This window comes from Luteococcus sp. H101 (assembly GCF_038433155.1).
Taxonomy (GTDB): Bacteria; Actinomycetota; Actinomycetes; order Propionibacteriales; family Propionibacteriaceae; genus Luteococcus.
Genome location: NZ_JBCDMW010000010.1, coordinates 1 through 82,683 on the forward strand (window position 1 = coordinate 1; position 82,683 = coordinate 82,683).

An 82,683-nucleotide genomic window follows, 5' to 3' on the forward strand; every position below is an offset into this window, starting at 1 on the left:
TGCCCCCCTTCCCCCTCCCCCCCCCCCCCCCCCCCCCCCCCCCCCTGGTCCCACGCGCCAGCACCCGCGCACGGCTCCGCGCCACACCGCCATTGTGGGACGCACGCGGATTCGGCGGCCGGGACGAAATTGTCAGCCGGCAGGACAGAGGCTGCGCTGCAGTGCCGGGCGGTGGACAGCTCAGGGCTTGGCGGAAAGGTCCTTCGTGACCACCTGCAGCGGGATCAGGATGGCGCCGGTGGGGCCGATCTGGATGTTGGTGTCCATCTGGGGGCACACACCGCAGTCGTAGCAGGGGGTCCAGCGGCAGTCCTCAACCTCGCCGCCGTCCAGCGCGTCCTGCCAGTCCTCCCACAGCCAGTCCCGGTCCAGGCCCGAGTCCAGGTGATCCCAGGGCAGCACCTCGTCGTAGTCCCGCTCCCGGGTGGTGTACCAGGCCAGGTCCACCGGGTCCTCGGCCAACGCCTGCTCGCTGCAGGCCACCCAGCGGTCGTAGGAGAAGTGCTCGCTCCAGCCGTCGAAATGACCGCCGTCGCGCCAGACCGCCTCGATGATCTTGCCGACGCGACGGTCGCCTCGGCTGAGCAGGCCCTCGATCTGGCCGGGCTTGCCGTCGTGGTAACGCATCCCGATGGCCTTGCCGAACTGGCGATCGGCCCGGACCGTGTCGCGCAGCAGCTGGAGGCGGTGGTCGATAGTCTCCGGCGAGGCCTGACCGGCCCACTGGAAGGGGGTGTGGCTCTTGGGCACGAAGCCACCGATGGAGATGGTGCACCGGATGTCCCGGGTGCCGGCCACCTGGCGTCCGGTCTCGATCACCCGCTTGGCCATGTGGTAGATACCCAGCACGTCCTCGTCGGTCTCGGTGGGCAGACCGCACATGAAGTACAGCTTCACCTGGCGCCAGCCATTGCCGAAGGCGGTGGCGACGGTGTTGATCAGGTCGTCCTCGCTGACCATCTTGTTGATCACCTGGCGCATCCGCTCACTGCCGCCCTCCGGGGCGAAGGTGAGGCCGGAGCGACGGCCGTTGCGGGACAGCTCATTGGCCAGGTCGATGTTGAAGGCGTCGACGCGGGTGGACGGCAGGGAGAGCGAGACATTGGTGCCCTCATAGCGGTCCGCGAGTTGCTTGGTCACCTCGGCAATCTCGGAGTGGTCCGCCGAGCTCAGGCTGAGCAGGCCCACCTCCTCCAGGCCGGTGGCCTCCAGCCCGCCGGCCACCATCTTGCCGATCGTCTCGATGTTGCGCTCCCGCACCGGGCGGGTGATCATCCCGGCCTGGCAGAAGCGGCAGCCGCGGGTGCAGCCCCGGAAGATCTCCACCGAGTAGCGCTCGTGCACCGTCTCCGCCAGCGGCACCAGCGGCTTGGCCGGATAGGGCCACTCGTCCAGGTCCATCAGGGTGTGCTTACGCACCTGGAAGGGGACCCCCGGACGGTTCGGGGCGACGCGCTGGATCCGCCCGTCGGGCAGGTAGCTGACGTCATAGAACTTGGGGACGTAGACCTCACCGGTCTCCGCCAGGCGCTGCAGCAGGCCGTCGCGACCACCGGGGCGGTCCTGGGCCTTCCACTCCCGGATCAGCTCGCTGATCAGCAGCACGGCTTCCTCGCCGTCGCCCAGCACCGCGGCGTCGATGAAGTCCGCGATCGGCTCCGGGTTGAACGACGCGTGCCCGCCGGCCAGCACGATCGGGTCGTGCTCCCGGCGATCCGCGTTGTGGATCGGGATGCCGGCCAGATCCAGCGAGTTCAGCATGTTGGTGTAGGTGAGCTCGGTGGAGAAGCTCAGTCCCAGCACGTCGAAGGCACCCACCGGCCGGTGCGCATCCAGCGTGAACTGCGGGATCTGCTGGGCCCGCATCAGCTTCTCCAGGTCCGGCCAGACGGCATAGGTGCGCTCGGCCAGGATCCAGTCGCGCTCGTTCAGCACCTCGTAGAGGATGGCGACGCCCTGGTTGGGCTGACCCACCTCATAGGCGTCGGGGTACATCAGCGCCCAGCGCACGTCGACGTCGTCCCAGTCCTTGACGACGCAGTTGTGCTCGCCGCCGACGTACTGGATGGGCTTGCTCACCTGGGCAAGCAGCGGTTCGAGGCGGCCGAACAGGCCCTCGGGCGCGGTGGTGCTGGTGTCAACAGTCATGGTGCGCACCAGAGTAGTTGAGGCTTCAGCCCCGACGGGAATCGTCGCGACTGGCTCAGTGCTGCTGGTGGCGCTGCCAGGCAATCATCTGCTGCTGCCAGGTGGCCAACTGCTGCTCCAGTTGGCGCTGCCGCTCCAGCCCGGGGGCGGCGGTCCGCACGATCTGGTGGCAACGGGCCTGCCACTCCACCAGCGCCCAGCCGATCAGCGGCACCAGGATGCCGATCAGCACCGTCGGGTCACCGGCGCCGACCTGCCGGTCGAAGATGCCGGAGATGTCGCTGAACGGCATCGTCGCCTCGCTGAGCACGTTGTTCACCACGTGCATGGCAATCGACGCCTCCAGCCCGCCGGTGCGCAGGGTCATTGCGCAGGCGATCAGGCCGAAGCAGAAGTAGAACAGGTTGAGCCACGGGTCGTCGGCGAAGTGCGAGAGCATGAACAGCACGGAGCTGACCACGGCCCCTGCCGCGAGCCCCACCCAGCGGTGCCCGAAGAAACTGGCCAAGGCCCGGGTGATCACACCTCGGAAGCCGTATTCCTCACCGGCGGCCTGGAAGGGCGTCGTGAGCAGGATTCCGACCACCAGCAGCCACGTGTCCCGGTTGACCGCCAGGCCCAGACCCTCCGGGCTCCTGGCCTGCAGCCAGGTCTCCGCGCCGATGTAGACCACCCACAGCGGCAGCAGCACCGCGAAGCAGCGGCCCAGCCAGCCCCAGCGCAGGCGGCCGGTGATACTGCTCAGCCAGCCGCCGGGTTGCCGGAAGAACCACCGGCCCAAGAGCATCCCCACCGGGATCAGCGCAGCCAGGGAGAGGTTGTTGATCAGGAACAGCGCCGGGGTGGCCGTGACGTTTCCCTGGCTGGCGTTGCGCACCTCCTCCACCGTCCGACGACCGGTGGCGACGTCGATCCCGATGGCCAGGCTGCTGGCCAGGATGGTGATCCCGACGAAGATCAGGGCACCCACCAGCAGCGCCGCCACTGGCCGCCACCAGCGCCACAAGGGCGTGCGCCAGAACTGGTGGTAGGCGCCGTCGGCCACCGGCAGCTCCACCTGCGGCATCGGCGTCGAGGGCATCGGGAGTTGCCCCTCGACAGGCTCGGGGACCGGGGCCGGGTTGGGTGGAACAGCACCCGGTGTGACCGACGACTGGGCCGCCCCCTCCGGCCGTTGGGCGTCCTGCGGGTACTGGCTCACGCCGTCAGCTGGCCAGCTCGGGGAACCAGATGGCGATCTCGCGGGCCGCGCTGTCCGGCGCGTCCGAGGCGTGCACCAGGTTCCGGTTCTTGAACAGGGACAGGTCGCCGCGGATGGTGCCCGGGGCGGCGACGGCCGAGTCGGTGGTGCCGTTGATGTTGCGCACCGCCTCGATGGCGCGTTCCCCCTCCAGCACCAGGCTGACCAGCGGGCCGGAGGTGATGAACTGCTCCAGCGACGGGTAGTACTCCCGCCCGACGTGCTCCGCATAGTGCTGCTGGGCCACCTCCGCGTCGGCCGTGCGCAGCTGCATTGCCAGCACGGTCAGGCCCTTGGCCTCGTAGCGACGGATGATTTCACCAATCAGGCCGCGTTCCACGGCGTCGGGCTTGAGCAGTACCAGGGTGCGTTCAGTCATGCCTGCACCCTACAAGCAAGCTCGTCGCCGCAGCCGGGGGAAGACTCACCGAGCCGCGTTGGACTCCAGGCGTCGACCCATCACGAAGGAGGCGCCCCAGATGGCCAGGAACATGATCCCGACGATGAACATCGTCGGGGTGAGCAGGCCCAGCGCCACCCCGGCCAGCTGGGCAAGCCAGCCCAGCGCATAGCCCAGCGGCGTGCGCAGCTTGGCCGCCGCCGCCAGGCAGAGGAGGCAGGCGACGATGCAGGCCCCGGCCGCGAGCCCCAGGGAGACGTCGTCCACCATGATCATCCCGGGGAAGGCGAGGCCGAAGACGATCACCTCCATCACCAGGCAGCCGGCCATCGCCTTGTTCATCGGGTTGTCGGGGGCCAGGGCGAGGTTCACCATTGCGAGTCTCCGTCCAGGTCGAAGGGGGTGGTCAGGGCGGCGCGGTCCAGCGGCGCCTCGGGTTCCGGCCGGTCCGCCACCAGGATGGCGCGGGCCTCGCCGGCCAGGATCACCGAGCCGGCCACCAGCACCCCGGCACCAGGTTCCTGGTCGGCCAGGGTGGTGGCCAGCTCCAGGGCCGTGGCCACGTCGGGGGCGGTCCGCACCCGGTCCTCGCCCAGGATTCCAGCGGCTCGTTCGGTCAGGGCCTCGGCAGACAGCCCACGATCGGTGGAGGACACCCGGGTGCAGATCATGGTGGTCAGCTGTTCACCGAAGATCCGCAGCACGGAGTCGACGTCCTTGTCCGCCATCATCGCCACCACCCCGATCGTGGGGGTGAAGGCGTAGTTCTCGGCCAGCGCTGCCATGGTGGCGCTGGCCCCGTGCGGGTTGTGGCAGGTGTCCAGCACGACGGGTGGTGAGGTGCGCACCAGTTCCATCCGGGCCGGGGCCTCGACGGCGCCGAAACCGTCCACCACCACCTCCGGGTTCAGCGCCCGCCCACCCAGCAGGGCCTCGACGGCGGCCATCGCCAGCGCCGCATTGTGCGCCATGTGCTCCCCGAACAACGGCAGGTGGATGTCGCCGACCGGGCCCTCCGCGCCCTGCAAGCGCAGCAGCTGACCGCCGACGGCCCGGGTCCGCTCCAGCAGGGCGAAGTCGCGTCCCTCCAGCACCATCCGGGCACCCACCTCGGTGGCGCGCTCCACCAGGACCTCGGCGGCCTCGTCCTGCTGCGCTGCCAGCACGGCCGTGCTGCCGGGCTTGATGATGCCGGCCTTCTCCCCCGCAATGTCGCGCAGGTTGTCGCCCAGAATGTGGGTGTGGTCCAGGTCTATCGGACAGACGACGCTCACCTGCGGCTCGCAGACGCTGGTGGCGTCCCAGGTGCCGCCCAGCCCCACCTCGATCACCATCACGTCGACGGGGGCATCGGCGAAGGCGGCATAGGCCAGCCCCGTGATCACCTCGAAGAAGGTCATCGCCACCCCGTCGATCTGCTGGGCGTCGACCATCTCCACGTACGGCTTGACGTCGGCCCACAACTCGTCGAAGCGCTCGGGGCTGATCGGCTCGCCGTCGATGCAGATCCGTTCGGTGACGTCGACGAGATGCGGGGAGGAGAAACGCCCGGTGCGCAGGCCGTCGGCCCGCAGCAGGGCGTCGATCATGATGGCGGTGCTGCCCTTGCCATTGGTCCCGGCCACCTGGATCACCGGGGCGGACTTCTCCGGGCTGCCCAGCAGGTCCATCAGGGCCTGAATCCGGCCCAGCGACGGGGCGATCCGATGCTCGGGCCAGCGGCCGATCAGTTCCTCGACGATCCGGGCGTGCTCGACAGAGGCCGGTGTGCTCTTGGGGGGTGTTGTCATGGTGCGCCCAGCCTACCGGGGCCAACACCGCACCGGGCCAGCATCACCCGCGGCGGGCGCGGACCCTGGTCCGATCCGCGGGGCGGAAATCCACGACGCCGGGGGCTGGTCAGCTGCCCCCCCACGGCCCTAGGAATGGAGCAAAGCATTCCAGCCCGCATCGCCACCCCCGGGATGCCCGCACAGCAAGGATCCCACCGTGCCCATCTCGTATCGACGCCCGGCCACCGCGGCCATGGCCGGCCTGCTCGCCCTGGCCACCGCGACCACCAGCCAGGCGGCCCCCGTGCCGTCCCCCGACCCGCACCCCACTCCCGTCGGAACCGCCGGCACCCTGCCAGCGGGGTGGCGGCTCAGCGGCAGCGGCCCGGCACGGGAGCTGGTGCGGCTGCCACACGGGCCGCGTCCGGTCACCGACGCCCGGCCGCATGTCTTCCTGGCCGGCCGGGACCTGGGGCCGGCCCGGGTGGCACGCGACGGTTCCCTGCGGATCCGGTTGGCCCAGCTGCCGTCGGACCTGTCCCGGCTGGAGGTGCACTACGGCGCGGCGACGGAGGCGGAGCTGCTGGCCCGTCGCGGGACCCGACGCATGGTGCAGGCGCAGGCCGCACAGGGCGCGACGGCCAGCGGCACCGTGACCGCCAGCTACTCCGCACGCCCGCTGCGCATCCCGGGCATGGCCCATCCTCAGGCGATCACTGGCCGAGTGGTGGCCCCGGCGGGCAAGGGCACCCATCCGGTGGTGCTCCTGCTGCATGGGCGTCATGACTGGTGCCTGACCGACGATGGCCAGGGCTGGCCCTGCGCCGCCGGCAAGGCGGTGCCCAATCTGGAGGGCTACCGCTACCTGCAGGAGGCCCTGGCCCAGCGCGGGTACTTCACGGTCAGCATCGACGCCAATGCGATCAACGCCCAGGACGACCAGCTGGGTGACCTGGGCGCCTCCGCCCGGGCCGCGACGGTGCGTGCCCATCTGGACCTGCTGGCCGGTTGGCGCCAGGGAGCCTCGGCGCCCTTCGCCCGCACGGTGACCAGCCGCTATGACGTGCAGCGCACGCTGCTGGTGGGCCACAGCCGTGGTGGCGAGGGGGTTGCCCTGGCGGCCATCCAGGACGTGGCCGCTGGGAAGCACCGCGTCGCCGGGTTGGTGCTGCTGGGCCCGACCAACTTCTTCCACACCAGCGCCTCCACCACCCCGACCCTGACCGTGCTGCCGGGCTGCGACGGCGACGTGAGCGACCTGCAGGGAGTCGACTATGCCGACGGCGCCACCCGCTACGGCACCCAGCACGCCCTGTCCTCCGTCGCCTACCTGCCCGGCGCCAACCACAACTACTTCAACACCACCTGGACCCCGGGTTCGCCCACCGGCGTCGACGACGGACAGGCCACCGCCTGCCAGCCGTCGGCCCGGCTCTCGCCCGCCCAGCAACGCGCGACGGGCGTGCAGCTGGTCACCGCCTTCGCCGAGCGGGTGCTGAAGAGCCAGGGGCAGGCGACGGCCGTCGACGGCACCGGGAGCGCCCCCGCCGGGGTGCTCCCCGCCGGTCTGGTCACCTCTGCCACCGGTGGGGCTCGGCGCCGATTGGTGCAGCCCGGCCAGCGCGGCTGGAAGGTGACCGGCGCCACGGTGTGCCGCGGCCAGGACTGCGTCGCCAACCCGGACAGCCTAGAGCCGGCCGGGGTGCACTGGCGCAGCACCGCCGCGGTGGACCCGTCCGGCTGGGTGTGGAAGCCGGCCACCGCTATCACTCTGCGCCCGGCCCGACCCATCACGCTGCGCGGCAGCTCCGCGCTGGACCTGCGGGTGGCCCTGTCCCCGTCGGCCAGCCTGAACCCCATCCTGAAGGTGACCGACGGCAATGGGCACAGCGTCCTGGTGAAGCCGCAGGGCCCCGCGCGGCGCACGGGCATCCACGGCGGGGGTGACGGGGTGGGTGGCCGCTGGCTGGCGCAGAACCTCCGCTTCCCGTTGCCCGCCAAGGGCCTCAACCCGGACCGGATCACCGCGGTCAGCCTGCAGGCCTCCGGCCGGGCGAGCGGCTCGGGGATCGTGCTGGACCTTTCGGCGGCCCACCCAGGGATCACCCCCGCAGCGGCGCTGCCGCCGTCGGTGCTCACCCTGCCGGCCGAGCAGTCGGTGACCGAGGGAGCGTCGCCGTGGGTCAAGACCATCACCGCACGGCTCAGCCGCCCCACCGGCAGCCGGACCGCGGCCCTGGCCCTGGTGCAGGGCGGGCCACCGCAGGACCCGCGCTGGCAGCGCGTGCCAGCCGACGCCCGGACCATCCCCCTGACCCTGCCGATCCCCGGAAACACCGAGTGGGGCCTGTCCTACGACCTGATGGGTCAGCTGTTGGTGCGCGGTCCGGTGCTGGTGGCCACACCCACCACGTGGTTGCATGTCCTTGACGACGACCCCATGCCCAGAGCGACGGTGACCCGCGCCGCCGTCTCCGCGAAACCAGGTCAGACGATGCGTTGGACCATCACCCTGGACCGGGTCAGCACGCTGAGCGACCACAGCCTGACCGTCAGCGCCCGTCCGGTCAGCCCAGCGTTGACAGTCCGTGAACTGGGGCAACAGAGCCGCCAGGACTGGGGCGTGGACCCGGCCTCCACAGAGTCCCTGGCGCAGGCCGGTGCCACCAATTGGGTCCGCATACCCGCCGGGCGCCGCACCGCGACCATCACGTTGGGGCTGGGCGGCAAGGCGGTCCCGGGCCACACGGTGGCGCTGGAGCTCTCCTCGGACGATCTGGCCCTCCCCAAGGGCGCCCGGCTCACCGGCGTGGTGGCCAGGCCCTGACGGCCAGCGCGAGCCAAACCGGTTCGCCGCCCCTCCAACGGGCAGTCGGGTCATGGTCGGCTGCCCGGCCGCTCCCGCGGCGTGGCAGGCTTGGAAGCGACCCGCACCGCCGCAACCACCCCGGTTCCCTTCAGGAGTTGACCATGGGCAAACCCTCCCCCGCCAGCCGTCGCGCCGCCCTGCAGGCCCAGCGAGAGCAGGCCCTGGCGGCACAGCGGCGAGGCCGCATCATCGGCGGCATCGTCGGCGCGACGCTGGCGGTGCTGATGGTGGCCGGTGGGGCGTGGTGGTGGAACCAGTCCCGCAAGCCGGAGCCGGTGCCCGTCGGCAAGCAGCTGGCCGTGCCGCATGCGTCGGCCGACGGTTCGGGAATCACCCTGCACAAGAGCCCCGCAGGCAAGCCGACGCTGGTGATCTACGAGGACTACCAGTGCCCGTGGTGCAAGGTGGCACATGACGCCCTGGGCCCCCTGACCGAGAGCCTCGCCCGCAAGGGTGAGATCGGTGTCGAGGTGCGTAGTCTCACCCTGTTGGACGGCGGCTCGAATGACTCCTCCTACCGGGCCAACATCGGCGCGGCCTGCGCCGACGTCGTCGGCGCCTATGCCGGCTACCGGGACGCGATCTTCGCCAAGCAGCCCGCCAAGGAGGGCGACGGTTACTCCGACGAGCTGCTCACCGGCCTGCTGGACACGCTGACCCTCAAGGACCCCGGCGCCTTCCAGACCTGCTACCGGGAACGCCAGACCGACGACGCCGTCCAGCGGGTGCTGGATGCCGCCCGGGCCGCGGACCGGGACACCTCCTCCCCGCAGTACTGGGTGGCCGATGCCTCCGGTGCGGTGAAGAACCAGCTGGACCTGAAGGCGCTGATGGGCCAGCGGGACCCGTCGGAGGCGGAGCTGCTGGCGGCCATCAAGGCGGCGGCGTGAGCACCCCGTCGGACCGCTCTGAGACGGCCGACTATCATTCCCACGTGATTGAAACTGCAACATCCCCGGCTCTTCGCGCCGACGATCGCCCGACGCGCACCGCCCGGGACTGGATCGGCCTGCTGGCCCGGCTGGTGCTGGGCGGTGCGCTGCTGGTGGCCGGCCTGCTCAAGATCGGCAACCTGGACGGCAATGTGCTCTCCGTGCGGGCCTACCAGATCGACTTCCTGCCCTACTCCGCGGAGAAGATGATCGGCTACGGCCTGCCCGTGCTGGAGATCATCGTCGGGCTGCTGTTGCTGGCCGGGCTGTTCACCCGGATCTCCGCCCTGATCGGCGCGCTGATGATGCTGGCCTTCATCGGCGCCATCGCCAGCGCCTGGGCCCGCGGCCTGAGCATCGACTGCGGCTGCTTCAGCCAGGGCGGCCAGACCGAGGACCCCAAGTACCTGTGGGAGATCCTGCGCGACGCGCTCTTCGCGCTGTGTGGGGCCTGGCTGGTCTGGCGGCCGCGCACCCCCTTCAGCGTCGACGGCTGGCTCTTCCGGCCCATCACCGGCACCGTTGACCACACCGACCCCGAACTCGACGACATCGACCCGGACGAGGACTCCCTCGTCAGAGAGGACCCTGCCCGATGAGCAAGAAGAAGCCCCAGTCCGGGGCCACCGTCCCCAACCGTCGCGAACAGCTGCGGCTGCAGCAGGAGGCCGAGGCCAAGCGCGCCCGCACCATGCGGATCGTCACCATCGGCGCGCTGGTGCTGGCCCTGGCCATCGCCGCCATCGTCGGCACGGTGCTGTGGAACAACCACCGCACCAAGGCCGCCCAGGTGACCGCCCAGGGCACCCCGCCCAATGCCAATGCGGACAAGTCCGGGATCACCGTCAACCCCGGCAAGGCCAAGGATGGCGCGCCCACCGTCAGCCTGTTCTTCGACTACCAGTGCCCGGCCTGCAAGCAGCTGGAGGCCAGCCACGGCAAGTTCTTCGAATCCCTGGCCAGCAAGGGTGAGATCAACTTCGAGTACAAGACCATGACCTTCATGGAGACCAACCTGGCCAACACCGCGTCCAGCCGCGCTGGCATCGGTGCCGCCTGCGCGGACAAGGCCGGCGCCTACACCAGCTACCACAATGCCGTCTTCGCCAACCAGGCTGCGCAGGAGATCAAGGGCTCCGAGGGCTACTCCGACGAGCTGCTGCGCACCACCATCCCGCAGCAGGTGGGGATCACCGGCCAGAAGCTCACCGACTTCCAGGCCTGCTATGACAACAAGGCCACCGAGGGCTTCGTCAAGGGGACCAATGAGAAGGCGGCCGAGGCCGGCATTTCGGGCACCCCGTCGATCACGGTCAACGGCAAGAAGCTGGACCTGCAGAGCGTCAACCTGGGCACCACCGAGGCCGAGCTGCTGGCCGCCCTGAAGGCCCACGCCTGAGCCACCAGGACCCGCACCACCAGGACCGGCCCCGAGCATCCCGCTCGGGGCCGGTTCCTTTGCGCGCCGCCGCCCGTCCCTGCAGATGTTGCGGTCCACGTTCTTCGACGCCGGGGTGATGGGCGCGAGGCGATCGTCCCGGGGCTCCTGGACCGGTTGATGAGCAACAATTGCAGGGGTGACCGGACGGCCAGGCCCGCCGAGGGGCAGTGCGAGTGGCTACTCGTCGTCGACGAGGACCTGACCGGCCAGCCGGAGCAGGAAGATCGCCAGCACCGTGACGTGCACCACGGTGCACCAGGAGCAGATCTTGCCCAGTGGCACCAGCTCCACCCAGACCAGGTAGAGCACGAAGGCCAGTCCGGCGCCGGTCCAGAGCAGCTGTACCGGGTTCCGTGCGGCCCAACCCAACCGGGCCCGGCTGACGGCCCACAGTGCCAGCGAGGCCAGGAACCAGCCCAAGCCCAGCAGCGCCACCGGAATCCCGACCAGGTAGGAGTACTTGCTGGTGGTGACGCTGGCGCAATCCACCACCCCCGTGGCGCTGCAGGCCAGCGTCGCGTTGCCGGTGAAGTGCTCGTAGGTCAGGTAGCCGGCCACCAGGGTGCCCAGCACCAGCAGCAGGCCGGTGGCCCGCTCCACCAGACGCTCGGTCACTTCAGCTTCTTCGCGGCCTCGGTCACCCCGGCCGACGTGCACACCTCGGCGGGCTTGCCGCCGGTCTCCTTGCAGAGCTGCGCGGAGATCACATTGGAGGCGCCCAGCACCGCCTTGGACTCGTCGGAGTTCGGGTCGCCCAGCGCCTTGGCGATCTCCTCGGGTTGCTTGCCGGCCATGGAGTCCCCGTCGAAGCCGGCCCAGTTGCTGAAGGCCGAGCCGTACCAGGTGAACGGGATACCGCCCTGCGGGGCGTGCTTGCGGAAGATCGCCTCGTCCTCGGCGGTGGGCTTCTCCCCGGTGGGCTGCCCCATCCGGTCCTGGGTCTCGACGGCGGTCAGGGCGACGGTGTCGCTGGTGAACGTCGAACCGGTGAAGGTGACGGTGGGGATGTTGGAGATCGGCCCCTCATTGGGGCTGGACAGGGTGTCCTTCAACCCGGAGAAGGTGCCGAAGCGGCTGAGCGAGGAGACCAGCGCCATCCGCTCCATCGCGCAGTAGGGGCAGAACTCCGCGCCGATGTAGAGCACCCGGGGCTTGCCGTCCACCAGCTGCGGCTTGCCGCCGGGAATCGCCTCGGGGACATTCGTGGCGGTGCCAACGCCGACGGCGTCGAAGCTGGCGGCGGGAATGCTGGTCAGGGCCTGCGTCAGGCTCTGGCCCTCGACGGTGACATTCGCGTCCTTGTCCCGTTTGGCCTCTCCGGCCACCGCGAATCCCGCCACCAGCGCAGCGACCAGCGCCAGGGTGGCCAGCACCAGGATCAGCACCTTCTTCTTCTTGGCGGCCTTGGCCTCGGCGGCCCGTTGCTGTCGCAGCTGGTCGCGGGCGCTGGACTTGCCGGGCTGGGACGCCGGGCTGGATCCGCTTGTGCTCATCGGGGGTAACACCTTCCGTCGGTGGCGTCGGGGAACGTAGGCGACGCTAGCAGGCCCGGCGAGACGAAGCCGCGGGCGTTCACGCAGGCTGGAAAGCCGCCGGTTCGCAGACTGTCGGTGGCACTCACTAGAATCGCGAGCATGACTACTGAACCGTCCAGCACAACGTCCGCACCCACCCCGATCACGGGGCAGGTACCGGACAAGCCCGTGCTGGAGGGGTTGGAGGCCAAGTGGGCCGCGCAGTGGCGGCAGGACAAGACCTACGCCTTCCGCAAGCCGGCCTCCCGGGAGCAGGTCTTCAGCATCGACACCCCGCCGCCCACGGTCTCCGGTTCGCTGCACGTGGGCCACGTGTTCAGCTACACCCACACCGACACCATCGCCCGCTACCAGCGGATGACGGGCAAGCAGGTCTTCTACCCGATGGGCTGGGATGACAACGGACTGCCCACCGAGCGTCGGGTGCAGAACTACTACGGCGTGCGCTGCGACCCGTCGATCCCCTATGACCCCAACTTCACTCCCCCGGCCAAGCCGGACCCCAAGAAGCAGGTGGCGATCAGCCGCAAGAACTTCATCGAGCTGTGCCACGAGCTGACCGCGGTCGACGAGCAGGTCTTCGAGGACCTGTGGCGCACCCTGGGCCTGTCGGTGGACTGGGACACCCTCTACACCACCATCTCCGACGACGCCCAGCGGGTGGCCCAGTTGGCCTTCCTGCGCAACCTGGAGCGCGGCGAGGCCTACCTCTCCGAGGCCCCCACCATGTGGGACGTCACCTTCCAGACCGCCGTCGCCCAGGCTGAGCTGGAGGCCCGGGACTACCCCGGCGCCTACCACCGGATCGGCTTCGGGCTGGGCACGGCGGGTGAGCCTGTCGAAGCCACGTCCGACGACCTCTTCGCGGACAACAAGGTCTGGATCGAGACCACCCGGCCGGAGCTGCTGCCGTCGGTGTGCGCGCTGATTGCCCACCCCGACGACGAGCGCTACCAGCACCTGTTCGGCACCACCGTGACCTCCCCGATCTTCGGTGTCGAGATCCCGGTGCTGGCGCATGCCGCCGCTGAGAAGGACAAGGGCGCCGGCATCGCGATGTGCTGCACCTTTGGTGACCTGACCGACGTGATCTGGTGGCGCGAACTGCAGCTGCCGATGCGCACCATCATCAACCGCGACGGCCGGTTGCAGGCCGAGACCCCGGAATGGCTGGTCAACGGCGATTTCTACGCCGAGCAGATGGCCACCAAGACCACCTTCACGGCGCGCAAGAACATCGTCGAGAAGCTGGCCGAGACCGGGGAGATGGCCGGCGAGCCCAAGCCCACCCAGCGGATGGCGAACTTCTACGAGAAGGGCGACAAGCCGCTGGAGATCGTCTCCACCCGCCAGTGGTACATCACCAATGGCGGCCGCGACGAGGACCTGAAGGCCACCCTGCTGGCCCGCGGCGAGGAGCTGGCCTGGACCCCGGAGCACATGAAGCACCGCTACTCCAACTGGGTCAACGGCCTCAATGGCGACTGGCTTGTGAGCCGGCAGCGCTTCTTCGGCGTGCCCTTCCCGGTCTGGTACAAGCTGGACGCCGAGGGTGAGCCGATCACCGCCGAGCCGATCGTCGCCGACGCCGCCAGCCTGCCGGTGGACCCGGCCAGCCAGTGCCCGCCCGGCTTCGACGAGTCCCAGCGCGGCGTGCCCGGCGGTTTCATGGCCGACCCCGACGTGATGGACACCTGGGCCACCAGCTCCCTCTCCCCGCAGATCGTCACCGGCTGGGAACGTGACGAGGAGCTGTTCGGCCTGACCTTCCCGATGGACCTGGCGCCCCAGGCGCACGACATCATCCGCACCTGGCTGTTCAGCCGCGTCGTGCGGGCCCAGCTGGAGAATGGCCAGCTGCCGTGGAAGCGGGCCACCATCAGCGGCTTTGTGACCGACCCGGACCGCAAGAAGATGAGCAAGTCCAAGGGCAATGTGGTGGTCCCCACCGAGATTCTGGACAAGTTCGGCGCCGACGCCGTGCGCTGGCGCGCCGCGATGGCCCGCCCGGGCATGGACTCCCCCTTCGACGAGACCCAGATGAAGGTGGGCCGTCGCTTGGCGATGAAGGTGCTCAACGCCTCCAAGTTCGTGCTGGGCATGAGCTCCGAGGAGCCCAAGGCAACCGGCCAGAGCGGTCGGGTGGTGAAGAATCCGCTGGACCTGGCGATGCTGGCCAGCCTGGCGCGCGTCGTGGTGCTGGCCACCGAGGCCTTCGACAGCTTCGACTACACCACCGCCCTGGAGACCACGGAGAGCTTCTTCTGGGGCTTCTGCGACGACTATCTGGAGGCGGTCAAGGAGCGTGCCTACGGCGCCCAGGGCGCCGAGGAGGCGGCTAGCGCCCAGGCGGCGCTGCGCACCGCTCTGGACGTGATGTTGCGCCTGTTCGCGCCCTTCCTGCCCTTCGTCACCGAGGAGGTGTGGAGCTGGTTCCAGTCAGGCTCGGTGCACACCGCCAGCTGGCCGAAGGCCGAGGACCTGCCGATCGGCGGCGACGCCCTACTGCTGGAAGACCTGGCCACGGTGCTGATCGCGCTGCGCGGTGCCAAGAGCGCCGCCAAGGTCAGCCAGAAGACCGAGGTGGTCCGGGCCAATCTGGTGGGCCGGGGCGAGGTGCTGGACCGGCTCAAGGACATCGAGGCCGATCTGCGGGCCGTCGGTCACGTCACCGGTGAGGTGCTGTGGGCCGAGGCCGACGAGGACCTACAGGTCGAGGTGGCTCTGGGCGAGCCCCCCGTCAAGAAGGCCTGAGCACATCCCAACAGCTACGGAAGTGGGCAGCGTGGAATCCAAGACCTTCACCACGGTCGCAATCGATCTGGACGGCACGCTGTTCACTCCGCAGCGCGACTATGACCGTCCGCGCTTCGGGCGGATGCTGGCCGCCTGCGAGGCGCGTGACATCCGCGTCGTGATCGCCAGCGGCCGTCAGTACCTGAGCATGCGCACCATGTTCGACGCGCCGGAGCGGCTGGCCTTCGTCGGCGACAACGGGTCCATGATCGTGGACCGTGACCACGAGGTGGTGCACTGCTCCGTCCTGGACGACGAAATGGTGCGCCGCGTGGTGGAGCTGATCGACGACCATCCGGAGATCCGCTCCGTGGCCAGCGGGCCAGAGGGCGGCTGGATGGCGGGTGAGGTGCCGGACCGGATGCGCGTGATCATGAACAGCGCCTACGAGAACCTGAAGAGCGTCGCCAGCCTGCACGAGATCGACGGCCCGGTGAGCAAGTTCGCCCTGGTCACCCGCGAGGGCCAGTCCGAGCGACTGGCCGCCGAGCTGTCCGAACAGCTCGGGGGCGCCTTGGTGCCGGTGACCACCGGCCACCAGGGCATGGACCTGATTGTTCCCGGGCGGCACAAGGCCTTCGGCCTGGCCAAGCTGCTGGAGCGCTGGGGCCGCAGCTTCGATGACCTGCTGGCCTTCGGTGACAGCGCCAACGACGCGGAGATGCTGGCCGCCGCCGGGCTCAGCTATGCGATGGCCGACGCCCAACCGGCAGCCGTCGACAAGGCGAAGTTCCGCGCCCCGACGGGAGCGGAGTCCGGCGTGATGGCGGTCGTGGAGGACCTGTTGGGCTACTGATCCCCGAGCCCGACCCAAAGCACGGTCCCCCGAGCTTGTCGAGGGCGCCGTCAGGCGAGGAAATACCACCGCAGCAGGACCGTTCCGGTTCGGGAGCCGGCTCCCGGCCGCGGCCGTGGATGGGTCTGCCCCCGAGCGGGGAACGAGCGAGGGGTGGTTGGCCGCGGTGGGAGGCCGGACCCGAGCGGGACCCTTCACGCAGACCCCTCAGCAGGCTCGGCCGCCGTGGTGGCGACAGCTCGCAGACCGCGGGGTTGCGACAGCTCGGGGCCTCGGCCGGCCCCTGCCCACCCCTCAGCTGGCCTGCTGTTGACAGGTGCAGGTGGGGCACACGCAATTGGTGCACTCGCACGGGCCGCCGGTGTGGCAGCTGCAGATGTGCGCCTCCGTCACCCCGATCAGGTGCGCGGTGAGGTCCTTGACCGGGCCACCGGCGCTGCGCAGCAGCCGCTGCTGCTCCTCGGCTTGCCGGAACCACTCGTCACAGGCGGGGCACTGGGCCAGGTGGGCCTCCAGCTCGACCCGCGGAATCTCCGGGTCCTCCCCGTCGAGCACCGCCGACAGGGAAGCCCGCCAGCGCTCCGGCTGCCAGCACATCTCCATGGCAGAACACTAACCCAACCCGACGTGACGATATGGTGAGCCCGTGCTGAACAGAGTCGGGCCCCCGGGGCGGGCAGAGCTGGACGAGCGGGTGACCGCCCTGGCGCTGCGGGCCGGCTCCGGCGACCGTCCGGCACTCGGGGAGTTCATCCGGCTCACCCAGGGCGACGTGTGGCGCTTCATCGCACACCTGGCGGGCACCCAGGCCGCCGACGACCTCACCCAGGACACCTATCTGCGCGCCATGGATTCGCTGCCCAGCTTCGAGGGCCGCTCCCCCGCCCGGGCCTGGCTGCTGACCATCGCCCGTCGGGTGGTGGCCGACAAGGTGCGACGCGAGATTGCCCGTCCACAGAGCCCATATTCGCCAGAGTGGCTCACGGCCCACGCCGGGGCCGAGGACGACGCCCTGGTGCTGGTGGAGGCCGCCGCGCTCTTCCAGACGCTGAGCCCGGAACGACGCGAGGCCTTCGTCCTCACCCAGCTGCTGGGCTTCAGCTATGAGCAGGCTGCCGAAGTGTGCGGGGTGCGGATTGGCACCATTCGCTCCCGGGTGGCTCGGGCCCGTCAGGAGCTGGTGGTGGCCTGCGGTGACGCAGAGGATGCCGTGGCGGCAGAAGCGGTCTGAGCGGGAACTTTCCCTCCTCGGGCGACGACTACTGGGCAACACCGTGTAGTCCGTCGTCCTGTCAGGAGCAGAGAATCGACATGTTGACCCGTCGTCGGGTGCTCGCCACCCTTGCCGTCCTTCCGTTGGCCGCCTGTGGAAAGGACGCCGGCACCCCCGCCTCCACCGCGCCGGACGCGTCCGGTGGAGCGTCCAGCAGCGGCGACGTCGTGGTCTACGCCCCCGGCGCCTTGGCTGCCCAGACCAAGAAGCTGGCCGAGGCCTTCGCCGCGGCCGGGCTGGGCAAGGCCACCTTCGAGGTGGGTCACACCCCGATCCAGCGGGAGCAGCTGGCCAAGGGCGCCACGCCCGACGTGTGGATCGCCGCCAACCCGGATGACATGAAGACCACGGCCCAGAAGGGCCTGGTGGCCAAGGACTCGGTCACGCAGTTGGGCCGCACCAAGCTGGTGGTGGTGGTTGCCCCGGACAATCCCGGGAAGGTGGCTGCCGTCGAGGACCTGGCCAAGCCCGGCACCACGGTGCTGCTGGGCGCCGAGACCCTGCCGATCTGGAAGGTGACCGCCAAGTCCTTCGCCAAGATCGAGGCCGGCCAGCCCGGATTCACCGCCAAGGTGATGGCCAATGTGGTCTCCCGGGAGATGGGGGTGCAGCCGATCGTCACCAAGGTGCAGCAGGGCGTCGCCGACGCCGGCGTGGTGTTCATCACCGACCTGCCGGCCGAGAAGAAGGGCTTGACCACGGTGGACATCCCGGACCCGCTGAACGCGATGTTGCCGCTGTCCGCCGCCACGGTGACCGCCGGCAAGAATGCCGTCGGCGGCAAGGCCTTCCTGGACTTCCTGGCCTCCGGCGCGGGCAAGAAGGTGCTGGACGACGCGGGCTTCCTGCCGCCGGCTCCCTGACTCCACTCCGCCGCCTACCCCGTCCAACAGCCAGACCCACTCCCGAGAGCACCCAGTGACCCGAGCCCGTGACCTGTGGCCCTTCGTCGGCCCGGCAGCGCTGCTGCTGGCGCTGTTGGCCGTCCCGGTGGCAGGCCTGGTCTGGGTGGCGCTGACCGGGGATCTGGCCAACCAGCTGGCCGATCCCGCGGTGCATGCCGCGGTCCGGCTCTCGCTGGCGACGACGGCGGCCAGCATGCTGGCGGTGGTGCTCACCGGCACCCCGCTGGCCTACCTGCTGGCCCGACGGCCCTTCCCGGGGCGACGAGTGGTGGAACTGCTGGTGGACCTCCCGATTGTGCTGCCTCCGATGGTGGCGGGCATCGCAATGCTGGAGGTCTTCGGCCGCAACGGATGGTTGGGCCGGCCACTGGCACTGCTGGGCATCACCCTGCCCTTCACCACCACCGCCGTGGTGCTCTCCCAGGTCTTCGTCGCCGGACCCTTCTTCGTGAGGGCAGCCCGGGTGGGCTTCGCCGAGGTCGAGCCGGAGGTGCGGGAGGCCGCCGGCGTCGACGGGGCCGGGGAGCTGCAGTTGTTCTGGCACATCATGGTTCCGGGAGCCCAGCGAGCCCTGCTCAGTGGGCTGGTGCTGGCCTGGGCCCGGGCGCTGGGCGAGTTCGGCGCGACGATCTTCTTCGCCGGCAACCGGGAGGAAGTGACCCAGACCATGCCGCTGGCCATCTTCATCGGTTTCGAGTCAAACCTGGCGCTGGCGGTGGGGCTGTCCTTCGTCCTGCTGCTGGCCAGCCTCGCGGTGCTGGCGGTACTGGCCTGGACCGGGGAACGGTTGGGGTCCTGAGTCTCAGCTCTGGCTGGGAACCGGGTCCTCGGCGCTGCGCGCCGGGGCCGCCTGGGGTGCCGCGGCCGGCGTCACGAAGAAGGCCAGCACCAGCATCACCCCCACCGCCAGCAGGGCGTGCAGCACGCCGGTGTGGTCGCCCAACCAGCCGAGCACCGGCGGGCCGCCCAGGAAGGCGGTGTAGCCGATGGTGGACACCACGCTGATCCGGCGCGCGGCGTGCACGGGATCGTCCGCCGCGGCGGAGATTCCCACCGGAAAGCCCAGGGAGGCCCCGACGCCCCACAACATGGCGCCCAGGAAGGCCACCGTCGCGTCACCGAAGACCACCAGCGCACAGCCGGCCGCCGCCAGGGCCAGCATGGCGCGCAGCACCGGCACCCGGCCGTGGCGGTCCAGCAGCCCGGTGCCCAGCACCCGCCCCGCGGTCATGAAGGTGAGGAAGACGGCCAGGGCCAGCACCCCCGCCCAGTGCGGCAGGTGGTGCCCCTCGACGAAGGCCACGGCCAGCCAGTCATTGGCGGTGCCCTCCGTGAAGGCCGCGGCCAGCACCACCACGCCCACCAGCAGGGTGCGGGGCTCGGTCCACGCGGATCCCGGCGGGGCACCCGTCGTCGCTGCTGCCGCGTCGGGCTCTGGCTGGTACTGCGTGGGCAGGTAGTGGCGCACCTGCCAGACGCACACCCCGACGCACACCAGCATCGCCACCACCAGGTGCAGCCAGACCGGCACCCGGGCGGCGCTGAGCCCGGCCCCCAGCAGGGCCGCCAGCACGGTGCCCCCGCTGAAGGCGGCATGGAACCACGGCATGATGGCCCGGCCCAGGGCGCGTTCAACGGCGGTGCCCTCCAAGTTCATCGAGACATCCCACAGCCCCATGCCCAGCCCCACCAGGAAGAGCCCGGCCATCAGCACCTCCCGGGAGGCCAACAGGTCGATCCCCAGGGCGGCCAGGCCGATCCCGACGGCGGCGATGCCACACCCGGTCAGCACGGCCCGCCCGGCACCCAGCCGATGGGCAATCCGGCCGCTGAGCGGCAGCCCGATTAGGGAGCCAACCGAGACGGCCAGCAGCACCACACCCAACTGCCCCGCGCTAAGTTCCAAGGCCTGCTTGACCTCGGGGATCCGTGAGGCCCAGGAGGCGAACAGCATGCCATTCATCGCGAACACCAGCAGGGTGGCGGTGCGGGCTGCGGCCGCCGCCTCGGAGGGCGGAACTGACTGGTTGGTAGGGCTCACCAGCCAAGGCTATCCGACCGCCGGCGCGGGGTTCTGGCTGCCAGCCCGGGCCTGGTGACAGCCGTCACCGGCCGAGACATGGAACTCGGCGCCGTAGAGCCATGGAATGCTGTCGGTCCGCCCACGGTACGTCGGGCGGAGTTGATCGGCGGTTGCCTAGACTCGGCCCATGCCTTCCTACCGTGCCCAGTTCGAGATCCTTGGTCTGCGCCCCGGCAACCCACCCGAGGCGGTGCTGGACGGGGCCGTCGCGGCGGTACAGGAAAACTTCCACGTCGATGACCGGCAGGTGGACGTGGTGGCCGGAACCGCCCGGATCACGGTGCGGTTCACGGTTCCCGATTCCTCGGATGACGAGGAGGTGCAGCTGGCGCTGATGGCCACCGAGGCGGCCCGGGAGGCGGTCGACCAGGTGGCCCGGATCGGGAGGCACTGGGTGCTGCGCCGGGCGGGCGGCCGCTGGCTGCCGGTGGAGTGATCCTGCCGGTGGGGTGACGTGGGTGGCCGGGTCACCGCCGCCGGGATGGATGATCCCCGGCCGGCGTCAGTCGCAGTTGTCGCAGACGCCGGTCAGGGACATCTGCATGAAGCAGCGCGGGCAGCTGTTGCCCTGCAGCGGCTCCTTCTTGGCGGCGCGTCCCACCGTCGTCTTCTTGGCGGCCGGCGCCGTGCCCACCACGACGGGCTTGCGCGCCGGGGCGGGGGACGACGAGGCGCCCGGAGCAGCCGACGGGGACGCCACCGCCCCTCGCCAGCGGCGGTAGCAGGCCTCGCGCTGGTCGGCGGCGTGCTCCTCGCGATCCTCGAAGTCCACCGGGATCCGGGCGAGCCGGAGGATCTCGTCATAGGCCTGGCCCACACTGCCGTCGCGACGGGTGGCCAGCGCGGTCAGCAAGGGCAGGTTCTCCGCATCGCACTTGCGGGCGATCATCCCCAGCAGCGGTGCGATCCACTTGGCCGTGGGCTGCTTGGTGTTGATCCCCGAGCGCTGCTGCACCAGGCGCGCGAGCTTGGTGTACTCGATGCTCTGCTGGGCCGCGGCGGTCTCCACCAGCAGCTCATGGGCCGCCTGTGCCCAGGCCTTGACCGCACTCACTTGATCGACGAAATCCCCGCTGTCCCTGACCGGCATCTACTCCCCTTGATTGCTCTTCGGCTCCAGTCTTTCGCACGGAGCCCGGACGAGCATACTCGCGCCGCACCCATGCCGTGACCCGGCGGTGTGCCGGCGGCCAGCTGACGCACAGGCCGCGCCACGCGAAGGCACAGATCGGTGAATTGTGGGTCGCTTTGCCACCTATTTTCGCTGACAGCCAAGGCTTTCCGCCTCTGAGCGAAATCGCTTGTCAGTGGCCCGATTCTGGCCCTAGCGTGAATGGTGTCCGGTAAGCGAATCCTCAATGGCTGCAAGCCAGAAGGAGAAATACCCATGACTGAGAACAACCAGTTCGACCGCACCAACGACGTGAACGACTTCGACCGGTACTACGGCACCGTGATCGATTCCGAGGGCCAGAAGGTCGGCGACGTCGGCCAGGTCTACCTCGACGACGCCACCGGCCGCCCCGAGTGGGTCACCGTCAAGACCGGTCTGTTCGGCATGAAGGAGACCTTCGTCCCGCTGCGCGGCGAGCAGATCGCCAACGGTGAGATCCGTGTCCCCTACACCAAGGACCAGATCAAGGGTGCCCCCAGCATCGATCCCGAGGGCCACATCACCGAGGCCGAGGAGCAGGAGCTGTACCGCTACTACTCCATCGAGCAGGAGGCCGTCGCCGGTTACGACGCCGACCGTCGCACCGAGCAGGTCGTTGACCGTGACGTCACCGCCGGTGGCGTGGCCAATCTGGACGCCGCTCGCGCCGACCGCGTCGGCCGTGAGGACAACCTGGCCGATGGCGATGTGGTCCGTCACGAGGAGCGCCTGAATGTTGGCAAGGAGCAGGTGGAGTCCGGCCGCGTCCGGATCCGCAAGCACGTCGTCAACGAGCAGCAGAGCGTGCAGGTGCCGGTGAGCCACGAGGAGCTGCGCGTCGAGCGCACCCCCATCAAGGACGGCGACGTCGTCTCCGATGGCCAGCTGGCCGAGGGCGAGACCGAGGTCGTGCTGCACGAGGAGCGCCCCGTCGTCTCCAAGGAGACCGTGGGCGTGGAAAAGGTCAGCGTCGGCACCGAGAAGGTCACCGAGAACCGCACCGTGACCGAGAACGTGGCCAAGGAGCAGATCCAGGTTGAGGGCGACGGCGTGCGCACCGACCGCGACGAGCAGTTCCGCGACCCGTCGCTGAAGGACAAGATCGAGAACAAGGTGGATGACCTGCGCGACAAGCACTGAGTCCTTCTGCCGGCGGCTCAGCCGCCCGGATGATCTGGAGCCGAGGCCCCGAACCACATGGTTCGGGGCCTCGGCCCATGTGGTGCCTGAGGCACTCCGCGCGACGAATTGCTCCCCCGCCCCGGTGGCTGTCGGTGCCGGCGGCTAGCGTGGACGTCGTGCAAACACCGCCAGCGTCGGCGGACGTGAAGGGAGACCAGCATGAGCGAACACCCGCAGGACCACACCCAGGCCAATCAGGACACCTGGAATGACACCAACCGGCAGGACGTGGAGCTGGACCAGGAGGACTACCGGGGCACCGCCCGTGACGAGGTCGCCATGGACCAGCACGGTTATCGCGGAACCACCCGCGGCGTGGTCCACGAGGACCGGCCCTGGCTGAAGCAGGACGGGGAGGCGCCGGAGGAGGGCGAGGCACGCGAGGCGGCCGCCGACGGCGAGCACTGAGAGCCCCTCGCCGCCCCAGACGTCACCCCGGCGGGTCCATCCCCCCGTCCGGGTAGACTCGGCGACGTGATCACACCGGTGCCATCGACGCCAGCCGTCGGCCCGTGGCGCCGGCGTTTTGACCGGCTTCGCGACGGGATCTGGGGCATCCTGCCCGCCCCGCTGCAGCGGGTGATACCCGCCACCCTGGTGGGCTATGTGTTGATCAACGCCTTCACCTTCTCCACCGACATGGCGCTGCTCACCCTCTGCTACCGGGTGCTGCACATCCCCTACGGCTTCTCGGTGAGCACGGGCTACATCATCGCGCTCGGCCTGGCCTATCTGTTGAACCGTGCCTTCAACTTCGAGTCCCACTCCAAGGTGGGTGGGGAGCTGGTCCGCTACGTCGTGGTGGTGGTGATCAACTACACCTGTCTGGTGCTGGGGCTGTCCAAGCTGCTGCACGGGCTCGGGGTGCAGTTCCAGCTGGCCCGGCTGGTGGCCGCCACCGCAGAGGCGGCCTTCATGTACACCATGATGCGGTTCGTCGTCTTCCGCGGCTCGCGCACCACGTCGGAACGCAAGCCCGGCCCGGACACGGCACACTGATCCGACGGGCCAACGAGCTCGGTCGGAGCGGCGTCAATCAGCGCATCGTCACAGGACGCGGTGGGCCAACGGCTCACCAGCCCGCAGGCGGTTCACCTGACCCACCAGCAGGTCAACCACCCGGTCTTCCATGCTGGTGGACCGGCCCCCGACGTGCGGGGTGATCAGCACCCCGGGGGTACGCCACAGCGGGTGGTCACTGGGCAGCGGCTCGGGATCCACCACGTCCAGGGCCACCCGGATCCGGCCGGTCTGGGCGGCTGCGGTCATGGCGTCGGTGTCCACCAGCGGACCACGCCCGATGTTGACCAGCAGGGCCCCCTGCTTCATCTGGCCGATCAGTTGCTCGTCGAACATCCCGCGGGTCTGCTCCGTCAGCGGGGCCCCCAGGATCACGATGTCGGCCTCCGAGACCAGCCGGGGCAGGTCCTCGGGGCCATGCACCTCGCCCATGTCGTCGGTGCGGGCCCGGGACGCGGAGCGGACGACGGTGCACTCGAAGGGCTCCAGCCGCTTGACGATGGCGGTGCCCACTCCCCCGACCCCGACCACCAGGACCGTCAGCCCCAGCAGACCGGGCGCGAAGCGTTGATTCCACTGCCCCGACGGCTGGTCCGCCAGGTGGATGTGCAGGTCCCGCTGCGCCGCCAACACCAGGGCCAGGGTGAGTTCGGCCGTCGCCCCCTCGTGCACACCGACGGCATTGCTGTAGCTGACACCCTCGGGCAGGTGGCGGTTCACATTGTCGAAGCCGAGCGACTGGGCCTGCACCGCCGCCACGTCCTCCCCCTGCAGGACGTCCAGCACCGTGGCCGGGGACATGTACGGCTGCACGGCCAGATCAATGTGTCCCAGCCCCGACGGGCCGTCCATCGGCCACACGTGCAACTCGGCTTCGGTTCCCAGCAAGGGTTCCAGACGCTCAAGCAGTTCGGGGGTGGGCAGGGTCACGACGGGCTTGTTGGACATGCCGCCAGACTAGCTCGGGCGCCGTGGTCGAGTCCTGTTCGGTGAGGCACGTCGTCGGTCCGGAGCCTCGCAGCGCGGTTCCGCGAGGAGACGCGAGCGAGCGAGCGTCGACGAGACGCAGCGCAAGAGGCTACCGGCCCGACGACGAGCCGACCCGTACAACTGCACCCAGGGCCTCGACAAGCTCGGCCGCCGTGATTGGTCCCTGCCACATGCTTGGGACCGTGGTGAGGTTCGTCGTCGGGTCCGGGAGCCTCGCAGCGCGGTTCCGCGAGGAGACGCGAGCGAGCGAGCGTCGACGAGACGCAGCGCAAGAGGCTACCGGTCCGACGACGAGCTGACCCGTACAACTACACCGAGGGCCTCGACAAGCTCGGCCGCCGTGGGTGGGACCCTGTTGCCGGCAGATCAGGCGCTGAGGCGGTTCTTGTTCCGGGCCACCAGAGTGGGCGGGGCCTCACCGCGGACGCAGGCCCCGGTCACCACCACCTGGCTGATCGCCTCCTGGCTGGGCACCTCGAACATCACGTCCAGCAGGGTCTCCTCCAGGATGGCCCGCAGACCACGGGCACCGGTGCCACGCTCCAGCGCCTTGTTCGCCACTGCCTCCACGGCGTCGTCGGTGAACTCCAGCTGCACCCCGTCCAGCTCGAACATCTTGCGGTACTGCTTGACCAGGGCGTTGCGGGGCTCTGTGAGGATCCGGGTCAGTGCCTGCTTGTCCAGCGGGCTGACGCTGGCCACCATTGGCAGGCGGCCGATGAACTCCGGGATCAGGCCGAACTTGTGCAGGTCCTCGGGCGAGACCTGGCTGAACGGATCGGCGATCTCCTCGCGCGCGGCAGGGCTGGTGTTGAAGCCCAGCGGGCGCTTGCCGATCCGGTCATTGATGATGTCGTCCAGCCCGGCAAAAGCGCCACCGACGATGAACAGCACATTGGTGGTGTCGATCTGGATGAACTCCTGGTGCGGGTGCTTGCGGCCACCCTGTGGCGGCACCGACGCCACCGTGCCCTCCAGGATCTTCAGCAGCGCCTGCTGGACGCCCTCACCGGAGACGTCGCGGGTGATCGACGGGTTCTCGCTCTTGCGGGCCACCTTGTCGATCTCGTCGATGTAGATGATGCCGGTCTCGGCCTTCTTCACGTCGAAGTCGGCGGCCTGGATCAGCTTGAGCAGGATGTTCTCCACGTCCTCGCCCACATAACCGGCCTCGGTCAGGGCGGTGGCGTCGGCCATCGCGAAGGGCACGTTGAGCATCTTGGCCAGGGTCTGGGCCAGGTAGGTCTTGCCGCAGCCCGTCGGGCCGATCATCAGGATGTTGGACTTGCCCAGCTCCACCCCGTCATCGTCGGCAGAACGACGGGTGGGGGCGATCCCGGCCGCGGCCTGAACCCGCTTGTAGTGGTTGTAGACGGCCACGGCCAAGGTCTTCTTGGCATCGTCCTGGCCGATCACATAGGAGTTCAGGAAGTCCCGGATCTCCGTCGGCTTGGGGAGGTCGTCCAGCAGGCCGACGTCGCTGCCCTGGCTGAACTCCTCCTCGATGATCTCATTGCACAGATCGATGCACTCGTCACAGATGTACACGCCAGAGCCGGCGATCAGCTTCTTGACCTGCTTCTGGCTCTTGCCACAGAAGGAGCAGGTGAACAGGTCACCCGATTCCCCGATGCGTGCCATGCGACTTTCCTTTCAACTCTTGACCAACCCTAACCGGGCCGGGTTCCACCCCGCGTGAGGTCGCGGGGTGGAACCCGGGGTGTCGTCAGTCGGGGTCCTTCAGCGAGGTCAGGATGTCGTCGACGATGCCGTATTCGACGGCCTCCTCGGCGGTCAGGAACTTGTCGCGCTCGATGTCCCGGCTGATCTTCTCGATGCTCTGCCCGGTGTCGGCGGCCAGCATGTTCTCCATCAGGCTGCGGATGCGCAGGATCTCGTTGGCCTGGATCTCCAGGTCCGAGCTCTGCCCGTAGGTGCCCTCGGTGGCGGGCTGATGGATCAGGATCCGGGAGTTGGGCAGTGCCATCCGACGGCCCTTGGTGCCGGCAGCCAGCAGCACGGCCGCGGCCGAGGCGGCCTGGCCGAGGCAGACGGTCTGCACGTCGGGCTTGATGTAGCGCATGGTGTCGTAGATGGCGGTCAGGGCCGTGAACGAGCCGCCGGGGCTGTTCAGGTAGATGCTGATCGGCCGCTCGGAGTCCATCTGCTGCAGGCACAGCAGCTGCGCCATCACCGCATTGGCGATGTCGTCGCTGATCGGGGTGCCGAGGAAGATGATCCGCTCCTCGAAGAGTTTGGTGTACGGATCCACCCGGCGCATGCCGTAGGAGGTGCGCTCCTCCCACTGCGGGATGTAGTACTCCATCGACGGGCCGGCCGGGGCCAGCCCACCCGGCATGGCCGGCATGTTCATCTGGGGCATGGTCATGGCGGTCCTCACTGGTTCGGGGCGTCGGCGGTGATCTGCGACGCGCGCTCGTAGACGTGATCGATGAAGCCGTAGTCCAGCGCCTGCTGCGCGGTGAACCAACGGTCGCGGTCCGAGTCCGCCTCGATCTGCTCCAGCGGCTGACCGGTGTGCTCACTGATCAACTCGGCCATCTGCTTCTTGATGTGCAGCGACTGCTCGGCCTGGATCCGGATGTCGGAGGCCGTGCCGCCGATGCCGCCCGACGGCTGGTGCATCATGATCCGGCTGTGCGGCAGGGCGTAGCGCTTGCCCTTGGTGCCGGCGCTCAGCAGGAACTGGCCCATGGAGGCGGCCAGGCCCATGGCCACGGTGGCCACGTCATTGCTGATCCACTGCATGGTGTCGAAGATCGCCATGCCTGCGGTCACCGAGCCGCCGGGGGAATTGATGTAGAGGTAGATGTCCTTGTCCGGGTCCTCCGCGTTCAGCAGCAGCAGCTGCGCGCAGATGGCATTGGCGTTCTCGTCCTTCACCTCGTCGCCAAGGAAGACGATCCGGTTGGCCAGGAGGGCCTGGTAGACATTGTCGGTCATCCCGAAGCCACCGCCGACGCCGGCTGCGGCGCGCGGGGTGGGGTCAGTTGCAATTTCGTTCACCCCTGCAACCTACCCTCAGATGGCGCCAAAACAACGATGGCCACAGGGTGTTCGCTGTTGGCGTTTACACACCTTCTGGTGTAGCCGGCGCGGGCAGTGGCTCCCCGTCGCTGATCCGCGACGAGATCAGGGTGTTGGCCCACCGGGCGTCATTGTCGATGTCCACCAAGAGCGCCTTCACCAGCAGGGAGAGCGGCAGCGCGATCAGGGCCCCCAGGCCGCCGAAGACATAGCCCCACAGCAGCAGCGAGAGGAAGGACAGCGTGGGGGTCAGGCCCACCGCGTCACCGGCCACCCGAGGCTGGATGATGGACTGGATGACGAAGTTCACCACGCTGTAGGCCACCACGACGATCACGGCCGGCTTCCAGCCGCCTTCCACCAGCGCCAGGAGGGCCGGCGGGATCACGCCGATGAAGAAGCCGATGTTGGGGATGTAGTTGGTCAGGAAGCTGAACAGCGCCCAGACCAGCGCCAGCGGCACCCCGACGCCGATCAGGATGACATAGTCCACCACCGCCACCACCAGGCCGAAGACGGTGCTGACCAGCCAGTACTTGCGGATGCCCTGGGCGAACAGTTCCAGGCCGTGCACCAGGCCGGGGTGGGTTCGGGCGGCGGCGGCCATCCGGTCCTCGATCTGGATGGCGTCCATCACCATGAAGATCAGCGTGGTCAGGATCACCACCATCAGGGTCGCCACCCCGCTGGCATTGCTCAGCACCCCGGTGACGACGCTGATCACGCTGTTGGGGTCGATTCCCTTCAGGGCCTTCACCAGCACCGTCTCGTCGAAGCCCAGCCGGGCCAGCAGGCCCAGCGTCTGCTCGTAGAGCGCGGTGAACTGGTCGGTGTACTTGGGCAGCTCCCCCACCATGGCGGCGACGCCATAGCTCAGCCCGAACAGGATCAGGCCCAGCGCCAACAGCACCGCCAGCCCGGCCAGGATCGAGCCCAGCCAGCGGGGCGCCCCGATCCGCACCAGCACCCGCTGCAACGGATAGGCGGTGATCATCAGGTTCAGGGCGAAGAAGACGGGCGCCACCAGGCTGGCCAGGTCCTGCAGTTCCCGCAGCGCCACCAGCGCCGCCGCCAGGCCCAGCATCACCAGCACGATGCGCGGCATCGAGCGTTGCCGCTGGGCGGACCACTGGCCCGCCCCGGGCTCCGTGCGGGCCGGGGTCAGCGGAGAGTGGGGCTCCTGCTCGTGCACCACGACGCGATGCCGGGCCGCGGAGCGGTCCGTGACGCGACGGGCGGCCTCTTCCGGCGTCTCCGGGCCCAGCGGACGATCGGCCGAGACCTGCCGCAGAACGCTGGGATGGGGCCGTGATGCCTGGCGGACCCGGCGTTGCAGCTTCTCGAACACGAGGGACTCCTGGGAGGTGCGGGCGGCGACAACGAACTGGGCGCCGCGCGGTTGCGCGGCGCCCAGTCTATGTCTTGCTGCCGGTCAGGCCTCGGGGGCCTCGTCGGTCTTGTCCTCCGCCTTGTCGGCAGTGGGGGCGGCCTTCTTGGCGGCGGTCTTCTTGGCCGGAGCCTTCTTGGCGGCCGTCTTCTTGGCGGGGGCCTTCTTGGCGGGCTCGGCGTCGGCCTCGTCGGCCTTGTCCTCCGCCGGGGCGGCCTTCTTGGCGGCGGTCTTCTTGGCCGGGGCCTTCTTGGCGGCCGTCTTCTTGGCAGCGGGCTTGGCCTCGGCGTCGGCCTCGTCGGCCTTCTCCTCGGCCGGGGCCTCGTCGGCCGGCTTGGCGGCGGCCTTCTTGGCCGGAGCCTTCTTGGCGGGGGCCTTCTTGGCCGGCTTGGCCTCGGCCTCGTCGTCCTCGTCGGACTCAATCAGGGCGCCGTCGGGGCCCATCTTGGTCAGGTCGACCGTCGCGCCGGCGGTGTCGGCGATGCTGGCCTCGTTGACCATCTTGGCCAGCGCCTTGGAGCGACGAATCTCCTGCATCCACTCGGGCAGGTGGTTGTGCTCCTGCATGTGCTGGATTTCCTGCTCGGGCGAGGTGTTGTTCTGCTGCGCCTTGGTGAAGATCATCTGGGTGAGCTCCTCCTGGCCCACCTCGAACTCCTCGTCGTCGGCCAGCTTGTCCAGCACGATCTGCGCCTTGAGGGCGTCCATGGAACGCTTCTCGATCTCGGCCCAGAACTCGTCCTCGGTCTCCGCAGTCTCGTCCTCGGCGTCGGCCAGGTACTGCTCGACGCTCAGGCCGGCGGCGGCCAGCTGCTGGTTGACCTGGTCCTTGCGGGCCTGGATCTCGGCGTCGACGAGGTTCTTCGGCAGCTCGAAATCGGTCTTGGCAATCACGGCCTCCAGCACCTTGTCCCGGGCATCGGCGGCCTGCTCCAGGCGGGCCATGTTCTCCAGGGTGCTGCGCATGTCGGCGCGCATCTCGTCGGCCGTGTCGAACTGGCTGATCATCTGGGCGAACTCGTCATCCACCTCGGGCAGCTCCTGCTCCTGCACCTTGGTGACGGTCACCTTGATGTCGGCCTGTTCGTCCTTGTGGCCGCCGCCCAGCAGCTGGGAGGTGAAGGTCTTGCTCTCGCCGGCCTTCAGGCCGATGATCGCCTCGTCCATGCCCTCCAGCATGCCGCCGGAGCCCACCTTGTACTGGATGCCCTCGGCGGTGGCGTCCTCCAGGACCTCACCATTCTGCGAACCCTCCAGGTCGACGGTGACCAGGTCACCGGTCTGGGCGGCGCGCTCCACGTCGGTGTTGGTGGCGAAGCGCTCACGCAGCATGTCGAGGCGCTGGTTGAAGTCGTCGTCATTGACCTCGATCGGGTCCACCTCGACGGAGATGTCGTCGAAGGCCGGCAGGTCGAAGGCGGGACGCACGTCAACCTCGGCGGTGAACTGGACGTTCTTGCCGTCCTCCAGGTTGGTGACGTCGATCTCCGGCTGGCCCAGCGGGACCAGCTCGTGCTCCACCACGGCCTGGCCGTAGGCATTGGGCAGGGCGTCGTTGATGGCCTCCTGCAGCACCATGCCGCGCCCGAAGCGCTGGTCGATGATGGCCGCGGGAACCTTGCCCTTGCGGAAGCCGGGGATGGTCACCTGCTGGGCGATCTCCGCATAGGCCTTGTCCAGGCTCGGCTTCAGTTCCTCGAAGGGCATGTCAATGGTGAGCTTCACCCGGGACGGGCTGAGCTGCTCAACAGTGCTGGGCACAGGTTCTCCTGATCGTCAGATTTTGCGCAAATGGCAGACCGCCCAATCGTAGCGAGCATGGTGGCGCTGGCAAACCGACGCGCAATTGCCGGGCCGACGGAAAGGACCGGGGAATGCAAACAGGGCCCGGTGTGACCGGGCCCTGTGACCGAGCGGATGACGGGAATCGAACCCGCGTAGCTAGTTTGGAAGACTAGGGCTCTACCATTGAGCTACATCCGCAGCGCACCTGAGGGGCTCGTGAAGTCTAGCCGATCCGCGCGGGCAGCGGCCAATCAGCGGCTACCGGCCGCGGTAGCCGACCAGTTCCGGGGCCGCCACCACCGCGTCGCACTCCCCCACGACGGACTCTTTCACCCCGCGCTGGTGCCAGTACTTCTGCGCCGCCGCATCCCAGTACAACTCCCCCGCGTCGTAGTAGCTGCGTTGCGCCACCATGCGGCGCGCAGCGGGATCCTTGGCGGCGCTGGCCATCCCCGCGGACAGGCATTCGGCCTGCAGCTCCCGTCGTCGGCTCCACGGTGCGGGTTGGTCCTCGACGCCCATGGTGAGGACGTCCTGGCCGGCCCGGACATGCACCTGTTCCTGCAGGACGCCGGCCACCATCCGGCCCAACTGGGCGGTGATGTCCCCGGGTTTCCTGCCCCACAGGTCAAATCCGTCGTGGAGATGGAAGACGCCGGTGGTGGGGTTCCAGGTGACCCCCTCCTTGCCGGTGCAGTCGGCGCTGGTGAAGTTCTCCTTCAGGCCGCAGTGGTGCAGCCTGACCCGGGTGGGCTCGATGGCCCCGTGGGCGGCCAGCCATGGCCGCCAGGCGTCCAGCAGGCAGTTGGCATAGGCCTCGCTGCGACGTTCGATGGCGGCATAGCTGGTGAGGCCAATCACCGGCGGCCGGCACGAATGGGCCGGGAAGCGGGCCTGCCTCAGGTCCCGGGCCAGCTGTTGGCTCTCCAGATCAATGCCGGAGTAGTCCACCTCCGGGCTTCCCCGGCCGTCATCGGGGCCGAAGCGCAGGGTCTTGAAGGCGGGGCGGTAGGGAGCGACCGGGCCGGTGGGCTTCGTGGTGGGGGCCTGGGCCGGCGGGCTCGCGGCCCCGCTGGGTCCGGCCGTCGACGGGCCGGGCTCCGTCGGGTCCGGCAGCAGGGCGTCGGGCACGATGACGCAGCCCGCCTGCAGGCCGGTGGCCAGCAGGATCGCGGCCAGCGCCGCGGCGGTCCTCCTCGCACGAGCCATCTCAGCCCTCCCCGCGGTAGGCCACCAGGTCATCGGTGGCCAGGTTGGCATTGCACTCCCCAACCCGGCCCTTGGCGGCCTGCTGGGTCCAGAAGCGATGGGATTTCAGGTCCCAGTGCTCGGCGTCGGACCCGAACACGCTGTCCAGTGCGGCCTGCTGCACCCCGCTGCGCTGGCTGGACCTGGCCACCATCGCCACCGACATGCACTCCACCTGGAGCTCGGCCCGTCGGGAGAGCCGCAGGTTGTCCGCCTCCGCGATCCCCAGGATGAGCGCCCGCTCCCCGCCGCCCGCGGGCCGGACATGGAATTGCAGGATGTGGCCCAGTTCATGGGCCACCACGAACTCGATGGCCAGGTCCCCGTAGCGGCCCGGGGTTGCGCGGGGAGCCAGGTAGATCACGTTGTCCGGATTGGCCCGGCCGAAGAAGTCGTCCGATTCCCGGCAGGACTTCTCCCCCGAACGCTCCGGCCGGCCGCAGTGGTGCAGGCTCACCCTGGCCGGGTTCTGCGCCCCGTGCTGCTTCAACCACGGGCGCCAGGCGTCCAGCAGGCAGTTGGCGTAGGTCTCGGCATTCTGCTCCAGGGCGGTGATGCCGTTGGAAGCCGCCAGTTTGCAGGCGTGGGCCGGGAAGGCGGCCGCATTGATCTGGTTGGCCAGCGTGAGCGAGGCCTGGTCCACCCCCGAGTAGTCCAGCACGGACTTCTTGTTCTGCTCATTCCACGCGGCCACCGGCAGGGCGGAGAAGCCCGGCCGCCACATTCCCGACGGCTGCTTCGGCGGAGCCGGGGAAGGAGCCGGGGAAGGGGTGGCCGAACCCTTGGCGGGCGTGCTGGGGGAAGGGGTCTGGGGCTGCTTGGTGCCGGCGCTGGGAGCCGGCGCCGTCCTCCCCGTCCAGACCGACGAGGGCACCAGCACCACCAGCAGGAAGACCAGCACCAGCAGCAGCCACAACACGGCCTTGACCAGCGCCGTCACGGCCCGGGAGAGACCTCGCAGCGCGGCGGTCAGCATCTGGTCTCCCGGGTCACGTCGCCATTCTCCCGCGTGGCGGGGGCAGCCGGCATTGGCGTCCGGCGCCCACCAGCGAGTCCGCAGCAATCACCCCTGCCAGGCACAGTGAAGTGTGCCCACACCCCTGTCGCGCGGGGATCAGCCATGCCACTGCCAAGGACGCCGACCGGGGTGAATGGCGGGGTCGCCGTGCACGAATCGCCGGACGGGCCGCTGGCGGCGTGGCCCGCCCGCCCCCCATGCCGACGAGCCGTCCAGCGACGCCAATTCGCTGGTCGCATGGATGGCCGGCCAGTAGCGTGGAGGCGAGCCCCACTGCCGTCGAAGGAAGCGCCCATGGCCGACATCAGGATCACCTCGGACACCCATCTGGGGCATCGGCTGGTGGCCGGCCTGCGGGGTTTTGACGACGTCGCTGCCCACGATGACCGGATCATCGGCAATCTGGCCGAGGGCGCCACCGAGGACACGGTGTGGTGGTTCCTGGGCGACATCGTGTTCGGGGACCGGCCCGCGGGCCTGCGCAGGCTACGGGAACAGGTGCCGGGCCGCAAGCGGCTGGTGCTGGGCAACCATGACCCGATCCATCCGTACTACGCCCGGCAGGCCGACTGGGAGCCCTGGCGGGAGACCTTCGAGCAGATCCACCTGCACGCCAAGATTCGGCACGACGGCTTCCGGCTGCTGCTCACCCACTTCTCCTACGAGGGATTCCACCCCAACGACGACCGTTTTGCGCAGTGGCGGCTGCGGGACAACGGGGCCGTCGCGGTGCACGGCCACACCCATGGCCAGGAGCGCACCACCCGCTCCACCCAAGGGTCCCTGCAGGTACACGTCGGGCTGGACGCCTGGCACCTGCGGCCGGTGACCCCCGACGAGATCCTGGCCGACCTGGCGCGACACGAGGACCTGAGCAGTCTCAGGAGCCGGCAGACGAACCTTCGGCTGTGAGCCCCGTTTCCCGCGAAGCAATCTGCAACAGATTCATCCGCGCAGGTCGACCGGCCGCTGCACTCCGGCCGACGAGCTATGGTCGGTGGATGTCCGAGCAGCCATTCACCGAGTCCACCGCCCGTGCGGAGCTGAGCGCAAAGGCCACCGAACTGCGAGCCCAGATCGCCGAGCTCACCCGACCGGTCGAGGGCGGCGCCACCATCGGCTTCGGCAAGCGGATCGGCGAGGGCACCACCCAGGCCATCCAGCAGATGGCGGACGCCTCCACCGCACACACCCTGGCCGAGGTGCTGGACCAGGTGGAGCGCGCCCAGGCGAAGTTGGACCAGGGCACCTACGGCCGGTGTGATGACTGCCAGGGCCCGATCGGCGAAGCCCGGCTGGAATTCCGCCCATGGTCCACCCGGTGCGTGGAGCACGCCGACGGGTAGCCGTCGCGGCCAACCGACGCGGATAGCCTGAGGGCATGTTCGTGATGCTGGCCCTGGGCTCCCGGGGCGACGTCCAACCGATGGCCACCCTGGCCGGTGCCCTCACGGCCGCCGGGCACCGGGCGCGAGTGGTGGCCCTGGCCGAGTTCCAGCCACTGGTGACGGCGCTGGCACCCCGCGCCGAGTTCATCCCCGTCGACGCCCGGCTGCAGGACGCCCTGGACCGCAGCCCCGCCCAGGATCTGTTGACCAGGTCATTGGGCGGGCAGTACCTGCTGCTGCGGCGCTGGACCGCGCAGGTTGCCCCACGGATGGCCGACGTGTTGCTGGATGCGATTCAACCGGGCGACACCCTGGTGACCGGTGTGCTGACTCGCGGCGCGGCGATGGCCTGTGTCGCCGGGATCGGCTGTCGACTGGCCACCGTCCTCTACACCGGGCAGCTGCCGACGCTGCACCGGGAGAGCTTCCTGGCTCCGCAGTACTTCACCGGCTGGCAGCCCTATGACCGGTGGGGCACCCGCATCAGCTGGGAGCTGTCCACATCCCTGGGGTCGGCGCTGACCGCGGCGGTGCGACACCGGGTGGGGCTCCCCCGGCGGGGCTCCGGGAGCATCACCCGGTTGGCCGATCAGCACCTAATCATCCTGGCCGCCAGCCCCCTGCTGGTGCCGCCCGCGCCGGACTGGCCAGCCTCCGTGCGCCAGACCGGCTACCTGGCCCCCGCCCCTTCCGCCTGGAACCCGTCGGCGGAATTGGCGGGCTTCCTGGAGCGTCGGCCGGTCTTCGTCGGATTCGGCAGCTTCACCCAGTTCACCCAGGATCGGGACCTGGACGCCCTGCTCACCGCGGCCCGTCTCGCCGGCCGACCGCTGGTCACCCTGGCCCCGCCCGCGATTGCGCCCGGGCCACTGTCCGACGACGTGCTGGCGATTGGCCCGACGCCCTTCGAGCACCTGTTCGGGCTGGTCAGTGCCACCATTCACCACGGCGGTTCCGGCACCGCCCACGAGGCGCTGCGCAGCGGACGGCCCACCGCCGTCGTGCCGTTCGGCGTGGACCAGCCCTTCCACGCCGCCCGGCTGCGTGCGCTCGGGCTGGGCCCCGAGCCCGGCCGGCTGCGACGCAACCGGCTGGACGTGGCCGACCTTGCCCGGTTGGTCAGCGAACTGACCACGGGACCCCGGGCTGAGGGCTACGGCGCACGGGCCCGGGCGGTGGGTGCCGCAGCCCGTCGCGAGCACGGCCTGGCCCGCACCGTGGAAGTGCTCACCATGGGCGTCTGACCGCCCGCTGACCCACCAACCCGTCGGGGCCCATCGGGCACCACGAGTCCCCTTCTCCAAGAGCTCATCTCACTGGCCTCACTGGCTCACCACCGGCTGGACCACGGCCCCAACCCGGGCAACCCGGGCGATGGACCCCAGATGCTCGGCCGGATCGCCGCCCTCACGGACCCAGCGGAGGCCGCCCTTCAGCCCGCTTCCCAGCGAGGCGGTGCGCTGAGCCCGGCTGATCCCCGCTCCAGGAGTGGGCTGCTCCGGGCACCCACAACAAATGCGGCAGGTCAGTTGTCCAAGCGCCTCTTGGGGCCCTTGGACAACTGACCTGCCGCATTTGTTGTGTTCGTCCTCGAGAGCCCTCCCCACGTCTCATCCACACAGCGCAGCACAGGACGGACCACGGGGCCACGTCGTGGCCGCGGCGACGAGTGCGGGCCCCTCGGGGTACGCGGAGTCGCCTCTTGACCCTCGATGGAATCGCCAACCCACTCCGAGGACCCGGCCGGGCCGGCAGGTGGCGCACATCGTGCCGAAGGAACAAGTGGCCGCACAGCTCACCAGCAGTCAGCGGCCCAATGATCCTCGGAAGTCGGTCAGGTGAAGCGCACGAAGGCTCGCCCGGGCAGGGCGGTGCCCAGCTGCGTGAAGCCCAGGGACTCGTAGAAGGCCTTCTGCCCGGGTTGCTCGTCGGTGATCAGCACGTGCTGGCGGACCTGGGTGTAGGGCGCAAAGGCCTCCTGCACCAGCCGTCGCCCCAGGCCCTGACGTCGTGCCTGCGGGTGGACCAGGACGTCCTGCAGGTAGCAGATGGTGGCGCCGTCGCCGATCACCCGCGCCAGGCCAACCAGCGTGCCGTCCGCGTGGGCCAGCACCACTCGCAGCGATCCGCGCAGGCCAGTGATCAGCTGCTCCGGATCCCTGGTGTAGGCGGTCCAGCCGACCGAGTCATACAGCGCGACGACGGACTGGGTGTCGAGCCCGACGCGCGGCTCCCAGACGGACAGGGTTGCTGATGGCATGCGACGAGCCTAGGCGCGCCGAGCCCCGGCATACTCGCCATTTCTTGCCGTCGCGGGGCGCTCATTCCGGCCGGGCCGTGTCCCCGTCGCCACTTGTGTCACGTCAACGGCGTGCTTGACTGGGCTCCGACCACCCACGAGGGAGCGCCATGACCGACCACCTTTCCACCCGCACCATCGTGCTCGGAGCGGGCCCCGTTGGTCTCGCCTCGGCCCTGCTGCTGGCCGATCTGGGGCACCGGGTCAGCGTCCACGAGGCCAAGCAGGATCTGGATCTGTCGGCCACCAACAGCTACCCCATCGGTGTCAATCCGCGAGGTCAGGAGGCACTTCGCCGTATCGATCCCGCCCTGCTGCAAGAGCTGCGGGACAACGGTGAGGTGGTCGAAGCCTTCCACATCTACAACGGCACGCGTCGGGTGGCCCGATTGGAGAGCGGCACGCTGGTGGCAACCACCCGCGCCTTCCTGACCCGCATCCTGCTGGAGCGGGTCCAGCAGCACCCGTCCATCGAGTACCTGCCGGGCCATGAGCTGACCGGGCTCGACCTGGCAGACCGCACGCTCACCTTCACCCGTCCCGAGGGTATGGAGGTGGTCGTCGACGCCTCCGACGCCCGGGTTCTGGCCGCCGACGGCGTCTGGTCGACGGCGCGTCGTGCACTCGCAGAGCAGGTGCCGGGTTTCACACCGAAGGAGGGCACTTGGGGTGTCCGGTTCCGGATGGCCTACTCCCAGCCGGGGGCCGGCGCACCCGGGCTCGATCCGGCCGTGCACCACATCTTCGCCTCGAAGGGCATCTACACCTCGACCCTGGCCGACGGCGTCTGGGGCGTGGCGCTGACCGCGATCGAGGGCGACCCCAATGAAGGCCTGCTGCTCTCGAGCGAGGCGAGCGAGCCCAACATCCGCGCCTTGGCGTCGCACGTCGCGCAGCACGCCCCGCTGGCCACTCCCCTCCTGGACCACGACGACTACGCCGCCTACTTCCAGCGCAAGCCCTTCGGAGGCGCCGTGGTGGTCTGCAACCAGCTGGCCTTCGACGAGTGGCTGCTGCTGGTGGGCGATGCCGCGCACAGTGTCCTGCCGCCCACCGGGGAAGGGGTCAATTCCGGACTGGAGGACGCCTGCCTGCTGGCCGAGCACGCCGCGACGGGTTCCGCATCCTGGTTCGCCGACTTCGAGGCGGCCCGGCTGCCCGATCTCGACGCGCTGGGCGAGTACGCCTGGACGCTGAAGGACAACATCGGCAGCAACGATCCAGCCCGCTCGGGCGCCAACGTCGTATTGCGCATCGTCGACGCCATTGCCGCTCGCCTGCACCTGCCCAGCGAGCAGGTGGAGGCCCGGCTCTTCGGGCCCGCTGCGGATCGCACGCCCTACCGCGAGGCCATCGGGCCGTGGATCCACCAGCGTCGTGCGCTCTACCCCGGTGTACGTCGGGTGGTCGGCGCGGTACGCCGGGTGACCGACTCGTTGGGCAGGGAACGTCGAGACCACAGCTGCTTCCAGCAAGGACTCACCACACCGAACGGAGAGAACATGAAGATCACCATCGTCGGAGGATCACAGGGCACTGGACGCGCGCTTGCCGAACAAGCCCTCACGGCGGGCCACGAGGTGACGGTGGTCACCCGCTCGGGAACCGCGCCCGAGGGAGCCGTCGTGGTTTCCGGTGACGCCACCAACCCGGAGGTGGCTCGCCAGGCCGTCACCGGTGCCGACGCGGTGGTGGTGACCGTCGGCGGCTCGAAGGATTCCCCACGGGCACGCACCGACGTGACCCGGAGCGTGGTCACCGCCATGCAGCAGGCCGGCGTCGACCGGCTGGTGGTGCAGACCTCGCTCGGGGCCGGTGACTCGGCCACGCAACTACCCTGGCTGCTGGCCAAGATCACCCCGGTGATGCTCAAGCAGCCGCTGACCGACCACAACGCGCAGGAGGACGTGGTGCGCGGCTCCGGGCTGCGGTGGACCATCGTGCGGCCCGCGGGGCTGACCAACAAGCCTGCCACCGGGCGGTGGAAGAGCCTGCGGCATGACCAGCCGGGCACCTTGGGCGGACGCATCGCCCGCGGCGACGTCGCGGCCTGCATACTGGATGCGTTGACCGACGAGTCGACGGTCGGCGCGCAGCTCGGCGTCAGCGGCGCCTGAGCCACGCACCGTCGGTGGGACTGCCCCCAGGGTGGTGGGCGGAATTCCCCGGCGTGGCCGGGCAGCCGGTTCGGCCGAATTCTGGTGATGATCTCGCCCGGCCCTCGTGATGGGCTCCCGACGGGTAGCGTGTGCCACGTGCCCGAGATTCGGATGCCCACCTTGCCGCCGCGGTCCGTCGAGCAGGTCGCACGTCTTGTCCAGGAACACCATTGCGACGGCATCGTCGTGCAGGACCTTGCCGATGCTGCCGGCTACAGCCGCCACCACTTCAGCCGGGCCTTCAAGGCCTCGATTGGTGTCTCTCCCGGCGCCTACCTTGCTGCTGTCCGGATCGAGACGGCCAAACGACTACTGCTTTCCGAGAGTTGCGCGGTGATCGACGTGGCCGCGGAGGTTGGATTCGACTCGCTGTCCAGCTTCACTCGTCGTTTCGCGACGACGGTGGGCACCACGCCCGCACGCCTACGGCAGCTGGCGCAGCAGCTGGAACACTCTGCCGTGGCCCCGTTCGCGCTGAGCGCCCCAGGCCAGCCAGCCGTCGCAGTCACCCTGGTGCTCCCCGAAGGAGTCAAGGATACCTGCCGGCTCTGGCTGGGGTGGTACCCCACCCCAGCCCCGATCGGTCTCCCAGCCGCGGGACAGCTGGGTGAGTACGACGAGCCGGTCCGCCTGCCTCTGCACCCCGGGGCGCCGTGGCTGCTGGGCTTCGCCGTCGAGGAATCCGACGACCACCTGCACGAACTCGCCCCGGCCTGGCCCGTCATCGCACGACACGACGCCCCCATCACCCGGCCCGGCGCGGTGACGCTAACCTTCCGCCGCGCCAGCGTCGACGACATCCCCTTGCTGAGCGCCCTGCCGGCGCTGGCCAAGTGAGCACATCGGGACAAAGATCGACCGATCTCGCTGCCTAGCGTTGGGGATGTCAACACCGACAACCGATGGAGGACACCATGACCCGCACCACCGGAACCCCCACCTGGCTGGACCTCGGCACCACCGACCTCGAGGGCGTCAAGCCCTTCTATACCGAACTGTTCGGCTGGCAGTTCGACGATGCCGGCGCCGACTTCGGCCATTACAACATGATCACCAAGGACGGCGGACTCGTCGGCGGCATGATGGACTTCGCCAACTACCCCACCGACGGCAGCGTCCCCGCCCCCGCAGACGACCAGAAGAGCGCCTGGGATGTCTTCCTTGCCGTCGACGACGTCGACAAGCGACTCGACCTGGCCACCGCCCACGGCGCCACCGTCCTGTTCCCCGCCAGCGACGTGGGCCCCGCAGGCCGCTGCGCCACCATCGCGGACCCGACCGGAGCCACCATCGCCATGTGGCAGGCCGGGGACACCGAGGGTTATGCCTTCACCGGGCAGCCCGGCACCCCGGTCTGGTTCGAACTGATGACCCAGGACTTCGAGGCCGCCAAGGCCTTCTACACCGCCGTCTTCGACTTCGATCCCATCGCGATGGAGACCCCGATGGAGGACGGTGCCCAGACCGATGCGGCCACCTACGTCACCAACGGTCCCGAGGCCGAGGCCTCCAGCGGCATCTGCAATGCCGCCGGCTTCGTGCCCGCGTCAGAGGGGTCCTGGTGGCGGATCTACTTCGCCGTCGACGGCTGCGACCAGGCCGTCGAGACCGTGCAGCGGATGGGCGGCAAGCTCCTCGACGGGCCGGAGGACTCGCCCTTCGGACGGATCGCCACCGTCGCCGACCCGACGGGCGCCAGCTTCCAGCTCTGCTCCCCGAGCGAGGCCGTGCACTGACTGCCTCAGCCTGACTGGCACTCCCGGTCGGCCTCCCCAGGAGTCGGGAGGCCGACCATCAGCGCGCTCGGGCGCCGTGTCACGCGATGATGGGTTGAGCACATTCGGACAACCATGCCCTGCGAAGACGGCCTAGCGTGGAGAGCACCCGAGCTGAACAGGAGAAGCACATGGCCACACGCATTGAGAATGTTGGCATCGTCGTTCAAGACCTCGAGCTCGTCCGCGACTTCTTCGTCGCACTTGGTCTCGAAGTCAAGGGGGAAGCACAGGTTCACGGGCCATGGGTCGACCTGACCTTGGGGCTCCGCGACGTCGAGTCCCGGATCTGTCTGCTGGGCTCGGACGAATCCGACGCGCAGATCGAGCTGCAGCAATACGTCACTCCCACGCCCATCCCTGCAGCGACGGGCGGCATCCCGAACGTTGTGGGCCTGCACCGAGTGTCACTCCAGGTCGCCAACCTTGAAGGTCACGTCGTTCGACTTGCGGAACAGGGCTACGGGCTGCGCGGCGAAGTCGCTCGGTACGCCGACGAGTGGCACCTCTGCTACCTCATTGGCCCTGAGAACCTGCTCGTCATGCTCTTCGAGCCCATCTCCCCTGCGTGACCCTGGGATTCCATCATCCGTCATCCGCCCGATCTCAAAGATCTGCTTCCTGGTCCAGTTTCGGTGGCCGATGACGATGCCGGGGCGATGGCTCTCGATGGCTCTCGATGGTGTGCTTCGTGTTGGAGGTCGAGTCGAGAGCGCTGCTCCCGATGCGGGTCGCGCCGCGACAATTGCTGATGAACAGTGAGGCCCCAGCCTAGACCGATTCCCGGGCTGACTAGGGCCTTGGTGGTCGGGGCGACAGGACTCGAACCTGCGGTCTCCTGCTCCCAAAGCAGGCGCGCTAGCCACTACGCTACGCCCCGGAATCCGCGGCCCCGGGGTCTCCCGTCGGGGTGCGAACCGTTCAAGTCTAGACGACGGGACTTCCCGAGACGTAATCGAATCGCCCACGTCATTCAGCCCGGCGTCGGCGCGCACTGTGGGCTGCGGCTCAGGGCCCAGCACAGGTCCCTGGCCGCAGCCACCGTCAGATCAGAACCTGAACGGAATCGGGATGGGGCCGCAGCAGCAGACCCCCTCCACCCGAACATTCGAGCCACGCAGCCCAGCGGCGGACCGGGCGCAGGTGGCGAACTGGCGAGCCGCCGGGCCCACCGAGCGGAGAGCCCCATGGGCCACCAGACTGTCGCGGATCACCGTCGAGCAGGTGCCGTGCCCGGCCACACCGGACGCACAGCGCCAACCCTTGCGGGGCGAGAGGCTCGCCCGGTAGCCCTCCACCAGTCGCAATGCAATGGAATCAATCAGCATGACAGCTCCTCTCAACGACGCTTGGCCAGCAGGCTGACGACGGCCTTGGCCACCCCGGTGGCCGACATCGGATTCTGGCCGGTGACCAGATTCCCGTCGGTCACAACCTTCTCCGCCATCGGCCGCAGCGCCTTGGTGTACTTGGCGCCGCGCTCCTTCAGCTCGTCCTGCAACTTGTAGGGGACGACGTCATCGCGCTGGGCCAGCTTCTCCTCGGCCCAACTGAAACCGGTCACCTTGCGCCCCTTCAGCAGCGGCTGACCCGCCACCTCGGCCTGCAGCAGCCCGGCCGGGCCGTGGCACACGGCCGAAACCACTTTCTCCTGGCTCCAGAACTCAGCCACCAGCTCGGCCAGGTGAGCGTCGTCGAAGTCGAACATGGTGCCGTGACCGCCGGTCAGGTAGATGGCGTCGTAGTCCTCGGCGCGCACCTGGCGCACCGACTTGGTGCCGCGCAGCCGGTCCATGAACTCCCGGTCGCGGTATCGCTTGCCGGTCTCGCCCAGCGCCAGCACCGGCGGCATCAGGCTCTCGGGGTCCAGCGGCACGTCACCGCCCGCGATGCTGACCACGTCCACCTCATGTCCGGCCTTCTCCGCCACGTCGACGAAGTGGGTCAGCTCCCCCAGCCACAGTCCGGTGCGATACCCGCACGCCTGGTACTCCGCGACGCTGGTGACGATGGCCAGAATCCGGCCGTGCTTCTTCTTGCCGAACATGCAAACCTCCTGATCGGTTGGGTACACCACGCTAGCCATCGCTCCCCGGCCGGAACCCACCCTTTGGGTGGAAATGCTCCCTCTGAGAGCGAACAGGTCGGCAGGCACCCTGCAGATGTTGCTCACCAGTCGCCGTGACAGGCGATGCTCCGCGGCGCTGCGCCAGAACGATGGGCGCCCAAGCGCACCACTGCGCACCATTCGCAGGGTTGGAACCGAGCGGCTACGCCATGGCAGCAGTCGGGATGTGCTCGGAGGCTTCTGGCTGCTCGGCGCGTGACAAGACAGGCCCGGCTCTCATCAGGTCAGGCCCACCGGGGACAGGGCCCGCCCAGCCTCTGCCGGGATCAGGAAGGGCGGACCGCGTGGATCGCGTCGACAATCACGTCGGGCCGGTCCAGCATCATCAGGTGCTTGGAATCCGGCACCACCACCTGGCGCGCGCCCAACAGGTGCGCCAGACGCTTCTGGGTGGCGACCCACCTGCCGTCCTCCGCATCGGCTGCGCTGAGCACCACCGTCGGGACGCCGGGCCACGGGTAGCGCGGACGCAGCTGCAACAGGTCCCAGCCCTGGCGCTCATAGGCCATCGACTCTGCCACCCCCATCGCCAAGGAGTCCGCGTCCCGGTAGATTGCCGGGATCCGGCCGTAACCCAGCTTGGAGAACTCGTGATTGGACTGCAGATAGGTGCCGAAGCGGAAGGTCATGCCGGCCAGGCGATTGAGGCTGAGCGCATCCACCACCCGTCCCACCCGCCGGGCGATGGTGGGCGCCGGGAGATCCGGCCGGGTGGCGTACCACTCCACCGAGCCGTCCACCAGAACCACGCCGGAGACCAGATTGGGCCGGATCCGGGCCAATGCCTCGGCATGGAAGGCGGCCATGGAATGCGCCACCAGCACCGCCCGGGTGATCCCGCGCTGGTCCAGCAGCTCCGCCAGGCTGGCCACCTCCTCCGCCAGCCGGGGCAGGTGCCCGGGCCAGCGGGTTCTGCCCATCCCGGGCCGGTCGTAGGACAGCACCCGGACACCGGGCAGCAGGCCAATCAGATCCCGCCAGAACTCCATCGCCAGCCCACACCCGCTCATCAGGACGACGGCGGGGTCGGTGCCCTCGCGCTCGCGCCAGTGCATCTCCCGGCCCGCGCACCGGACGACGTGCCCCTTGGGTTCAACCATTGCCTTCTTCTTTCCTGACATCGACGGGATCCGCCGACGGTTGCGCGGCCTCGACAAGCTCGACCACCGTTGCTGCAAACTCGGCCACCGCGGTTGCGCCGCCCACCAAAGTTAGCGCCGGGGGCGAACCAGCGGAAAGGTGATCGTCTCCCGGATGGACCCGCCGGTGAGCAACATCACCAACCGGTCCAGCCCGATCCCCAGACCACCCGTCGGGGGCATGCCGTACTCCAGGGCCTGCAGGAAGTCCTCGTCGATCTCCATCGCCTCCGGATCCCCATCGGCGGCCAGCAGCGACTGCTCGGTGAGCCGCTGGCGCTGGATCACGGGGTCCACCAGCTCGGAATAGGCGGTGCCCAGCTCCGAACCGAAGACCACCAGGTCCCACCGTTCGGCCAGCCGCTCGTCGTCGCGGTGGGGCCGGGTCAGCGGCGACAGTTCCGCGGGGAAGTCACAGAAGAAGGTGGGCGCGACGGTCCGCTTCTCACACAGGTGGTCGTAGAGCTCCTCCAGCACGGCGCCGCGGCCGGCCCGGGGTTCGACGTCGATGCCCAACCGGCCGGCAAAACCGGCCAGCACCTCGCGTGGAGTCTCGACGGTGACCTGCTCCCCCAGCGCCTCGGAGATCGCGTCGTGCACGCTGATCCAGCGCCACGGCTCGGCCAGGTCCACCTCCTGCACCACACCGTCGGCACCGTGCCCCCGGACCACCGTGGAGCCGGTGGCCTCCAGCGCCGCCCGTCGGACCATCTCCTCGGTGAGCTCCCGCATGGTGTGGTAGTCGCCGTGGGCCTGGTAGGCCTCGATCACGCTGAACTCCGGGTTGTGGGTGGCGTCGGCCCCCTCATTGCGGAAGTTCCGCCCAATCTCGAAGATCCGGTCCGCACCGCCCACCATCAGCCGCTTCAGGTACAGCTCCGGCGCGATCCGCAGGTAGAGGTCCAGGTCATAGGCGTTGATGTGGGTGCGGAAGGGTCGGGCATTGGCGCCGCCGTGGATGGTCTGCAGGATCGGCGTCTCCACCTCCAGGTAGTGGTGGTCCAGCATGGTCTGGCGCACCGCCTGGATGGCGTGGCTGCGCTGGGCCAGGCGCTGCCTAGTGGCGGGGTTCACAATCAGGTCCAGGTAGCGCTGGCGCACCAGCGCCTCCGGGTCGCTGATGCCCTTGTGCTTGTCCGGCAGGGGTCGCAGGCACTTGCTGATCAGGGTCCAACTCTCCACCAGCAGGCTGGCGGTGCCGGTACGGGAGCTGCCACACACACCGGTGAAGGCCATCTGGTCGCCCAGATTGCTGTCCTGGTCAAAGCGACGCAACTCCTCGCGCCCCAACCGGCCGGCGTCCAGCAGCATCTGGGCACCCCCGGACCAGTCCTGGATCCGGACGAAGCACACCCCGCCATGGTCACTGACGCCGATGATCCGCCCCGCGACGGTGATCCGCTCCCCCACCCGCTGGCAGACCGCCGCACAGGCAGAGTCAACACCGCTGTGCACCGGGTAGGGCTGCTGCCCCGACGCCAGCAGACTGGCCCGCTTGGCCAACCGCCCCCGCATCTGTTCCGGCACCCGGGCCGGCGGCAACTCCACCAGCGGCCGGGCCAGGAAGGCCGCCACCGCCGGATCCTCCCGGCTGACCAGGGGCTGCTCCGGTTCGGGCAGCGGATTGGCCCAGTCAGGCAGGTCCAGGAAGCCCTCGGCCAGGCCCATCGCGGCCCCCACCTGACCAATGTCGGCGGCGTCCTCGTAGGCCATCAGCCGCGGCTGCCACAGCGGGGCGTACTTCACATTGGAGCGGTAGAGCTGCTCGATCTGGAACCATCGGGAGAAGACCATCAGCACCCGACGCTTGGCCCGGTCCAGCGCGGTGGCGCCCACCCGCTCGCCCTCCTCAAAGGCGCTGCGGAAGACCGCGAAGTTCAGCGACACCCGCCGCCAACCCCGCTCCCGGCCGGCCGCCATCAGCCCGGCCACCATGAGTTCTGTCACCCCGTTCTCCGCCGACGGGTTGCGTCGCATCACGTCCAGGGAGAGCCCGTCGCGGCCCCAGGGGACGAAGGAGAGCAGGCCGGCGGTGGATTCCGGCTGACCAGAAGCCTCCGGGAAGACGGCCTGGACCAGCACGCACTGCCCGTCCAGCGGGTCGCCCAGCCGGTTCAGGGCCATCGAGAAGCCGCGGTCCTCGCCGTCACGCCAGGCCTCCGCCAGGCCAATCAGGTGGGCCAGCTCCGGTTCCGGGATCTCGTCGTGCCGGCGAACCCGCACGCGATAGCCGGCGTTCTGCAGCCGGGTGACCGCGGCCCGCACCGAGCGCAGCTCGCGGGAATCCAGGTCGAACACCTCGGGGCGCAGGATCGCCTCGTCACCCACCCGGATCACCCGCAGCCCGGCGGCCGCATAGGCCTGGGCGCCGTCCTCGGAGGCGCCGACCACGCCGGGGGTCCAGCCGTAGGTGTGACACAGGTCCAGGTAGGCGGTAATCGCACCGTCCCAGTTCTCCCGTCGGCCAATCGGGTCGCCGGCGGCCAGGCAGACCCCCAGCTGCACCCGGTAGGCGATCGCGGCACGCCGACCGTTGCTGAAGACGATCTGCTTGTCCCGACGGGTGGCGAAGTAACCCAGCGAGTCCTCCGGGTTCTCCGCCAACAGCTGGCGCAGCTCCAGCTCGTCGGTCAGGCTGGTGGCCCCCACCGAACGCTGCGAGCGCAGCAACACCAGCAGCGCGGCGAGCAGGCTCAGGCCCATCAGCAGCCCGACCAGGCTCTGCACCCAGCCGGGCACCATCCGGGGCATGGCCGCATTGGGGCCGTAGACCAGGTGTTGGATGATGCTGATCAGCCGGGAGCGCGGGCGCCCGGTCTGGCCGGTCATCATCCCCAGCAGGTAGCCGACCGCCATCGAGGCGGCGATGCCGAGCACGGCGGTGAGCACCGCGCTGCGCAGATTCCCGGGATTCAAGCGCGCACTGAACTGCTCGCGATTGGTCACCAGCAGCCAGAGCAGTCCCGACATCGGGACGATGCTGAAGACATATTCCAGGAGGTCCGCATTGAGGCCCTCGGTGAAGGGCGCGCCATGGGCCAGGCTGATGAAGATCGTGACCCATGCCAGGGCCGACGCCAGCCACCACAGCCCCAGCCAGCCGGTGGCCATCCACCAGGCCACCCGTTTGCGGCGCATCAACGAGGCCCCGATGATGCCGAACAGCACCGCCAGCCCGAAACCCCCGAAGTCCACCGGGAAGACCAGGGCGCTGAAGGCTCGCACGGCGGCCCGCACCCAGTGCGTCCCGCGGAAGACCTCCCGCAGCAGCACCAGGAAGGCGGCGACGTAGAAGACCCGAGACAACAACTGGGGAACCCTACGGCCCTTGGGAATCGCGACTGGCATGCCTACATCTTGCTCCCCACTAGGGCCGCGACCATCATTCCGGCCGTAATGGACTGGTGAACCAGCCCTGGGGCGCAGGGGATTCATGCCATGGTCTGACCCGGGGCCATCTCCCGGATGGCATGCCTCGACGCCCGTTGGGGCCGCCCCGGCCAATCCGGTCTGGCCCCCGCACCGCAGTGGCCGGGTCAATCACCCATGCTGGCTGCGCCCCACGAGCACGACGGCCGCGCCCACCGCGAGGACGACTGAGCCCACCGGCCACGCCCACCCCGACGATGCCGCGCCGCGCCCCGACGATGGCTGGGCCCGTCGAGGCCGCCGGGTCACCAGAGCAACCAGGCCAACACCTCGTCGCCGCAGCGTTCGGCCAGCAACCGGGCCCGGGCATCCTCGCGTACCCGGGCCAGCGGCACGGGCCAGCGCTCCACCTCCCAGTGCTCCGGCAGGTTCCCCGTCGCAGCCCAGATCAAGGCCCGGGTGAGCTGGCCGACGCTGTTGCCGGGCAGCCCAGCACCCAGCAGCGCGGCCAGTCGACGGGTCTGGGCGGGGATCTCGTCGACGGGGCGCAGGGCCAGCAGCTCGGTGCGGATGATCGCCTCGTTCACGGCCCGCTCGGCCTCGGCCCTGCCCGGAACCTGGCCGGCAGGCAGCGGCAGCTTGGGCTCGCCACCGGCCAGTCGGCTGGCCAGCGTCGCGTGCAGGATGCAGGTCAGGGCGCCGGGCTGCAGCGGCACCCGGGCTGCCAGCTCCGGCAGGGCTTCCACCAGCTCCGGGGCGCCGTGGGCCATCACCTCGTCGGCCACCGCGGCCAGGCCCAGCGGATCCACCGGCCCGGGGTGCGCCGCCAGCTCCTCCACCGCCTCCGTGACCAGGGTGCCGGGGGCCTCCCCCAGGTGCCCCAGCGCCTGGGCGCGCCCCAGCAGGAAGACCTCGTGCGCCGCCAGAGCGCGCGGATCACGGTGCGCCAAGCCCTGGGCGGCCGGCACCAGATGGCACCAGACCAGGTCATCGGCCCAGGCCAGCTCGACGTCGGTGGTCCCCCGCCCCGCGTGCACCTGCGCCAGATGGACCCCCTCGTGGGCGGTGAGGTAGGTGACCGCCTCGTCCTGCAGCACCTGGATCCCGGCGGCCTCGATCGCGGCGTCGGGCAGGCTCAGGGTGACCTCCTCCTGGGGATCCAGCAGCACGGTGCGCTCCGGCCACCAGGACGGCAGAGTGGCGGCCTGGGTGCGCTCGTCGGGCAGCCAGTCGGCACGCCAACTGACCTGGTAGCCGGCGTGCGGGGTGCCGGCCGGCCCCAGCCGGACGGGCAGGTCGGTGAGCCAGCACTGGTCCTCGCTGAGCCGGCTGCGGCCCCGCAGCTGGGTGAAGGTCAGCAGCTTGCCCTCGGGGTGGGCGACGTCCAGGCTGATCTGCCCCTCGGCCCCCGCCAGCCAGCGTCGCGCCGGCCAGGCGGGGGTGAACTCCAAGCGCGCCGGCGGCACGCTCAGCTCGACGTCGGTGAGGTTGACCAGCTGGATCCGCAGACTCCAGGTGTCGTCGAAGACCTGCCGCACCACCGCGCGGGCCTGCAGGGCCCCGTCGGACTCCAGGATGAAGTGCTGCTCAATCTCGTCCAGCAGCAGCTCGGTGCGTTGGTGCACCCACGGCGGGTTGAAGCGAACCGCCAGACCCCGCACCACCGGGCGGCCGTCCAGGCTCACGGTTGGCAGGCTGCCATCGGCCGCGACGGTGATCTCCAGCCCTCCCCACCGGATCAGCGTCGGCGCTGGCATTTTCCGCACCAGTAGAGATTGCGACCCTCCAGCTCGGCCACCCGGACCGCGCTGCCACAGACCAGGCAGGGCTGACTGGCCCGACGGTAGACGTAGACCTCGCCCCCGTGGCGGTCCACCCGGGCGGGCCGTCCCTGCGCCTCGGGGCCGTGCTGGTCAAGCACGGTGTCAATCCTGCCAACCTCCACCCCGGCGCGCATCAGCACCACCAGGTCCGCCCAGATGGCCTCCCAGGTGGCGCGGCGCAACTGGTTGCCCGGCGTGGTGGGGTTCACGTGGTGGCGGAAGAGCACCTCGGCCCGGTAGATGTTGCCCACCCCGGCGGTGATCCGCTGGTCCATCAACAGTGACGCGATGCTCCGCCCGGAACGGTGGATCCGCTGCCAGGCGATCTCCGGGTCCGCGTCGGGCCGGATCGGGTCCGGACCCAGCCTGGCGATCTGGGCCGCCTGCTCCGACGCGGTGATCAGCCGGCACAGTTGTGGGCCGTGCAGGTCAGCCGCCACCTGACCGTCGGTGATCCGCAACCGGACCGCACCGCGGGGTTCGGTCAGCGGGGCGAAGAAGAGCTTGCCGATCAGACCCAGATGGATGTGCACGAGGCGCTCCGGGTGCAAGCTCTCGAAGCCGATGAACAGGTGCTTGCCACAGGCGCTGGCCTCTTGCAGGACGTGGCCGTCCAGACCGGCGGCAGCCCCGGCGAAACGCCCCTGCGGGGAACTGACCGCCACCGGCTTGCCCCCGAAGTTGGCCATGGTGGCCAGCGCCAGCCGATGGATCACATGCCCTTCCGGCATCCACACCTCCCTGTCCCTGCACCCGGTGACCCGTGATGCACCGCGTACCCGTCCTGCACCTCGCGGCTCGCCCTGAACCTGTTCGGCTGTCCTGCACCTGGTGGCCCGTTATGCTCGCGTACCCGTCCCGCGCCGCGTGGCTCGTCCCGAACCTGTTGGCCTGTCCTGCCATCTGGTGGCCTGACTGGTTCCTTCTAGACTGGCACGCATGAGCACTGAGCGCACCGGGTCCGGCACCGCCCCCGGCAATTCCCGTGGTCAGGGCGGGCATGGGCCGCGGGAGTTCGGGCGCGACGGCACCTCCGGGATCCTCACTCCGGACCGTGCCGTGCGGGCCCGGGAGGTGAGCCGCCCCCAACCCGCCGATCTGGCCCGAGCCACCCAGGTGCTCGATTCGTTGCTGGCCCGGGCGTCGGGTCGGCGTCGCTGACCGACACCCACCGCGAGTTCTGCTGAGAACAGCTGCAGAACAAGGGGGCAACGCGATGGTTGCGTCGGCCCCCCGTCCAGCATCTGCTCTCAGTGGCGCCCCAGCGGTCTGACCACCCTCTGGCGGCCCTTCCAGCGGTCCACCGCCCGGTCCTGGATTTCAGGCGCGGTGAGCGACCTCGTAGTCGGTCATCTTCTGCACCCGTCGGGCATGGCGGGCCTCCTGGGTGAAGGGCTGGGCGAGGAAGGCATTGACGATCTCCAGCGCCTCCTCGTTGCCGGTGAACCGGCCGCCCAGGGAGATCACGTTGGCATTGTTGTGCTCGCGGCCCAGCGTGGCGATCTCGGTGTTGTAGGCCAGGATCGCGCGGCAGCCCTTGACCCGATTGGCGGCCAGCTGCTCCCCATTGCCCGATCCGCCCAGCACGATGCCCAGGCTCTCGGGGTCGGCAACGACGGCCTCGGCGCACGGGATGCAGGTGTCGGGGTAGTCATCCTCCGCGTCGTAGGCGGCGGCGCCGTGGTCAACCACGTCGTGCCCGGCGGCGGTCAGCTGCTCGCGCAGGTATTCCTTGAGTTCGAAGGCGGCATGGTCGGTGGCAATGTGAACGCGCATGGCCCCACTATTTCAGATGCGTCGGGGGTCTCCGATTCGTTAGGTTCGTTGCCGTGGACGAGCGCTATCACTTCGACGAACGGATTGCCCAGGGCGAGCTGGACGACGCGGCCCGCGGGTGGCTGCGGGCCGTGCGGTTCGGCTTCAATGAGAAGCACTCCGCCGAGGAGAACCTGCAACGCTGGTGGGCCACCTGCTGCGCTGACCGGACGCGGCTGCGGTGGGTCCAGCGCGCCCCACAGATGGCCGGCCTCGGGCTGGACGAGGTTCCCGTCGCGACCCTGGCCAGCCTCACCCGCCACCTCAATGTGGGCGAAGAACGGCTGGACTGCCACTACATCACCGACGTCACGGTCCGGGCCACCGACCGACGTCGGGGCCTGCTGCGTCGGCTGATCACCGACGACCTCACCGCGGCCCGCGAGTCCGGGCTGGCTGTGGCCTCCCTCACCGCCAGCGAGGGCGGGATCTATGGTCGCTTCGGCTTCGGCGTCGCTATCACCCGGCAGCGGGTCGACGTGGACACCGGCCTGCGTTTCGTCCTGCGACCGGAATCCGCCCAGCTGGCCGACACCTGCCAGGTGGAGCAGGCCGACCCCCTCGTCTGCTCCGAGCTGGTGCAGGACCTGCACCGACGCTTCCTGGCCTCTTTCCGCGGGGCACACCAAACCATGAACTACCACGCCAGCCTCCACTCCGGAGAGTGGGACTGGGAGACCATGGCCCCGCACACCGGGATGCGGGCCGCCCTGGCCTTCGTCGACGACGAGCCCCGTGGGGCGGTGAGCTACCTGGTGGAGGACCAGACCGCGCGAGTGGTGGACCTGGTGGCGCTGGACGGAGCCGCCGAGCTGGCGCTGTGGCGCTACCTGGCCGGCCTGGACCTGGTCGACACCGTGCGCTTTGCGAACCTGCAGGAGGGCAGCGCGCTGCGCCCGGCGCTGGTGGACCACCGGGTGGTGAACACCGTCGCGGAATCAGACCAGATCTGGCTCCGCCTGCTGGACGTGCCCGCTGCCCTGCTGGCGCGCGGCTGGGAGCACGACGGCCAGATCACGCTGGCCGTCACAGATCCGCTGGAGCTGTCCCCCGGCTGCTGGACGCTGACCATCCGCGACGGCCAGCCCACGCTGGAGCCGGCCGAACGTACCGCCGCCCAGGTCACCCTGGGGATCGACGCCCTGGCCGAGCTCTACCTGGGCACCGCACCCGCGCCGGTGCTGGCCAGCGCCGGCCGGATTGCCGGTGACCCCGCGGCGGTGGGCAGGTTGGGACGGATGTTCGCGGTGACCCATCCGGCCGCCAACCTGGTCTTCTTCTGATCCGGCACCCGTCCTGCGGCCCCGGCTACCCGCGCCCCTGCAGGAGTTGCGTCTCAGCCCTCGCAGAAGAAGCGCTCAGCCTGCACACGGGGGTTTTCGCCGCCTGCGGGAGCGGTGATCGGCAACGCTCGCAGGGGTGGGTTCCGGCGGGAAGCCCAAGTCCCGTCGACGGCGGGCCATGACGGCGGCCAGCCGGCCCATCACCTTGCCCTCCTCGTCCATCATGGGCGTGGTGACGGGGAAGTAGGTCCAACCCTCCGCCACCAGCCCGGTGATTCGCTCCTGGTCTGCATAGAACGTGGCCGGATCGGTGTGGAAGGCGACCGACTGGACCTCCATCGCAATCTTGAGATCTGGCATTCCCACGTCCAGCACCATCCGCACTCCGCCGATCATGACCGGGAGGTTCCCCACCCAGCCAGTGATCTGATGGTCGTACAGCATCATGTGCCAACGGCGTTCCGCATGTGACCACGGATTCTCCCGGCTGTTGTCCACCGCGAAGCGCCTCAGTTCGGTGCCGGTCCGGCGGGACATCGAGTCCAGCGCGCCCTGGATCTCCACCAGGCTCGCCTCCCCCCGGCGCAGTGCCTCGTCGATGGCGTCCCCACCGTCCCGCTCGGCCAGCCAGACCGCGGTCCATGAAGGATGGGTCCAGCGCATTCCGTCCTTTTCCACCATGTGGTCCAGCGGGAGTTTCACCCGGTGGATTCGGACCCCGGCCGCAGGTCTGGTGTAGCGGGGCAGGATCACGTCGATCTCACCCGCCTGATGCTCGGGCCAGTACCCGAGCCGGGCCGCGGCATCCCCCGTGATGATGGCATCCGGCCGCCAGAGCATCACGGCCCGCACCCGCACGTCGAAGTCCCCGGCCACACCGGCCGCCGCAATCACGCCCGGCAGGATGCGCACCACCTCCTTCTTCGGTGAGCGCAGCATCCAGTCGATGGATCCACGCAAGTCCGGATGATCCGCCCGGCGCAGCACCCCGCCATTGGACGCCAGCAGCGCCCTGACCTCATCTGTCCCCCGCATGCCCAGCAGTGTGTGCAAGAGGCGGCGATTCGTGTCACCCGGCCGGGCGCCTGTGGACAACTCCTCGAGAGCACCCGGACTGTGGACAACCCTGCATATGTTGTTCATCAGCCGCTGTTCCCGGCATGCCGTGGGTCGGTTGAGGCGTGGCACGCCCACTATGACGATCATCACGAGCAACATCTGCAGGGTGACCCGCGTGCCTCATTTTGAAAGGTTTCACGAAACCTCTTGTGCATGAGTTCACAATGTGTCACTCTCTTGTCAACCACCCGCCGGTGGCCGAACGAGCCGACAGCGCAGCCGGATCGTTGCCCCAGTACCGCGCCACCCCAACAAGACCCGGACCGGGTCACCTAGAGCCCCGACAACCGTCGAGGCCACTTGCCACACACCGAGGCCCGCCTCGGCGCCCCTGACAGGAGCCCGCGTGACGCACCAACACCACCACTCCACCTCCGATGAGGTGGAAGCACACCTTCCCGAGGACCACTGGCCCCTGCCTGAGCTCAGCCAGGTTGGCCCCGAGTCCACCGCCGACGGCATCGACTTCGTCGCCGCCAAGAACTCCGCCGAATACCAGGAACTGCGCAAGTCCTTCACCAGCTTCGCCTTCCCGATGGTGATCACCTTCGTCGGCCTCTACTTCGTCTTCGTCCTGATGGCCACCTACGCCCCGGGTCTGATGGGCAAGAAGGTCTTCGGCTACATCAACGTCGGCATCCTGTTCGGCCTGCTGAACTTCCTCACCACCTACCTGGTGACCTTCTTCTACGTCCGGCACGCCAACAACAACCTTGACCCTCGCGCCCGCACGCTGCGCGCCCGCCTGGAGCAGGAGGCCAACTGATGAACCCGCTGAATCTCACCCTGCTGGAGACCGTCGGCAACCCGATCATGAACATCGGCATCTTTGCCCTGTTCGTGATGGGAACCATGGCCGTGGTGATCAAGGTCACCCGGGACTCCGCCAAGAAGTCCACCGACTTCTACACCGGTGGCGCCGCCTTCTCCGGCCGCCAGAACGGCCTGGCCATCACCGGCGACTACCTGTCCGCTGCTGCATTCCTGGGCGTCACCGGCGCGATCGCCCTCAACGGCTTCGACGGCTTCCTGTACTCCGTCGGCTTCTTCGTGGCCTGGATCATCGCCCTGCTGCTGGTGGCCGAGCCGCTGCGCAACACCGGCAAGTACACAATGGCCGACGTGATGAGCTTCCGGATGAACCAGAAGCCCGTGCGCACCGCCGCGGCCGCTTCCACCCTGACCATCTCCTTCGTCTACCTGCTGGCGCAGATGGCTGGCGCCGGTGGCCTGGTGGCCCTGTTGCTGGGCATCTCCTCCAAGAACGGCCAGAGCCTGGTGATCGCGCTGGTGGGCGCCATCATGATCGTCTACGTCCTGGTCGGCGGCATGAAGGGCACCACCTGGGTGCAGATGATCAAGGCCGTGCTGCTGGTCTCCGGCGCCGCCATCATGTTCGTCTGGGTGATGGCCCTCAAGGGATTCAACCTGTCCACGCTGTTCGCCGACGCCGTCGCCACCCACCCCAAGGCCGACGCCATCATGGAGCCGATGCTGCAGTACGGCACCAATGGCTGGACCAAGCTGTCCTTCATCTCGCTGGCCATCGCGCTGGTGTGCGGCCCGTCGGGCCTGCCGCACGTGCTGATGCGCTTCTACACCGTGCCCACCGCCCAGGATGCCCGCAAGTCCGCGGTCTGGACCATCGGCATGGTTGGCGTCTTCTTCATCTTCACCCTGATCCTGGGCTATGGCGCCGCCGCTCTGGTGGGTGCCGAGGCCATCGCCAAGGCCCCTGGCAAGGCGAACTCCGCCGCACCCCTGTTGGCGCACCACCTGGGTGGGTCGGTCTTCATGGCGATCATCTCCGGCGTGGCCTTCGCCACCATCCTCGCGGTGGTCGCCGGCCTGACCATCACCGCGTCGGCGTCGTTTGCGCACGACATCTACAACAACGTGCTGCACGACGGCAAGGTGGATCCGGCCGACGAGGTCAAGGTGGCCCGGATCACCTCGGTCACCATCGGCATCCTGGCCGTGGTGGGCGGCATCTTCGCCAATGGCCAGAACATCGCCTTCCTGATCTCGCTGGCCTTCGGCGTGGCCGCCTCGGCCAATCTGCCGGCCATCCTGATGACCATGTACTGGAGCCGCTTCAACACCCGCGGCGCCGTGTGGAGCATCTACGCCGGCCTGGTCTCGGCAATCCTGATCATCCTGTTCTCTACCTCGATCTCCGGCAGCCCGACGGCCTTCTTCCCGAATGCCAACTTCGCCTTCCTGGAGCTCACAAACCCGACCATCGTGAGCCTCCCGCTGGCCTTCCTGGCCGGCATCGTCGGCAGCCTCACCTCGCCCGAGCCCGACAGCGACCTGCAGGCCGAGATGGAGGTCTGCTCCATGACCGGCATCGGCGCGGGTGGCGCGATCGCCCACTGATCCGGTCAGTCAGCGACGTCACTGAATCCCAGCACGACGAAGGTCCCCGTCCGGCAGCTGCCGGGCGGGGACCTTTCGTCTGGCCCGCTTGGGGCCTCGACAGACTCGGGCAACCGTGCTTGCGGACCACGGATCCGTGCCCCCACGAGGGGCGACTGGGACCAGCGCAACCACGGCGGCCAGCCTTCGACAAACCCAGGGACTGCAGTTCAGGCCAAGGCGTCGGGGCCGCCCTCGAGCAGCTTCACGAACTGTGCCTCGTCCAGGATGGGGCGCCCCAGTTCCTCGGCCTTGGCGGCCTTGGACCCGGCATTCTCCCCCACCACCACATAGTCGGTCTTCTTGCTGACGCTGCCTGAGGCCTTGCCTCCGCGGCTGATGATGGCCTCCTTGACACCGTCGCGGGTGAAGCCCTCCAGCCCGCCGGTGACGACGATGGTCAGCCCCTCCAGGGTGCGTTCGATGGATTCGTCGCGCTCGTCGGCCATCCGGACTCCGGCGGCGGCCCACCGCTCGACGATCTGGCGGTGCCAGTCCACGGTGAACCACTCCACCACGGCCTCGGCGATCACGATCCCGACGCCCTCCGTGTCGGCCAAATCCTCCACGCTGGCGGACCGAATGGCCTCCAGCGAACCGAAGCGGGTGGCCAACGCCCGCGCCGCTGTCGGCCCGACATGTCGGATGGACAGCGCCACCAGCACTCGCCACAGCGGCTGCTTCTTGGCCTTCTCCAACTCCTCCAACAGCTTCTCGGTGGTGGCCCGTGGCTTCGACGGAGTCTTGCTGGTGGCCTTGGTGAAGAAGTACAGCTGCTTCTCCGGGGGCAGCTCCACCGTCACCCCGTCCTTGCGCCGCTTCGGACGGCGCCATACCTTGGCCTCGGCCAGGTCTTCCAGCCGAAGGTCGAACAGGCCCGCCTCATTGGCGAGCACCGGTTGGTCGCGCTCGATGCCCTGTCCGTCCGCCTCCGCGGGCCGTCCGTACTCGGGATCCACCAGGGCCGTCGCTGCCTCGAAACCCAGTGCCTCGATGTCGAAGCCGGAGCGGGAGGCCAGCGCGAACAGCCGCTCCCGCAACTGACTCGGACAGGTCCTGGAATTGGGGCAGCGGATGTCCTTGTCCCCCTCCTTCTCCGGCCGCAGCTCGGTGCCGCAGGAGGGGCAGTGGGTGGGCATCACGAACTCGGTCTCGCTCCCGTCGCGCAGCTCGGTGACCGGCCCCAGGATCTCCGGGATCACGTCGCCCGCCTTGCGCAGCACGACGGTATCGCCAATCAGCACGCCCTTGCGCTTCACCTCGAAGCCGTTGTGCAGGGTGGCCATCGCGACGGTGGAACCGGCCACCTTGACCGGCTGCATCATCCCGAAGGGCGTGACCCGCCCGGTGCGGCCGACGTTGACCTGGATGTCCAGCAGCTTGGTGTTGACCTCCTCCGGCGGGTACTTGAAGGCGATTGCCCAGCGCGGTGCCCGGGAGGTGGTGCCCAGCTGCCGCTGCCGGGCAATCTGGTCCACCTTGATCACGATGCCGTCGATCTCATGGCTCACGTCGTGCCGGTGTTCCCCGTAGTAGGCTACGAATTCCTGCACCTCGGCCGGGGTGGCCAGCACCCGGTGGTAGGGCGAGGTGGGCAGCCCCCAGGCCTTGAGCCGTTCATAGGCCTCGCTCTGCCGGGTGATGTCGAATCCGGTACGGGCACCGATTCCGTGCACCAGCATGTCCAGCGGCCGGCTGGCGGTGACCGACGGGTCCTTCTGCCGCAGGGAGCCGGCCGCGGCATTGCGGGGGTTGGCGAAGGGCGGCTTGCCCTGTTCCACCAAGGACGCGTTCAGGTCGGCGAAGGCGGCCACGGGGAAGAAGACCTCGCCACGGACTTCCAGCAGCTCGGGAATGTCCTCACCGGTCAGTTGCTGCGGGATGCTGGCGATGGTGCGGACATTGCCGGTGACGTCCTCCCCCACCCGGCCGTCGCCCCGGGTGGCGGCCCGCACCAGCCGCCCTCGCTCGTAGGTGAGGTTGATGGCCAGGCCGTCGATCTTCAGCTCACACAGGTACTGGCTGCCGGCCTCCCCGACGGCCTTCTGGGTCCGGGCCAGCCACTCGGACAACTCCTCGACGGAGAAGACATTGTCCAGGCTGAGCATCCGCTCGGCGTGGGTGACCGGCGCGAAGTCGGTCAGCCGCTGCGCCGCGCCCACCTTCTGGGTGGGCGAATCGGGGCTGCGCAGCTCCGGGAAGCTGTCTTCCAGCTGCTGCAGCTGGCCCATCAGTTGGTCGTACTCCGCATCGGAGATGGTGGGCGCGTCGGCGCCGTAGTAGGCCTCCTGGGCCTCGGTGATCCGCTCGGCAAGCTCGGTCCAGCGGCGCCGTTCGTCGGTGCCGGCCTCGGGCGCGGCCTGGACGGCGGCGACGGCGTCTTCGAGCTGCTGCACGGCGACACTGCCCTGGTCCAGGGCATCATCCGCGGTGTCGGCGGTGGCGTCGGTTTGAGCGGCGGGAGTCTTCTGGGTCACGGCGTCCATCCTGCACCAGCCCACTGACAGTTTTGCGTCCAGACGGGGTCGGCAGGCGCGTCGGGGCTGAGGCTGACATGAACTCTGCGCCAAATCACCCCGTTGACCCTTGATTTGTGACAAATTTCACGATTTGCTGTCGCGAACGCTCGTTCGACTCGAGTCCACACACAGGTCAACACACAGGAGTGCGCACCGTGGAAGAATTTCTGACAACCCTCGACGGGATCATCTGGGGCAAGTTCATGCTGATCCCGCTGCTGCTGGGCACCGGCATCTGGCTCACCATCCGGCTGGGTGGCGTGCAGTTCCTCAAGCTGGGGCCCGCCCTCTCCCTGGCGCTTTTCCGGCGCAGCGACGCCGATCATGAGGAGGGCGACGTCTCCCACTACCAGGCCCTGGCGACGGCCCTGGCCGCCACCGTCGGTGTGGGCAACATCGCCGGCGTCGGCACCGCGATCCACCTGGGTGGCCCCGGTGCCCTGTTCTGGATGTGGCTCTCGGCGATCTTCGGCATGGCCGCAAAGTACTCGGAGGCCTTCATGGGCGTCCGCTTCCGCACGCTGGACGCCAATGGTGAGGTCTCGGGCGGCCCGCAGTACTACCTGCAGCGCGCCATCCCGGGCGGGCTCGGCAAGTTCCTGGCCCTCTTCTTCGCCATCGCCGCGGTGATTGCCTCCTTCGGGATCGGCAACATGACCCAGTCCAACTCGGTGGCCGCCGCCATGCACGACACCTTCGGGATCAGCCCGACGATCGTCGGCGCGGTGCTGGTGGTGCTGACCGCGCTGGTGCTCCTGGGCGGCATCAAGTCCATCTCCCGGGTGACCTCCGCCTTCGTCCCGCTGATGATCATCTTCTACGTGGTGGCCGGCTTCGTCGTGCTGGCCATCAACTACCAGGGCATCATTCCGGCGCTGCAGCTGGTCTTCACCGACGCCTTCACCGGCACCGCCGCGGCGGGCGGCTTCGCGGGCGCGGCCCTGGCCCAGGCCATCCAGTTCGGCATTGCCCGCGGCGTCTTCTCCAACGAGTCCGGCATGGGCTCGGCGGCCATCGTCGCGGCCGCCGCCAAGACCAAGCACCCGGTGCGCCAGGGCCTGGTCTCCATGACCCAGACCTTCATCGACACCATCATCGTGGTCTCCATGACCGGCCTGGTGATCCTCACCACCGGCGTGTGGCAGTCCGGCAAGACCGGCGCCGCGCTCACCGCGCAGGGCTTCAGCACCGGCCTGCCCGGCACGGCCGGCGGCGTGATCGTCGCGCTGGCGCTGATCTTCTTCGCCTATTCCACCGTGCTGGGTTGGGCCTACTACGGCGAACGCAATGTGGAGCGGCTGGTGGGCGTCAAGGGCGTGCTGCCCTACCGGCTGGTCTTCAGCGCCATCGTCTTCGTCGGGGCCACCATGGAGCTCTCGACCGTGTGGACCTTCTCCGACATCGCCAACGGCCTGATGGCGCTGCCCAACCTGGTGGGCCTGTTGATCTGCTCCGGCCTGATCGCCCGGGAGACCAAGACCTACCTCAAGGTGGACCCGACGCTGCACCACGAGCCGGAGGTCTCCACCCTGGACGGCATCGAGGCCCTGGAGGGTCTGCCCACCCGCCGCTGACCCGGCACCGAACGGAACTGACCGCAGCTGGCACCGACTACGGTCCGGCTGCGGTCAGTAGACCCGTCCAAGAATGTCAGTCGAAGATCGGGCCCACGGTGCGGGTGCGCTTCAGCTCGAAGAAGCCGTCGTACTCGGTCACCAGGCTGAACCCATCAAAGAGCCGGCCCGCCTCTTCACCCTTGGGCGCCGGGCTGATCACCGGCCCGAACAACGCCTTGCCGTTCAGGTGGATCACCGGGGTACCCACCTCGTCGCCCACCGGATCCATCCCATCGTGGTGGCTCTTGCGCAGAGCGACGTCAACCTCGTCGGGCGCATCACCGGGCTGCCAGGCCGCCGCCCGGTCGGCAATCGACTCGTCCAGGTCCAGCTCGGCCAGCGCCGCCCGCACCGTATCGGCGGTCTTGGGCTCCTTGCCCAGGTGGTAGCGGGTGCCCAGGGCAGTGTAGAAGCTCCGCAGGACGTCGAAGCCGTGCTGCTGCTCCACCAGGATGGCGGCGCGCACCCCCACCCAGCCCTCGCGCATGTGTTCCTGGTAGTCCTCGGGCAGGTCACGGCCATCGTTCAGCACCGACAGGCTCATCACGTGGAAGGTCGTGTGCACGTCGCGCACCTTCTCCACCTCCAGCATCCAGCGGGAGGCCATCCAGGCCCACGGGCACAACGGGTCAAACCAGAAGTCAACGGGAGTGGTCATGCCCCCAGCCTATGCAACCAATTCCCGAGCAACCCGGTATAGGCTCGAATGGTGATTCAGCCCCGCTGGTCATCTCCACGCCATGAAAGGTCCATGTCCCGCATGACTACCGCAAACATCACTCGTGAGAGCGCCCAGCAGCGCTCCCGGATTGTCACCGCCGAGGCCTACCTGGTCACCGTCGACCTGTCCGGCCTGGGCCTGGACGGAGAACCGCTGGCCGAGCCCACCGAGACCTTCCTGTCGACCTCGGAGATCACCTTCACCAGCCAGGGCGGCGAATCCCACGTCGACCTGATTGCCGACGAGGTGTTGGACGCCTGGCTGGACGAGACCCAGGTGGACGTCACCCGCTTCGCCGACGGCACCTTGCCCTTCAGCAGTGAGCCCGGCGAGCACCGGCTGGTGGTCACCGCCCTGTGCCGTTACTCGCACACCGGCGAGGGCCTGCACCGCTTCGTCGACCCGGCCGACGGCAAGGTCTACCTCTACACCCAGTTCGAGACCGCCGATGCCCGCCGGATGTACGCCACCTTCGAGCAGCCCGACCAGAAGGCCACCTTCCAGCTGAACGTGATTGCGCCCAGGCACTGGCAGGTGGTCAGCAATGCCCAGGCCGTCGAACCCGTCGAGGGCGCCAATGGCAACGGCATCTGGGAGTTCGAGCCGACACTGAAGGTGGCCACCTACATCACCGCCCTGATCGCGGGCGAGTACCACCGCGTCGAACACACCCTGAAGACCAAACTGGGCGAGATCCCCGCCTCGGTGATGTGCCGCCAGTCCATGGCCGAATTCCTGGACGACGAGCGGATCATGCACACCACCCAGCGCGGCTTCGACGTCTTCGAGGCCAGCTTCGGCCACCCCTACCCCTTCGGTAGCTATGACCAGATCTTCGTGCCGGAGTTCAATGCCGGGGCCATGGAGAATGCCGGCTGCGTCACCTTCCGCGACGAGTACCTCTTCCGCTCCCGCGTCGGGCAGGAGATGTACGAGTCCCGGGACAACACCATCCTGCACGAGCTGGCGCACATGTGGTTCGGGGACCTGGTCACCATGACCTGGTGGGATGACCTGTGGCTGAACGAGAGCTTCGCGGAATGGGCCAGCCACTTCTGCCTGGCCAAGATCCACGAGGCCGACGGCGGGACCGACCCCTGGGTGGGCTTCTGCAATGGCCGCAAGTCCTGGGCCTACCGGCAGGACCAGCTGCCCACCACCCACCCGATTGCCGCGGACATGGTGGACCTGGAGGCCGTCGAGCAAAACTTCGACGGGATCACCTATGCCAAGGGCGCCTCCGTGCTGAAGCAGCTGGTGGCCTTCGTCGGGGAGGACGCCTTCCTGGCCGGGGTGCAGGCCTACTTCGCCGAGCACGCCTTCGGCAACACGCAGCTCTCCGACCTGCTGGGGGCACTGGAGAAGAGCTCCGGCCGGGACCTGTCCAACTTCTCCGCCCAGTGGCTGGAGACCACGGGCCCGAATGTGCTGCGCGCCGACTTCGACCTGGATGACCAGGGCAGGTTCACCCGCTTCGACGTCGTGCAGACCGCCAACCCGGAACACCCGACGCTGCGCACCCACCGGATGGGGATCGGCGTCTTCACCCTGACCGACGGGGTGCTGCGCCGCAGCCATGAGCTGGAGGTGGACATCGACGGGGAACGCACCCCGATCCCCGCCCTGGTGGGGGTGCACCGCGGTGACCTGGTGCTGCTCAATGACCGGGACCTGACCTACGCCAAGGTGCGGCTGGACGAGCAGTCGCTGGCCACCCTGGTGCAGCACGTGCACCAGATGGAGGACCCGCTGGCGCGGGCCGTCTGTTGGGCGGCCGCCTGGGACATGTGCCGCGACGCAGAGATGCCCGCCGCGGACTACATCTCGCTGGTGCTGCAGGGGATCGCGCAGGAGACCGACCCGGCCGCGCTGGCCTTCCTGCGCAACCAGGCGGTCCTGGCCGGCACCTCCTACACCCCGGATGACCAGCGGGCCGCTGGCCGGGCGCGTCTCACCGCCGGCTTCGCCGGCCTGTTGAAGCAGTCCGAGCCGGGCAGCGACCACCAGTTGGGCTTTGCCAACGGGATCATCTCCGCGGTGGATTCGGCCGCCGGCGCTGAGCTGCTCAAGGCCTGGCTGGCAGGCGATGAGGTGCCCGACGGCCTGCAGATCGACGCCGACATGCGCTGGCGGATCACCCGGGCGCTGGCCCGGATGGGTGCCGTCGGCACCGCCGAGATCGACGCCGAGGCGCAGCGGGACAAGACCATCTCCGGCGCCGAGTGGGCGGCCGCCTGCCGCGCGAGCCTGCCCACCACAGAGGCCAAGGCGGAGGCCTGGCGGCTGGCCTGCGAGGACCCGGAGGTGCCCAATGGCACCCAGGAGCAGGTCTGCCGCGCGTTCTGGAGCGACACCCAGGGTGAGCTGCTGCAGCCCTACGCCGACAAGTACCTGGAGCTGTGCCGTGCGATCAGCGGCGCCGAGGGCATCTGGAAGACCCGCGGTCACGCCGCCAGCCAGAATGCCCTGGTGCTGCTCTTCCCCACCGTCCCGGTGGCCGGCGAGGCCTTCCTGGGCCGGGTGGAGGAGCTGTTGGCCACCGACCTTTCGGCCGGGGTACGACGGGTGCTGCTTGAGCAGTCCGACGCGGCCCGACGGGCGCTGCGCTGCCAGGCCGCCAGCGCCTGAGGCCGGGAGACCTGCCGATGACCCGGGGGCGACGCGCCGGGCTGGGCCACGCGATGGCCCAGTCGGGCGCACGCCCCCGGGTCACGTACGCCGGGTCCATGGCCCGGCTCGCAGCGGCTGGGCCCCCGGCCCGGCGCGCGTCCCGGCCCCCGGCCCGGCGCGCGTCCCGGCCCCTGGCCCGGCTCGCGGCTTGGTTGGTGCCGATCACCCTGGGGTTGGCTGGCTGTGGAGGCTCGTTCCCTGCGGCCGGGCCCGGCGGTGGTTCCCCGACGGAGACCCCACCCAGCGTCGTGGCCACCGGCGCTACTTCTTCCGGAACCGCTTCTTCCAGCACTCCGGAGGCCAGCCCCAGCCCCTCGGATTCGCCCAGCGATCCGGGGCTGGGTGATGAGGCCAGCTACACGCCCAGCGTGGACTACGACTACCAGCCGCTGCCCCCGATCGTGCTGCGCGGCCCCCAGGGCGACATCGCAGTACGCACCGACGGGACCCTGGCCGGCACGGACCTGCCGGAGGGCAACACCCGACTCACGCTGACCGGCACCAGGATCACGCTCGGCCTGCGCAAGACCGACGTCGTGGAGGAACTGCCGGGCGGGGCCGTTGCCGCGCGAACGGCATCGGGCCAGCTGCTGCTAGCCGCCACTGCCCCGACGGTGACCGTCCCGGGCAAGCCGCCGGTGCCGGGCTGGTGGCAGGTCACCGGCCATCGCATGGTCGCGGTGTCAGCCGATGAGAAGCCCTTGCCAAAGCCGACCCGAGTGGTCTCCACCGTCGGGACCGTGTTGATCTCGTCGGTGACGACACAGACCTGGCAGGGCCAACCACGCTGGCTGATTGCCCCCACGGATCTGGGCCGGACCGTTCCACTGTCCATCCTGACCGACGAGGGCTGGGCGCAGGCCCGCACCCGGGGTGACATCCCCGATACCGCGTCGCTCAAGAACCAGTTCATCTGCCACCCAGCCAGCGGAATCGCCCGCACCAAGGACAGCTGGAACATCGAGGCCGCCCGCGACGCCACAAACCTGACCGCCACCATGGCGGCCGGCTGCAATCCCTGAGCGCTGCCCTCACCCAGACGAGGCGGCCTCGCCCACCACCCCGCAAATGTTGCGCACCAACCCGCCGAATCGAGCGGACACGCCGCATGCACGCCTGGTGGTGACCACCGCGCTCCCATGGTGCGCAACTCTCGCAGGGGGACCCATTCATGACATCATTATGATGTTGCGGTGGTGTCGGCGTGGTGTCATAGTGGTGTGCATGGAGCTGAACAGCTATCTGGACGCCGTGCGGCAGGACCTTGACCGGGCCACCGCACTGGCCGACGAGACCACCAGGACGGTGGCCGAGAAATTGGTCACCGCCGCCGAGCCCAGCCTGCGGCTGGCCATGATCCAGGCCCTCACCCAGGCCGCCGACGAAATCTCCGCCGGGTTGGAGGACGCAGTGGTCCAGGTGCGGTTGGAGGGCCGGGATCCCGTGATCGACGTCCTGCGTCAGGCCCCGCCGGCCACCCCGGTTGAACCGGCGGAGGCCGAGGAGACGGAGCAGGGCACCGCCCGGATCACCCTGCGCCTGCCCGAGAACGTGAAGACCAGGGCCGATGCCGCCGCCCAGCGCGACGGCCTCTCGCTCAACAGCTGGATCACCCAGGCCTGCCGCCAGGCCTTGGCGCCCCAGCCCACCCAGAAGAAGTCCACGCGCCGCGTCACCGGCTGGGCCTAGGAGAAGCCATGAACAGTGACCAGACCACCCGCACCTTCACCTTCGACGTCGCCCAGCTGGCGGGGCTGACCGTCATCGCCCCCGAGGCTGACCTGGAGATCGACCATAACGCCGACCCCGGCCAGGTCCGGATCGAGGTGACGGCCAGCGAACCCAGCTATCTGGACGAAGCCCTGAAGGCCGAGGAGAAGGACGGCCGGATCGAGCTGGTGATCCCTCCGGTGCTCACCACTGGCAAGGGGGCCGGCTTCGCCCTGCAGATCGGTCGCACCTCGGTGCGCTTCGGCCACACCGCCGGGGTCAGCGCCAGTGTCAGCATCCCGCCGGGCACCGCCCTGGACCTGGACGGCAAGACCGGCGACGTCACCATCAACGGGGAGGGTGGCCGGCTTCGTGCCCGCACCACGTCGGGCGACCTGACGCTCGAGAGCTGCTCCGGTGGCGAGATCACAGCCGGCTCCGGCGTGGTGAGTCTGGACGAGGCCCCGGGCGAGACCCGGATCAAGACCGGTTCCGGCGAGATCCGGGTGGAGACGGCCAGCGGCGATCTGGAGCTGGCCAGCGGTTCCGGCGACGTCGAGCTGGGCTGTCTGGGGTCCGGCCGGGTCACCGCCCGTACCGGCAGCGGTGACATCACGATCGGCGCCAAGCGCGGCATCCCGGTCTGGCAGGACGCCAGCACCGGCACCGGGGACCTGGACGTCCAGCTGAGCCCGCGCGGAGAACCCACCGAGGGCCAACCCCACCTGGAGATCCGGGCCAGCTCCGGCTCCGGGGACGTGACGCTGACCGACGCGTGACCCACCGGGAGCCGCCGCAGCGGTTTCCCGAGGCTGCCCCGAGGCCCGCGGGGGTCTCGCCTGCCCCCCAAGGCGGGCCAGTCCGGCCGCTGCAGTGGTTTGGTCAATGGTCCAGTTATCCCGGTCGAGCGAATGCCGATGTCCGGTGCCACCATGGCGCTGGACCCCCCGTCAGCGCTCTATCGGGATAACTGGTCCCCCGTCCAACCCGGGACATCGGGCAGCCGGTTTCCCGGATCCTCCCGCCGAAGGCTGGCGCAGTGTCTGGCTCAGGCAGCGGCCCGCTCCGGAATCGTCGTCACCAGCCGGGCCACCAGGGCCGAGATCACGGCCGGGTGGGCGCCCAGCGGTGCGCTGACGGCATCCGCCCCGGCATCACCCAGCCGATCGTGGAAGAAGCCGGGGGCCAACAGGTAGCTGGCCACCCCCACTCGCTCGCCTCGGTCCCGGGCCGCGGCCACCCGGGGTGGCAGTTCGCGTGGGGTGGCCAGCTCCACCCGGACCCCGGCAGCGGCCCAGCGCCGCGCCAGCCCCTCGGCCAGCCGTCGGGCCTGCTGCCGGCTGCGGGCATGGGTGGAGCCCGCCCAGCCGATCACCGTCGTCGGCCACGGCCCGCCGGCCTCCTCCACCCGGCCGACCAGGGCATCGACCACCAGCTGTTCGCCCAGCTCCGCCCCCAGGTGTGGTGTCACCGTGACGTCACGGGCTCGCGACGCCGCCTCGGGAATGTCGACCCGGACGTGGTGCCCGGCGCCCAGGAAGGCCGGGATGATCACGTCGCCGTCCCGGACCAGATCCGCCACGTAGGGGGCGCAGACATCCACCCAGCCCAGCCGCACCGGCTGGTCCAGTCGCGCTGCCAGGGCGACGCGGATCTCCTCGACACAAGCCCGGCCCGCCGCGGAGCGGGTTCCGTGGGCCGCCAGCAACAGGCCGCTCATCGGGGACCCTCCGAAGTCGCCGCCGCCAAGGACCCCTCGACAGGCTCGGGGTTCGTGGAAGAAGCAGGCTCGGGGATCGTGGGACGCGATCGAGCCCCGGCGGCCGAGCCCGTCGAGGCCCCAACCCCGGCGGCGTCGCGTCGATACCGTCGGATCCCGACGGCCACCGCCGCCAACCAGACCAGCAGCAACGCCACGGTGATCGGGTGCCGGGCGGGTTCCGGCACGGAGAAGCTGCGGAAGACCTGGCCCAGGTTGGTGACCACGATCGCGCCGCCCACCAGGCCGCCCATGATCTGCGCCGGAATCCTGCTGACCAGCCAAGCCGCCAGCGGCGCCGCCACCAGGCCACCGGCCAACAGCACCAGCACATAGCTGAGCCGCACCCCGGCGCTGCCCAGACTGAGCACAAAGCCCGCCGAGGCGGCCAACGAGACCAGGAATTCCGAGGTGTCGACGGACCCGATCACGGTCCGCGGGTGGGTCCGGCCCGCGCTGACCAGCGCGGTGGTGGAGATCGGGCCCCAGCCGCCGCCACCCGTCGCGTCCACGAAGCCGCCCACCAGCCCCAGCGGTGCCAGGAAGCGGGAACCGTGCGGGGAGACCCGGGCCTCGGAGACCCGGGTCCGACGCAGGGTGAACCGGGCCAGGATGAACAGCCCCAGACCAACCAGCAGCGCCGCCATCACGGGGCGCGCCGCCTCGGTGGACAAGTGGGAGAGCACTGTCGCACCGCAGAAGGCGCCCACGGCCCCGGGGAGCCCGAGGCGCAGCACCAGCCACCAGTCCACATTGCGCAGCTTCACGTGCGCCGCGCCGGAGGCGACATTGGTGCCCAGCTCGGCCAGGTGGACCGACGCGCTGGCCACCGCCGGGGAGAGCCCGCCGGCCAGCAGCACCGAGCTGGAGGTGATGCCATAGCCCATCCCCAGCGAACCGTCGATCAACTGCGCGACCAGCCCGGCCAGGGCCAGGATGACAAGCTGCTTCATGGTTCAGTCCTTCCTAGATGGACCAGTTGAAGGCCGACGGCGGGTGCACGATCCCGGGGGTGTTCGGGTCGTCCACCATCCCGGCGGCCAGGGTGAGGCCCTGCTGCGCGTCCACCAGCAGGAATGCGCCGCCGGGGCGGGAGGTCTGGTAGCTCTCGGCCATCACCGGGCCGGCCAGCTTCAACCGCACCCGGCCGATGTCGTTCAGCTCCAGGTGCTCGACGGGCTCGGGGGTCATGGAGTCCAGGTCCAACCGCCCCTCCAGGTCCCGCACGATCGCCTGCACCGTGCGGGTGCCGTGCTTGAGCAGCACCCGCTGCCCCACCCGCAGCGGGGTGTCGGCCAGCCAGGCCACCATCGCGTCGATCTCCTGCACCGGGGTGGGAGCGTCCTCGGCGGCGGCGATCAGTTCGCCGCGGGTGATGTCGATCTCGTCGGCCAGCCGCAGGCTCACCGACTCCCCCACCGTCGCCTGGTCCAGGGAACCCGTGGCGGTGTCTATCCCCACCACGCAGGTGCGACGTCCGCTGGGCAGCACCACCACCTGGTCCCCGACGCGCACCGTTCCTTGGGCCACCTGACCGGCATAACCGCGGTATTCGACGTACTCCGGGCTGATCGCGGCCTGCTGCGGGCGCAGCACGTACTGCACCGGGAAGCGCAGCGGCTGCTGCTCCCGCCCCGCCTCCGGCTCGATGGTGACCAGCAGGTCCAGCAGGCTGGGGCCGTCGTACCAGGGCGTGCGCTGGCTGCGGTCCACCACATTGTCGCCGTCCAGGGCGCTGACCGGGATGGTGGTCAGCGCCGCCACCCCCAGCTCCTGGGCGACGGCGACGATGTCGGTGGCCACCTGGGTGTAGCGGTCCTGGCTGAAGTCCACCAGGTCCAGCTTGTTCACCGCGACGACGACGTGCGGCACCCGCAGCAGGGCCGCAACGGCCAGATGCCGTCGGGTCTGCTCCAGCACGCCGCGACGCACGTCCACCAGCAACACCAGCACGTCGGCCGTGGAGGCGCCGGTGACGGTGTTGCGGGTGTACTGCACGTGTCCGGGGCAGTCGGCCAGGATGAAGGTGCGCTCGGCGGTGGCGAAGTAGCGGTAGGCGACGTCGATGGTGATCCCCTGCTCCCGCTCGGCGCGCAGGCCGTCGGTGAGCAGCGCCAGGTCCGCGCCGGTCAGGCCGCGCTCCTGGCTGACCCGCTCGACGGCATCCAGCTGGTCGGCGAGGATGGACTTTGAGTCATAGAGCAGCCGGCCCACCAGGGTGGACTTGCCGTCGTCGACGGAGCCGGCCGTGGCCAGCCGGAGCAGCGAGCCCTGGGCCTTGGCCAGCGGTCCCCGATCTTGCCGAGGGGCCTCGACAGGCTCGGCCGCCGTGATTGCGTGTGTTGTCATGGATCTTCTCCTGGGTGCTGGTTCTTGGGGGGTGAGGACCATTTCCGATCCCGAGCGCAGGCCGAAGCCTGCCGAGGCCGGTGCGCGCGAGGGCGCGGGGGTTGGAGGGGGTCGTCCCGCATTCCGATCCCGAGCGCAGGCCGAAGCCTGCGGAGGCCGGTGCGCGCGAGGGCGCGGGGGTTCGAGGGGGGTCGTCCCGCTCCCTGATGACTCAGAAATAGCCTTCCTTCTTGCGGTCTTCCATGGCGGCTTCGGAGATCCGGTCGTCGGCGCGGGTGGCGCCGCGTTCGGTGAGCGTGGTGGCGGCAACCTCCACCAATACGTCGGCCACGGTGGTGGCGTCGGACTCGACGGCGCCGGTGCAGGACATGTCCCCGACGGTGCGGTAGCGGACCTGCTTGGTGACCACCTCTTCCCCGTCGCGCGGCTGGGAGACGGGGCCGACGGCCAGCCACATCCCGTCGCGCCGGAAGACCTGGCGCTGGTGGGCGTAGTACAGCTCGGGCAGTTCGATCCGCTCCCGCTCGATGTAGCGCCAGACGTCCAGCTCGGTCCAGTTGCTCAGCGGGAAGACCCGGACATGTTCGCCGGGGCGGTGCCGGGCGTTGTAGAGGTTCCACAGCTCGGGGCGTTGGTTGCGCGGGTCCCACTGGCCGAACTCGTCGCGCAGGCTGACGATCCGCTCCTTGGCCCGGGCCTTCTCCTCGTCGCGACGCCCACCGCCGTAGACGGCGTTGAACCGGTTCTCGGTGATGCCGTCCAGCAGCGGCATGGTCTGCAGCGGGTTGCGGGTGCCGTCGGGACGCTCGGTCAGCCGGCCGTCGTCCAGGTAGTCCTGCACGTGCTTGACCACCAGCCGCAGCCCGAGCCGCTCGACGGTCCGGTCCCGGAAATCGATCACCTCGCCGAAGTTGTGGCCGGTGTCCACGTGCATCACGGGGAAGGGAATCGGGCCGGGCCAGAATGCCTTGCTGGCCAGGTGCAGCATCACGACGGAGTCCTTGCCGCCGCTGAACAGCAGCACCGGCCGCTCCAGCTCGGCCGCGGTCTCGCGGAAGATGTGGATCGCCTCGGATTCCAGGGCGTCCAGATGGGTTGAGGTGTTCACAGGTGGATCCCGCATTCTGTCTTGGCCAGACCGGCCCAACGGCCGGCCCGGGGGTCTTCTCCGGGGTTGACGCGACGGGTGCACGGGGCGCAGCCGATCGACGGGTAGCCGTCGGCCAGCAGCGGGTTGACCGGCACCCCGTGGGTGGTGGCAAAGTCCAGGACGTCGTCGAAGCTCCACGCCGCAATCGGGTTGAGCTTGACCAGCTGGTGGGTCTGGTCCCACTCCACCAGTTGGGCGTTGGCGCGCAGCGCATTGTCCTCCCGTCGGATGCCGGTCACCCAGGCCTGGTAGCCGCGCAGCGCCCGGGCCAGCGGCTCCACCTTGCGCAGGCCGCAGCACTGGGCCGGGTCCCGGTCATGCAGCTTCGGGCCGTACTGGGCGTCCTGCTCCGCGACGGTCAACCGGGGCAGCACCTGTACCACGTTGACCGGCCAGGTCCGGGCCAGCTCGTCCCGGGTGGCCAGGGTCTCCGGGAAGTGGTAGCCGGTCTCCAGGAAGAGCACGTCGACCCCGGGGATGGTCTGGCTGACCAGCGCCGGGAGGATGGTGTCGGCGGCCATGGAGCAGGCGACGGCCAGCTCCCGGCCGAAGGTCTGCCCGGCCCAGGCCAACAGCTCCTGGGCGGTGGAGTCGACGAAGCGCTCCTGCCCCTCGGCGACCAGGGCCTTCAGCTCGGCGGTGGAGCGGCGTTCGATGGTGGGTAGGGCACCCTCGACAGGCTCGGGGACCGTCGACTGGGATCCCTCAACAGGCTCGGGGCCCGTGGTGGCGTCGCGCGGCTCGGCATCCGGAGGCAGGGGCCCTGCCCCCGCGGCCGAGCCGGTCGAGGCCTCCTCCGAGAGGTCAATCTGCACCCCGGTCAGGACGTGGGTGAACAGGCTCATCGCAGGGCCTCCTCGTCGGCCCGGTGGGCCCATTCGGCAAAGGTCTCGTCGCCCTCGTGCCCGGCCAGGTAGCTGCGGGTGACTCGTTCCACATAGTCCGGCAGGTCATCGGCAGTGATCTTGAGCCCGCGCACGGTGCGGCCCAGGCCGGCCTCGTCGCGGGTCTCGCTGGCCAGGCCACCCCCCAGGTGCACCTGGAAGGCGAACTCGTCGCCGGCCAGCTGGCCCTTCAGGCCGATGTCGGCGATCTGGATCCGGGCGCAGGAATTGGGGCAGCCGTTGATGTTGAGGCTGATCGGCCGGGGCAGGTCGACGTCGTCCAGCCGCTGCTCCAGGTCCGTGATGGTGCGCGCCGCCAGCCCCTTGGTCTCGACGAAGGCCAACTTGCAGTACTCGATCCCGGTGCAGGCCATGGTGGCGCGACGGAAGGGCGACGGTTTGGCGGTCAGGCCCAGCGCCTCCATCCCGGCCACCAGCTGGTCCACCTTGTCCGGGTCGACGTCCAGCACCAGCAGCTTCTGGTGCGGGGTGAAGCTGATCCGGCCGGAGCCGGCGGCCTCGGCCAGGTCCGCCACCCCATTCAGGATGGTGCCGGACAACCGGCCGACGGTGGGGGCGAAGCCGACGTACTTGCGGCCGTCCTTCTGGTCCCCGATGCCGACGTGGTCGGCGTCGCCGACGGCCTTGGCCGGCGCCGGGCCGTCGGGCAGCGCGCGGCCCAGGTACTCGTCCTCCAGCACCTGCCGGAACTTCTCGGGGCCCCATTCGGCCAGCAGGAATTTCAGCCGGGCCTTGGTGCGCAGCTTGCGGTAGCCGTAGTCCCGGAAGATGCCGGTCACGCCGGCCCAGACGTCCACGGCGTCGGCCTCGCTGACAAAGGCGCCCAGCCGTTCGGCCAGCCGCGGGGTTGTGGACAGCGCGCCACCCACCCACAGGTCGTAGCCCGGACCCAGTTCCGGGTGCACGACGCCCACCAGGGAGATGTCGTTGATCTCGTGCACCACGTCCAGGCTGGGATGGCCGGTGACGGCGGTCTTGAACTTGCGCGGCAGGTTGGCAAAGGACTCGTCGCCGATCCAGCGCTGCGTGATCGCCTTGATGGTGGGGGTCGGGTCGATGATCTCGTCGGCCGCGATCCCGGCGACGGGGCTGGCCAGGAAGCCGCGCGGTGTGTCGCCGCAGGCCTCGGTGGTGGACAGCCCGACGGATTCCAGCCGACGCCAGATCTCCGGCACGTCCTCGATGGCGATCCAGTGGTACTGGACGTTCTGCCGGTCGGAGATGTCGGCGGTGTCCCGGGCGAAGTCGACTCCGATGCTGCCCAGCACCCGAACCTGGTCCAGGCTGAGCTGCTGGCCGTCGATCCGGACCCGCATCATGAAGTAGTCGTCGGACAGCTGCCCGGCATCCAGCTTGCTGGTGCTGCGGGCGTCGATCCCGGGCTTGCGCTGGGTGTAGATGCCCAGCCAGCGGAAGCGGCCGTGCAGGTCATCCTCGGGAACCGAACGGATGCCCTGCTTGGAGTAGACGTCGATGATCCGCTGCCGCACGGCCAACGGATTCTCCTCAGCCTTGAACTCCTCGTTGTGGTTGAGCGGGGTGCGGCCGTCGACGGCCCACTGCCCCTTGGACTGGCCCTCGCGGGGCGGGCGGACGCGGCTGGGGGCCGCCGGGGATGGCTGGTTCACGGATTCTCACCTCTGTGTGGGTGGCACGCAACACACAGGTGGATTTGGCCGGAATGGGGGCTGCGGATGCAGTGCGGCCAGATGATGCCCGGGCGTCACGCGCCCGGACGGAGTGTCCCCTCAGAAACGGGGACGGTGGTCAGACGCGGCTCAAGCCATCTGACACATGCAGCCATTGAGGCGCAGCAGGTCCACGTGACGCCGGGTCACGAGGAAGAGGGCTGTCGCGGTCTGCATGTCACTGAGTGAAGCACACCGGATGGCGAATTCCCAAGCCAGTCTCAGGGTCTGGGATGCAGCAGGAGCTGGAATGCGCCGGGATCACCAGCCGGCCAAGGATCCGCTGAGAACAGATGCAGGACGGGGGCCCGACGCAATAGTTGCGTCGGACCCCCGTCCTGCTTCTGTTTCTGGGCGGCCCTGCGGTCAGTGGTCGGTGCGGGCGGCGCGGGAACCCAGCTGGGCGGCCTGGGTCAGGTCATCGTCCCCCGCCTCGACGGCGGGCTGGGCCCGGCCCGGGGCAACCGCGGTGCGCGGCTGGGCGTCGATCATACCGGCGGCCTCGTTGCTGGCCCGCAGCTCCTGCTTGCGATGCGTCCCCAGGAACAGCCCGGTGACCACCAGGCCGATCAGCAGCGGCACGCCCAGCGTGAGCAGGAACATGTGCATGGTTGAGACGGGGGTGTACTCGGGCCACCCCGGGAAGGTGGACTCCAGAAGGTTCAGGGTGGTGAGCGCATTCATGGCGCTGATCCTAGCCGAGCACCTGGTGAAATGGGCCGCTTTGCGGGTGGCGTCCCACGGCGCGTTCCCGGTTGGTAGATTGCTGCTTCGAGGACCCGCCCCCACCACCGGTTGGACGGGACTTCGAGCACCTCAGGAGACCTGCTTGTGACCCTCAATCCCGAGTCACCCAGCCCCCGGGCCACCGACCACGATGCCGGACCGGTCCGCGTCATTCTCCAGGCCGACGAGATCCAACGTGCCCTGACCCGGATGTCCCACCAGGTGACCGAACTGGCCAAGGGCGCCCAGAACCTGCTGGTGCTGGGCATCCCTACCCGGGGCGTCCCGCTGTCGCGTCGACTGGCCACCGAGATCGGCCGGATCGAGGGCGGCCAGGTGCCCGTCGGGGACCTGGACATCACGCTCTACCGCGATGACCTGCGGCGCAATCCCACCCGCACGGCGGGCCGCAGTCTGATCCCCTGCCCGGTGGAGGGCCGCACCGTGCTGTTGGTGGACGACGTGCTGAACTCCGGCCGCACCGTGCTGGCGGCGCTGGATGCGCTCAAGGACATCGGCCGCCCGGACCGGGTGATGCTGGCCACCCTGGTGGACCGTGGCGGCCGGGAACTGCCGCTGCAGGCCGACGTCGTCGGCTTGCAGATCGGCACCGCCAAGGACGAACGGGTGGCCGTCCACCTCGTCGAGCACGACGGCCAGGATCTGGTCACCATCCAACGCATCCCCGCAGCGAAGGGCACCCGATGAAGCACCTGCTGGCCGCCAGCGACCTCGACCGTCCCACGGCTCTGAGCATTCTGGACCTTGCCGAACAGATGCACGACATCCAGGGCCGGGAGGTGAAGAAGATCCCCGCACTGCGGGGCCGCACCATCATCAACCTCTTCTTCGAGGACTCCACCCGCACCCGCACCTCCTTCGAGATTGCCGGGAAGTGGATGAGTGCGGACACCATCAATGTCTCCGCCAAGGGCTCCAGCGTCAGCAAGGGCGAGTCCATGAAGGACACGCTGCTCACCCTGGACTCGATGGGCGTGGACTGCTTCGTGATCCGCCATGCCGGCTCCGGCACCGTGCAGCAGGCCGCGGGCTGGGTACGCGCCAGCATCGTCAATGCCGGCGACGGGGCGCACGAGCACCCCACCCAGGCGCTGCTGGACAGCTATTCCATCCGGCAGCACCTCCGCAAGCTCGACGGCGAGCCGGTCAATGACTTCGAGGGCCGCACCGTGGTGATCACCGGTGACCTGCTGCACTCCCGGGTGGTGCGCAGCAATGTCAGCCTGCTGACGACGATGGGGGCGACGGTGCTGTTGTGCGCTCCCCCGACGCTGATGCCCACGGGCGCGGCCACCTGGCCGGTGGAGATCGTCGACAACTTCGACGAGGCACTGTCCCGCGCGGACATCGCGATGATGCTGCGGGTGCAGCGGGAGCGGATGAGCTCCGGCTTCTTCCCCACCGAGCGGGAGTACATCGACGGTTGGGGACTGACCGCCACCCGGCTGCGGGCGCTCAAGCCCGGCGTCGGGATCATGCACCCCGGACCGATGAACCGCGGGTTGGAGATCTCCAGCGAGGCTGCCGACAGCATCGACTCGTTGGTGCTCAACCAGGTCTCGGCCGGCGTCGCCGTCCGGATGAGCGTGCTCTACCACCTGCTGGGCGGCTCCCAGACCGACTCCCCCGCCGACTCCGCCGGCTCGGCCAACCCCGCCCCCGGCAGCAACCAGGAAGGCCAGGCATGAACCAGCCCGCCCACACCCAGCAGAACTACGTGATTGCGGGCGCCCGGCTCGCCGACGGCACCACCACGGACCTGTTCGTCCGCGACGGCGTACTGGTTGACGAGGCCCCATCGGGTGCCGAACGGGTCGACGCCGACGGGCTGCTGGCCCTGCCTGGTCTGGTGGACATCCACACCCACCTGCGCGAGCCCGGCCGGGAGGATGCCGAGACCGTCGCCACCGGCACCGCCGCCGCGGCCCGGGGCGGGTACACCGCCGTCTTCGCCATGGCCAACACCCAGCCCGTCACCGACGACGCGCAGAAGGCCGAATGGATAAAGCTGCTGGGCGAGCGCGACGGCAACTGCTTCGTCCAGCCGATCGGCGCGGTCACCAAGAACCTGGCCGGCAAGGAACTGTCCGAGATGGGGCTGATGGCAAAGTCGTCAGCCCAGGTGCGGGTCTTCTCCGACGACGGCATGTGCGTCCAGGACCCGCTGCTGATGCGTCGCGCCCTGGAGTGGGTGCGGCCCTTCAGCGGCGTGATCGCCCAGCACTCCCAGGACACCTCGCTGGCTGGCCCGGGCGCCTGCTGCCATGAGAGCGAGATCAGCGGCCGGCTCGGGCTGGGCGGCTGGCCGGCCCAGGCCGAGAGCGTGATCATCGCCCGCGACGTCCAGCTGGCCGAGCTGACCCGTTCCCGGCTGCACGTCTGCCACATCTCCACCGCGGAGGGCGTCGACGTGGTGCGTTGGGCCAAGAAGCGCGGCATCAATGTCACCGCCGAGGCCACGCCGCACCACCTGATGCTGGGTACTCGGGAGGTGGAGGGCTATGACACCACCTTCAAGGTCAACCCCCCGCTGCGCACCGACGAACACATCGAGGCGGTCCGGGAGGCGCTGGCCGACGGCACCATCGACGTGGTGGGCACCGACCACGCCCCGCACGCCGCCCAGGACAAGGACCATGCCTTCGTCGACGCCCGGCCCGGGATGCTCGGTCTGGAGCAGGCGCTGGCGGTGGTGATGGAGACCATGGTCAACACCGGCCGGATGGACTGGGCCAGCGTCGTGCAGCGGATGAGCACCAAGCCGGCCGAGATCGGCAACCTGGCCGGCCGGCAGGGTGTCGCGCTGGCGCCCGGCGCGCCGGCCAACCTGGTGCTGGTGGACCCGTCGGCCCGGGCGACGGTGGACCGGGAGCGGTCACTGTCCCGCAGCCGCAACAACCCGTACCACGGCCGGGATCTCCCGGACCCGGTGGTGGCCACCTTCTGGCTGGGGCGTCGCACCTACCAGCGCTGAGCCTTTCCTGAGCCCCCCACTCCCCTGACCCGTCGCTCCGGCATGCTCGGCGCCAAGGACACCGGGCAGAGAGGGACCAATGCTGACAGCGATCTTCATCGGCATCGTGGGGCTACTGGCAGTGCTGGGGCTGATCAGCGGCCGGGGCAATTCCACCGGCAAGAGCGTGATCAGCAAGCACGACGAGCTCTTCGAGCTGCCCCCGGGCGCGCTGCCACCGGGCCCCGGATTCCCCACCCGTCGGGCGACGCCCAACGACGTCAAGGCGCCGGTCGCGGTGCGCTTCGATCCCCCGGCCGGGGTGCTCCCGGAGCAGGTGGGCATGCTCACCAAGGCCGCCGTCAGCGGGCCGGACATCGCCGCGGCCATCGTCGGTCTGGCCGTCGACGGTTACCTGAACCTGCGCAAGGTGGAGCGGCCGGCTGGCTGGCGGGGCAACAAGACCCAGACCCAGTGGTTGATCACGTTACTGAAGCCAGCCGGTCCGGAACTGCCGTTGCTGCGTCGCCAGTTGCACCACCAGTTGGGGATCCTGGGCCGCCCCGCCACCATCGAGGAGCTGAAGCCCCACCTGGCCAGGGGGATCCGGCAGTTGAAGGAGACCTTTGCCGGGAGTCCCCAGCACCAGCAGTGGTATCCGCACCTGCGCAATGGCAGCATCCCGCTGGGCAGGTGCCTCACCACCCCGGGCGCCCGCCAGCGGACCGCCCTGGGGTCTGCCCTGCGCTACCAGTCGGCGGGTTTCAAGCACTTCCTGGCGACGGCCGACGGCAGCCGCCTACGGTTCGAGGAGGGGGCGGGCATCTTCAGCCGCTACCTGCCATGGGCGATCGCCTATGAGGTGACCGACCAGTGGGTGCGCGCCTTCGGCGAGGCCCTGCACGGGATCGATCCGGTGACTGCCGACATCTGGGTCACCGATCTGGCCTGGTACGGCGATCTCGGTTCCTTCGACGCCGGTTCCCTCGGCGGTCTGGGCGACGTCGCCGGGGACCTCGCGGACTCGCTGGGCGACGCGCTGTCCGATCTGGCCGACGGCATCTCAGACCTTGCCTCGGATCTCAGCGACGCCGGTGACTCCGGCGGCGGGGATGGTGGCGGCGACGGCGGAGGCGGCGGCGACTGAGCGCGCCCATCCTCCGGTCAGAGACCGATCGGCACCGCCACGGGCGAAGCCCCGCCGACCCTCACCCTGCAGTTGTTGCGGAACAACCCGGTACCGAAACCCCCGCCACGGGCAGGCCCCGCCGCCATCACCCTCCAGCGGCAAGTGATCCGCAACATCCGCAGGGGCGCCTGTTCAGCTTGGGCAGTAGGGCCCCCTTCCGGCTAGTGTTTCGAAAGGAACAGGAGGCCGGGTGAGCGCAGATCAGACCGTGGGGCCGCCGCAGATCAGTGGCCTGCGGTACAAGGCCCTGCTTGGCAGTGGCGGCTTCGCCCACGTCTACCGCTACGAGCAGACGGCGCTGGGTCGCGACGTCGCGGTCAAGGTCATCCACGGCTTCGACGAGGCCGCCCGCCGCTACTTCTCCTCCGAGGCCAGCCTGATGGCCCGGCTGTCCAGCCATCCGCACGTGATCCCCGTCTACCAGGTGGGTGAATGCGACGACTCGCGCCCCTACCTGGTGATGCAGTTGTGCCCGCCGCCCAACCTGATGGACCGGCTGCGTGCCCGCCCCCTGCCCGTGAGCGAGGTCTTGCAGATCGGCGTCCAGCTGGCCGGCGCGGTGGAGACCGCCCACCGGCTGGGCATCCTGCACCGCGACATCAAGCCCGCCAACATCCTGTTCTCCGAATATGGCCGCCCGCTGCTGACCGACTTCGGCATTGCCCAGTCGCTGGAGCAGACGGCGGAACCGGTTCCCGCCTTCAGCCCGGCCTGGGCTCCCCCGGAGCAGGCGATTGGGCAGGGCTTCGCCCCCTCCGCCGACGTCTACTCGCTGTGCGCCACCCTGTGGGCCGCCCTGGCCGGGAAGGTGCCGCTGGGCCCGAACCGGCCGGGCCTGAGCGCCCAGCCCACCGGCCGGGCGGATGTCGCGTCGACGCTCGAGGACCTGCTACTCACCGGGATGTCGGAGGAGGTCGGGCAGCGTCCCGCCACCGCCCTGGGACTGGGCCGCGCGCTGCAGCAGGAACAGAGCAGGCTGGGGCTCGCGATCACGCCGATCGAGCTCTGGAACGGCACCGACCAACAGGACCAGACGGTGGCCGCCGACCCCGATGACCGCACGCGTCTGGTCACGCTGGCCGAACCCCGCCCGGGGCAGACCCTGCCCGATCCGGCGCCGGACGCACCGGCCGGAGCCTCGCCCGGTGCTGCGACGCCCGCCGCTACGCTCAGCACGACCACCGCCCCCACCGCCGACCGAACCGCTGCCGCCCATTCCACGGGTACGGCCGTGGGCGGGCCGACCCAGCCCCACCGCCCGGACCCCGCGGCGTACTCGGGCCAGCGGGCGCCATGGCAGGAAGCGGCCGGGTCGCACCCGACGGCGGCCCCGCCCTACCCGATCCCTTCCCAGCCAGCCAATCCCCATCCGACCCACTCCTTCCAGGGCCCGGGCTCTGCGGCGGGTGCCAGCCCGCAGGCCAACCCCCGGGGTGATGCGCGCCGACGCCGCTGGCTGGCCTTGCTCTTGCTCGGCCTGCTCGCGCTGCTGGTCAGCCTGGCGCTGTGGCGGTTCCTTCCCGGGCCCGACGACGGCCCCACGCCGAGCCCCGGCCCGGTCTCCAGCATCGACACACCCCGTCCCTCCGGCGACGGATCGGCCAGCCCGGGCACGTCGGCCAGCACCACCCCGGCAACTGCTCCGACAGGCAGTACCACGTCGGCCGGACCGTCGTCGGCCAACAGCAGTCTGGAACCCGAACTGGGTGGAGGAGGTTTTGGCGGATGACCAGCGCTGACGCCCTGGTGGTGGACTACATCGGCGAATTGACCACGGTGGAACCGGGCACGGTGTGCACCATCGGCCGCGCCGGAATGGTGGAGGTGGACGACAACCCGCATCTGCACCGGATCCTGCTGGAGGTCAGCCAGCACGACGGGCTGTGGTGGGTGGCCAATGTGGGCAGCCGACTGCCGGTGCAGCTCACCGACGTGGCCGGACTGACCCGGTCCACCCTGTCCCCCGGTGCGCGCAGTGCCCTGGTGGCCGAGCGCACGCTGGTGACCTTCCAGGCCGGCCCCACCAGCTATGAGCTGGAACTGGTGCTGCCCAAGGCACCCGCGCTGCGACACACCTTCCAACCGCCGGCGGCCCCGGGGATCGAGACCGTCGGCCCGCCGGTCTTCACCGACTCCCAGCGCTTGGCAATCCTGGCGCTGGCCGAGCCCACCCTGCGCCGCGGCGGCACCGGCGTCGGCCACGTCCCGTCGTTGGCCCAGGCGGCCGCGCGGCTGGGCTGGCCCCTGACCACCTTCAACCGCAAGCTGGACAATGTCTGCGCCAAGCTGGAGGCGGCCGGGGTGGAGGGGCTGCGCGGCGGGCCGGGCAAGCTGGCCAGCAATCGACGCAGCACCTTGGTGCACCATGCGGTCAGCACGCTGCTGGTCACCGAGAAGGACCTGCCGCTGCTGGATGAGGAGTTCCGGCGCAACCAGGAAAGGTGAAGCCTGCTTGCGATTGCGGCGGCGGGGAGTTCTCCCCATCGACGGCCGGCAGGGCCCTCCAACATGATGAATGTGCAAGCCAGCAACCACCACCTGCTGACCACCAGCTTCCGAAAGGATTCATCATGAACCGCTACCTCGCCCTGCGCACCAGCATCGCCGCCCTCGCCATCCTGCCCGCCTTCACCGCCTGCTCCATGGTCCCCGGTATCGGCAAGACCGAGGCCACCCCGCAGCAGGCCAACGTCGCCCCGCAGGACGCCGGCAACTCGTCGAAGAACAACAACGGCGCGGACCAGTCCCGGGACACCACCGACTCGAACGACGACAGCGCGAACGACGACGACTCGAACGCCAACGACGACTCGGACACCAACGCCTCGAACAATGGCTCCGACGACTCCGGCGACGACGGGTCCAGCACCGACGGCGGCTCCACGGGCCAGGACTCGAATGACGACTCCACCGGCACGAACGACGGTGGCTCGGACGCCGACAGCTCCAGCGATGACTCCACCGGCGACGACGGCGCTTCCGGCAACTCGCAGGATGGCTCCACCAGCACCGGCAAGGGCTCCGGCAGCTCCAACACCGGCAGCTCCACCAGCGGAAACTCCCACACCAACAGCAGCAGCTCGGGCAATCGACAGCGGATCCAGGTGCCCGCCGGCTCCGGCATCTCCCGGTTGGAACTGCTCGACATCTACGGCGGACGCAGCTCCAGCACCGACTACGGCCAGGTGGTGGCGGTCTTCAAGGCCACCACCGACCGCCCCATGATGTTGAACATCCGGATCACGCTGTACGACGCCAGTGGCAAGCAGATCGCCACCAACACGGGCCTGAACTCGGTCTACACCACCGGCTCGCATGACCTGGTGACCAAGAACCTGATCAAGGTCCCCGCGGGGGCCAAGCCCAAGTCCTTCAAGGCATCCTTCGTCGACAAGACCGACCTGACCAGCGGCCCCCGGGTCAGCAATGTCAGCACGCCGGAAGTGGGTCAGTCGCCCAAGTTCGACAACCTCCAGGTGCTGACGGGCACCGCCAGGGTGAGCGGCTCCGTGGGGTCCAACTCGGTGGAGGCGGACGGCGCCTGCATCACCAGCGACGGCAAGATCTACCACGGCGCCATGAGCATCACCGACAAGGACGTCTCCGGTGGCCGGGTGGAGTACTCCATCCCGATGTACGACGCGAAGGGTGTGGACCTGGCCCGGGCCACCTGCTACGTCTCCATCTGACCCAGCCTGGTTGGCCCCAGACCGTCTCACCCGACGGCCAACAGCCTGTTCGTCCCCGGACCCCGGATGGGGGTCCGGGGACGCTGCCATTGCGCGGGGGCGCCCGGAGAGTTCTCCCCATGGGCCCTGACCCGACCTTCGCTCATGATGAATTCACACGCCAGCACGCCTCACCGCTGACCACCACCGCCCGAAAGGACGCATCATGCCCCGCTCCAGCGCCCTGCGCACCAGCATCGCCGCCCTCGCCATCCTGCCCGCCTTCACCGCGTGCTCGATGATCCCGGGCGTTGGCAAGACCGAGGCCACCCCGCAGCCCGTCAGCGTCGCTCCCCAGGCGAGCACCGACAGCTCCAAGGACAACGAATCCACCAACCAGAGCGGCACCGAGCAATCCCCGGACTCCAACCAGACCGGCTCGGCTGACGAGTCCAGCGACTCGAACGACACCTCCTCCGACGACCAGTCCAGCGATACCGGCTCCGCCGACGATGACTCGACCAATGACAGCTCCGGCGGCGAGCCCAGCGACGTCACTGGCAATTCCGGGGGCTCCACCGACGATGATGCGAGCTCGGGCAGCAGCAATTCCGGTGGCAGCAGCTCCGGCGCTCGGCAGAAGATTGCGGTCCCCGCCGGCTCCGGTATCTCCAACCTGGAACTGATCGACATCAAGGGCGCCCCGTCCTCATCGGGTCAACACGCGCAGATCGTCGCCCTGTTCAACGCCACCACCGACCGGCCGATGATGCTCAACATCAAGATCCAGCTCTTCGACGCCTCCGGCAAGCAGATCGCCACCAACACCGGGCTGAACTCGGTCTACACCACCGGCACGCATGACCTGGTCACCAGCAACCTGATCGAGCTGCCCAAGGGCGCCACGGTGAAGACCTTCAAGGCCTCACTGGTGGACAAGACGGACATGTCCAAGGACTTCAGCATTTCCAGGATCAGCAAGCCGCAGGTGGCTCCGTCACCCAAGTTCGACAAGCAGCAGGTGCTGAGGGGCACCGTCACCATCCGGGGCACGATGGACGGGCACGTCGAGGTCAATGCGGGCTGCCGCACCTCCAATGGCCGGATCTACCACGGCCAGGAGACCATCAGTGACAACCCGGTCAAGAACGGCCAGGTGGAATACGAGATCCCGATGTACTCCACCGAGGGTATGGACCTGAACAACATGACCTGCTACGTCTCGGACTGACCGGCGCGCCCGGTTCCGAGCGGCTGACCTCGGCGGGGGGACAAGCCACAGGGAAGGAGAAGGAAGCGGGAC

General features: G+C 69.4%; 74 protein-coding genes and 2 tRNA genes. 37 read left to right on the forward strand and 39 right to left on the reverse strand.

Going from position 1 to position 82,683, the window contains the following annotated elements:
• Window positions 1–180: 180 nt before the first annotated feature.
• The 5 genes from AAEX60_RS03090 to AAEX60_RS03110 are packed head-to-tail and all read right to left on the reverse strand — an operon-like array spanning window position 181 to window position 5,578.
• On the reverse strand, window positions 181–2,148 hold the full coding sequence (locus tag AAEX60_RS03090; protein ID WP_342101156.1) for a TIGR03960 family B12-binding radical SAM protein: 1,968 nt from the start codon (window positions 2,146–2,148) through the stop codon (window positions 181–183).
• A 55-nt stretch (window positions 2,149–2,203) separates the two neighbouring features.
• Window positions 2,204–3,349: a CPBP family intramembrane glutamic endopeptidase gene (locus AAEX60_RS03095; RefSeq protein ID WP_342101158.1), complete on the reverse strand. Its 1,146-nt coding sequence runs from the start codon at window positions 3,347–3,349 to the stop codon at window positions 2,204–2,206.
• 4 nt (window positions 3,350–3,353) lie between these two features.
• Entirely contained in the window at window positions 3,354–3,767 is a 414-nt protein-coding gene (ndk, locus tag AAEX60_RS03100; protein ID WP_342101161.1) for a nucleoside-diphosphate kinase, read from the reverse strand.
• A gap of 45 nt (window positions 3,768–3,812) precedes the next feature.
• Window positions 3,813–4,160: a DUF4233 domain-containing protein gene (locus AAEX60_RS03105; protein WP_342101163.1), complete on the reverse strand. Its 348-nt coding sequence runs from the start codon at window positions 4,158–4,160 to the stop codon at window positions 3,813–3,815.
• Window positions 4,157–5,578 carry a bifunctional folylpolyglutamate synthase/dihydrofolate synthase gene (locus tag AAEX60_RS03110; protein WP_342101165.1) on the reverse strand — a complete coding sequence of 474 codons (1,422 nt, stop codon included), beginning with the start codon at window positions 5,576–5,578 and terminating at the stop codon, window positions 4,157–4,159. Before AAEX60_RS03110 ends, AAEX60_RS03105 begins: the two co-directional genes overlap by 4 nt.
• 199 nt (window positions 5,579–5,777) lie before the next feature.
• Here AAEX60_RS03110 and AAEX60_RS03115 point away from each other — a divergent pair, with 199 nt between their 5' ends.
• The 4 genes from AAEX60_RS03115 to AAEX60_RS03130 all read left to right on the forward strand — a co-directional run bounded on the left by AAEX60_RS03115 (window position 5,778) and on the right by AAEX60_RS03130 (window position 10,760).
• Window positions 5,778–8,387: an alpha/beta hydrolase family protein gene (locus tag AAEX60_RS03115; RefSeq protein ID WP_342101166.1), complete on the forward strand. Its 2,610-nt coding sequence runs from the start codon at window positions 5,778–5,780 to the stop codon at window positions 8,385–8,387.
• Window positions 8,388–8,530: 143 nt separating this feature from the next.
• Window positions 8,531–9,319 carry a DsbA family protein gene (locus tag AAEX60_RS03120; RefSeq protein WP_342101167.1) on the forward strand — a complete coding sequence of 263 codons (789 nt, stop codon included), beginning with the start codon at window positions 8,531–8,533 and terminating at the stop codon, window positions 9,317–9,319.
• A gap of 44 nt (window positions 9,320–9,363) precedes the next feature.
• Window positions 9,364–9,960, forward strand: a complete 597-nt coding sequence (locus AAEX60_RS03125; RefSeq protein WP_342101168.1) for a DoxX family protein — start codon at window positions 9,364–9,366, stop codon at window positions 9,958–9,960.
• Window positions 9,957–10,760 (forward strand): DsbA family protein, encoded by an 804-nt coding sequence (locus AAEX60_RS03130; protein WP_342101169.1) that lies wholly within the window; start codon window positions 9,957–9,959, stop codon window positions 10,758–10,760. The genes AAEX60_RS03125 and AAEX60_RS03130 overlap by 4 nt, the downstream gene beginning before the upstream one ends.
• A gap of 219 nt (window positions 10,761–10,979) precedes the next feature.
• Here AAEX60_RS03130 and AAEX60_RS03135 read toward each other — a convergent pair whose 3' ends face one another.
• Both AAEX60_RS03135 and AAEX60_RS03140 read right to left on the reverse strand, forming a co-directional pair.
• On the reverse strand, window positions 10,980–11,417 hold the full coding sequence (locus tag AAEX60_RS03135) for a vitamin K epoxide reductase family protein (RefSeq protein WP_342101172.1): 438 nt from the start codon (window positions 11,415–11,417) through the stop codon (window positions 10,980–10,982).
• Window positions 11,414–12,295 (reverse strand): DUF929 family protein, encoded by an 882-nt coding sequence (locus tag AAEX60_RS03140; protein ID WP_342101173.1) that lies wholly within the window; start codon window positions 12,293–12,295, stop codon window positions 11,414–11,416. Before AAEX60_RS03140 ends, AAEX60_RS03135 begins: the two co-directional genes overlap by 4 nt.
• A gap of 141 nt (window positions 12,296–12,436) precedes the next feature.
• Here AAEX60_RS03140 and valS point away from each other — a divergent pair, with 141 nt between their 5' ends.
• Both valS and AAEX60_RS03150 read left to right on the forward strand, forming a co-directional pair.
• Window positions 12,437–15,091: a valine--tRNA ligase gene (gene valS / locus AAEX60_RS03145; protein WP_342101174.1), complete on the forward strand. Its 2,655-nt coding sequence runs from the start codon at window positions 12,437–12,439 to the stop codon at window positions 15,089–15,091.
• 31 nt (window positions 15,092–15,122) lie between these two features.
• Window positions 15,123–15,929, forward strand: coding sequence for a Cof-type HAD-IIB family hydrolase (locus tag AAEX60_RS03150; RefSeq protein WP_342101175.1), 807 nt, complete (start codon window positions 15,123–15,125; stop codon window positions 15,927–15,929).
• Between the two features lie 294 nt (window positions 15,930–16,223).
• On the opposite strand, the gene AAEX60_RS03155 is transcribed toward AAEX60_RS03150, so the two are convergent.
• Complete coding sequence (locus tag AAEX60_RS03155; protein ID WP_342101176.1) at window positions 16,224–16,532, reverse strand: zf-HC2 domain-containing protein; 309 nt, start codon at window positions 16,530–16,532, stop codon at window positions 16,224–16,226.
• 43 nt (window positions 16,533–16,575) lie between these two features.
• On the opposite strand from AAEX60_RS03155, the gene AAEX60_RS03160 reads away from it, so the two are divergent.
• The 3 genes from AAEX60_RS03160 (at window position 16,576) to AAEX60_RS03170 (ending at window position 18,906) form a co-directional block, all read left to right on the forward strand.
• Window positions 16,576–17,160, forward strand: coding sequence for a sigma-70 family RNA polymerase sigma factor (locus AAEX60_RS03160; protein WP_342101177.1), 585 nt, complete (start codon window positions 16,576–16,578; stop codon window positions 17,158–17,160).
• 80 nt (window positions 17,161–17,240) lie between these two features.
• Window positions 17,241–18,065, forward strand: a complete 825-nt coding sequence (modA, locus tag AAEX60_RS03165; RefSeq protein ID WP_342101178.1) for a molybdate ABC transporter substrate-binding protein — start codon at window positions 17,241–17,243, stop codon at window positions 18,063–18,065.
• A gap of 55 nt (window positions 18,066–18,120) precedes the next feature.
• Entirely contained in the window at window positions 18,121–18,906 is a 786-nt protein-coding gene (locus AAEX60_RS03170) for an ABC transporter permease (RefSeq protein WP_342101179.1), read from the forward strand.
• Between the two features lie 3 nt (window positions 18,907–18,909).
• Here AAEX60_RS03170 and AAEX60_RS03175 read toward each other — a convergent pair whose 3' ends face one another.
• Window positions 18,910–20,148 carry an MFS transporter gene (locus tag AAEX60_RS03175; RefSeq protein WP_342101181.1) on the reverse strand — a complete coding sequence of 413 codons (1,239 nt, stop codon included), beginning with the start codon at window positions 20,146–20,148 and terminating at the stop codon, window positions 18,910–18,912.
• A 169-nt stretch (window positions 20,149–20,317) separates the two neighbouring features.
• On the opposite strand from AAEX60_RS03175, the gene AAEX60_RS03180 reads away from it, so the two are divergent.
• The gene (locus AAEX60_RS03180; RefSeq protein ID WP_342101183.1) at window positions 20,318–20,626 is read left to right on the forward strand and encodes a hypothetical protein; all 309 of its coding nucleotides are present in this window, start codon (window positions 20,318–20,320) and stop codon (window positions 20,624–20,626) included.
• A gap of 66 nt (window positions 20,627–20,692) precedes the next feature.
• On the opposite strand, the gene AAEX60_RS03185 is transcribed toward AAEX60_RS03180, so the two are convergent.
• Window positions 20,693–21,244: a hypothetical protein gene (locus AAEX60_RS03185; RefSeq protein ID WP_342101184.1), complete on the reverse strand. Its 552-nt coding sequence runs from the start codon at window positions 21,242–21,244 to the stop codon at window positions 20,693–20,695.
• A 333-nt stretch (window positions 21,245–21,577) separates the two neighbouring features.
• Between AAEX60_RS03185 and AAEX60_RS03190 the strand changes: the two genes are divergently transcribed.
• From AAEX60_RS03190 to AAEX60_RS03200, 3 genes are all read left to right on the forward strand, one after another.
• On the forward strand, window positions 21,578–22,483 hold the full coding sequence (locus AAEX60_RS03190; RefSeq protein ID WP_342101185.1) for a PRC and DUF2382 domain-containing protein: 906 nt from the start codon (window positions 21,578–21,580) through the stop codon (window positions 22,481–22,483).
• 201 nt (window positions 22,484–22,684) lie between these two features.
• Entirely contained in the window at window positions 22,685–22,933 is a 249-nt protein-coding gene (locus AAEX60_RS03195; RefSeq protein WP_342101187.1) for a hypothetical protein, read from the forward strand.
• 66 nt (window positions 22,934–22,999) lie between these two features.
• Window positions 23,000–23,524: a GtrA family protein gene (locus tag AAEX60_RS03200; protein ID WP_342101188.1), complete on the forward strand. Its 525-nt coding sequence runs from the start codon at window positions 23,000–23,002 to the stop codon at window positions 23,522–23,524.
• 48 nt (window positions 23,525–23,572) lie between these two features.
• Here AAEX60_RS03200 and AAEX60_RS03205 read toward each other — a convergent pair whose 3' ends face one another.
• The 9 genes from AAEX60_RS03205 to AAEX60_RS03245 all read right to left on the reverse strand — a co-directional run bounded on the left by AAEX60_RS03205 (window position 23,573) and on the right by AAEX60_RS03245 (window position 32,979).
• Window positions 23,573–24,493 carry an NAD(P)-dependent oxidoreductase gene (locus AAEX60_RS03205; protein ID WP_342101189.1) on the reverse strand — a complete coding sequence of 307 codons (921 nt, stop codon included), beginning with the start codon at window positions 24,491–24,493 and terminating at the stop codon, window positions 23,573–23,575.
• A gap of 408 nt (window positions 24,494–24,901) precedes the next feature.
• A complete protein-coding gene (gene clpX / locus AAEX60_RS03210; RefSeq protein ID WP_342101190.1) occupies window positions 24,902–26,176 on the reverse strand; it encodes an ATP-dependent Clp protease ATP-binding subunit ClpX in 1,275 nt (424 codons plus the stop codon).
• 85 nt (window positions 26,177–26,261) lie between these two features.
• Window positions 26,262–26,924 (reverse strand): ATP-dependent Clp protease proteolytic subunit, encoded by a 663-nt coding sequence (locus tag AAEX60_RS03215; protein WP_446721244.1) that lies wholly within the window; start codon window positions 26,922–26,924, stop codon window positions 26,262–26,264.
• A gap of 8 nt (window positions 26,925–26,932) precedes the next feature.
• Complete coding sequence (locus tag AAEX60_RS03220; RefSeq protein WP_342101260.1) at window positions 26,933–27,499, reverse strand: ATP-dependent Clp protease proteolytic subunit; 567 nt, start codon at window positions 27,497–27,499, stop codon at window positions 26,933–26,935.
• Between the two features lie 127 nt (window positions 27,500–27,626).
• Entirely contained in the window at window positions 27,627–28,931 is a 1,305-nt protein-coding gene (locus AAEX60_RS03225) for an AI-2E family transporter (RefSeq protein ID WP_342101191.1), read from the reverse strand.
• 84 nt (window positions 28,932–29,015) lie between these two features.
• A complete protein-coding gene (gene tig, locus AAEX60_RS03230; RefSeq protein ID WP_342101192.1) occupies window positions 29,016–30,731 on the reverse strand; it encodes a trigger factor in 1,716 nt (571 codons plus the stop codon).
• A gap of 151 nt (window positions 30,732–30,882) precedes the next feature.
• Window positions 30,883–30,953: transfer RNA gene (locus AAEX60_RS03235), tRNA-Gly, on the reverse strand.
• Window positions 30,954–31,013: 60 nt separating this feature from the next.
• The gene (locus AAEX60_RS03240) at window positions 31,014–31,964 is read right to left on the reverse strand and encodes a hypothetical protein (RefSeq protein ID WP_342101193.1); all 951 of its coding nucleotides are present in this window, start codon (window positions 31,962–31,964) and stop codon (window positions 31,014–31,016) included.
• Between the two features lies 1 nt (window position 31,965).
• Window positions 31,966–32,979 carry a hypothetical protein gene (locus AAEX60_RS03245; protein ID WP_342101194.1) on the reverse strand — a complete coding sequence of 338 codons (1,014 nt, stop codon included), beginning with the start codon at window positions 32,977–32,979 and terminating at the stop codon, window positions 31,966–31,968.
• 336 nt (window positions 32,980–33,315) lie between these two features.
• On the opposite strand from AAEX60_RS03245, the gene AAEX60_RS03250 reads away from it, so the two are divergent.
• The 3 genes from AAEX60_RS03250 (at window position 33,316) to AAEX60_RS03260 (ending at window position 35,653) form a co-directional block, all read left to right on the forward strand.
• Entirely contained in the window at window positions 33,316–33,933 is a 618-nt protein-coding gene (locus AAEX60_RS03250) for a metallophosphoesterase family protein (RefSeq protein ID WP_342101195.1), read from the forward strand.
• Window positions 33,934–34,022: 89 nt separating this feature from the next.
• Window positions 34,023–34,367, forward strand: coding sequence for a TraR/DksA family transcriptional regulator (locus AAEX60_RS03255; protein WP_342101196.1), 345 nt, complete (start codon window positions 34,023–34,025; stop codon window positions 34,365–34,367).
• A 35-nt stretch (window positions 34,368–34,402) separates the two neighbouring features.
• Entirely contained in the window at window positions 34,403–35,653 is a 1,251-nt protein-coding gene (locus AAEX60_RS03260; RefSeq protein WP_342101197.1) for a glycosyltransferase, read from the forward strand.
• Between the two features lie 590 nt (window positions 35,654–36,243).
• Here AAEX60_RS03260 and AAEX60_RS03265 read toward each other — a convergent pair.
• The gene (locus tag AAEX60_RS03265) at window positions 36,244–36,669 is read right to left on the reverse strand and encodes a GNAT family N-acetyltransferase (protein ID WP_342101198.1); all 426 of its coding nucleotides are present in this window, start codon (window positions 36,667–36,669) and stop codon (window positions 36,244–36,246) included.
• Between the two features lie 149 nt (window positions 36,670–36,818).
• On the opposite strand from AAEX60_RS03265, the gene AAEX60_RS03270 reads away from it, so the two are divergent.
• From AAEX60_RS03270 to AAEX60_RS03285, 4 genes are all read left to right on the forward strand, one after another.
• Window positions 36,819–38,825, forward strand: coding sequence for an NAD(P)H-binding protein (locus tag AAEX60_RS03270; RefSeq protein ID WP_342101199.1), 2,007 nt, complete (start codon window positions 36,819–36,821; stop codon window positions 38,823–38,825).
• A 138-nt stretch (window positions 38,826–38,963) separates the two neighbouring features.
• On the forward strand, window positions 38,964–39,704 hold the full coding sequence (locus AAEX60_RS03275) for a helix-turn-helix transcriptional regulator (protein ID WP_342101201.1): 741 nt from the start codon (window positions 38,964–38,966) through the stop codon (window positions 39,702–39,704).
• 77 nt (window positions 39,705–39,781) lie between these two features.
• Window positions 39,782–40,603: a VOC family protein gene (locus AAEX60_RS03280; protein ID WP_342101202.1), complete on the forward strand. Its 822-nt coding sequence runs from the start codon at window positions 39,782–39,784 to the stop codon at window positions 40,601–40,603.
• Window positions 40,604–40,773: 170 nt separating this feature from the next.
• The gene (locus AAEX60_RS03285; protein WP_342101203.1) at window positions 40,774–41,214 is read left to right on the forward strand and encodes a VOC family protein; all 441 of its coding nucleotides are present in this window, start codon (window positions 40,774–40,776) and stop codon (window positions 41,212–41,214) included.
• A 232-nt stretch (window positions 41,215–41,446) separates the two neighbouring features.
• Here AAEX60_RS03285 and AAEX60_RS03290 read toward each other — a convergent pair.
• The 7 genes from AAEX60_RS03290 to AAEX60_RS03320 form a co-directional block, all read right to left on the reverse strand.
• Window positions 41,447–41,522, reverse strand: a tRNA-Pro gene (locus AAEX60_RS03290).
• 169 nt (window positions 41,523–41,691) lie between these two features.
• The gene (gene yidD / locus AAEX60_RS03295; RefSeq protein WP_342101205.1) at window positions 41,692–41,970 is read right to left on the reverse strand and encodes a membrane protein insertion efficiency factor YidD; all 279 of its coding nucleotides are present in this window, start codon (window positions 41,968–41,970) and stop codon (window positions 41,692–41,694) included.
• Window positions 41,971–41,981: 11 nt separating this feature from the next.
• Window positions 41,982–42,689 carry a type 1 glutamine amidotransferase domain-containing protein gene (locus AAEX60_RS03300; RefSeq protein WP_342101207.1) on the reverse strand — a complete coding sequence of 236 codons (708 nt, stop codon included), beginning with the start codon at window positions 42,687–42,689 and terminating at the stop codon, window positions 41,982–41,984.
• Between the two features lie 347 nt (window positions 42,690–43,036).
• A complete protein-coding gene (locus tag AAEX60_RS03305; RefSeq protein WP_342101208.1) occupies window positions 43,037–43,870 on the reverse strand; it encodes an alpha/beta fold hydrolase in 834 nt (277 codons plus the stop codon).
• Between the two features lie 111 nt (window positions 43,871–43,981).
• Window positions 43,982–47,257 (reverse strand): bifunctional lysylphosphatidylglycerol synthetase/lysine--tRNA ligase LysX, encoded by a 3,276-nt coding sequence (gene lysX / locus AAEX60_RS03310; RefSeq protein ID WP_342101209.1) that lies wholly within the window; start codon window positions 47,255–47,257, stop codon window positions 43,982–43,984.
• 326 nt (window positions 47,258–47,583) lie between these two features.
• Window positions 47,584–49,035, reverse strand: coding sequence for a hypothetical protein (locus AAEX60_RS03315; RefSeq protein WP_342101210.1), 1,452 nt, complete (start codon window positions 49,033–49,035; stop codon window positions 47,584–47,586).
• Window positions 49,017–49,832, reverse strand: a complete 816-nt coding sequence (locus AAEX60_RS03320; protein WP_342101211.1) for an Fpg/Nei family DNA glycosylase — start codon at window positions 49,830–49,832, stop codon at window positions 49,017–49,019. The genes AAEX60_RS03315 and AAEX60_RS03320 overlap by 19 nt, the downstream gene beginning before the upstream one ends.
• 208 nt (window positions 49,833–50,040) lie before the next feature.
• Between AAEX60_RS03320 and AAEX60_RS03325 the strand changes: the two genes are divergently transcribed.
• Window positions 50,041–50,262 carry a hypothetical protein gene (locus tag AAEX60_RS03325; RefSeq protein ID WP_342101213.1) on the forward strand — a complete coding sequence of 74 codons (222 nt, stop codon included), beginning with the start codon at window positions 50,041–50,043 and terminating at the stop codon, window positions 50,260–50,262.
• 159 nt (window positions 50,263–50,421) lie between these two features.
• On the opposite strand, the gene AAEX60_RS03330 is transcribed toward AAEX60_RS03325, so the two are convergent.
• Complete coding sequence (locus AAEX60_RS03330; protein ID WP_342101214.1) at window positions 50,422–50,877, reverse strand: ribose-5-phosphate isomerase; 456 nt, start codon at window positions 50,875–50,877, stop codon at window positions 50,422–50,424.
• A 53-nt stretch (window positions 50,878–50,930) separates the two neighbouring features.
• Here AAEX60_RS03330 and AAEX60_RS03335 point away from each other — a divergent pair, with 53 nt between their 5' ends.
• The gene (locus AAEX60_RS03335) at window positions 50,931–52,199 is read left to right on the forward strand and encodes a GNAT family N-acetyltransferase (RefSeq protein WP_342101216.1); all 1,269 of its coding nucleotides are present in this window, start codon (window positions 50,931–50,933) and stop codon (window positions 52,197–52,199) included.
• Window positions 52,200–52,274: 75 nt separating this feature from the next.
• On the opposite strand, the gene AAEX60_RS03340 is transcribed toward AAEX60_RS03335, so the two are convergent.
• Window positions 52,275–53,234 carry a hypothetical protein gene (locus AAEX60_RS03340; protein WP_342101218.1) on the reverse strand — a complete coding sequence of 320 codons (960 nt, stop codon included), beginning with the start codon at window positions 53,232–53,234 and terminating at the stop codon, window positions 52,275–52,277.
• Between the two features lie 430 nt (window positions 53,235–53,664).
• Between AAEX60_RS03340 and AAEX60_RS03345 the strand changes: the two genes are divergently transcribed.
• Together AAEX60_RS03345 and AAEX60_RS03350 are read left to right on the forward strand one after the other, a co-directional pair.
• Window positions 53,665–54,084 (forward strand): DUF485 domain-containing protein, encoded by a 420-nt coding sequence (locus AAEX60_RS03345; protein WP_342101219.1) that lies wholly within the window; start codon window positions 53,665–53,667, stop codon window positions 54,082–54,084.
• A complete protein-coding gene (locus AAEX60_RS03350) occupies window positions 54,084–55,697 on the forward strand; it encodes a solute symporter family protein (protein WP_342101220.1) in 1,614 nt (537 codons plus the stop codon). Before AAEX60_RS03345 ends, AAEX60_RS03350 begins: the two co-directional genes overlap by 1 nt.
• A 209-nt stretch (window positions 55,698–55,906) precedes the next feature.
• On the opposite strand, the gene ligA is transcribed toward AAEX60_RS03350, so the two are convergent.
• Complete coding sequence (ligA, locus tag AAEX60_RS03355) at window positions 55,907–58,132, reverse strand: NAD-dependent DNA ligase LigA (protein ID WP_342101262.1); 2,226 nt, start codon at window positions 58,130–58,132, stop codon at window positions 55,907–55,909.
• Between the two features lie 278 nt (window positions 58,133–58,410).
• Between ligA and AAEX60_RS03360 the strand changes: the two genes are divergently transcribed.
• The gene (locus AAEX60_RS03360; RefSeq protein WP_342101222.1) at window positions 58,411–59,829 is read left to right on the forward strand and encodes an alanine/glycine:cation symporter family protein; all 1,419 of its coding nucleotides are present in this window, start codon (window positions 58,411–58,413) and stop codon (window positions 59,827–59,829) included.
• Between the two features lie 76 nt (window positions 59,830–59,905).
• On the opposite strand, the gene AAEX60_RS03365 is transcribed toward AAEX60_RS03360, so the two are convergent.
• Window positions 59,906–60,529, reverse strand: coding sequence for a mycothiol-dependent nitroreductase Rv2466c family protein (locus AAEX60_RS03365; protein WP_342101223.1), 624 nt, complete (start codon window positions 60,527–60,529; stop codon window positions 59,906–59,908).
• 102 nt (window positions 60,530–60,631) lie between these two features.
• Between AAEX60_RS03365 and pepN the strand changes: the two genes are divergently transcribed.
• The 4 genes from pepN (at window position 60,632) to AAEX60_RS03385 (ending at window position 65,751) form a co-directional block, all read left to right on the forward strand.
• Window positions 60,632–63,220: an aminopeptidase N gene (gene pepN, locus AAEX60_RS03370; RefSeq protein WP_342101224.1), complete on the forward strand. Its 2,589-nt coding sequence runs from the start codon at window positions 60,632–60,634 to the stop codon at window positions 63,218–63,220.
• Window positions 63,221–63,417: 197 nt separating this feature from the next.
• Window positions 63,418–64,284 carry a DUF2599 domain-containing protein gene (locus tag AAEX60_RS03375; protein WP_342101225.1) on the forward strand — a complete coding sequence of 289 codons (867 nt, stop codon included), beginning with the start codon at window positions 63,418–63,420 and terminating at the stop codon, window positions 64,282–64,284.
• A 202-nt stretch (window positions 64,285–64,486) separates the two neighbouring features.
• Entirely contained in the window at window positions 64,487–64,951 is a 465-nt protein-coding gene (locus AAEX60_RS03380) for a YlcI/YnfO family protein (RefSeq protein ID WP_342101227.1), read from the forward strand.
• Between the two features lie 8 nt (window positions 64,952–64,959).
• Window positions 64,960–65,751, forward strand: coding sequence for a DUF4097 family beta strand repeat-containing protein (locus tag AAEX60_RS03385; RefSeq protein WP_342101229.1), 792 nt, complete (start codon window positions 64,960–64,962; stop codon window positions 65,749–65,751).
• Window positions 65,752–66,020: 269 nt separating this feature from the next.
• Here the strand turns inward: AAEX60_RS03385 and AAEX60_RS03390 are convergent, their stop codons facing one another.
• The 8 genes from AAEX60_RS03390 to AAEX60_RS03420 form a co-directional block, all read right to left on the reverse strand.
• Window positions 66,021–66,692, reverse strand: a complete 672-nt coding sequence (locus AAEX60_RS03390) for a sirohydrochlorin chelatase (protein WP_342101231.1) — start codon at window positions 66,690–66,692, stop codon at window positions 66,021–66,023.
• On the reverse strand, window positions 66,689–67,684 hold the full coding sequence (locus tag AAEX60_RS03395) for a sulfite exporter TauE/SafE family protein (RefSeq protein WP_342101233.1): 996 nt from the start codon (window positions 67,682–67,684) through the stop codon (window positions 66,689–66,691). Before AAEX60_RS03395 ends, AAEX60_RS03390 begins: the two co-directional genes overlap by 4 nt.
• A 13-nt stretch (window positions 67,685–67,697) precedes the next feature.
• Window positions 67,698–69,080, reverse strand: coding sequence for a sulfate adenylyltransferase subunit 1 (locus AAEX60_RS03400; protein WP_342101235.1), 1,383 nt, complete (start codon window positions 69,078–69,080; stop codon window positions 67,698–67,700).
• A gap of 211 nt (window positions 69,081–69,291) precedes the next feature.
• The gene (gene cysD / locus AAEX60_RS03405) at window positions 69,292–70,203 is read right to left on the reverse strand and encodes a sulfate adenylyltransferase subunit CysD (protein ID WP_446721245.1); all 912 of its coding nucleotides are present in this window, start codon (window positions 70,201–70,203) and stop codon (window positions 69,292–69,294) included.
• On the reverse strand, window positions 70,185–71,075 hold the full coding sequence (locus AAEX60_RS03410) for a phosphoadenylyl-sulfate reductase (RefSeq protein WP_446721246.1): 891 nt from the start codon (window positions 71,073–71,075) through the stop codon (window positions 70,185–70,187). The genes cysD and AAEX60_RS03410 overlap by 19 nt, the downstream gene beginning before the upstream one ends.
• Entirely contained in the window at window positions 71,072–72,763 is a 1,692-nt protein-coding gene (locus AAEX60_RS03415) for a nitrite/sulfite reductase (RefSeq protein WP_342101240.1), read from the reverse strand. The genes AAEX60_RS03410 and AAEX60_RS03415 overlap by 4 nt, the downstream gene beginning before the upstream one ends.
• Window positions 72,764–72,913: 150 nt before the next feature.
• Window positions 72,914–73,000 (reverse strand): putative leader peptide, encoded by an 87-nt coding sequence (locus tag AAEX60_RS16385; protein WP_446721247.1) that lies wholly within the window; start codon window positions 72,998–73,000, stop codon window positions 72,914–72,916.
• A 189-nt stretch (window positions 73,001–73,189) separates the two neighbouring features.
• A complete protein-coding gene (locus AAEX60_RS03420) occupies window positions 73,190–73,507 on the reverse strand; it encodes a hypothetical protein (protein ID WP_342101242.1) in 318 nt (105 codons plus the stop codon).
• A gap of 147 nt (window positions 73,508–73,654) precedes the next feature.
• Here AAEX60_RS03420 and pyrR point away from each other — a divergent pair, with 147 nt between their 5' ends.
• The 8 genes from pyrR (at window position 73,655) to AAEX60_RS03460 (ending at window position 82,611) form a co-directional block, all read left to right on the forward strand.
• Window positions 73,655–74,257: a bifunctional pyr operon transcriptional regulator/uracil phosphoribosyltransferase PyrR gene (gene pyrR, locus AAEX60_RS03425; RefSeq protein WP_342101244.1), complete on the forward strand. Its 603-nt coding sequence runs from the start codon at window positions 73,655–73,657 to the stop codon at window positions 74,255–74,257.
• Window positions 74,254–75,258, forward strand: coding sequence for an aspartate carbamoyltransferase catalytic subunit (locus AAEX60_RS03430; RefSeq protein ID WP_342101247.1), 1,005 nt, complete (start codon window positions 74,254–74,256; stop codon window positions 75,256–75,258). The genes pyrR and AAEX60_RS03430 overlap by 4 nt, the downstream gene beginning before the upstream one ends.
• Window positions 75,255–76,544, forward strand: a complete 1,290-nt coding sequence (locus AAEX60_RS03435) for a dihydroorotase (RefSeq protein WP_342101249.1) — start codon at window positions 75,255–75,257, stop codon at window positions 76,542–76,544. Before AAEX60_RS03430 ends, AAEX60_RS03435 begins: the two co-directional genes overlap by 4 nt.
• 79 nt (window positions 76,545–76,623) lie before the next feature.
• Window positions 76,624–77,670, forward strand: a complete 1,047-nt coding sequence (locus tag AAEX60_RS03440) for a hypothetical protein (protein WP_342101250.1) — start codon at window positions 76,624–76,626, stop codon at window positions 77,668–77,670.
• A gap of 232 nt (window positions 77,671–77,902) precedes the next feature.
• Window positions 77,903–79,441 (forward strand): protein kinase domain-containing protein, encoded by a 1,539-nt coding sequence (locus AAEX60_RS03445; protein WP_342101252.1) that lies wholly within the window; start codon window positions 77,903–77,905, stop codon window positions 79,439–79,441.
• On the forward strand, window positions 79,438–80,157 hold the full coding sequence (locus tag AAEX60_RS03450; protein ID WP_342101254.1) for a hypothetical protein: 720 nt from the start codon (window positions 79,438–79,440) through the stop codon (window positions 80,155–80,157). The genes AAEX60_RS03445 and AAEX60_RS03450 overlap by 4 nt, the downstream gene beginning before the upstream one ends.
• 125 nt (window positions 80,158–80,282) lie before the next feature.
• On the forward strand, window positions 80,283–81,401 hold the full coding sequence (locus tag AAEX60_RS03455) for a hypothetical protein (RefSeq protein WP_342101256.1): 1,119 nt from the start codon (window positions 80,283–80,285) through the stop codon (window positions 81,399–81,401).
• 205 nt (window positions 81,402–81,606) lie between these two features.
• The gene (locus AAEX60_RS03460) at window positions 81,607–82,611 is read left to right on the forward strand and encodes a hypothetical protein (RefSeq protein WP_342101257.1); all 1,005 of its coding nucleotides are present in this window, start codon (window positions 81,607–81,609) and stop codon (window positions 82,609–82,611) included.
• The last annotated feature ends 72 nt before the right edge of the window (window positions 82,612–82,683 follow it).

Coding starts and splice junctions, on each gene's coding strand:
- AAEX60_RS03090 (WP_342101156.1), bottom strand. CDS start 2,148: ATGACTGTTGACACCAGCACCACCGCGCCCGAGGGCCTGTTCGGCCGC.
- ndk (WP_342101161.1), bottom strand. CDS start 3,767: ATGACTGAACGCACCCTGGTACTGCTCAAGCCCGACGCCGTGGAACGC.
- AAEX60_RS03110 (WP_342101165.1), bottom strand. CDS start 5,578: ATGACAACACCCCCCAAGAGCACACCGGCCTCTGTCGAGCACGCCCGG.
- AAEX60_RS03120 (WP_342101167.1), top strand. CDS start 8,531: ATGGGCAAACCCTCCCCCGCCAGCCGTCGCGCCGCCCTGCAGGCCCAG.
- AAEX60_RS03130 (WP_342101169.1), top strand. CDS start 9,957: ATGAGCAAGAAGAAGCCCCAGTCCGGGGCCACCGTCCCCAACCGTCGC.
- AAEX60_RS03140 (WP_342101173.1), bottom strand. CDS start 12,295: ATGAGCACAAGCGGATCCAGCCCGGCGTCCCAGCCCGGCAAGTCCAGC.
- valS (WP_342101174.1), top strand. CDS start 12,437: ATGACTACTGAACCGTCCAGCACAACGTCCGCACCCACCCCGATCACG.
- AAEX60_RS03155 (WP_342101176.1), bottom strand. CDS start 16,532: ATGGAGATGTGCTGGCAGCCGGAGCGCTGGCGGGCTTCCCTGTCGGCG.
- modA (WP_342101178.1), top strand. CDS start 17,241: ATGTTGACCCGTCGTCGGGTGCTCGCCACCCTTGCCGTCCTTCCGTTG.
- AAEX60_RS03180 (WP_342101183.1), top strand. CDS start 20,318: ATGCCTTCCTACCGTGCCCAGTTCGAGATCCTTGGTCTGCGCCCCGGC.
- AAEX60_RS03190 (WP_342101185.1), top strand. CDS start 21,578: ATGACTGAGAACAACCAGTTCGACCGCACCAACGACGTGAACGACTTC.
- AAEX60_RS03195 (WP_342101187.1), top strand. CDS start 22,685: ATGAGCGAACACCCGCAGGACCACACCCAGGCCAATCAGGACACCTGG.
- AAEX60_RS03205 (WP_342101189.1), bottom strand. CDS start 24,493: ATGTCCAACAAGCCCGTCGTGACCCTGCCCACCCCCGAACTGCTTGAG.
- clpX (WP_342101190.1), bottom strand. CDS start 26,176: ATGGCACGCATCGGGGAATCGGGTGACCTGTTCACCTGCTCCTTCTGT.
- AAEX60_RS03215 (WP_446721244.1), bottom strand. CDS start 26,924: ATGACCATGCCCCAGATGAACATGCCGGCCATGCCGGGTGGGCTGGCC.
- AAEX60_RS03220 (WP_342101260.1), bottom strand. CDS start 27,499: ATGACCGACAATGTCTACCAGGCCCTCCTGGCCAACCGGATCGTCTTC.
- AAEX60_RS03240 (WP_342101193.1), bottom strand. CDS start 31,964: ATGGCTCGTGCGAGGAGGACCGCCGCGGCGCTGGCCGCGATCCTGCTG.
- AAEX60_RS03245 (WP_342101194.1), bottom strand. CDS start 32,979: ATGCTGACCGCCGCGCTGCGAGGTCTCTCCCGGGCCGTGACGGCGCTG.
- AAEX60_RS03250 (WP_342101195.1), top strand. CDS start 33,316: ATGGCCGACATCAGGATCACCTCGGACACCCATCTGGGGCATCGGCTG.
- AAEX60_RS03255 (WP_342101196.1), top strand. CDS start 34,023: ATGTCCGAGCAGCCATTCACCGAGTCCACCGCCCGTGCGGAGCTGAGC.
- AAEX60_RS03260 (WP_342101197.1), top strand. CDS start 34,403: ATGTTCGTGATGCTGGCCCTGGGCTCCCGGGGCGACGTCCAACCGATG.
- AAEX60_RS03265 (WP_342101198.1), bottom strand. CDS start 36,669: ATGCCATCAGCAACCCTGTCCGTCTGGGAGCCGCGCGTCGGGCTCGAC.
- AAEX60_RS03270 (WP_342101199.1), top strand. CDS start 36,819: ATGACCGACCACCTTTCCACCCGCACCATCGTGCTCGGAGCGGGCCCC.
- AAEX60_RS03280 (WP_342101202.1), top strand. CDS start 39,782: ATGACCCGCACCACCGGAACCCCCACCTGGCTGGACCTCGGCACCACC.
- AAEX60_RS03285 (WP_342101203.1), top strand. CDS start 40,774: ATGGCCACACGCATTGAGAATGTTGGCATCGTCGTTCAAGACCTCGAG.
- yidD (WP_342101205.1), bottom strand. CDS start 41,970: ATGCTGATTGATTCCATTGCATTGCGACTGGTGGAGGGCTACCGGGCG.
- AAEX60_RS03300 (WP_342101207.1), bottom strand. CDS start 42,689: ATGTTCGGCAAGAAGAAGCACGGCCGGATTCTGGCCATCGTCACCAGC.
- AAEX60_RS03305 (WP_342101208.1), bottom strand. CDS start 43,870: ATGGTTGAACCCAAGGGGCACGTCGTCCGGTGCGCGGGCCGGGAGATG.
- lysX (WP_342101209.1), bottom strand. CDS start 47,257: ATGCCAGTCGCGATTCCCAAGGGCCGTAGGGTTCCCCAGTTGTTGTCT.
- AAEX60_RS03315 (WP_342101210.1), bottom strand. CDS start 49,035: ATGCCAGCGCCGACGCTGATCCGGTGGGGAGGGCTGGAGATCACCGTC.
- AAEX60_RS03320 (WP_342101211.1), bottom strand. CDS start 49,832: ATGCCGGAAGGGCATGTGATCCATCGGCTGGCGCTGGCCACCATGGCC.
- AAEX60_RS03325 (WP_342101213.1), top strand. CDS start 50,041: ATGAGCACTGAGCGCACCGGGTCCGGCACCGCCCCCGGCAATTCCCGT.
- AAEX60_RS03330 (WP_342101214.1), bottom strand. CDS start 50,877: ATGCGCGTTCACATTGCCACCGACCATGCCGCCTTCGAACTCAAGGAA.
- AAEX60_RS03340 (WP_342101218.1), bottom strand. CDS start 53,234: ATGCGGGGGACAGATGAGGTCAGGGCGCTGCTGGCGTCCAATGGCGGG.
- AAEX60_RS03350 (WP_342101220.1), top strand. CDS start 54,084: ATGAACCCGCTGAATCTCACCCTGCTGGAGACCGTCGGCAACCCGATC.
- AAEX60_RS03365 (WP_342101223.1), bottom strand. CDS start 60,529: ATGACCACTCCCGTTGACTTCTGGTTTGACCCGTTGTGCCCGTGGGCC.
- pepN (WP_342101224.1), top strand. CDS start 60,632: ATGACTACCGCAAACATCACTCGTGAGAGCGCCCAGCAGCGCTCCCGG.
- AAEX60_RS03380 (WP_342101227.1), top strand. CDS start 64,487: ATGGAGCTGAACAGCTATCTGGACGCCGTGCGGCAGGACCTTGACCGG.
- AAEX60_RS03385 (WP_342101229.1), top strand. CDS start 64,960: ATGAACAGTGACCAGACCACCCGCACCTTCACCTTCGACGTCGCCCAG.
- AAEX60_RS03390 (WP_342101231.1), bottom strand. CDS start 66,692: ATGAGCGGCCTGTTGCTGGCGGCCCACGGAACCCGCTCCGCGGCGGGC.
- AAEX60_RS03395 (WP_342101233.1), bottom strand. CDS start 67,684: ATGAAGCAGCTTGTCATCCTGGCCCTGGCCGGGCTGGTCGCGCAGTTG.
- AAEX60_RS03400 (WP_342101235.1), bottom strand. CDS start 69,080: ATGACAACACACGCAATCACGGCGGCCGAGCCTGTCGAGGCCCCTCGG.
- cysD (WP_446721245.1), bottom strand. CDS start 70,203: ATGCGGGATCCACCTGTGAACACCTCAACCCATCTGGACGCCCTGGAA.
- AAEX60_RS03410 (WP_446721246.1), bottom strand. CDS start 71,075: ATGAGCCTGTTCACCCACGTCCTGACCGGGGTGCAGATTGACCTCTCG.
- AAEX60_RS16385 (WP_446721247.1), bottom strand. CDS start 73,000: ATGCAGACCGCGACAGCCCTCTTCCTCGTGACCCGGCGTCACGTGGAC.
- AAEX60_RS03420 (WP_342101242.1), bottom strand. CDS start 73,507: ATGAATGCGCTCACCACCCTGAACCTTCTGGAGTCCACCTTCCCGGGG.
- AAEX60_RS03430 (WP_342101247.1), top strand. CDS start 74,254: ATGAAGCACCTGCTGGCCGCCAGCGACCTCGACCGTCCCACGGCTCTG.
- AAEX60_RS03435 (WP_342101249.1), top strand. CDS start 75,255: ATGAACCAGCCCGCCCACACCCAGCAGAACTACGTGATTGCGGGCGCC.
- AAEX60_RS03440 (WP_342101250.1), top strand. CDS start 76,624: ATGCTGACAGCGATCTTCATCGGCATCGTGGGGCTACTGGCAGTGCTG.
- AAEX60_RS03450 (WP_342101254.1), top strand. CDS start 79,438: ATGACCAGCGCTGACGCCCTGGTGGTGGACTACATCGGCGAATTGACC.
- AAEX60_RS03455 (WP_342101256.1), top strand. CDS start 80,283: ATGAACCGCTACCTCGCCCTGCGCACCAGCATCGCCGCCCTCGCCATC.
- AAEX60_RS03460 (WP_342101257.1), top strand. CDS start 81,607: ATGCCCCGCTCCAGCGCCCTGCGCACCAGCATCGCCGCCCTCGCCATC.